Origin of the sequence: Rhodococcus sp. BP-160 (assembly GCF_019836205.1) — a bacterium.
Taxonomy (GTDB): Bacteria; Actinomycetota; Actinomycetes; order Mycobacteriales; family Mycobacteriaceae; genus Rhodococcoides.
Window position 1 is genome coordinate 172,355 of sequence record NZ_JABUEK010000004.1, and the last position, 115,343, is coordinate 287,697.

Annotated in this window: 79 protein-coding genes, 2 pseudogenes and 1 riboswitch (2 of these 82 running past the window's edge); of the genes and pseudogenes, 43 read left to right on the forward strand and 38 right to left on the reverse strand. The window is 62.8% G+C overall.

What is annotated here, in order from left to right; genetic code table 11:
- The 3 genes in view from HQ306_RS17075 to HQ306_RS17085 are tightly spaced (each overlapping or abutting the next) and all read right to left on the reverse strand, a layout consistent with a single transcriptional unit that may run on beyond the window.
- Nucleotides 1-1,159, reverse strand: the 5' portion of a protein-coding gene (locus HQ306_RS17075) for an amidase (protein WP_308115452.1). It extends 161 nt beyond the left edge of the window; the window shows 1,159 of its 1,320 coding nt (coding positions 1-1,159); its start codon is at nt 1,157-1,159; the stop codon falls past the left edge of the window.
- Entirely contained in the window at nt 1,105-2,922 is a 1,818-nt protein-coding gene (locus HQ306_RS17080; RefSeq protein ID WP_222632809.1) for a hydantoinase B/oxoprolinase family protein, read from the reverse strand. The genes HQ306_RS17075 and HQ306_RS17080 overlap by 55 nt, the downstream gene beginning before the upstream one ends.
- On the reverse strand, nt 2,919-5,000 hold the full coding sequence (locus HQ306_RS17085) for a hydantoinase/oxoprolinase family protein (RefSeq protein WP_222632810.1): 2,082 nt from the start codon (nt 4,998-5,000) through the stop codon (nt 2,919-2,921). Before HQ306_RS17085 ends, HQ306_RS17080 begins: the two co-directional genes overlap by 4 nt.
- Nucleotides 5,001-5,370: 370 nt before the next feature.
- Between HQ306_RS17085 and HQ306_RS17090 the strand changes: the two genes are divergently transcribed.
- The 8 genes from HQ306_RS17090 (at nt 5,371) to HQ306_RS17125 (ending at nt 13,575) form a co-directional block, all read left to right on the forward strand.
- Nucleotides 5,371-6,105: a FadR/GntR family transcriptional regulator gene (locus HQ306_RS17090; RefSeq protein WP_222632811.1), complete on the forward strand. Its 735-nt coding sequence runs from the start codon at nt 5,371-5,373 to the stop codon at nt 6,103-6,105.
- A gap of 136 nt (nt 6,106-6,241) precedes the next feature.
- Nucleotides 6,242-6,793 carry a MaoC family dehydratase gene (locus HQ306_RS17095; protein WP_027504875.1) on the forward strand — a complete coding sequence of 184 codons (552 nt, stop codon included), beginning with the start codon at nt 6,242-6,244 and terminating at the stop codon, nt 6,791-6,793.
- Nucleotides 6,790-8,004, forward strand: coding sequence for a CaiB/BaiF CoA-transferase family protein (locus HQ306_RS17100; protein ID WP_222632812.1), 1,215 nt, complete (start codon nt 6,790-6,792; stop codon nt 8,002-8,004). The genes HQ306_RS17095 and HQ306_RS17100 overlap by 4 nt, the downstream gene beginning before the upstream one ends.
- Nucleotides 8,001-9,371, forward strand: a complete 1,371-nt coding sequence (locus HQ306_RS17105; RefSeq protein ID WP_222632813.1) for an MmgE/PrpD family protein — start codon at nt 8,001-8,003, stop codon at nt 9,369-9,371. Before HQ306_RS17100 ends, HQ306_RS17105 begins: the two co-directional genes overlap by 4 nt.
- 26 nt (nt 9,372-9,397) lie before the next feature.
- A complete protein-coding gene (locus tag HQ306_RS17110) occupies nt 9,398-10,561 on the forward strand; it encodes an acyl-CoA dehydrogenase family protein (protein WP_222632814.1) in 1,164 nt (387 codons plus the stop codon).
- Complete coding sequence (locus HQ306_RS17115) at nt 10,558-11,373, forward strand: CoA ester lyase (protein ID WP_222632815.1); 816 nt, start codon at nt 10,558-10,560, stop codon at nt 11,371-11,373. Before HQ306_RS17110 ends, HQ306_RS17115 begins: the two co-directional genes overlap by 4 nt.
- A gap of 133 nt (nt 11,374-11,506) precedes the next feature.
- On the forward strand, nt 11,507-12,847 hold the full coding sequence (locus tag HQ306_RS22285) for a hypothetical protein (protein WP_261770171.1): 1,341 nt from the start codon (nt 11,507-11,509) through the stop codon (nt 12,845-12,847).
- 20 nt (nt 12,848-12,867) lie between these two features.
- On the forward strand, nt 12,868-13,575 hold the full coding sequence (locus HQ306_RS17125; protein WP_222632816.1) for an HD domain-containing protein: 708 nt from the start codon (nt 12,868-12,870) through the stop codon (nt 13,573-13,575).
- A 7-nt stretch (nt 13,576-13,582) separates the two neighbouring features.
- Here HQ306_RS17125 and HQ306_RS17130 read toward each other — a convergent pair whose 3' ends face one another.
- Nucleotides 13,583-13,945: a nucleoside triphosphate pyrophosphohydrolase gene (locus HQ306_RS17130; protein ID WP_308115453.1), complete on the reverse strand. Its 363-nt coding sequence runs from the start codon at nt 13,943-13,945 to the stop codon at nt 13,583-13,585.
- A 573-nt stretch (nt 13,946-14,518) separates the two neighbouring features.
- On the opposite strand from HQ306_RS17130, the gene HQ306_RS22290 reads away from it, so the two are divergent.
- Nucleotides 14,519-14,998 (forward strand): HNH endonuclease, encoded by a 480-nt coding sequence (locus HQ306_RS22290; protein WP_261770231.1) that lies wholly within the window; start codon nt 14,519-14,521, stop codon nt 14,996-14,998.
- A gap of 122 nt (nt 14,999-15,120) precedes the next feature.
- Here HQ306_RS22290 and HQ306_RS17140 read toward each other — a convergent pair whose 3' ends face one another.
- The 5 genes from HQ306_RS17140 to chvE all read right to left on the reverse strand — a co-directional run bounded on the left by HQ306_RS17140 (nt 15,121) and on the right by chvE (nt 22,015).
- On the reverse strand, nt 15,121-16,866 hold the full coding sequence (locus HQ306_RS17140) for a TerD family protein (protein ID WP_222632819.1): 1,746 nt from the start codon (nt 16,864-16,866) through the stop codon (nt 15,121-15,123).
- A gap of 61 nt (nt 16,867-16,927) precedes the next feature.
- Nucleotides 16,928-17,914, reverse strand: coding sequence for a LacI family DNA-binding transcriptional regulator (locus HQ306_RS17145; RefSeq protein WP_261770172.1), 987 nt, complete (start codon nt 17,912-17,914; stop codon nt 16,928-16,930).
- Nucleotides 17,915-18,000: 86 nt separating this feature from the next.
- Entirely contained in the window at nt 18,001-19,335 is a 1,335-nt protein-coding gene (mmsB, locus tag HQ306_RS17150) for a multiple monosaccharide ABC transporter permease (protein ID WP_222632821.1), read from the reverse strand.
- Nucleotides 19,332-20,870: a multiple monosaccharide ABC transporter ATP-binding protein gene (mmsA, locus tag HQ306_RS17155; RefSeq protein ID WP_222632822.1), complete on the reverse strand. Its 1,539-nt coding sequence runs from the start codon at nt 20,868-20,870 to the stop codon at nt 19,332-19,334. The genes mmsB and mmsA overlap by 4 nt, the downstream gene beginning before the upstream one ends.
- A gap of 8 nt (nt 20,871-20,878) precedes the next feature.
- Nucleotides 20,879-22,015 carry a multiple monosaccharide ABC transporter substrate-binding protein gene (chvE, locus tag HQ306_RS17160; RefSeq protein ID WP_222632823.1) on the reverse strand — a complete coding sequence of 379 codons (1,137 nt, stop codon included), beginning with the start codon at nt 22,013-22,015 and terminating at the stop codon, nt 20,879-20,881.
- Between the two features lie 257 nt (nt 22,016-22,272).
- Here chvE and HQ306_RS17165 point away from each other — a divergent pair, with 257 nt between their 5' ends.
- Nucleotides 22,273-23,079 (forward strand): acyl-CoA thioesterase II, encoded by an 807-nt coding sequence (locus tag HQ306_RS17165; protein ID WP_222632824.1) that lies wholly within the window; start codon nt 22,273-22,275, stop codon nt 23,077-23,079.
- A gap of 87 nt (nt 23,080-23,166) precedes the next feature.
- Complete coding sequence (locus HQ306_RS17170) at nt 23,167-24,792, forward strand: long-chain fatty acid--CoA ligase (protein WP_222632825.1); 1,626 nt, start codon at nt 23,167-23,169, stop codon at nt 24,790-24,792.
- A 10-nt stretch (nt 24,793-24,802) separates the two neighbouring features.
- Here HQ306_RS17170 and HQ306_RS17175 read toward each other — a convergent pair whose 3' ends face one another.
- Nucleotides 24,803-25,420 carry a hypothetical protein gene (locus HQ306_RS17175; RefSeq protein ID WP_222632826.1) on the reverse strand — a complete coding sequence of 206 codons (618 nt, stop codon included), beginning with the start codon at nt 25,418-25,420 and terminating at the stop codon, nt 24,803-24,805.
- Between the two features lie 655 nt (nt 25,421-26,075).
- Here HQ306_RS17175 and HQ306_RS17180 point away from each other — a divergent pair.
- The gene (locus HQ306_RS17180) at nt 26,076-27,269 is read left to right on the forward strand and encodes an SIR2 family protein (RefSeq protein ID WP_222632827.1); all 1,194 of its coding nucleotides are present in this window, start codon (nt 26,076-26,078) and stop codon (nt 27,267-27,269) included.
- 35 nt (nt 27,270-27,304) lie between these two features.
- Here the strand turns inward: HQ306_RS17180 and HQ306_RS17185 are convergent.
- A pseudogene (locus HQ306_RS17185) lies at nt 27,305-27,776 on the reverse strand (hypothetical protein).
- Between the two features lie 256 nt (nt 27,777-28,032).
- On the opposite strand from HQ306_RS17185, the gene HQ306_RS17190 reads away from it, so the two are divergent.
- The 5 genes from HQ306_RS17190 (at nt 28,033) to HQ306_RS17210 (ending at nt 33,695) form a co-directional block, all read left to right on the forward strand.
- A complete protein-coding gene (locus tag HQ306_RS17190; RefSeq protein WP_222632828.1) occupies nt 28,033-29,241 on the forward strand; it encodes a hypothetical protein in 1,209 nt (402 codons plus the stop codon).
- A complete protein-coding gene (locus HQ306_RS17195) occupies nt 29,238-30,611 on the forward strand; it encodes a PQQ-binding-like beta-propeller repeat protein (protein ID WP_222632829.1) in 1,374 nt (457 codons plus the stop codon). Before HQ306_RS17190 ends, HQ306_RS17195 begins: the two co-directional genes overlap by 4 nt.
- 197 nt (nt 30,612-30,808) lie before the next feature.
- Nucleotides 30,809-32,695: a DEAD/DEAH box helicase gene (locus HQ306_RS17200; protein WP_261770174.1), complete on the forward strand. Its 1,887-nt coding sequence runs from the start codon at nt 30,809-30,811 to the stop codon at nt 32,693-32,695.
- A gap of 69 nt (nt 32,696-32,764) precedes the next feature.
- The gene (locus tag HQ306_RS17205) at nt 32,765-33,115 is read left to right on the forward strand and encodes a ParD-like family protein (protein ID WP_222632830.1); all 351 of its coding nucleotides are present in this window, start codon (nt 32,765-32,767) and stop codon (nt 33,113-33,115) included.
- 4 nt (nt 33,116-33,119) lie between these two features.
- Nucleotides 33,120-33,695, forward strand: a complete 576-nt coding sequence (locus HQ306_RS17210; protein ID WP_222632831.1) for a zeta toxin family protein — start codon at nt 33,120-33,122, stop codon at nt 33,693-33,695.
- 4 nt (nt 33,696-33,699) lie between these two features.
- Here the strand turns inward: HQ306_RS17210 and HQ306_RS22655 are convergent, their stop codons facing one another.
- From HQ306_RS22655 to HQ306_RS17225, 3 genes are all read right to left on the reverse strand, one after another.
- Nucleotides 33,700-35,070, reverse strand: a complete 1,371-nt coding sequence (locus HQ306_RS22655; RefSeq protein ID WP_222632832.1) for a cytochrome P450 — start codon at nt 35,068-35,070, stop codon at nt 33,700-33,702.
- Nucleotides 35,071-35,181: 111 nt separating this feature from the next.
- Nucleotides 35,182-35,571, reverse strand: coding sequence for a hypothetical protein (locus HQ306_RS17220; RefSeq protein WP_308115454.1), 390 nt, complete (start codon nt 35,569-35,571; stop codon nt 35,182-35,184).
- A gap of 172 nt (nt 35,572-35,743) precedes the next feature.
- Nucleotides 35,744-36,124 (reverse strand): DUF4440 domain-containing protein, encoded by a 381-nt coding sequence (locus HQ306_RS17225; RefSeq protein ID WP_222632833.1) that lies wholly within the window; start codon nt 36,122-36,124, stop codon nt 35,744-35,746.
- Nucleotides 36,125-36,241: 117 nt separating this feature from the next.
- On the opposite strand from HQ306_RS17225, the gene HQ306_RS17230 reads away from it, so the two are divergent.
- Nucleotides 36,242-37,306, forward strand: coding sequence for a hypothetical protein (locus HQ306_RS17230; protein WP_222632834.1), 1,065 nt, complete (start codon nt 36,242-36,244; stop codon nt 37,304-37,306).
- 93 nt (nt 37,307-37,399) lie between these two features.
- On the opposite strand, the gene HQ306_RS17235 is transcribed toward HQ306_RS17230, so the two are convergent.
- The 3 genes from HQ306_RS17235 to HQ306_RS17245 all read right to left on the reverse strand — a co-directional run bounded on the left by HQ306_RS17235 (nt 37,400) and on the right by HQ306_RS17245 (nt 41,000).
- Nucleotides 37,400-39,634, reverse strand: coding sequence for an NADP-dependent isocitrate dehydrogenase (locus HQ306_RS17235; RefSeq protein ID WP_222632835.1), 2,235 nt, complete (start codon nt 39,632-39,634; stop codon nt 37,400-37,402).
- Between the two features lie 174 nt (nt 39,635-39,808).
- The gene (locus HQ306_RS17240) at nt 39,809-40,210 is read right to left on the reverse strand and encodes a type II toxin-antitoxin system VapC family toxin (RefSeq protein ID WP_261770176.1); all 402 of its coding nucleotides are present in this window, start codon (nt 40,208-40,210) and stop codon (nt 39,809-39,811) included.
- Between the two features lie 307 nt (nt 40,211-40,517).
- The gene (locus tag HQ306_RS17245) at nt 40,518-41,000 is read right to left on the reverse strand and encodes a hypothetical protein (protein ID WP_261770178.1); all 483 of its coding nucleotides are present in this window, start codon (nt 40,998-41,000) and stop codon (nt 40,518-40,520) included.
- Between the two features lie 376 nt (nt 41,001-41,376).
- Here HQ306_RS17245 and HQ306_RS17250 point away from each other — a divergent pair, with 376 nt between their 5' ends.
- From HQ306_RS17250 to HQ306_RS17260, 3 genes are all read left to right on the forward strand, one after another.
- On the forward strand, nt 41,377-42,657 hold the full coding sequence (locus HQ306_RS17250; protein WP_222632837.1) for a competence/damage-inducible protein A: 1,281 nt from the start codon (nt 41,377-41,379) through the stop codon (nt 42,655-42,657).
- Nucleotides 42,658-42,663: 6 nt separating this feature from the next.
- Complete coding sequence (locus tag HQ306_RS22300; RefSeq protein ID WP_261770179.1) at nt 42,664-43,353, forward strand: hypothetical protein; 690 nt, start codon at nt 42,664-42,666, stop codon at nt 43,351-43,353.
- Nucleotides 43,354-43,501: 148 nt separating this feature from the next.
- A complete protein-coding gene (locus HQ306_RS17260; protein ID WP_222632838.1) occupies nt 43,502-45,811 on the forward strand; it encodes an NB-ARC domain-containing protein in 2,310 nt (769 codons plus the stop codon).
- A 333-nt stretch (nt 45,812-46,144) separates the two neighbouring features.
- Here HQ306_RS17260 and HQ306_RS17265 read toward each other — a convergent pair whose 3' ends face one another.
- The 3 genes from HQ306_RS17265 to HQ306_RS17275 are packed head-to-tail and all read right to left on the reverse strand — an operon-like array spanning nt 46,145 to nt 49,280.
- Entirely contained in the window at nt 46,145-46,948 is an 804-nt protein-coding gene (locus HQ306_RS17265) for a sugar phosphate isomerase/epimerase (protein WP_222632839.1), read from the reverse strand.
- Nucleotides 46,945-48,126, reverse strand: coding sequence for a dihydrodipicolinate synthase family protein (locus tag HQ306_RS17270; RefSeq protein WP_222632840.1), 1,182 nt, complete (start codon nt 48,124-48,126; stop codon nt 46,945-46,947). The genes HQ306_RS17265 and HQ306_RS17270 overlap by 4 nt, the downstream gene beginning before the upstream one ends.
- On the reverse strand, nt 48,123-49,280 hold the full coding sequence (locus HQ306_RS17275) for a Gfo/Idh/MocA family protein (RefSeq protein WP_042572923.1): 1,158 nt from the start codon (nt 49,278-49,280) through the stop codon (nt 48,123-48,125). The genes HQ306_RS17270 and HQ306_RS17275 overlap by 4 nt, the downstream gene beginning before the upstream one ends.
- A gap of 214 nt (nt 49,281-49,494) precedes the next feature.
- Between HQ306_RS17275 and HQ306_RS17280 the strand changes: the two genes are divergently transcribed.
- From HQ306_RS17280 to HQ306_RS17310, 7 genes are all read left to right on the forward strand, one after another.
- A complete protein-coding gene (locus HQ306_RS17280; RefSeq protein ID WP_222632841.1) occupies nt 49,495-50,526 on the forward strand; it encodes a LacI family DNA-binding transcriptional regulator in 1,032 nt (343 codons plus the stop codon).
- 116 nt (nt 50,527-50,642) lie between these two features.
- The gene (locus tag HQ306_RS17285) at nt 50,643-51,512 is read left to right on the forward strand and encodes an ABC transporter permease (RefSeq protein WP_222632842.1); all 870 of its coding nucleotides are present in this window, start codon (nt 50,643-50,645) and stop codon (nt 51,510-51,512) included.
- Nucleotides 51,513-51,553: 41 nt separating this feature from the next.
- Nucleotides 51,554-52,579, forward strand: a complete 1,026-nt coding sequence (locus tag HQ306_RS17290; protein ID WP_222632843.1) for an ABC transporter substrate-binding protein — start codon at nt 51,554-51,556, stop codon at nt 52,577-52,579.
- A gap of 8 nt (nt 52,580-52,587) precedes the next feature.
- A complete protein-coding gene (locus HQ306_RS17295; protein WP_222632844.1) occupies nt 52,588-53,397 on the forward strand; it encodes an ABC transporter ATP-binding protein in 810 nt (269 codons plus the stop codon).
- A 112-nt stretch (nt 53,398-53,509) separates the two neighbouring features.
- Nucleotides 53,510-53,641, forward strand: coding sequence for a hypothetical protein (locus HQ306_RS22305; protein ID WP_308115464.1), 132 nt, complete (start codon nt 53,510-53,512; stop codon nt 53,639-53,641).
- 65 nt (nt 53,642-53,706) lie between these two features.
- Complete coding sequence (locus HQ306_RS17305) at nt 53,707-53,913, forward strand: hypothetical protein (RefSeq protein WP_222632845.1); 207 nt, start codon at nt 53,707-53,709, stop codon at nt 53,911-53,913.
- Between the two features lie 135 nt (nt 53,914-54,048).
- Nucleotides 54,049-54,693, forward strand: coding sequence for a hypothetical protein (locus HQ306_RS17310; protein WP_222632846.1), 645 nt, complete (start codon nt 54,049-54,051; stop codon nt 54,691-54,693).
- Between the two features lie 10 nt (nt 54,694-54,703).
- Here the strand turns inward: HQ306_RS17310 and HQ306_RS17315 are convergent, their stop codons facing one another.
- From HQ306_RS17315 to HQ306_RS17325, 3 genes are all read right to left on the reverse strand, one after another.
- Nucleotides 54,704-57,907 (reverse strand): exodeoxyribonuclease V subunit beta, encoded by a 3,204-nt coding sequence (locus HQ306_RS17315; protein ID WP_222632847.1) that lies wholly within the window; start codon nt 57,905-57,907, stop codon nt 54,704-54,706.
- Entirely contained in the window at nt 57,904-60,711 is a 2,808-nt protein-coding gene (locus HQ306_RS17320) for a PD-(D/E)XK nuclease family protein (protein WP_308116126.1), read from the reverse strand. The genes HQ306_RS17315 and HQ306_RS17320 overlap by 4 nt, the downstream gene beginning before the upstream one ends.
- A 330-nt stretch (nt 60,712-61,041) precedes the next feature.
- A complete protein-coding gene (locus HQ306_RS17325; RefSeq protein WP_222632849.1) occupies nt 61,042-61,488 on the reverse strand; it encodes a hypothetical protein in 447 nt (148 codons plus the stop codon).
- A 501-nt stretch (nt 61,489-61,989) separates the two neighbouring features.
- Here HQ306_RS17325 and HQ306_RS17330 point away from each other — a divergent pair.
- Complete coding sequence (locus HQ306_RS17330; protein ID WP_222632850.1) at nt 61,990-64,170, forward strand: AAA family ATPase; 2,181 nt, start codon at nt 61,990-61,992, stop codon at nt 64,168-64,170.
- Nucleotides 64,171-64,281: 111 nt separating this feature from the next.
- Here HQ306_RS17330 and HQ306_RS17335 read toward each other — a convergent pair whose 3' ends face one another.
- The 6 genes from HQ306_RS17335 to pglW are packed head-to-tail and all read right to left on the reverse strand — an operon-like array spanning nt 64,282 to nt 81,887.
- The gene (locus HQ306_RS17335) at nt 64,282-66,348 is read right to left on the reverse strand and encodes a DEAD/DEAH box helicase (protein WP_222632851.1); all 2,067 of its coding nucleotides are present in this window, start codon (nt 66,346-66,348) and stop codon (nt 64,282-64,284) included.
- Nucleotides 66,349-66,351: 3 nt separating this feature from the next.
- Nucleotides 66,352-67,683, reverse strand: a complete 1,332-nt coding sequence (gene brxD, locus HQ306_RS17340; RefSeq protein ID WP_222632852.1) for a BREX system ATP-binding protein BrxD — start codon at nt 67,681-67,683, stop codon at nt 66,352-66,354.
- Complete coding sequence (gene pglZ, locus HQ306_RS17345) at nt 67,680-70,316, reverse strand: BREX-2 system phosphatase PglZ (protein ID WP_222632853.1); 2,637 nt, start codon at nt 70,314-70,316, stop codon at nt 67,680-67,682. Before pglZ ends, brxD begins: the two co-directional genes overlap by 4 nt.
- Nucleotides 70,307-74,188 carry a DUF6079 family protein gene (locus HQ306_RS17350; RefSeq protein WP_222632854.1) on the reverse strand — a complete coding sequence of 1,294 codons (3,882 nt, stop codon included), beginning with the start codon at nt 74,186-74,188 and terminating at the stop codon, nt 70,307-70,309. The genes pglZ and HQ306_RS17350 overlap by 10 nt, the downstream gene beginning before the upstream one ends.
- On the reverse strand, nt 74,143-77,754 hold the full coding sequence (gene pglX, locus HQ306_RS17355) for a BREX-2 system adenine-specific DNA-methyltransferase PglX (RefSeq protein ID WP_308115456.1): 3,612 nt from the start codon (nt 77,752-77,754) through the stop codon (nt 74,143-74,145). Before pglX ends, HQ306_RS17350 begins: the two co-directional genes overlap by 46 nt.
- Nucleotides 77,754-81,887, reverse strand: a complete 4,134-nt coding sequence (gene pglW / locus HQ306_RS17360; protein ID WP_222632855.1) for a BREX system serine/threonine kinase PglW — start codon at nt 81,885-81,887, stop codon at nt 77,754-77,756. The genes pglX and pglW overlap by 1 nt, the downstream gene beginning before the upstream one ends.
- A 601-nt stretch (nt 81,888-82,488) precedes the next feature.
- Between pglW and HQ306_RS17365 the strand changes: the two genes are divergently transcribed.
- The 5 genes from HQ306_RS17365 to HQ306_RS17385 all read left to right on the forward strand — a co-directional run bounded on the left by HQ306_RS17365 (nt 82,489) and on the right by HQ306_RS17385 (nt 91,551).
- A complete protein-coding gene (locus HQ306_RS17365) occupies nt 82,489-83,703 on the forward strand; it encodes a DUF6361 family protein (RefSeq protein WP_222632856.1) in 1,215 nt (404 codons plus the stop codon).
- Nucleotides 83,690-85,471 (forward strand): phospholipase D family protein, encoded by a 1,782-nt coding sequence (locus tag HQ306_RS17370; protein ID WP_222632857.1) that lies wholly within the window; start codon nt 83,690-83,692, stop codon nt 85,469-85,471. Before HQ306_RS17365 ends, HQ306_RS17370 begins: the two co-directional genes overlap by 14 nt.
- A complete protein-coding gene (locus tag HQ306_RS17375) occupies nt 85,471-88,599 on the forward strand; it encodes a helicase (RefSeq protein ID WP_222632858.1) in 3,129 nt (1,042 codons plus the stop codon). Before HQ306_RS17370 ends, HQ306_RS17375 begins: the two co-directional genes overlap by 1 nt.
- Nucleotides 88,600-88,701: 102 nt before the next feature.
- A complete protein-coding gene (locus HQ306_RS22310) occupies nt 88,702-89,664 on the forward strand; it encodes an HNH endonuclease (protein WP_308115457.1) in 963 nt (320 codons plus the stop codon).
- Nucleotides 89,665-89,745: 81 nt separating this feature from the next.
- Nucleotides 89,746-91,551: a GPI inositol-deacylase gene (locus HQ306_RS17385; protein ID WP_222632859.1), complete on the forward strand. Its 1,806-nt coding sequence runs from the start codon at nt 89,746-89,748 to the stop codon at nt 91,549-91,551.
- 123 nt (nt 91,552-91,674) lie between these two features.
- Here HQ306_RS17385 and HQ306_RS22780 read toward each other — a convergent pair.
- Nucleotides 91,675-91,842, reverse strand: a pseudogene (locus tag HQ306_RS22780) (transposase); the annotation flags it as partial.
- A gap of 435 nt (nt 91,843-92,277) precedes the next feature.
- A complete protein-coding gene (locus HQ306_RS17390) occupies nt 92,278-92,724 on the reverse strand; it encodes a hypothetical protein (RefSeq protein ID WP_222632860.1) in 447 nt (148 codons plus the stop codon).
- A 1,190-nt stretch (nt 92,725-93,914) separates the two neighbouring features.
- On the opposite strand from HQ306_RS17390, the gene HQ306_RS17395 reads away from it, so the two are divergent.
- From HQ306_RS17395 to HQ306_RS17410, 4 genes are read left to right on the forward strand one after another with little or no spacing between them, the layout of a single operon-like run.
- Nucleotides 93,915-94,946 carry a hypothetical protein gene (locus HQ306_RS17395; protein ID WP_222632861.1) on the forward strand — a complete coding sequence of 344 codons (1,032 nt, stop codon included), beginning with the start codon at nt 93,915-93,917 and terminating at the stop codon, nt 94,944-94,946.
- Nucleotides 94,943-97,027, forward strand: coding sequence for a hypothetical protein (locus HQ306_RS17400; protein WP_222632862.1), 2,085 nt, complete (start codon nt 94,943-94,945; stop codon nt 97,025-97,027). Before HQ306_RS17395 ends, HQ306_RS17400 begins: the two co-directional genes overlap by 4 nt.
- A complete protein-coding gene (locus HQ306_RS17405; protein ID WP_222632863.1) occupies nt 97,024-98,070 on the forward strand; it encodes a hypothetical protein in 1,047 nt (348 codons plus the stop codon). The genes HQ306_RS17400 and HQ306_RS17405 overlap by 4 nt, the downstream gene beginning before the upstream one ends.
- Nucleotides 98,063-103,402 carry a DEAD/DEAH box helicase gene (locus HQ306_RS17410; protein ID WP_222632864.1) on the forward strand — a complete coding sequence of 1,780 codons (5,340 nt, stop codon included), beginning with the start codon at nt 98,063-98,065 and terminating at the stop codon, nt 103,400-103,402. Before HQ306_RS17405 ends, HQ306_RS17410 begins: the two co-directional genes overlap by 8 nt.
- A 173-nt stretch (nt 103,403-103,575) precedes the next feature.
- Here HQ306_RS17410 and HQ306_RS17415 read toward each other — a convergent pair whose 3' ends face one another.
- The 4 genes from HQ306_RS17415 to HQ306_RS17430 form a co-directional block, all read right to left on the reverse strand.
- Nucleotides 103,576-105,222 (reverse strand): nuclease-related domain-containing DEAD/DEAH box helicase, encoded by a 1,647-nt coding sequence (locus HQ306_RS17415; RefSeq protein ID WP_222632993.1) that lies wholly within the window; start codon nt 105,220-105,222, stop codon nt 103,576-103,578.
- A 483-nt stretch (nt 105,223-105,705) separates the two neighbouring features.
- Nucleotides 105,706-107,229, reverse strand: a complete 1,524-nt coding sequence (locus HQ306_RS17420; protein WP_222632865.1) for a GIY-YIG nuclease family protein — start codon at nt 107,227-107,229, stop codon at nt 105,706-105,708.
- A gap of 626 nt (nt 107,230-107,855) precedes the next feature.
- Nucleotides 107,856-108,491 (reverse strand): VWA domain-containing protein, encoded by a 636-nt coding sequence (locus HQ306_RS17425; RefSeq protein WP_222632866.1) that lies wholly within the window; start codon nt 108,489-108,491, stop codon nt 107,856-107,858.
- 33 nt (nt 108,492-108,524) lie between these two features.
- A complete protein-coding gene (locus HQ306_RS17430; RefSeq protein ID WP_222632867.1) occupies nt 108,525-109,139 on the reverse strand; it encodes a DUF4352 domain-containing protein in 615 nt (204 codons plus the stop codon).
- 172 nt (nt 109,140-109,311) lie between these two features.
- Between HQ306_RS17430 and HQ306_RS17435 the strand changes: the two genes are divergently transcribed.
- Complete coding sequence (locus HQ306_RS17435; RefSeq protein WP_222632868.1) at nt 109,312-110,511, forward strand: sensor histidine kinase; 1,200 nt, start codon at nt 109,312-109,314, stop codon at nt 110,509-110,511.
- Between the two features lie 4 nt (nt 110,512-110,515).
- Here HQ306_RS17435 and HQ306_RS17440 read toward each other — a convergent pair whose 3' ends face one another.
- Nucleotides 110,516-111,298, reverse strand: a complete 783-nt coding sequence (locus tag HQ306_RS17440; protein ID WP_374197682.1) for a 3-oxoacyl-ACP reductase — start codon at nt 111,296-111,298, stop codon at nt 110,516-110,518.
- A riboswitch (TPP riboswitch) is annotated at nt 111,290-111,384 on the reverse strand. Its footprint overlaps the gene before it by 9 nt.
- 73 nt (nt 111,385-111,457) lie before the next feature.
- On the opposite strand from HQ306_RS17440, the gene HQ306_RS17445 reads away from it, so the two are divergent.
- The 4 genes from HQ306_RS17445 (at nt 111,458) to HQ306_RS17460 (ending at nt 114,404) form a co-directional block, all read left to right on the forward strand.
- Nucleotides 111,458-112,105, forward strand: coding sequence for a response regulator transcription factor (locus HQ306_RS17445; RefSeq protein WP_222632869.1), 648 nt, complete (start codon nt 111,458-111,460; stop codon nt 112,103-112,105).
- 71 nt (nt 112,106-112,176) lie between these two features.
- Nucleotides 112,177-113,262 (forward strand): MerR family transcriptional regulator, encoded by a 1,086-nt coding sequence (locus tag HQ306_RS17450; RefSeq protein WP_308115458.1) that lies wholly within the window; start codon nt 112,177-112,179, stop codon nt 113,260-113,262.
- Complete coding sequence (locus tag HQ306_RS17455) at nt 113,259-113,744, forward strand: hypothetical protein (RefSeq protein ID WP_222632870.1); 486 nt, start codon at nt 113,259-113,261, stop codon at nt 113,742-113,744. The genes HQ306_RS17450 and HQ306_RS17455 overlap by 4 nt, the downstream gene beginning before the upstream one ends.
- Before the next feature lie 243 nt (nt 113,745-113,987).
- On the forward strand, nt 113,988-114,404 hold the full coding sequence (locus tag HQ306_RS17460) for a DUF1801 domain-containing protein (RefSeq protein WP_222632871.1): 417 nt from the start codon (nt 113,988-113,990) through the stop codon (nt 114,402-114,404).
- A 20-nt stretch (nt 114,405-114,424) separates the two neighbouring features.
- Here HQ306_RS17460 and HQ306_RS17465 read toward each other — a convergent pair whose 3' ends face one another.
- Together HQ306_RS17465 and HQ306_RS17470 are read right to left on the reverse strand one after the other, a co-directional pair.
- The gene (locus HQ306_RS17465) at nt 114,425-115,114 is read right to left on the reverse strand and encodes a hypothetical protein (RefSeq protein ID WP_222632872.1); all 690 of its coding nucleotides are present in this window, start codon (nt 115,112-115,114) and stop codon (nt 114,425-114,427) included.
- 42 nt (nt 115,115-115,156) lie between these two features.
- Nucleotides 115,157-115,343 carry the 3' end of a hypothetical protein gene (locus HQ306_RS17470; protein ID WP_222632873.1) on the reverse strand. 248 nt of this gene lie beyond the right edge of the window, so 187 of the gene's 435 nt are visible here — the last part of the coding sequence; its start codon lies off the right edge, out of view; its stop codon occupies nt 115,157-115,159.

Sequence of the window (115,343 nt, forward strand, 5' to 3'; positions counted from 1 at the left end):
GCAGCGCGAGAGTCGGTCCGTCGTGCAACGACCACGGATAGGTGAACTGACCCATCCGTCGAGACAGGGCAACCACGCCGTCTCCGCCGGCGAGGGGCGGCACGTCCACGGGCATCGTCGGGGTCAGCACCAGGTCGACGTCCTCGAGGACCGGACGCAGCAGGGCTCGGAACCGTTCGCCCGCCTCGTGCGCCGCGGCGCGATCCTCGTCGGTGATGCCGAGCCCCAGCATGATTCGTTCTCTGGTTACCGCCTGGAACAGGGACGGTTGCGTACGCAGCCTCGCTCGATGGTGACGCGCGAGATCGCTGTAAACGATCGTGTAGACGATGTCCTGGGCGTCGGCCGCGAAGGGCAGCGACACGGGAACGATCGTCACGTCCAGCTCGGCGAACAGGCTCACGGCGTTTCGGACGGTACGGGCCACACCCTCGTCCACGTCGGAGGCGATGAACACGTCCGGCACTCCGACACGGACTGTGCCCGTGACGTTCTCGGTCGAGCGGGAGGACAGTGCGTCGAACAGGGCGGCCACCTCCCCGACCGTGCGCGCCATCGGGCCCACCGTGTCGAACTCCTCGCTGACGGGGTGAACACCGGCCGTGCTGATCGACCCTCTACTCGGACGCAGGCCGGTGACACCGCACGCAGCGGCGGGCAGTCGGACCGAACCGCCGGTGTCGGTACCCAGCGCGGCGTCCACGATTCCCGCCGCGACGGCGATACCGGAGCCTCCGCTGGAGCCACCCGGAATCCGGCCGAGGTCCCACGGGTTGCGGGACGGCCCCGCGGCCGAGTTCTGCGACGTCACGCCGACGGCGAACTCGGCCATGTTCAGTTTGGCGGTCACCCGAGCGCCGGCCGCACGCAGGCGTGTCACCACGTCAGCGTCGTGGTCCGCCCGGTGGTCGGTGAAGTAGGCCGAGGCACAGGTGGTCTCGATGCCGGCGACGTCGATGTTGTCCTTGACCCCGACGGTCTTCCCCGCGAGAGGCCCCTCGCCGGCCGGGGGTGAATCGATCCACCGGATGACGCTCCCCAACCGACGGTCGAGAGCGAGCGGGGACAGGTCCGGTGTCTCACCGGCCTGTCCCCCACTCTCGGTCAGGCTGCGCTCCGCGCTCGCAGCTCCGCCGTCGCGTGCTCGTCGACGGTCCACGATGCGGTGTTCACGACCACACCGTAATCGCGTCGCGCGTCCTCCTCGGTGAGGTACTCGTCCCAGACGTCGCTCAACACCTGGAACGGGTCCCGCTCGAAGGGGTCGCCGAAGCCGCCACCGGACGGGAGCTTGATCTCCAGGGTCTCACCGGCACGGATCGTTTCCTGGGTCACCTTGGAGTAGAGCACCTCCTCGCGGTCGGTCCCGGCGTTACGAGTGAACGCACCCGAGACGCCCTGGTGCCCACCGAGAGCTCCCGCCGGCGGATCCGAGCGGTTGTCCGCCTCGGAGCCCAGGAACGTGTCGGTCTCCATCAACCACTTGCGCACACTGCCGATACCGCCACGCCACTTGCCGGGAGCCGGTGCCTCGTCGCGCAGCTCGTATCGCAGCGCCCGCATGGCATGGTTGAGCTCGAGCTCCTCGATGGGGTTGTTGCGGGTGTTGGCCATCAGCGCGTCGACGGCGTCCATTCCGTCCTTGCCGTTGCGGCCGCCGTACGACCCCTCGTTGATCTCGATGTACACCCAGTACGACTCGCCGTCGGGCGCGATTCCGGAGTACGCGATGGCACACAGCGCCGCGGACGATCCTGCGATCGCATGGTCCGGAAGGACCGGTGCGAGAGCGAGATTGATCGAGTCGAACACCCGGTTCACCTGAGAGAACCGCGCAAAGCACGACGCCGGGAAGTCCGGGTTGAAGATGGTGCCCTCGGGTGCATAGGCCTTGACGGGTCGGAAGCAGCCGTCGTTCTGCGGAACGAAGTCCTCGGTGAGGTCCTCGTCCAAGAGGATGGTACGGATGGCCGAGACCGCGACCGGGAGGACCGACCCCTCGAAGGGGACGTTGAACGCGGTGGAGACCTGACTGTTCGAGCCGGTGAGGTCGATCAGGATGTCCTCTCCCTCGACCTGCACGCGTACGGCCACCTTCAGCGGCTCGTCGCGGTTCTTGCCGTCGTCGTCGAGGTAGCCGATCGGTGCCTCGTAGCTGCCGTCGGGGATCTCGCGGATCTTGGCACGCAGCATGGACTCCGAGTAGTCCATCCACCGTTCGCCCGCACTCATGACGGTGTCGAGACCGTACTTCTCGAGCAGCTCCGTGAAGCGCTTCTCGCCGATCCGCGAGCACGCGATGAGGGCCTCGAGGTCGCCACGGTTCTGCTCGGGGGTGCGGACGTTGTCGAGAATGTGCTGGATGAGGTAGTCGTTGCGGACGCCCGCCTGGTAGATCTTCATCGAGTCCATGAGCTTGCCCTCGGCCCACACGTCGACGACGTCCATGCACAGTCCGGGGAAGTTGCCGCCCACGTCGGAGACGTGGCCGGTGCAGCCCGCGAAGCCGATGTGTTCGCCCTGCCAGAAGATCGGAATGATGACGCCGTAGTCCGGCGAGTGTGCGGCGCCGTGGTACGGATGGTTGTGCAGGATCACGTCACCCGGCTCGTACGTTCCCGCGAGCCTACGGTTGACACCCCGGATGTAGGCGGGGATCGAACCGCAGTGCATCGGTGTGGAATCCGACTCGCACAGCTCACGACCGTTGATGTCGAAGATGCCGGCGCCGAGGTCCTCCGACTCGCGGATGAGGCTCGAGTACGCCATCCGGTAGAGCACCTGAGCCATCTCCTTGGCCATCGACTGCAGAGCACCGCCGATCACCCGGAGCGTGATCGGATCGACCTCCACGTCGTTCCACGTGCGCGTGGAGTCACCCGCCAACGAGACTCCGGTGATGGGCATCAGCGTCTTGCTCATGCGAGGTTCCTCTCGATGATGATGTGGCCGACGGCGTCGACGGTGGCATGCTGATTCATTCCGACGATGGTGGTCGAGTCGAACTGCTCGACGATCGCGGGTCCGTCGAACCTGTTGCCCGCCAGCAGGAGCGATCGCTCGTACACCGGGGTCTCGACCCATTCGGGCTTCGCGGTGTCGTCCTTCCAGAAGAGCGCGCGGGCCGTGGTCTTGATCGCGGCGGAAGCGTCGGCGGTGCCCTTCTCGATGTCGGCGATGCGCACGTGAGGCACCGCACCGACGCCCGTGACACGGACGTTGATCAGCTGCACGGGTTTGTCGTCGAAGCGCTGGGAGTACGTGCGCCCGTGCGCCTCGTGGAAGGCCTCGGCCGTCGTCTTAACCCAGACGTCGTCGATCTCGCCGTCGGGTGCCTGGACGCGGAGCTCGTACCCTTGCCCCACGTATCGGCAGTCGACGCTGCGCTCGAGCGAGATGTTCTCCGGTGCAACCCCGTCCGCCCGCAACTGGGCCACTGCCTGCTCGGACAGCCGCTCGACCTGCTGACGCAGCAGCTCGATGTCCGGGTCGGCCGACGAGGTCCACACCGTGGTGGGCTCCTCGTAGCGGATGTCGGTGGTGAGCAGACCGACCGCGGACGTGATGCCGGGGTGGGCGGGCACGATGACGCGCGGGATACCGAGCTGATCGGCGATCTGCCACGCGAACAGCGGCCCTGCTCCACCTTCCGCGATGAGGGAGAAGTCGCGGGGGTCGTACCCCTTGCGCACCGAGTGCAGGCTGATGGCTTCCGTCATGGAGTGCGCGAGGATCTTGAAGATGCCCATCGCCGCCTCGTCGAGAGGCGCGTCCAGCTTGTCGGCGATGTGGGTCTGGATGGCGGTGCGGGCGAGTTCCGGCTGAACCCGCATGGTGCCGGACAGGAAACTGTTCTCGCGCAGCCACCCCATCATGACCATCGCGTCGGTCGAGGTCGGCTCGGTACCGCCGTGGCCGTAGCACGCAGGTCCGGGAACGGCACCGGCGCTGCGCGGTCCGACGCGGAACATGCCGCCGTCGTCGACCACCGCGATGGAGCCACCGCCGGCGCCGATGGTGTCGACCTCCGCCATCGGCACCATCGCGTGGTAGTCGCCGATGCGGGTGTCCAGGAGGTGCTTCATCCGCAGTGCGCCGTCGGGCGCCACTCCCACGTCCGCCGAGGTGCCGCCGACGTCGAGGGTGATGACGCTGGGGAAGCCCGACGCCTTGCCGATGGCGCAGCCGCCGAGGAGACCGGCGACCACGCCGCTGGTCAGCAGTGACACGGGAATCTCACTGGCGCTCCGGGAGGTGACCAGTCCGCCGGCGGAGGTCATGAGGTGCACGTCCTCGCCGACTTGTGCCGCGCTCGCCTTCTGTGCGAGGTTCTCGATGTACTGCGACGTCTTCGGCCCGATGAACGCATTGAGCGCGGCGGTGGAGAAGCGCTCGTACTCGCGGTACTGCGGAGCGACCTCACTGGACAGCGACACGAAGACGCCGGGGAACTCCTCGGCGATGATCGCCTTGACCCGCTGCTCGTGGGTCGGGTTGCGGTAGGAGTGCAGAAAAGCGACGGCGATGGCGTCGACACCTCGCTCGCGCAGGAGCCGAACCTGTTCCCGCACAGCATCTTCGTCCAGGGGTGTCAGGACGGCGCCGGAGGCGTCGATACGCTCCGGAACGACGCGCCGGTTCCGCCGCGGTACCAGTTGCCACTTCTGCCACGGCAGATCCTGGTAGTTGGAGTAGTTCAGGGGTCGCTTCTTGCGCGCGATGTGCAGGAGGTCGCGGAACCCCTCCGTCGTGATCATTCCGACGTCGCACCCGTTGTGCTCGAGGACGATGTTGGTGGCCACCGTCGTGCCGTGGAAGAACATGTCGATCTCGGCCGGGTCGATTCCCGCCCGCTCGGCCAGGACAGCAATGCCGTCCATCGTGCCGATCGAGGGATCGTGGTTGGTCGACGGCGTCTTGTGCACCACCACGGTGCCGTCGTCGTCCCACAACACGAGGTCGGTGAAGGTTCCACCGACGTCGACTCCGATTCGTTTCATGTGCCATCCAATTCTGTCGGCTCTCACGTGGGGAGCAGGAGTGGGACGACCGGGACGCGTCGCTGCAGTCCGGGAGTCCGTGCGGGGTCTCTGTGCACCCTGCGAAGGTGACCCGAGTCATAGTGCGCCACCCTGTGCCCGAATGCAATACCTCTGATGTTTTGGGCAGGTGACGCCTCGTCAGGTGCCCTTCAGTCCCGCTCGACGGCATTCGACACCCTAAACAGCCGATGTATTGCCATAGTGCCCGATCTTCGGATGCCGCTGCTCGCCGCAGTCGCTCGCGCTACGCTCGTGCTGTTCCGCCACCGTCGCCCCACGTGATCGCCCGTCGTCACGAGCCGGACGACCGACCGAGAGGCCCGCCTCAGTGCCCGAATCCTCGACCGCCGATCCGAGCGCCAAGAGCACGCCGGCCTACGCCGCACTCGCGACACGACTGCGCGACCGCATCCTGTCGGGCGAACTGCAGCCGGGTGAGCGCCTCCCCAGCGACACGGAACTGACGGCGGAGTTCGGCGTCGGCCGGAGCACGATCCGCGAAGCCCTACGGTCGTTGGCTAGCCAGAATTTGATCCTCACCACTCGCGGCGTCACGGGCGGCAGCTTCGTGGCGGTGCCCAGCGTCGGCCACATCAGCGAGCACCTCGAAACCGGTGTCGCGCTCATGACCACGGCCGATGCCGTCACTGTCGACCAGCTGATGGAGGTACGCAACCTCATGGAGGTGCCTGCGGCGGGCATGGCCGCCTTCCGCCGCACCGAGGACCACCTCGATCAACTGCGCGCCTCGATCTTCGATCCCACCGACGCCCAGGGGCCGGAGACCTTCGTCAAGAACCAGGAGTTCCACCTCGTCCTGCTGCGCGCTGCGCAGAATCCCCTGCTCGAACTCATCACGGCACCGGTGTTCCGGGTGCTGTCGAAGCGTTTCGGTCGTGATCACGCGCCGGAGGGCTTCTGGCAGTGCGTCGAACACGACCATCGGGCGATTCTCGACGTCGTCGCCGCGGGCGACTCGATGTCCGCGATGGACATGATGCGTCGCCACCTCGACCATCTGGGCGGCTCCTACCGACAGATGGACAAGCTGCGCACTCAGTAGCACCAAACATCTGCTCTTTCGTGAGAATTGACCGCATCATATCTCGCAGATCCGGTCAGAACTCCCCCTTGACGGTCTAATCATCTGATGTTTATGGTTCAGGTGCAGGCTTCGCCGACCGACACAGGGAGACACCGTGGCAGTCCATCCGGCCGTTCTAGGGCGCTTCTTCGAGGATTACGTGGTGGGTGACGTCTACCAGCACCCTCTGGGACGCACCGTCTCGCAGGCCGACAACACGTGGATCACGCTGCTGTCGATGAACACGAACCAGAATCACTTCAACGCACATCTCGCGGCGCAGAACCCGATCACCGAGGGGCGCGTCATCGTGAACTCGGGCTTCACGGTTGCGGTGATTCTCGGCATCTCCGTACTCGACATGAGCCAGAACGCGATCTCCAATCTCGCGTTCACCGACATCAAGATGTCTCACCCCGTGTACGAGGGCGACACGCTGTACGCAGAGAGCATCTGCACGGGCCTGCGACTCTCCGAGTCCCGCCCCTATGCCGGCATCGTCTCGATGATCACCCGTGGCCTCAATCAGGATGGCGTGGAGGTCATCTCGTGGAAACGCTCCGTCATGGTGGCGACGCGAGAGAGCGGCATCGGCCAGAACTACTTCCCGGAGGCGCAGAGCGGTCCGCTGCAGCTGCCGTCCGACACGAAAGGCGACGCACGATGAAACCACTCGAGGATGTCCGCATCATCTCGCTGGAACAGTACGGCGCAGGCCCGTTCGGCAGTCTTCACCTCGCCGACCTCGGTGCCGACGTCATCAAGATCGAGGACCCCAACGTCGGCGGTGACGTCGGCCGGTACGTGCCGCCGTTCAACGAGGGCGAGGACTCGCTCTTCTTCGAGACGTTCAACCGCAACAAACGCAGTCTGTCGCTCGATCTCTCCACACCCGCCGGGCGCTCCGTCTTCGAGGACCTCGTGAAGTCCAGCGACGCAGTCTATTCGAACCTGCGCGGTGACGTTCCCGCCAAGATCGGCATCACGTACGACGACCTCAAGCACCTCAACCCCGCCATCGTCTGCTGCAGCCTGACCGGGTTCGGTATGACCGGTCCGCGCGCGAAGGAACCCGGCTACGACTACATCCTGCAGGGACTCGCGGGCTGGATGAGCGTCACCGGTGATCCCGACGGCCCACCCACCAAATCCGGTCTCTCGCTGGTGGACTACTCGGGCGGGTTCGTCGCCGCGATCAGCCTGCTCTCCGGTCTGCACGCCGCGCGGCGCGACGGTGTCGGCGGGGACTGCGACGTGTCGCTGTACGACACCGCGATGTCGCTGTTGACGTATCCCGCGACGTGGCATCTCAACGCGGGTTTCGAGCCGGTGCGAACCAAGAATTCGGCCCACCCGTCGCTGGTCCCGTTCCAGGCCTTCGAGGCCACGGACGGCTGGCTCATCGTCGGCTGCGCCAAGGAGAAGTTCTGGGAACGGCTCGTCGTCGCCATCGGCCGACCCGATCTCGGTGCCGATCCTCGCTTCGCGAGCTTTTCCCTGCGGGGGCAGAACAAGGACGTTCTGCTGCCGATGTTGGAGGACGTGTTCGCCACCGACACCGTCGCACATTGGTTGTCGCTGCTGGGCCCGGCAGGCGTTCCGTCCGGACCGATCAACGACGTGGCGCACGCGCTCACCGAACCCCACACGCTCGCACGCAATCTCATCGTCGAGACCGAGCACCCGGTGTACGACACGGTGCGCCAACTCGCCTCCCCCGTCAACTTCGGGCCGCAGCGTCCCGAATACCGACGTGCACCGCAGCGCGGGGAGAACCTCGAGGAGATCGTGGCCGACCTCGGCTACGACGAGGAGTCCATCGCCAGCCTGCGCCGTAGCGGCGCCTTCGGCGAGGTGACGGCCGAGGCACACGCGTGACCTCCACAGTGCTGTCCGAGTGGGCGACGGGAGTGACCCTCGACGATGTGCCGCCGGCCGTGCGGCACGCGACCGCTCGTCACCTGCTCGATTCGGTGGGTACCGCGGTGGCCGCGCAGCGTCTGGGCCACGGACGCGCCGCATGGACCGTCGCCGACGGTCTGGGCGGCCCTCCCGAGGCCCGCCCGTTGACGGGAACCCGCGCCCTGTCCGCGCCGGCCGCCGCCCTGGCCACCGGCGTTCTGGTGCACGCGCTCGACTTCGACGACACGCACGCCGGCGCGCTGGTTCACGCCACCGCGGTCACCCTGCCGGCAGCCTTCGCCGTCGGCCAGCAGTCCCACGCCACCGGTGCCGAGGTACTCACCGCCGCGACACTCGGCCTCGAGACGGCCTGTCGGCTGGGCGCCGTCAGTCCGCACGGGTTCCACGCTCGCGGGATCCACGCGACCGCAGCGGTGGGCCCGTTCGCGGCGGCCGTCGTCGCCGGTCGACTCGGAAAGTTCGACAGCAAGACAATGGTGCACGCTCTCGGCATCGCCGGATCGTCGAGCTCTGGTCTCCTCGAGTTCCTCGACACCGATGCGGACACGAAAGCGCTGCACCCCGGCACGGCCAGCTTCAACGGCATCCTGGCCACCCGCCTCGCGGCCGCCGGCGCGACCGGTCCCGGCTCGGTGCTGGAGGGGCGACGGGGAATCTACGCGGCTCTCACCGATCGACCCGTCGACCTGGCTGTTCTGACCGACGATCTCGGAATCCGCTGGGAGGCACTGGGGATCGGCATCAAGCCGTACCCCAGCTGCCAGCTGATGCACGTCACCCTCGACGCGGTGTCCGCCGCTGTTGCGGGCCACGACATCCACGTCGACGACATCCGTGACATCGAGGTGATAGTCCACCCTGACTCCACCCCGTTCGTGTGCGGACCCAACACGGGCGTCGCCTCCCCGCGCAGCACCTACGACGGCAAGTTCGATCTGCCGTGGAGCGTGGCCGCATTGCTGCGCGACGGCGCAGTCGACGTCTCCACCTATACCGACGAGTCGATCGCCCGAGCAGACGTGCTGACGACGGCGCGCACGGTCCGCGTCGTCGAACGTCCCACCGACGGGCCCGCAGCCGCCGCTCCCGGACACGCCAACATCACCCTCGCTGACGGCCGTGTGCTCGTAGGCGACGTCGGCGGAAGTCGCGGCAGTGCCGCATTTCCACTCGACGACGCGGCACTGCGGGAGAAGTTTCTCGGCAACTGCGGCCACGACGCTCGTGCCGACGAACTCGCCGATCGCGTTCTCGGACTCGCCGACGAACACGACCTCTCCGCCGTGCTCGATCTCGCCGCGGCCATCGCGCCCGCCCCCTGACCCTCGCCTGGAAGAAGGACACCACCATGGATTTCACGTACGACGAACAGCAGACGGCGTTCCGTAAGGCATTGCGCACCTTCGTGGACAAGGAGATCGTCCCGGTCGCGAACGAATGGGAGAAGACCGGCCGCTACCCCACGGAGATCGTCGACCACATGAAGGCAATGGGCCTGTTCGGGATCACGACGCCGGAGGAGTACGGCGGCCTCGAACTCGACAAGGTCTCCTTCACTCTCGTCTACGAGGAGTTGGCGCGTGGATGGATGGGCATTGCCGGCATCGTCGGCAGCCACAACCTCTCGTGCTGGATGATCGCCAAGCACGGCACGGACGAGCAGAAGCAGTCTCTCCTCCCGAAGCTGGCCACGGGTGAGTGGCGCACCGGCGTCGGCCTCACCGAGCCAGGTGCGGGCACGGACCTGCAGGGCATCAAGACCACCGCCAAGCGCGACGGCGACCACTACGTCGTGAACGGCGCGAAGACGTGGATCACCAACGCGCGGTATGCGAACGTCCTGCCCGTGCTGGTGAAGACCGACACCTCCGCCACCCCTCCCCACAAGGGCATGAGCCTGCTGCTCATCGACACCACCAGTGAGGGTTTCGAGGTCCAGCGTGACATGGGCAAGCTCGGTTACAAGGGCACCGAGTCGTGTGAGATCAGCTTCGACAACGTTCGGGTGCCGGTCGACGCACTCCTCGGCGGCGTCGAGGGCCGTGGACTGCAGCAGGCGTTGTCTGGACTCGAGATCGGTCGACTCAACATCGCGGGTCGCAGTGTGGGAATCGCGCAGGCGGCCTACGACGCCGCGCTGCAGTACGCGAAGGAGCGCACCGCCTTCGGGCAGCCCATCGCCGAGTTCCAGGCGATCCAGTTGAAGATCGCCGACATCGCCACGCAGCTGCAGGCGGCCCGACTCATGACCTACTGGGCTGCATCGCAGGCGGATTCGGGCAAGCGCGTCGACATGGAGGCGGGCATGGCCAAGTACTTCGCGTCGGAGGCCGCCATCACCGCCAGCCTCGAGGCCATGCGCATTCACGGCGGCTACGGCTACTCGACCGAGTTCGTCGTCGAGCGTCTCTACCGCGACGCGCCGCTCATGGCCATCGGCGAGGGAACCAACGACATCATGCGCACCGTCATCGCGAAGTCGTTGGTCGCGGGATCGAGCGTGATCGGGTGAGTGGGGCGCTCACCTACCTCTACGTCCCCGGCGACATGCCGGCCCGCTTCGACAAGGCGCTCGCCTCGGGTGCGGACGCCGTCGTGCTCGATCTCGAGGATGCAGTCGCTCTGCGGGACAAGGACTCCGCACGCGCGGAGGTCGCCGCCTGGGTCGCTGCGTGCGAGCCCGGTGACGTCGAGGTGTGGGTGCGCGTCAACCCGGGCCCGCTGCAGAAGACCGACATTCGCGCGGTGGCGCATCCCCGGCTGACCGGGGTGTGGCTCCCCAAGGTGGGGTCACCCGAGGAGATCGCGATCGCCGATCGGCTGCTCGCCGACGTGTGTCCACACGCCGCGGTGTCGCCGTTGCTCGAGACGGGTGCGGCGCTGTTCGACGCGCTCGCCATCGCGCGAGGACCCCGTGTGCGCTTCCTGCAGATCGGTGAGGCCGATCTCGCCGTCGACCTCGGTATCGACGGCGAATCGGACCCCAGCGCGCTGCTGTTTGCGCGGTCACAGGTGGTCGCGGCCAGCGCCGCCACAGGCATCCTCCCCCCGCTGGGGGCCGTGTCCCGCAACTTCCGCGACCTCGACGCGTTCACCGCGGACACGCAGTCGCTGTCGCGTCTCGGCTTCGTGGGCCGCGCGTGCATCCACCCGGCCCAGGTCCCGGCGGCGCGCGCGGTGTTCGAGCCCACGCCCGAGGACGTCACCCGAGCACGCGCCGTGCTCTCCGCCCTCGAGTCCGGTGGGGCCGGGGTCGACCAGGACGGTCACCTCATCGACGAGGCAGTCGCGAAGCGGGCACGACGGGTGATGGAGCGCGCGTAGAGGGCAAGTGGGTTCGGGCCCGAAACATGTCGGTGCCCTGCTGTAAACAGTGAGTAGGCAGACGGATGATTCCTGCCACCGACGCTCGGTTCTCCGACGTCGAGCTAGCTGTTCGCACAGAATCGAGAACCCCATGGACCACGACAGTCGCGGCTTGGGCGGTATCCCCGCCGGCAACCCCGGATTCACCGTCGCCGTCGAGATCGACCGGCCCTTCGACCAGATCGAACCGGACGAGTACCTCCAGCTGCTGCACCAGGTCGGTGACGACGCGGCCAGGATCGACCGATCCCTACTCGGTCATGCACGCGTCGTCCTCGACGTACCCGGCAGCGGATGGTGGGTCTCCGGACAGGCTGCTCTCCATGCTGTCGACAGGCTCGCAGAGGAGTGGAGCGTCCTCGGTGTCGAGACGAGCCGGTCGGACCTCTGGTCCACCAGCCCTCACATGGCCGACAGTCGCCTCCCCCGCACTCGCCGACTGCCGGCGAGTGAGGGCACGCGGTACACCGTCATCATCGAAATCGAGCCGTACGACGAGCTCGTCGATGACGTGGAGCTGTCCGACTACTTCCGGTCCAGGGAACGCGCGGACGTCGTCGTCGCCGACAACGGGCGTCGGCACATCATCGTGTCGAGGCGCGACTGGGACGTCTCCTGGGCCTGCCAACTCACCGCCAAATCCCTCCATGTCATCAGCAACGCGTGGTCCATCACACGCATCAGGACGGTCGAGACCGCGGTATGGAAACGAGAGCACTCTCGTCCGCGCGTCGACAATCGGCCGACGGCAATCCCGCAGTGGCAGTACGCACTCCGCATCGACGGCACCAGATGCGTCGTCGTCACCGACAAGGATGTCGACCTGGACAACTGGTACGCGAAGTACACCAACTCCGACGGCATGTCGGGCGTCGAGCAGTTCTTCCACGGCCCCGCCTGGTTGACCGACGACGGCGTTGCGAACCTTCGGAGGAACGGCGACGCCATCGACGCATGGATCGCTCCCCTGCCCCGCGGTGGACTCCTCGACAACATCACCGACGGATACGGCCGAGTTCTGCCCGTCGACGACTCCGAGGGCACCGCAGCATGGTTGATGGAATCGATGTTCGACAAGCCCGCCGGCCTGATCATCGAACTCGGTCCCAGCGACTACGACCCCGACGACGAGGGGGACGTGTTCAACGCGCAGATCCACGTCCTCGACGACGGCGTGTACATGGTGCGCCGATCGCGAGCCGTTCTTCAGCGACTCCGACTGGTCGACCATGGTGTCGAGGGGTTGGAGCTGGACCACTGGCATCACGACGACCACTTCGACGACTGCACGGACGGTTATCTGTTCAGCCGCGACACCCAGCTCATCGCCAACGCGTGCGTCGCGTGGTTCCGGCAGAACGGCGTGACCGACGAGCGCAGTGCGCTGGGCTGCTCCTACGAGTTCGTCGACGAACTCCCCCGCACCTCCTGACAGTCCCACGAGAGGACCCCATGACATCGACGTCCGACGCCCTCACTCGCGCACTGAATGACGTGCCGTTGAAGGAGATGGACCCGTCACTGCTCGCCCACGCCATCCGGTACGAGGCGCGCGGTCGAGGACTCAAGACCTCACCGCTCGAGGATGCTCTCGCCGTGGCGTCCTACGCCCATCTGATGCAGCGCCGCACCACTCGCGGCGATCAGATCAACGATCCGTACATCACGCACCCATCTCGAAACGTGCTGCGTCTCATGAGGTACGGATGTGCTGATCTCGACGCACTCGTGGCCACGGCCCTGCACGACACCGTCGAGGATCAGTCCGACCGCATCGTCGATCTACTTGGCGGGAGCCAGGCTCTCGGCGCACTCGAGGCACACTTCGGTGCGGAGGTCGCACGCCTCGTCGTGGCTGTCACCACCCCGCCGCGCACCGGCGAGGACCGTGCCGCGCAGTACGTCGAACACGTGACGGCGGTGATCCGCGATCCGAAGGTGTTTCTGGTGAAGGTGTCCGACTTCGTCGACAACGCCGGCAGCCTGAAGTACCTGGTCGACGAAGCGAAGCGGACGAAGCTGCTTCGCAAGTACGCACCCCTCGTGACCGTCTTCGAGGCGGCCGCCACCGAGCACGGCGAGGCACTCGGACTCACAGCCGATGGGATGGCAGATCTGCGCGATCACCTGGCGTCGATCGGGGAGCAGACGGAGGGCTGATACCGCGTCATTCCAACCAGATGCGATCGACGAAACCACCCCGGCGTTCGCGTTTGTCAGCCGCAAGAGCAGCCACATCCGCCATCGTGAGCCCCAAGGACGACGCCAGACAACTGACGACCTCGAACACGTCCGCGAGCTCCTCCGGTCGCTCGTTGCGACCGGCACGCCGGAACTCGTCGGCCTCCTCCACCAGCTTCTCCGCGAGAGCCAGCTCGAACTCGTGCGGGTCGAGCTGCCGTGTCCGCGGGACGCGACCCGACTGCTCGATGATGTCGGGAATCAGGTCGCGAACGAGTTTGCCCATATCGCTAAGTTTGATGCCATGCACCCACGCACGCCAACCGACGCCCTGACACTCGGCCAGCATCTGGTCAGTGTGCTGGACAGCGGGGCACGTGTGGCGACCTACAAGCTCGCAGTCCTGGTCGCTCTACTCAAGTACTGCGTCGAACACGTTCCCGCGGAACAGGACGCTAGTGTCGACGTCGACCTGACGGACCTCGCTGAACGCGTCATCGCCCTGTACTGGCGCCAGGTGCGCGACTTCGAGGGGGTGTACCTGCGGCAGTCCTCCAACCGGATCGCGCGAATCCCGGATGCGGTGCGGCAGTTGGCGGCGGAGACACTGTCATTCGGCCGTCACGTTCCGCTCGAGACCGCGGCCACTGCGGCACCCGAACTGTGGGAGAAGACGGTCGACACAGTTCGGCTGACCATGATCCAACAGCCACTTCATCGCCTGCAGAAAGTCCCGGGAGCCTCGACCCAGTCGACGTTTCTCTACGACGATTCCTGGATGCACGACGCAGTGGGCAGAAAACGGATCGCAGAAGTCGGCAATCGCATCACCCTCTATCCGGGAGTCGCTTTCGGCCTCGCGCGTTTGTCCGGCCTACTCAAACCAGGTCTATTGCTTGCCTGGGTCGACGACGTGCGTCGAATGAACCCTGCGTTGTCCGAGGGCGTCCCCGACCTTGAGGGGCACCTCTTCGGCCAGGACCGTATCGCTCTGCAGAGACCGCGCCAGGTCCTGATCGACGAGTACGGGGACCGTTGTTTCTACTGCGGATCACGGGTGGGGCCGGCAGCCCACGTCGACCACGTACTGCCGTGGTCCCGAGTCGGGCTGGATGGACTGGCCAACCTGGTGCTCGCATGCTCCAAGTGCAACACGAGCAAATCCGACCTGCTCCCTGAGCGCACCCATGTCTCCCGCGCGCTCGATCGCGATCCCGACCGATTGACGAGTCTGGCCGCGGCCATCACGTGGCCCGTCCAGTACCACCGAGTTGTCACTGCTGCGCGCGGTCTCTATGCCACTCAGCCCGACGCGTCCCCGCTGTGGCGCGCGCCGGGCGACGTCGTACCCCTCACGCGGGATGTCACGTGGCTGCACGCGAAGGTGATTCTGCGCAGCTGAGTCATCGAAGCGCCGCCACTTCCCGCCAGACTCCGACGGACAGCAAGTCCGCCTCCTATCCGCTCGACGTCCGGTCAGCCGCGAGGGTTGCGCCGCGCGCGGACGACTGGTGCGGGCGCGAATCAGTCGTCGACGACGACCCCGTACCGAGTCACCAGATCCGCGAGGCCGTCGTCGTACCCCTGCCCCACTGCTCGACACCTCCATGCGGTGCCCCGTCGGTAGATCTCGGTCAGAATGAGGCTCCGCTCGGTGGTCGCGGCGTCCAACACTGCAGTGGCGATGCGCGATTCAGGCGTGGAGAGCGAGATCGACACGGCACCGACATCACCGAAGGTGTGCTCTTTCTCGATCGCTGCGGCGATCACGATGCGCTCGATGTCGTCCGGCACGACACTCAGGTCGATGCGGACGCCCTGCTCACTGTCCCCGTCGAGGGACAGCACCACGGCCCCGTCGGACGTGGACGGGGCGTTGTAGAACACGAAGTCCTCGTCGCTGGACACCACCTCATCCGCTGTCGTCAGGAATGCGACCACGTCGACGGCGATGGGATCTGTGTCGGCGGCGCGCCACGATGCGTCCACCGTCACCACGGTGGTGTTCTCCGGCAGATCGACGACGCCTCCGCGCGGAACCAGCGGGGCCATCGACGGCCGGGTGATGACCTCGGCGCGCGGCGTCACCTCGTCGAGGTTCAAAGCCCTGTCCACGTCGATCGAGGACAGTGTCGTCAGCTGTCGTTCCCGTACGCGTGGCATGCGCGGGTCACCGTCGCCATGGGAGAGCAGGAGTACGTCGGTCACGCCCGCACTCAGATTGACAGCGGGGGTGGCTCCCAGCTGGATCAGTCGCGACCGCATGAGCACCGACTCCGCGTGGGAGCCTCCCATCACCAGGACACGGCGAGTCGCCCACGGTGCGGCGGACGGCGCGGGCAGAGGCATCGTCGCCACGACGGGCTTCCGTGGGCCCTTCCGGGTGCCGGGGCGAACGACGCGCACCAGATCGTGCAGCACGTGCTCCGTGATCACCGGAATGCCCTGTGAGCGAGCCCGAGCCACCTTCACACTCTCCGACGCGGGATCGGTACAGACGACGACACTGGTGTACCTGCTGACGGAGTTCATGACGTCGAGGCCGGCCTCGGTCAACTGCTCGGCCAGACGGAGTCGTGGGATGCGCGTGTCGCCGCTGATGACGACGCGCATTCCTTGAACCAGCCCGTGTGCGACGTCGAGCCGTCCGGGGTTCTCCCAGTGGCACTGTGTTCGAGGGATGGAGTCCGGGTAGAGCGTCAGGCGGTCACTGCAGGTGACGACCGGAAGTGGCAGATCGAGTGAGCGTGCCAGCCGAGAGCTGTGGGTGAAGATCTGCGCCAGGACGTGGGCATCGTCGTAGGCGTCGTGCGCCCGCGACTGCATCACCTTCCAGTGCGCGGCGAGGGTGGACAGCTTGTGATTCGAGAGGTCGGGCTGGAGTCGTCGGGACAGAGCCAACGTGCACAACCGCTGACGCGTCGGCATGTCCAGACCGGCGCGCATGGATTCGAGCTTCAGAAATCCGTGATCGAAGCTCGCGTTGTGCGCCACCATCGTGCGTCCGTCGAGCATCGACATGAGCTGCGGCGCGATGTCCTCGAAGCGCGGAGCGCCGGCCAACCGCTCGGGTGTCAGCTTGTGAATGTGGACCGGGCCGGGATCGCACCCGGGATTGACGAGAGTCGACATCTCACTCGCGACGCGTCCGTGATCGTCCAGCGTCAGGGCAGCAACACTCAGCACCCGGTCACGGTTCGCCTTCAGCCCTGACGTCTCGACGTCGACCACGACCCAGCGGTCGTCGGGCACCGAGGTTGCACTGCGCATGGACATCCACCTTCGCGAGGAAACAGACTGCCCGGTCACTATGCACGACGACTACGACATCTCAGTCGGCCGGCGCAGCCGTGCTCGCTCGGGTGACCAGGCTGGGGGCGATGCTGAAGCGTCGGGTGCTCGACTTCCCGGACTCGATCTGCTCGAGCAGGATCTCGACGCTCCGGACGCCCACCTCGCTGAACTCCTGGCGGATCGTGGTGAGCGGCGGTGAGTAGAACTCGGCGTCGGGGACATCGTCGAAACCGACCAGGCTGATGTCCTCGGGAACCCGCCGCCCGTGGGCGTCGAGCGCGCGCAGCACTCCGAGCGCCATGGAGTCGTTTCCTGCGAACACGGCGGTGACACCTTTGATCTGCGCGAGGACGGTGCCGGCCGCGTAGCCCGACCGGGCGGTCCAGTCCCCGTTCATCACCGGCGGCGGATCGATCCCCCGCTCCTCGTGCACCGACCGCCACCCGCTCACCCGGTCCGCGGCCTCGTACCACCCCAGAGGCCCGGCCACGTGCCACACCTCTCGGTGCCCGAGTTCCAGGAGATGCGACGTGGCGTCCCTCGCTCCGAGGACCTGGTCGACGGACACCACCGCGAGATCTCCGGCGGGCGATCCCTCGACCGCGACGAGCGGCAGTTCGCCGGCCAGCCCCGCGATGTCGCCGTTGTCGGTGCGCAGCGGCGCCACCACGACCACCCCGTCGACACCCTGCTTGTGCAGACTCCGAACGCACGCGTTGATGGCGTCCTCCTCCAGCGAGGTCGGAACCCCCACCAGCACCGAGTAGCCGGCTTGCCGGGCGGCCCGCTCGACGCTGTACAGCGTCGAGACCGGTCCGTGCAGAGCAACTCCCGTCGCGACGATGCCGATGGTGCGGTTGCTTCCGGTGACCAGAGCCCGAGCCGCGGTGTTGGGCCGATAGCCCAGCTGGGTGATGGCCTGCGTGACCCGCGCCCTGGTCGCGTCGGTGACGTGGGGATGACCGTTGATCACCCGCGAGACGGTCTGGTGGGACACCCCGGCAAGTTTGGCCACGTCCGTCATGGCCGGCCCTCGAATCGGCGTCACAGTTCCCCCCCAGTTCACTCGTCCGTCGTCCAGGATCGCAGGTTCGGCCCCGCCGCGCCGATCTACCTCGACACGGGCGGCGACGCGGTGGCTGCGGGGGCAGCTTTCGTGTCGGTGGAACCGCCCAACATCTCGGCCGGAACCGGGAGACCCATGTAAGTGGACGGTGCCGGTTTCTCGGCCTTGTCGGGTCCACCTCCGCGTCCGCTGGCGGCTCGGCGCTTCGTCCAGATGTCGAAGGCGACGGCCGCGAGGAGGACGAGACCCTTCACCAACTGGACTCGCTCGCTGGGTGATCCGATGAGGGACATCCCGCTGTTGATGACGGCGATGATCAGTCCGCCGGTGAGTGCACCGACGATACGCCCGACGCCGCCCTGCACGGCTGCGCCACCGATGAACGCGGCCGCGATGGCGTCGAGCTCGAATCCGTTACCCGCAGTGGGGCCGGCCTGGTTCAGTCGGCCGGCGAAGATGATTCCCGCCAGGGCCGACAGCACACCCATGTTGACGAAGAGCCAGAACGTGACCGGCTTGACCTTGATGCCCGACAGCGATGCGGCGTGGATGTTGCCGCCGATGGCGTAGACGTGGCGACCGAACACCGTTCGACCGGCCAGCGTGGAGTACCCCATGACGAGCACCGCGAGGAGGATCAAGACATACGGCAGGTTCTTGAAGCGCGCCAGCTGAACAGCAATGGCGAGCACGAGAAGTCCGGCGAAGGTGAGCTTGGCGATGAACAGCGGCAACGCATCGACGACCTGGCCGTACTTCTGCCGGCCCATGCGGGTCCGCCACTGGCTGAACACGATTCCGACGATGGCAGCGATGGCGACCAGCAGCGTGAAGATGTCGGCTCCGCCCAGGGGTCCGAGGCCGACGTTGCCGAGGAATCCGGGGAGGAAGCCGTTGGACAGTGTCCGCACCGGTCCGGGGAACGGCCCGATGCCCTGGTTGCCCAGCACGATGAGGGTGACGGCGCGGAAGACGAGCATGCCGGCCAGCGTGACGATGAACGCGGGGATGCCGAAGTATGCGACCCAGTAACCCTGCCACGCTCCGATCAGTCCGCCCACGACCAGCGTGATCAGCACTGCCAGCGGCCATGGCACGTTCTGTTGAACCATGAGGACACCCGCGATGGCGCCGGTGGCCGCGACCACCGATCCCACCGACAGGTCGATGTGGCCGGCGATGATGATCACGACCATGCCGATGGCCAGGATCAGGATGTAGGAGTTCTGCACCACCATGTTGCTGATGTTCTGCGGCACCAGAAGTTGTCCACCGGTGAGCGCGGTGAAGAGCAGGATGATCAACGCGAAGGCGATGAAAATTCCGCTCTGGCGGAGGTTTCGCGTGAGCAGCGCCCGGACGGTCGACAGCTGATTCATCGAAGTACTCCTGTTCCACGGGTCATGAGATGCATGAGAGATTCCTGCGTCGCGTCCTCCCGAGTCACCTCACCGGTGATGCGGCCTGCGGACAGCGCGTAGATCCGATCGCACAGCCCCAACAGTTCGGGCAGCTCGGACGAGATCACGAGAACGGCCTTGCCTGCATCGGCGAGGCTGTTGATGATCGAATAGATTTCGAACTTGGCGCCGACGTCGATTCCTCGCGTCGGCTCGTCGAGAATGAGCACGTCCGGATCACTGAAGATCCACTTGCTCAACACGACCTTCTGCTGGTTGCCGCCGGACAGCTTGCCGACGACGGCCTCCACGTTGGGAGCCTTGATGTTCATGCTCTTGCGGAAGCCCTCGGCAACCTCGTACTCGTGGTTGTCGTCGACGAATCCGTGAGCGACCAGCTTGTCCAGGGCCGCGGTGGAGATGTTGCGCTTGATGTCGTCGATCAGGTTGAGGCCGTAGCGCTTGCGATCCTCGGTCGCGTACGCGAGACCGTGCTCGATCGCGTCGTTGACGGACTTGACGTGAATCTCTGTGCCGTACTTGTACAACCGTCCGGAAATGTCCGTGCCGTAGCTGCGCCCGAAGACGCTCATGGCCAGTTCCGTGCGGCCGGCACCCATCAGCCCGGCGAGACCGACGATCTCCCCGCGACGGAGCGTCAGATTCGCCTTGTCCACGACGGTCCGACCGTGCTGGGTGGGGCTGTGCACGGTCCAGTCCTCGATCCGCAGCACCTCCTCTCCCACCGTGGATTCGTGCGGCGGGAAGCGGTGCTCGAGATCGCGGCCGACCATGAGCGAGATGATGCGATCCTCGGTGACATCCGGGTTGCGCATGTCCAGCGTCTCGATGGTCCGACCGTCCCGGATGATCGTGGTCCGGTCGGCGATGGCTGCGATCTCGTTGAGCTTGTGCGAGATGATCACGCACGTGATGCCCTCGTCCCGCAGACCGCGCAGCAATTCGAGGAGGTGGGTGGAATCCGAATCGTTCAGTGCTGCGGTCGGTTCGTCGAGAATCAGCAGCGTCACGTCCTTGGACAGTGCCTTCGCGATCTCCACGAGTTGCTGCTTTCCGACACCGAGGTCGTTGACGACGGTGACCGGGTTCTCCCGCAGCCCTACACGGTTCAGTAGGGCTGCGGCCTCGGAGTTGGTGCGGTTCCAGTCGATGAACCCACGCTTGGACCGCTCGTTGCCGAGGAAGATGTTCTCGGCGATCGACAGATACGGACTGAGCGCGAGTTCCTGGTGGATGATGACGATGCCCTTGGCTTCGCTGCTCCGGATGTCGGAGAACTCGCAGGCCTGACCGTCGAACACGATGTCGCCGTCGAACGTGTCATGGGGATACACACCCGACAGAACCTTCATGAGCGTGGACTTTCCCGCGCCGTTCTCGCCGCAGATCGCGTGTATCTCGCCGCGCTCCACCGTCAAGGTGACATCCTGCAGTGCTTTCACGCCCGGGAACGTCTTGGTGATCCCGCGCATTTCCAAGATCTGGCTCGTCATCGCCGAACTCACTTCAATTGATCCTCGGTGTAGTAGCCGCCCTCGACGAGAAGCTTCTCGTAGTTGTCCTTGTAGACGATCTCGGGTTGCAGCAGGTATGCGGGAACAACCTTTTCGCCGTTGTCGTAGTCGGTCGTGTTGTTGGTCTCGGGCGTCTGGCCGTCGAGCACCGCCTGCGCCATCTGGATCGTGACCGCAGCCAACTCGCGCGTGTCCTTGTAGATGGTGGAGTACTGCTCACCGGCGATGATGGACTTCACCGACGGCACCTCGGCGTCCTGGCCGGTGACGATCGGGTACGGCTGTCCGGCGGTTCCGTAGCCGTTGCTCTTCAGCGCGGACAGGATTCCGATCGACAGGCCGTCGTACGGGGACAGCACGCCCTGCACCTTCTGGCCCGACGAGTACGTCTTGGTCAGCAGGTCCTCCATACGCTTCTGCGCGGTGGCCGGGTCCCAGCGAAGGGTCGCGGCCGTCTCGAAGTCGGACTCGCCGCTGCCGATCTTCAGGGTTCCCTTGTCCAGATACGGCTTCAGGGTCTCCATGGCACCGTCGAAGAAGAAGGTGGCGTTGTTGTCGTCGGGTGAACCGGCGAAGACCTCGATGTTGAACGGTCCGGCGGGGGCGTCGGCCTTGTCGGTGCCGTCCTCGTTCTTCAGGCCCAGGCCGACCAGCAGCGACGTGGCCTGGTCGACGCCGACCTTGTAGTTGTCGAAGGTGGCGTAGTAGTCGACGTTCGGCGAGTTGCGGATCAGGCGGTCGTACGCGATGACGCCGATGCCGTTGTCCTTGGCTTCCTGCAGCTGCGTGGTGATGGCGGTGCCGTCGACGGACGCCACGATCAGCAGCTTCGCGCCCTGGGTGATCTGGTTCTCGATCTGGTTGACCTGGGTGGGGATGTCGTTCTCCGCGTACTGCAGATCGACCTTGTAGCCCTTCGACTCCAGCGCGCTCTTGAGGTTGTCGCCGTCGGCGATCCACCGGGCGGACGACTTCGTCGGCATCGTGACGCCGATCAGAGCGCCGGCCGTGTCGCCTCCCGCCGAGGGGGCGACGTCGGCAGTCTTCGTGCTGGACCCGCACGCGGTCACCGTGATCGCTATCGCCACCGCGGCCGCAGCCACCGGTAGGTGTCGGAACTTCATCGTGTCTCCTCGGGTGGTGGCTGGTCGGCAGGGACGGCATTCGATTCGCCGTGCTGCGGATCATGCTGCTGTCGAGTGGTGTGAATCACACCGCCCAGCGAGTGTGAGCGATAACATCGACGATGTCAACGGGTCCTCCGAACTGGACTTTGCGACGTGTTAGCGCTAACAGAATCCGCAGTTGACCCGCGGTGTCACGACCCCGCTCAGACCACCGTTATGCTTCGGTGCATACAACTACCGAATCAGGACGACTCATGACTCACCCCGGATCGCACGCCTTCGACGACGGTCTCACCCTCGAGCCTCTGGGCGACGGTCGCTACCGCGGCCGGACCTCCGCGCCGTACAACAACATGGTCGGCCCCTTCGGCGGGCTCACCGCCGCGACGCTGGTCCGGGCCGTCGAGCTTCATCCCGATCGACTGGGCGACCCGGTGACGCTGACCGTGAACTTCGCGGGCCCCATCGCCGAGGGCGAGTTCGAGATCTCCACTCGCGCCGTGCGGACGAATCGCAGCAACCAGCACTGGTACCTGGAGCTGAGCCAGGACGGCACGGTCGCCACCACCGCGACCGCGGTCTTCGGTAGGCGTCGCACCACCTGGGACGCCCTCGAGTCGTCGCCGCCCGCGATGCCCGACCCCGCGGACGTCGACACGGTCGACTTCCCCGAGTTCATCGCCTGGGCGAACAACTACGAGATGCGGTTCACCGCCGGTGCATTGACCGAGACGGAGTCCGCCGATTCCGTTGCGACGCTGTGGGTCCGGGACTCTCCCCCGCGTCCGATGGACTTCGCGTCCCTGACGTCGATGAGCGACATCTTCTACCCGCGGGTCTTCCAGCGGCGCGGGAAGTACGTCGCCGCCGGAACCATCTCGCTCACCGTGCACTACTTCGCGACGGCGGAGGATCTGGCGGCTCAGTCCGACGGGTACGTCCTCGGGACCGCGCACGCACGACGATTCCATCAGGGCTACTTCGACCAGACCGCCGAGCTGTGGAGCACCAGCGGCACTCTCCTCGCCACCGGACACCAGGTCGTCTACTACAAGGACTGATATCGGGTCCCTGCCGAGTCGCAGTGTGCACAATGTGACACAGGGCACGTAGGTCGTGCGCCTCGCGGATCGACCGGCAGGAGAGTCATGAAGAGCACCATGCAGGACACCCCGTTGTCCATCGGCCAGCTCGTTCGATACGGCACGTCGATGCACGCGTCGGCGACGATCACCACGTGGAGCGAGGCGGGGCCGTCGAACATCACCTTCGCCGAGCTCGGTCGACGCGCCGCCAAACTCGCCCACGGTCTCCGAGCGCTCGGGATCGACGGGGACCAGCGCGTCGCCACCTTCATGTGGAACAACTCGCAGCACATGGAGGCCTACATGGCCGTGCCGGCCATGGGTGCCGTGCTGCACACGCTGAACATTCGCCTGTTCCCCGAGCAGCTCACCTACATCGTCGCGCACGCCGAGGACAGCGTCATCATCGCCGACGCCAGCCTGCTCCCCCTGCTGACGCCGCTCCTGCCGACCATGACGACCGTGCGGCACCTCGTCGTCGTGGGCGCCGACCCCGCACAGGTGCAGGCACCGGACTACATCGAGGTGCTGGGCTACGAGGACGTGCTCGCAGGCCACCCCGACGAGTACGACTGGCCCGAGCTCGACGAACGATCCGCTGCAGCAATGTGTTACACCTCGGGCACCACCGGTGACCCGAAAGGCGTCGTCTACTCGCACCGATCGATTTGGCTGCACTCGATGCAGGTCTGCATGACCGATGCCATGGCGCTCGCGCAGTCGGACACCGTGCTCGCCATCGTGCCGATGTTCCACGCCATGTCCTGGGGACTGCCGTACGCCGCGCTGATGGTGGGGGCGTCGCTCATCATGCCGGACCGCTTCCTGCAGCCGGCGCCGCTCGCGGAGATGATGACGACCCTGCGACCCACCGCGGCCGCCGCTGTCCCCACCATCTGGCAGGCACTGCTCGCCCACCTCGAGGACCACCCGGCGGACCTGTCGAGCCTGCGCGACGTCACCGTGGGCGGCAGCGCCTGCCCGCCGAGTCTGATGCGGGCGTTCCACGAGAAGTACGGCGTTCCCATCTCCCAGGCGTGGGGCATGACGGAGACGTCGCCGCTCGGCACGTCCGGGCGCCCCGACGTCGGACTGTCTCCGGAAGACGAGTTCGACTTGCGTTGCACTCAGGGACGTTTCGTGTCCGCTGTCCGTGCTCGCCTGGTCGACGATTCGGGCACCGTCTTGCCGTGGGACGGCACGCACGTCGGCGAACTCGAGGTGCGCGGGCCGTGGATCACGGGCAGCTACTACCGCAGCGACGCGTCCGACAAGTTCGACGACGGGTGGCTGCGGACCGGCGATGTCGGCACCATCTCCGAGGGCGGATACCTGACGCTGACGGACCGGTCGAAGGACATCATCAAGTCCGGTGGGGAATGGATCTCGTCCGTCGAGCTCGAGAACCACGTCATGGAGCATTCCGCTGTGCGCGAGGCCGCGGTCATCGGTGTGCCCGATGAGAAGTGGGACGAGCGACCACTCGTCGCCGTCGTCGTGCGCGAGGGTCAGACCGTGACCGCGGAGGAGCTCCGCGACTTCCTCGACGGCCGAGTTGCGCACTGGCAGTTGCCGGAACGCTGGACCTTCATCGACGAGGTGCCGAAGACGAGTGTCGGCAAGTTCGACAAGAAGCGGCTGCGCGGGTCGCATGCAGACGGTGCGTTGGAGGTCGTCGAGGTCGGCTGACGCAACAACGTCAGACGCGGGACACGAGCACTTCCGTCGACCCGTCGAAGGCGCTTCCCGGTGAAGCTGTGGGTGGGGCGTAGTTGAAGCGGTACCGGGTCGGCTCACTCAGTCGAGTCCGCGCCCACTCCTGCGTCAAGGGCTGGACCGGGAAGGTCGAGACGATCTGGATCCTCGAGCTCGTCACCAGTCCGTACACGACTGCGGTGGAACCGCTTCCAGGATCGGCGACGTAGACGGTGCGCATCGCGTTGGTGGTGTCGACCACCTCGTCGAAGGCGAGGACGACTCGTGTGGTTCCGACCGGGTCGCTGAGCGCCGGCAGGACCGTGGATGCGACACGCTCCATCAGGGGGGTCTCGGATGGCGTCGGCTGAAGGTGAGTGGGCTCCTTGCCGAAGGCGACGGCCAGGTCGCTCGTGAGCCACCTCTGACGTTTCAGTCCGTACGGGGTGACCACTGTCGACAGCAGATAGCCGTACGTGTGCATCAGTCCCGCATGACCGATGGGGAAGTCGTAGACATCGGTCAGCCCTCTGTGGAGCCAGGCGAAGGTCGCCTCGTCGAATACCGGCGCTTGGACGTTGTCGTCGATCACCGTCGACGCCGTCCAGTGTGTCAACTGCACGTCATCGTGCTGCGATGAAAGGACCTGCCTCACCAGCCAAGGGGTGGGTGCGCTCGACTCATCCAGGTCGCCCGTCGAGGTCAGAAGTTCGGCAGTCGCCGACAGGCCCGTCGATAAGTCGTCCACGTCGCTCACTCTCCACTCATGCAGCTGACCCGGCACACTCCGGCGAGCGTACGGCGGCGACACGGGGCCATGCCGGCGGAGAGCCGCTGTGACACTCCACATCACCCGTGGGTACTCAGCGGGCCCTCGACAGAACGACACTACGATCCGCTGTATGCACCGACCACCGACTGATGGTTCACACGCAGCGCCGACAGAGAACCGACGCGACGGCGAGTCCGACGGACACGTGTTCGTGGTCAAAGGGACTCTGGAATCGGTGGCCTCCGATGTCTTGATCGTCCCCGCGAGCAGCCGATTCGTCCCGAGGACTACATGGTGGCGCGCCCTCGGTATCGACACAGAACCGCCGGTCGCAGCGGGAGAGGGCCGTGCCCGTAGGTTCTCCGACGAGGTGGGCTTCGATCGGCCGGCATGGATTCTCAACGTCGCTCATGACGGACGACCATCGGTTCCCTGGCTGATCGACGGGTTGGCCGATGCCCTGCGGAAGATCAGTGCTGACCCTCCTCCGACGGGGGACGGCCGGGTGAGGCCCTTGATCGCGATGCCCACTCTCGGGGTCGGCCTCGGTGGGTATGACGGCGTCCGCGGCGCGGTCATCAAGGCCCTGCTCGAGCGGACCGCCGAGTTCGTCCGCTCGTCGGCATTCGACATCGTGATCGTCGCTGGAAACGCTGCCGACTATGCAGCCTTCCAATCCATGAGGCGCGAGGGACCGCCGCCCCAGCACTGGACTCAGGCGGCCGAAGACTTGGCATCCGCCGTACGTCGAAATGACGTCGCGTTGTTACTGGGCGCCGGAGTGAGCGTTCCGGCCGGACTTCCCACCTGGGACCAACTGCTGTCTCAACTCAAGAGCGACACGCTACCCGATTTGGACGACACCAAGTTCGCAGAACTGAACGTCCTGGATCGGGCGCAACTGCTATCAAAAGCAAGCGGTGCAACTACTTTGGGGGCCCGCACTGCCCAGGCAGTCGGCGCCGTGACACAGAAGTCGCCGACTCTGGCGCACTGTCTACTGGCATCCTTGGGCGTGGAAAGGGCTGTGACCACCAATTACGACACATTGTACGAAGATGCATACGAGTCCGCCCACGGATCCGATTCGATCTCTGTCCTGCCACGGCAGGAGGTGCATGGCGACCGTTCCTGGCTCCTGAAGTTGCACGGCGACGTGGCGGCCCCCGACAGCATCGTCCTGAGCCGCCGCGACTTCGTCCGGTACGACTCCGAGCGTCGACCGCTCGCCTCCATCGTGCAGTCGTTGATGGCCACGAACCACGTCGTCGTGATCGGCGCGTCGATGACAGATGACAACGTCCTCCGACTCGCACACGAAGTTTTGGCAATGAACGCCGTGAACAAGCACGAACGTCCTCTGGGGACGGTCGTGACGTTGCGGCCGGATCCAGTTCGGGCCGCGTTGTGGGAGGGCGACTTCCGTTTCGTATCTGCGTCGGACTCACCGGACGATGCGGTCGCTGCCCGTGACTTGGAAATCATGCTGGACCGCGTCGCGATGTATGCGAGCGACCACACGCCCTTCCTTGTCGACAGCCGATACGGCGAGCTTCTGGATATCGAGGAAAAGCAGCTGGCTCAGGATCTACGGGACATCGCCGACAGAGTCCGAGCACTCGATTCAACGAAGCGAGATCGCTGGGCGCCTTTGGGGAAAACACTGAAGTCGATGGGTGACGCTGGGCCGATGACCTGAGTCAGCTTCGAGTGCCCGACGGTGAATCGAACCGATCACGCTTTCGGTAGCAGATAATTCGTGACGTCGGCCCAGGTCTTGAAGTCGTCCGAGCCGAACGGGATCAGCTCACCCTCGAATTGATCTGCACCGTTGGCACGTCGATCATCCACCAGAAAATCTCCTCGGTTGAGATTCTTTGTGATGGGAGAGGATGAGGCGCTTGTAGGCCACCGTCCCGGACTCGTACCCCAAGTGCCACTGCACCCACTTGACCTTGTCGTGCCACGCCTGGGCGTTCTTCCATGGTGCAGTGGACAGGATGTAGGTGTCGAAATGTTCGGCGAGCAGGGCGTATGCGTCCAACGCACCCTTGATCGGATCCATCAGCGAGAAGATGCGCGGAACCTCGTCCAGGTCGTTCTCGAAACCCACGATCTCCGACGGATGCAACCGGTCGATCCCGGATTGGAAATGGACCAGCGTGTTGTCGAGGTCGACGTAGAGAATCTTCTTCTTTTCAGGCATGCGTCTCCCGGTGAGAAAAATGAGGGGGTTGCCGTCCGAGCGGAGGCAACATCAACATAGCAGTGGGCACCGACAACCCATGTTTCACGAGAGCAGGTGGATTCACCTGTGACTAAGTGCGTAATTGCACCGAGTTTCATGCGCCGAAAAAGTGAGGTCCGCGCTCTGGAGGCATGCATGGACTCGTCGCCGAGCGTCATAAACAGTACGAGTGGTATGAATGGGCGTCCTCACACAGCCGAGCGAGAAGCGAGCCATGGACGAGAAGACACCGCCGCGCCACGACACGCTGATGTCTACGTTCGTCGTCGTGTCCATCGTCGCGGTCGGGATCGTCGTCGCCGGTGTGACCACCCCGCCGGAGGAACCGGAGCTGACGGTGCAGCCGGTGACTCCGGTCGAGACGACTGCTACCCCAGTGATGCCCGACGTCGATCTGGTGACGCCCGACGTCGAGTACCCGACGACCATTCCGGGCTGCGACACGGTGGATCCCCCTGTGGACGCGCGCTATTTCAGCGTGGTGAGCGGAGGAGAGTCGTCCTACGACAATCCGGCAGCTCCATGGTTCTCCGGTCCGAAAGCGCACCTCATGTCGAAGGCGCTTCTCAGTGCTCTGCCGGCGGATCTCAGTATGGGCCAGAGCAGGCTTCCCTACTTCGAACCGATCCCGGTGTACGAGAACGTGCCCGAAGAAGAGCAGTTCGATACCACCTCGGCACTGCTCGACGTCATGCAGGGAGACCGGTCCGGATACATCGGCGTCGGCGTTTCTCTCCGAACCGAGGGCGTCCCTCCATGCGTCGCGGGCGCGTTGGACAAACGTGAGTCGCTCAGCGATGGCACCGTGGTGGACACCCGGGACACGTGGCAGGAAGTCGACGGTGCTCGGACCTCCATGCGAAGCGCCAGCGTCTACCGCACGGACGGATCGTGGATCCATGCCTACGCGTCGGCGCCAGGTACCGAGGACGCCTTGCCGATCTCGATCGACTCGTTGGTTCGCATCGCGACCGACCCAGCATTCGTGACGTCCACACCCGCGCCTCCGGGGACGCCGGGCAACATCTCCGAATGCACGTCGTACCCGGGCACCGACGGAGTCGCAACCGACTTCACCGCGCCCGTCGTGGATTCCCTGAACGCGGCGCTGACCCGGGCGGAAACCGGAGCTCTCGCCCCGGTTCCACCCTTGGGAGCATTACATTCCAGCCCGTACGGTGACGGAGTCTGTCAGGTCGTGAACAGCGCTGCCGGCCGACTGACCGTCACCGTCGGGAGCCCGGTGCGGCCGGAGCTACTGCAGGAAGAACCGCAGGTGCTCAGTCCCATACCGATCGAGACCGGCACGGTGGTGTCGATCACCACCGCGTCGGGCCTGGGCATCACACTCGCCACCGAGAACCCCTGGGACACCGCGGAGCTCGAGCGCATCGCCCGCACCCCGGAGTTGATCTCCCAATGATGCACACACGTCTGATCATCGCGGGAACCGTCGCCGCCGTCTCTGTCGCAGCTGCCGTCGTCGTGGTCACTCAGGACCGAACGACGACCGTCAAGCGCATCACCGACGCGCCTGCCTCGGCACCGGGGGTTGCGTGGACCCTGGACGCGGCGGACAGCGGACTCGACGGCGCCCGTTTCGCCGACCCACGAGCGGGGTCGATGTATCCCTACGCCGCGGGGTCGATCCGAATCGGTGACCACCTCCTGACCATCGCCGCCGTCGTGGACTCGGAAGGACCCTCGACGGAGGCGCGACTGATGTCGATCGACATCGTGTCGGGCACACTCGAGTGGTCGGTGCCGGCGACGGATCTGCAGTCGTGTGCGGAACAGCCCATCGACGATCGATTGGTCTGCATCACACCGAGTTACGCAGAGGATCCCACCCTCCGCACCTTCGATCTCGCGACCGGTGAGTCCACGGACCACGGGGACACGTCGGACACGTTCGCCATGACTGTCTCGGACGGACACGTCTATACGACCAGTGGCAACTTGGAAGACGCCGACGTCACCGTGCATCGCGGAACGGTGGACGATCTGTCCGCCGACTGGACAGCTCCTCTGCAGGCGTGGGCCGGCTGGGAGGACCAGTATGCGGATCAGCTCACGGTCGCCGACGGGACCGGGCACTTCGATGTCGGCGGCGGCTTCTCGACATTCGATCCTGAGACGGGCGAGCAGATCTGGGCCTCCGATGTCCTCGACGATTGCCTCTCCGGCAGCTATCGGACGCTCGGCGATGTCTCGGTCGGGTCTCGACTGGACTGCGATTCCTACGAGCCACTGGGCGGTATCGCGTACTCGCGCACAGGAGAGATTCTTGCTCAATCGCCGAGCGACGTGTCGACCTACTTGATTATCGACGAGCCTGCGGACGCATCCGTGCCGTTCGTTCTCGGTGACACCGCCTACGACCGGACGACCGGCGAGAAGCGTTGGAGCAGCGGCCAGCTCATCATCGATCGTCCCGCAGACGAATACAACGAAGCAAGCACGTACGGCGCCTTGCAATCGGTGATCGGAGATGTCGGAGTGCTGTCCGGCGAGCGGTCCATGGTCGGACTCGACATGCTCACCGGTGACCAGCTGTGGGAGACAGAGTCCTTCTCGCCGGTCGGAACGGACGGTGACGTGATGATCGCAGTGCGCGAGAGCGATCTCGTGGCCGTCGATCTGCACTCGGGTGACGAGGTCTGGACCGCGCCTCTGGAGAACGTCAGGGAGGGCGAGCGTCTGAGCCCCGAAACTATGGTCGGTGGAGAGGGCGGCGCTTTGATCCTGCAGTCCGGATCGGAGATCGTCAGTCTGGTCCCTCTCCCGAGCTGACTCGGCTCGCCGGTAGCGATTCAGCCATATCCAACCTTATGGCCACATGGTTGGATATGGCGCGGTCGTATCCAACCTTGTCGACGGTGTCGGACGTCGGTGCCACTCTCTGCAGTGCCCGGTCCCGCGGCACAGGTTCCCGCTCCGGCAACGACCCTTGTCGTGTCGATCAGTTCCGATCGGAGAGACTGTTCCCGATGCCACCCCGTAGACGCTCCACCACATCCCGCACCGTGAAGGCCGGTCAGAGCAGCGCAGCCCGCAAGTTCGCCGCCACCAGGAAGCCCACCAAGCGCCGCGCACCTGCGAAGAAGTCCGCGGCACCCGACCTTCGCGTGCCCGACGCCGGCGAGCGTGTGTGGGTGCTGGATGTTCCCTTCGAGGACCGCTCCGCAGCGAGCGCTGCGGGGGCGCGTTGGTACCCCGGCCCACGAGTGTTCGCGTACTACGGCACCGAGTTGCCCGAGTACCTGCAGCCGTACGAGTCGATGCCGTACAGCCTGCAGCGGTGGCTCGAGGATGATGCCAACGAGACCTGGCGCCCCGAGACGGTGCATGCCCGTTCCCTGCTCCCTCGCGACACCCAGCTCGAATCGGTCCGTCGGCACCTCACTGCCCTCGACGAGGGCTTCCCGTACTTCGCGCAGATGGACTCCACCGGCTTGGGTAAGACCCTGTCGGTGTGCGAGGCGGTGCGGCAGATGTCTGCCGCCGAGATCGGCACCGTCCTGGTCGTCGCACCGAAGGGTGCGCTGCCCGGATGGCGTCGCACGATCGCGGACAGTGAAGCCGACATCGAGCCCTCCGACCGTAAGCGCTGGCTTCTGGTCACCTACCAGTCGACGAAGAAGCTGCTGTCCGTCCCACCCGACACCGATCTCGGCAAACGCAAACGGACACAGAACAAGCGAACCATCACGCTCGGCGAACTGCGATTCGAGATCGACGTCGTTATCGCCGACGAGTGCCATGCGTTGATGAACATCGAATCGCAGCAGTCGCAGATCATGTGGCGCTATCAAGAAGCCGCGCGGTCGGTGGTGTGGATGTCCGCGACCCCCGGTTACCAGCCGCTGCACTTCGCCTATATGGCGCGAGCCATCGAGCAGTCGCGCGGCGTCGAGATCGTGGGCGACGACGACCAGCTCGGCTACGCCCTCACCGTGAAGTGGGCCAATTTCCTCGAAGAGTCCGGCTTCGCGATCAAGGCCGGCAAGGCATCGACCGGGCTGGCCACATGGCGCTGGGAGCCAGAAGATGCTGCCCGCCGCGAGCGCGATATCGCTGCAGTGCACGGGTGGCTATCGGGAGGTGCTGTGCCGTGGTCGATCTCGCGACCCTCCCCGCCCACACCACGTGAACCGCTCGGGCAAGAGCTGACCGCCGCGCAGAAGCGCCTGTACAACTCTGCATGGGTCGACTACCGCAAGGAGGTCGGTCTGCCGATGTGGAAGGTGTCCGGCGGCAAACGGGTGCTGCAGAAGAATCCGAGTGTGCGGGCGGCGACACTGCGGTTTCGTCAAAAGTGTTCGTACCTCCGCATTCCCGCGTCCGCCGACCAGGTGCGCACGTGGGTCAAGGCCGGCAACCAGGTGTTCGTGTCAATGTTCTACCGCGAGTCCGTCGCCGCTCTCGCCGACGACCTGCGCGAGGGCGGGCTTGCCGTTGCAGTAGTCGACGGCAGCATGAGCAGTCCGGAGCAGGAGGCCGAGATCCGGCGCTTCCAGACGGGTGACGCCACCGTCATCGTGTCCACCACCACGAGTGCCATCAACCTGCACACCAACGAGATGCTGCTGCCCGAAGGCACGACGTCCACTCTCGCGCCGCGGGTGACGCTGATCCACGACCCTCGGTGGACACCCATCGACATCCGTCAGATCGAGGGCCGCGCCAACCGCATCGACAAGGACCACAACCACACGACCTCCACCTGTTATTACGGCTACGCCGAGGGGACCGTCGAGGAGGAGATGGTGCTGACCGGAGTGGAGCGAATCGCCGACCTGGGATCGATCGTCGGGCAGGCCGATCTGATCGATCCCGAAGCGTTCCTGGCGGCTCGGGTTACTGCTGACAGCTAGTCATCATCCGGCAGTACATAGCTGTGGCAGATTGCTACACTAGGTGCACGACAACGAACGGAGCAGCTCATGGGTACAACGTCATCGCTACGGGTCGACGATGAACTGTATGCATCGGCGAAGCTGGTCGGCAGTGCGTCGAGCCGGAGCGCAGCCCAACAAATTGCACACTGGGCACTGGTCGGGCGTGAGATCGAGGCCTCACATCACATAGCCTCACGCGACATCGCCGGGGTTTTGGCAGGTCGGCAGAACTACGACGCGCTCACCCCGCGAGAGCAGGCAGTCGTACGCGCGGAATGGTCCGAGCGAACCGACGCGATGTCAGAAGGCCTGGATCTGCGCAGCGAATTCGAGGCAGAAGGACGGGCCTTCGTCGAATGCGACGAAGACGGCGCTGTGATCGAGCATCGTCCCTAACGGAATGACCCGCGACCCGGTCCTGCACCTACTTGCCGGCCCGAACGGCGCCGGCAAGAGCACCTTCTTTGCTCGGGTGCTGGCGCCCGTCACTCATCTTCCCTTCGTCAACGCCGACGAGATCGCTACCGAGACCTGGCCCGGTGACGAACAAGCGCACGCGTACGACGCATCGAGGTTGGCCGCCGAACAGCGGGTGGCCTTACTCGCACACGCCGCGTCGTTCGTCACCGAGACAGTCTTCTCGCATCCGTCGAAGCTCGATCTGCTCGAGACGGCGAACGAGGCCGGGTACCTCGTCACACTTCATATCGTCGCCATTCCGGTCGACCTGGCCGTAGCCCGCGTCGTCAACCGCGTCGAGATCGGCGGTCATTCCGTGCCCGAGGCAAAGGTCCGTGAGCGATACGTGCGCCTGTGGCCCTTGGTTCGATCCGCGATCGATGTCGTCGAAAATGCCCGCGTCTACGACAATACCAACGCAAGCAACCCCTTTCGCGTTATCGCTCGTTACGACCATGGTCGACTGGTTGGGGACCCGTCATGGCCGTCGTGGGCTCCCGCCGCACTGATGACCTGACACCTCAGCCGCGCAGCGACACGTGCAGACCATGCTCGGATGCCGTGTGGATCGGATAGGTGTTGTCCAGGTGCGTCGTGTCCACCGCGGCGTCCGGGTACGCCTGAAGGAAGTCGTGGACGAACACCGCGATCATCGACGACGCGAACGACTTGCCAGGGCACGATCTCGGACCCTTCCCGAAGGGGATCACCAGCGGGGCGACGTGATCCATCGCGTGGGCGTTCAGTATCCGGTTCGGATCGAATGTCGGGCCGTACACCGCGTGCACGGCCTGAATGTTCGGCATCACCAGCGTATTACGGTGCAGATCGATACTGCCGTCACCGAGAGCGATGCGGCAGTCGTCGATCACCCGCCCGTTGAATACGGACCCGGGGGTGTCGATGCGCAACGCTTCCATCACGCACGCACGGACCACTGCAGAATCGCCCAACGACTCGACGGGCACAGCCGAGAAGGCGTCCTTCCACTGCGTGTTGGCGGGATCGAGTAGATGCTTCAGCGTGGCGAGAATGGCCGTGCGCGTCGTGTCGACGCCGGCGATGAAGGACGTCGTGGTGTCGTCACGGACCATGTTCGACGAGAACCCCGAGATGCCGTGCAACCGCCTGATGTGGCCGGCGATGGTGTCGTCGAGCGGCATGTTCGCCAGAGTGGAGGCGTGCCGCAGAAGCGTCCGAGTGTTGATCCGCATCCACCGCTGCTCCTGCGAGAACGTCCAGCGTTGCAACCGTGGCTCGACTCTCATGGCGTAGGTGTTCGCACACCGCCGTAGCCGTAAGAAGTTGTCGTACATCGCATCTGCGAACGGCAGTGTCTGATGGGCGCCGCTCTCGTCGACGTAGTCGATCACCGTCGTCGCCGCGTCACCCCACACTGCCTCCGCCACAGCAGCGCGGACGCACTCGGTGACGATCGGCCGCAGGTCGATGCTGTCGTCACCCGCACGAACATGAGCCGGCAATGCGCGCGTCATCGCTGCACGGGCGGATCCGGCGCTCGTCGCCACGATCATGTTGCGTTTGCGGACGCGGAAACGGGGCTGTTGCGCAGAGGAGAAGGTCAGCGCTTCGGGACTCAGTTGACCGAACGAATACTGCGCGGCGGTGTCACGATCGATATGCACACCGGCGATCTTCGGGTTGACGATTGCTTCGATGGCCCGGCGCGACACCGCATGCAGTTGCACTCGACTGCCACGCCAGGTACCGATGAAGTCGGACTCTCGATCGTCGACGAACAGGTAGTCGCGCGAGAGTTTCTTGCCGAACGCGTCGGACGCTTTCCGTTCCGACGACAACGGCAACGGTCCGCCGACGAAAGGGATTCCCTGCCGTTGGTAGCTGGCGCGCTGAGCGAATACCGACGCCACGCCACCACGCTCCTCGACAGGGCCGGCTCTGCCACGAACCGGACTGAGCGTGACAGTAGTGCCCAGCAGGTCACTGCGCTTGGGATGGTTCACAACGAGTGACGGTCAACCTCACGGGACGGTCAGAAGGCCCAGTCCCGGAAACAACGTCTCGGAGAACGGCGCGGGGAACTGGCGGCTCTGCGTCACCACAACGGCGACCTGACCGGGTCCGGTATCTGCGACGACGTCGAGCGGGAGCCCTCGGGCGCCGGCGTTCGGATCGACAGCCGAGAGATCCTCGGAGGCCCAGTGGCGGAAGTCGACGGCGCCGGCCGCTCCCGTCGAGAGATTGCGCCACTGCACCGTCATCCACCGGTAGTTGTACTGGTAGTAATACGGCTTGGTGTCGGCGGCGGAGAACCGGACCGAGCCCGGCCTCTCCCCCACCGTCGCCTCGATCGGCGTGGTTTGGATAAGCCCGCCGGGCACGCCGACCGGGCCGATCTCCAGGCCCGTCACGACGGGCACCTGCAAGATCGATGTCTGGGGTGCCGCGGATGCCGTTCCCGCGCCCACCCCTAGAAACACCGGGATCGCGAGTGCCAAGGCAACTGCCGCTCGACGCGTTGTCTGTCGCATGGTCATCACTCTGGCACCGCTGGAAGGAAAAAGACCGATCGTTCTGTGACTGTTACCGAGTCTTGATGTCCGTCGACCTCTCGTGGGTGACCGCCGGGATCGGAGTTCCCTGGTGAAACAGCAGCGTCCATCCACCGTCCGCCCGATGCCACAACGAGCTTCGGCGCGCGTGTCGACCCGCATGCCCGGTCTCGTACGTCACGAGAACCATGTCGTCGGCGACCCTTCGGCCGTTGAAGTTCGCGCTCTCGATGGGCTCCGGCTCGGGTGCTTCGATCAGCGCTGCAATCATCTCGCGCCGCGTCCACAGCCGACCCGACGCGCCGATCTCCTCGAACGACGGGTCGAGCAGTCGGTCGAGTTCAGTTAACGATGAGCGCGTCGCCGGCTCGAGTAGTGCCTTCTCCAGACCGATCACGTGCTCGATTGCCATGTCTCTCACCACATGATCGTGGACTATCGACCCCGGTTTCCGGGGGCTGGATTCCACTATCAGTTCCTGTCGTACGCCGGCCGTACTCTCCGAGCACACGATCCTGGGGGGGACCTGATGAGTAAGAGCCAACGTAGGGCCAAGGCTGAGAAGCGCACCGCGCGGAGACGGCCTGCATTGTGCTGGCACGACGTGCTGAAACAATTTGCCGAGTGGTTGGTGCGCTCAGGCTGCACCACAGACCCGTTGGCGGCATATTCGACGGCGATGGCAGTCGACCGATCCAGTCGCGAACACGACATCGTGGTCGCGGGATCCGACATTCCACTGGAGCTGTTCGACACAGACTTATTCGCCGATGACTGCGGACACACACCCTGGTCGCCTTACGACACTGTCGATGCTCTCGGTCTCTTCGCTAAATTTGTTGTCGAAGAACGTGTTTCGCCGACACAGACAGACGACTTCGCGGAGATCGTCGGGGTCTCGCCACCACGCGTGGCATCGGTCCCGAGTCGTTGCTCGGCACCACTCGGTCCGACCACCCTGACGTCTCATGTCCGGCGGGTTGCTGCCTGGTGCGAGGACAACGGCAGTGTTCCCGAACCCTGCTTCGCACACCCGCGCTCGAGCAGGCAGCTTCGCGAGGCCCTCGGGCCGACCGGTGACAGCAACACCCTCAGCGAACTGCTGTCGACGGTGACGTACCAGGTGGTTATCGCGACTGCGGTGGGCGTCGGCGCCCTGTGCAACAAGGATCGAACAATCCGAGCAGGCGACGCGTTCGATCACTGGCTCTCGGCACCGAGCGAGGAGTGGAGACGCCGAAGTCTCGTCGAGGCCTACATCGCGTGCCTGGAACCCGTTGTCGCACCAGACGGAGCCTCGTTGCAGAGCGAGATGACCGCAGCATGCGCCGCACTATGGTTCATCCTCGTTCGTTCCCTGGTCGACGACCCGGCACATGACGGCGAAGCTTTCGACACGGGCATCGACACCGACGTCGACAAAGTCAGCGCCTGGGTGTCCGTGCGACTGGTGACCATGGTCGACCTCGGACTGATCGTCCCTGTGAACGGACAGTTGTGCGTCCCGGACTCCCACGCGTCGGCTCTCCTAGAGGCGCTCGATGGTGGTCGTCTCAATACGTCGACGTCGGCGGATGTCGAGGGTCGATCCTGATCGTGGACTTCAGACCCCGGTTTCCGGGGTCTGAAGTCCACAAACAACTCTGGCCCATGCACGTCACGCGTGCATGGGCCAGATGGTCGAGAACTACTTGGTCGCAGACTCCAGAGCCTGATTGAACGTCTTGCTCGGACGCATGATCGAGGTCGCCTTCTCGGGATCCGGGTAGTAGTACCCGCCGATGTCGACGGGCTCACCCTGCGCGTCGCCGAGCTCCTTGACGATGGCCTCTTCCTGATCGGCCAGCGTCTTGGCGAGCGGCGCGAAGTGCTTCGCCAGCTCCTCGTCCTCGGTCTGGTTCGCAAGCTCCTGCGCCCAGAACTTGGCGAGGTAGAACTGGCTGCCGCGGTTGTCCAGCTCGCCGGTGGTGCGCGACGGGCCCTTGTTCTCCTCGAGCAGCTTGCCGGTCGCGGCGTCGAGGGCCTTGCCCAGGACGTTCGCCTTGCCACCGGTCTTCTTGCCCAGGTCTTCGAGGCTCACGGCCAGCGCAAGGAACTCGCCGAGCGAGTCCCAGCGGAGGTGGTTCTCCTCGATGAGCTGCTTGACGTGCTTGGGCGCGGAACCGCCGGCGCCCGTCTCGTACAGTCCGCCGCCGGCCATCAAGGGAACGATGGACAGCATCTTGGCGCTGGTGCCGAGCTCGAGGATCGGGAACAGGTCCGTGAGGTAGTCGCGGAGGATGTTGCCGGTCGCGGAGATGGTGTCCAGACCGCGGACCACGCGCTCGAGCGTGTACCGCATCGCGCGGACCTGCGACATGATCTGGATGTCGAGGCCCTCGGTGTCGTGATCCTTCAGGTACGTGCGCACCTTCTTGATCAGCTCGTTCTCGTGGGGGCGGTACGGGTCGAGCCAGAAGAGCACCGGCATCCCGGAGTCACGCGCACGGTTCACGGCGAGCTTGACCCAGTCCTGGATCGGCGCATCCTTGACGATGCAGAGGCGCCAGATGTCGCCCTTCTCCACGTTCTGCGTGAGCATGACCTCGCCGGTCGCCAGGTCGACGATGTTCGCGACGGCGTCCTCTTCGATCTCGAAGGTCTTGTCGTGCGAGCCGTACTCCTCGGCCTTCTGCGCCATGAGGCCGACGTTGGGAACAGTGCCCATGGTCGTCGGGTCGAACTGGCCGTTCGTCTTACAGAAGTTCACCATCTCCTGGTAGATGCGGGAGAAGGTCGACTCCGGGTTGACGGCCTTGGTGTCCTTAGGACGACCGTCGGCTCCCCACATCTTGCCGCCGGCGCGAATCATCGCGGGCATGGAGGCGTCGACGATGACGTCGCTGGGCGAGTGGAAGTTCGAGATGCCGCGTGCCGAGTCGACCATGGCCAACTCGGGACGATGCTCGTGGCACTTGTGCAGATCCTCGACGATCTCGTCGCGCTTCGACGCCGGGAGGGTGTCGATCTTGCTGTAGAGATCGGAAAGGCCGTTGTTGACGTTGACGCCAAGCTCTTCGAACAGCTCGTTGTGCTTGGCGAAGGCGTCCTTGTAGAAGACGCGCACCGCGTGACCGAAGACGATGGGGTGCGAGACCCGCATCATCGTGGCCTTGACGTGCAGGGAGAACATGACGCCGGTCTCGTAGGCGTCCTGCATCTGCTCTTCGTAGAACTTGTCCAGCGCCTTGGCGCTCATGAACATGCTGTCGATGACGTCGCCGTCGGTCAGCGAGACCTTCGGCTTGAGGACGACCGTCTTGCCGCTCTTCGTCTCGAGCTCCATCTTGACCTCGCGGTCGCCCTGGACGGTCATCGACTTCTCACCGTGGTAGAAATCGCCCTCGCGCATGTGCGCGACATGCGTGCGCGACGCCGGCGACCACTCGGTCATGCTGTGCGGGTGCTTGCGCGCGTACTCCTTGACGGCCTTCGGCGCGCGGCGGTCGGAGTTGCCCTCACGGAGGACGGGGTTGACGGCGCTACCGAGGCACTTGGTGTAGCGGTCGCGGATCTCCCGCTCCTCGTCGGTCTTCGGGTTGCCCGGGAAGTCGGGGATCTTGTAGCCCTTGTCCTGCAGTTCCTTGATCGCGGCGTGCAGCTGCGGTACCGAGGCACTGATGTTGGGGAGCTTGATGATGTTCGTGTCGGGCAGCTGGGTCAGCTTGCCCAGCTCGGCCAAGTTGTCGGGAACCCGCTGGTCTTCGTCCAGGTAGTCGGGGAACTCGGCGAGGATGCGACTGGCAACGGAGATGTCGCTCGACTCCACCTCGATCCCGGCTGCGCTGGCGAAAGTGCGGATGACCGGCAGGAACGCGTGAGTCGCCAGCATGGGCGCCTCGTCGGTCAGGGTGTAGATGATGGTCGGCTTTTTCTCAGTCATTGCAGGTCTTGCCTCGTTTTCCGTCTGCTCGACGTCGTCTGTCCTTGTGGGCTCGGAGACAACTTTAGTCGTGCAGGGCTGTGTTGTGGCGACCCCGGTAGGACCGGCCGCGTGTGCGCTGCGGCATAGCTGACCAGCGTGGAAGGCGGAGGCCGAAGCTACTGATCGGTAACGTCAACTCGCGTCGGGCGGAGTGTCGATCTGTACGAGATGGTCGATTCCCTGGAAGTCCGACGGGTTCCGCGTGAGAAGCCGTGCACCATGCGCATGCGCGGTCGCTGCGATCATGAGATCGAGAGCGCGGGCTCGAGGGCGCCGGCCGGTCGAGCGCACCACCGAGGCGAGATTGCCGAAGCTGCCCGCCACTCGGGCATCGACGGCGAGTGGTTCGAACCTGCGTTCCACGGCGATCAACCGTTGCAACCTCAGAGCGCGCGCCTGCAGATCGGAGGCGACGAGTACTCCGAAGTGCAACTTGGCCAGAGTGATCGCGCTGATCGCGAGTTCACCGTCGATCTCGTCCAATCGATTCCCGATGACGACGCTCGTGTCGAGAATCGTTCTCAGCGAGTCCATGGATCCTGAACCGTGTCGTTCTTCTCGGCGAGATCATCAGCCAACGTGTGGTCGGTCGGAGTATCGAAGACGTCCTCGATGTCGGAGTAGCGATTCCCTTGCTTCTTCGAGACAGGACCGAGCACCGCTCCAGGACGTCCGGAGACAGTGATCAGGAGCGTCTCCCCCGCTTCGGCGCGGTTACGTAGTCGGAAGCGTGCTGCCGGAGTTCCTTCAACCCGATGGTGTCCATGACACATGGGTAGCACTTCTGCTACCCAACCTCGAAGATGCTCGCGGAATGCAAGACAGCAGGCAACGATGGGAGTCAGAACTCCTTGTCCGACGCGGACTCAACAGCGCCGGCGAGTTCGGTGAACGAACACCTGACGGGGTCACGCGACAAGAGGCTTCCCAACACAACGGACCTTTGCTCTCCGAACGCAGAGTTCACGTGCTGTGTGGACATTACGTAGAAGTCCCATTGGTCCATGTCGAGTGGATCGGCGGTGGACCGATCAACCTGCTTGAGAACGCAAAAGACGTAGACGTCGGCTTGCCGCTTCCGTTCGCCGGAGATTGTGTTCGTCTCCGCGTCCCAACCGTTCGTCGGCTGGATCCCGAAGCTGATTGTCGACAACTTCTCCTGCCTCCAACTCTGGAGATAAGCGGAGGACTTCACCTCGACGCGAACTCCCCCTTCGGTCACCAGGTCAGAAGCATCCCACTCGACTCGGACTCCATTGGCTACGCACCCGAGAGCGAGTCCGACGATGTACTCGGCGAGAACACCGCGCTGGGCGTTACCCATCAGATCTGAGAATGCCCGACGCCAGAACTGACGGAGGTCCGATCCAATCGATTGACCATGCTGCGTGAAAGGCTCGTCACCGGTTTTCGGTGTCGCCACGAATGGGTCAGGGCGGTTCATGAGTTCGGCTCGGTCACTCGGTCATCACATCATCTTCGAAGTTGCAGAGGCCAGCGTTTGTACTCGTCTGCCGCCCACGACACGTCAGCCGCGGCCGATTCGCGATCACGTGAGGGTTCGGCGGCCGTAGCTCAACCTCCCGGGGTGCGCACTCATGCTCTGGGCGCTTATGAGAGGCATCGGGCCCGTGCAGTTGGTCGAATCTGGCGTCATGGCCCCCGGTCGGACCTGACCGCGGCCGCCGTAGTGTCGAACCATGGCAGTGCGCGCGGGTGTGGTGGTCACGGGTAGCGAAGTTCTGGCCGGGCGGGTCAGCGACCGCAACGGCCCCTGGGTGGCTCGGCAACTCTTGCAGATGGGAGTCGATGTCGCCCACCTGACGGTGTGCGGCGACCGGCCGGCAGATCTGACGGCCCAGGTCCAGTTCCTCGCCGACCAGCACGTCGACCTCATCATCACGACTGGAGGCCTCGGCCCGACTGCGGACGACCTCACCGTCGAGACCGTCGCCGCGCTGTACGGCCGCGAGATGCACCTCGACGTCGAACTCGAAGGCCGCATCACGTCCATCGTCGAGCGCTGGCGCAGTCGGCTCGGTAGCGTCGCCGACTCCGAACCACTGCGAGCCGGCGTACGCAAGCAGGCAATGGTTCCCGCCGGAGCGCAGTCGATCTCGCCGACAGGCACGGCACCGGGCGTGGCGATGGCCGACGACTCGGGCACCCTCCCCACGGTCCTCATCCTTCCGGGCCCGCCCTCCGAACTGCAGTCGATGTGGCCGGAGGCGATCGAGAGCGCACCCGTCGCCGCGGTGCTCGCGCAGAGGACGTCGGTCACAGAGGACACCATCCGGGCCTATGGCTTGTCCGAGGCCGACCTGGCCGCGACCTTGCGCACCGCAGAGAGCTCGATTGCCGGGTTCGGCGATCTGGCGATCACGACCTGCCTGTCGCGCGGTGAACTCGAGATGGTCACCCGCTACGAGGAGTCTGCGGCCGCCGCGTACTCCGACGTGCTGGCACTCATCGAAGAACACCATGGCGCGCAGGTCTTCTCGACCGACGGTTCCACCATCGACGACATCGTGGCGACTCGATCCGGTGGCCGCCGCATCGCGACCGCGGAATCATGCACCGGCGGCATGATCGCCGCCCGGCTCACCGATCGGGCCGGCTCGTCGGCCTACGTGGTCGGCGGCGTGGTGTCGTACGCCAACGAGGTGAAAATCGGATCACTCGACGTCCCCGCCGCCATGATCGAGGAGCACGGCGCCGTCAGTGAACCCGTCGCCGCCCGCATGGCCGAAGGAGCAATGCACCGCGTCGGCGCCGATGTCGCCGTCTCGACCAGCGGTGTTGCGGGGCCGGGTGGCGGAACGGAAAGCAAGCCCGTGGGCACGGTGTGCTTCGGCATCGCTGCCACGGGCCGACCGACCGTCACGCGGACGCTGCGGCTACCCGGTGATCGCGCGAGTGTCCGAGCGCTCTCGGTCACCGTCGCGATGCACATGCTCGCGGATGCACTCGGCGACGCCTGAACATCGATGGACACCACCCCGGCACTCCCCCGCTGGCAGTTCGCGTCGGATGATCTCCTCACGCGCTATGTCGTGGTCACCGACGAGGACATGCGCGGCTGGTCCATCCACACCCACCATGTGGACGGCACACCTGACACGTCTCTGTTCAACGAGCAGCCGGGTCTGGTCGACGACACCGGTCGAGTGTTCTTTCACGACGATGGTCCAACGCAGGTGTGGGCCGCAGAGATCGATGCCGCAGCGCTGCTGATCAGTCTCGAAACGCCGACAGGCCTACTGCTCGAGGTCGACGAGTGGGACGCGATGAGCGCGTGGCTCGTCGAGTCGATGCAGGACGAACCCGCCGGGCTCGTCATTGATCTCGGACCCAACACCGACATCCCCGACGACGAGATCGACGACATCGAACTCATCACAGCGCAGCTGCACCGCCTCGACGACGGGGTGGTGATGGTGCGCCGCTCACGGCGCATCCTCCACACACTTCGCTTTGCCGACCATTCGGTGCAGGGACTGGTTCTCGACAGATGGCACCACGACGGGCATTTCGACGACTGCACCGACGGGTACCTATTCAGCCGCGACCTCGCTCTCGCGGCCGGCGCGTGCGTTGCCTGGGTGCGTGATGCCGGTGGTGTGGAGGCCGCCGATCGGCTCGGGTGTTCGTTCGACTTCGCGGATGAACTGCCATGACAGCCGAGGGCAAGCACCTAGGTACCGATACCCGCTTTTCCGTTCACCGACGAAATAGTCATAACCATACGCCTCGACGAAAATCGCAAATTCCCGAAAGCACATCAGGTACGCTAAGCACAACGACACAACTCACCCAGGAGTTACTTTGAACATCGGGACCGTCGACGGTCTGGCCTACGAGGCCGTTCAGCGTCATTTCAGGAATGAAATAGTGGGCAGGATTCGAAATGGCCTAACGCAGACATATGGTGACGCCTGGGAGTCACAGATCACCCTCTGCTTTAAAGAAAGTGAGTGGAACAGTATTGAGCAGAATGCCCAGGTTGGAGAGCTAAGTAAAACGCTTCAACGCGGACACCAGGACAAAGCAGATCTCTTAAGCGTAAACCACTTTTTCGGAATTTTCCAGAAGCACTACCCAGTACTCATGCCCGGACGAGCTCGGGCATCAGTGGACGTCGAAAATAAAGTTAAGCAACGATTGCTTGCGGATTTCAAGCAAGTCAAAGATGTCCGCGATCTCCTGAGCCATCCAGTCGATGAAGAATTACTAGCAACTGATGCGTTGAATTTGGTCCACTGCCTAATCCGTATTCTGGATTGCCTAGATCTCCAGGGTGATGCGATTAATAACATTCGTGAGATTGAGAGCCAGCTGATCAATCGAGCCGCGAATAGCGCGCTGCTCGGGTCGCAGACTTCCATGCTTGAGGCATCCTTGCCACCACGAGAAGAATTGTTCCATGTGTTTATTGGAAGAACCACGGAGCTTGAGGAACTGTGGCGGTGGATCTCTGACGACAGCGCAGGTAGATGGGTGCTGGTCGGCGAAGGCGGGAAAGGAAAGTCAACAATCGCCTACCAGTTCGCCAACTCCATTCGTGCCGAGGGTTACGGTAAGCTCATGGCGGTCTTTTGGCTAAGCGCTAAAAGACGTCGATTTGTTGAATCCGAAACACGGACGATCAGCGCGCCGGACTTCACCAACATAAACAGCGCTGTCGACAAGCTGCTAACCGTCTATGGATACTCAGAGTTAACGTCCAAAACCCTTGAAATAAAAAAATTGGAATTACTCAACCTCTTGTCAGAAATCCCATCTCTTATAGTCGTTGACGACCTGGACTCGATCGAATTGGACGATGAGGAGGTCGTAGAGTTCTTTACATATGATGCTCCAAGAACTGGCTCAAAAATTCTGATCACTTCTCGCCGTGCATACCCCGGAATGGGACGCTCATCGACGCGTGTCTCTGGGCTACCCCCAGACGATGCGATCAAGTTTATTGACCAGGTCGCGGATCATCTGAATCTGTCGTCTGCACTCAACATAAAGAGCTTTTACGAAAAGATACTCGATGCGACCGAAGGTAGCCCGCTATACATTGAAGATTTACTCAGGCTTTGCCGTCACCTCAGTGTGAAGAAATCCATCGAGAGATGGAAGCAAAGTTCGGGAGACGCGAGTCGGCGGTACGCTTTACAACGGGAACGGGAACTGTTAAGCGAGAATGCAAAACAGGTCCTCGACGCTTGCGGCCTAGCGAGGGCGCCCCTTACCGTAGCTCAGCTGGAACGCATTCTCGATTTAACAGAGGACGACGTAATTGGCTGCCTACAGGAGCTTGAGAACGCTTATCTTGTTCCGGGAGCTGTGCTAGTCGACGGTGAGCAAACCTTCACGCTAAATCGAAACTTGGCTTGGCTGGTTCGGCGAGACGCGAATGACTCGGCGGCAGCCGCTGAGCTTCGAAGAGCCGTCGAACGGATTGTAGGCAACAACTCGGGCTCAGCCGGCTCCGCTGACCATGCTAGACAGATTCGCATACTCGTTGATTCCGGTAGGGTCCCGGAAGCAATCCGCGCCGGCGAGTCCTACATGAAATCGCTTGGATTTTCCAGTGATCCAGTTTTTCTCCCCGCCCTTGCTAAAGCTTACGCCGCCAACACCCCCTCAAGAATTACCGACGCTAGGGAACTCTGGGAACGGGCAGCGAAATTTGGAGCAAATCAGGTTCAAGTCTACCTAGACTGGTGCAAATTCGAAGATGAACAAAGCGATTGGGCACGAATGGAAGCCGTTGCCTTGATGGGCACGCAAAACTGCACCGCGAACGTTTATAGATTGTACCAGCAGGCAGGATATGCTGCTACGAGAATTGGGCAAAGTCGTAACAAGCGGTTTGATACGGCAAGCGCGCAGTCCGCATTTGAGCGGTCGAAAGAGCATCTCAAGACGGCGCTAGCGTTAGCCCGTCAATCCGATGCCAAGCAGTTCGAGCTCTCGCGAACGTTCAGAGCGCTTACGATCTTGGCACAATCTTCGGGAAATCTCGACGATCGAGTTTACTTCCTCAAACAATGGCTTATTGCTCTACCTGACGACGAAGCCGCGAGTGCAGAGTATGAACGGCTTGTCGCCGCGCATCCGACCGTTCGAGATCGTTTTGTGTAGTAGTAGCCCCGAGTAGGTAGTTATCTGGATACACAATCCGCGTCATGCTAGATCGCTACTACTGGTCTGTTGCGATTCCTCCGAATCGAGCATTGGCTACCATAAAGCACCCTCAAGTTTCAATGCGTGTTCAGTTCGGACCGGTCCGGGTGCCAACGACCATATTTATGTTCCCTATGGTCGCCAGGTGAGACGTAGACTCGGCCACGAGTGAATGAGAGCTGTACTGCTGGTCGCGCGCATTGGCTATCGGCGCCGCCGAGAGCAAGCGGACAATTTCAGCGACTTAACGGCATACTGGGGCTGATTCAACTCAGTTGCCCACCAGAGGTACTACAGATCCCGGTACCGCTCCACCATCCTCCCGATCACCTGATCCCCATCCGCCGCCCAGATTGCCGCGTTGAAGATCTCCACCTCTACGTCACCGCGGTAACCGGCCTCTTCGACCCACCGCCCGATGGTGGCGAAGTCGATCACCCCGTCACCCATCATCCCGCGGGACAGGAGGGGGTCGGCTTCCATCGGCACCAACCAGTCACACACCTGGTACGAACTGATGCGGCCACGCTCCCCCGCCGTCTTGATCTGCGCCTCGAGGTCGGGGTCCCACCACACGTGAAACGTGTCGACGACGACGCCCACCGCCTCCACCGGATGCGGCTCCGCCATGGCCAGTGCCTGACCTAGCGTCGAGATCACCGCTCTATCGGCGACGAACATCGGGTGCAACGGCTCCAACGCGATCCGCACTCCTCGCTCCAGCGCGTAGGGCACCAGTTCAGCGAGCCTCTCGGACACCCGTGCCCGCGCACCGATGAGGTCGCGATCCGGGATGCCGCCCATCACCATCACCAGCTCGGGAGCCCCTAGCTCCGCAGCCTCATCGAGCGCCCGGCGGTTGTCGTCGAGCCCGTCGTCGTCGATTGCCGTGAGAAAGCCACCGCGGCACAGGGTCGACACCCGTAGCCCGGCATCGGAAATCATCTTCGCCGACTCCGTCACCCCGGCCTCCTGCACGCGGTCACGCCACGGCCCGATAGCGCCGAGCCCCGCTCGCGCCGCACCCTCGACGGCCTCTTTCAAGGTCCAGTTGTTCACCGTCTTGCTGTTGAGAGACAGGCGCTTGAGACTCATGCCGATACTCCGTTCAGCTCCAGGTACACGCCCATCCGGTGTGCAGCCAAGGCCGGGTCTGCAAGCAGCCCAGCACGATCCGCCAAGACGAACAACTGCGTCAGATGCTCCACACTGCGGCCCGACGCCAATCCGCCGACCATCGAGAAGCCCGGCTGCTTCCCGTTCAACCACGACAGGAACGCGATGCCTGTCTTGTAGTAATAGGTGGGCGCCGCAAAGATGTGCCGGCCCAGGTCCTGCGTCGACCGCAGGATCTCCTCCGCGCGAGCCGTGTTGCCGCGATCGAGCTGCTGCAACGCCGTGGACGCCGCGGGGTAGATACCGGCGAAGATGCCGAGCAGCGCATCCGAGTGATGTTCACCGTCGCCCATGATGAGCTCCGGATAGTTGAAGTCGTCCCCCGTGTACAGACGCACTCCGTCGGGCAGCGCTGCGCGCAGGGCGATCTCGTGCTGAGCGTCCAGCAGCGACACCTTCACGCCGTCGACCTTCGCGGCGTGAGCGTCGATGAGTCCGCGGAACGTCGCGGTCGCCTCGTCCACGGACGCGCTCCCCCAGTAACCCTCGAGCGCAGGGTCGAACATCGTTCCGAGCCAATGCAACACGACGGGCTCATTGACCTCGTCGAGCAACGTCGAGTAGACGGCCAGGTAGTCGTCGGGTGACGACGCCACCCGCGCCAGCGCACGCGAGGCCATGATGATCACCTTGGCGCCCGACTCCCGCACCACCGCGATCTGCTCACGGTAGGCATCGAGGACACGAGCGAGACCCTCCCGACCCGACGGCAGCGTCGTCAGGTCGAGTTGGTCCGTACCGGCGCCGCATGCGAGTAGCCCACCGACCCGAGTGGCCTCGGCACCCGATCGTTGGATCAGCTCGGAGGTAGCCGCCCAGTCGAGGCCCATGCCACGCTGCGCGGTGTCCATCGCGTCGGCGACACCGAGCCCGTAGGACCACAGCTCGTGCCGGTAGGCGAGGGTGGCGTCCCAGTCGATGTCGGCCGGTGCGCCGGGGGTGTTGTCGCCCGTCGCACGCGGAATGACATGCGCCGCTGCGTAAGCGATGCGCGACGTGATCGGAGTGGTGGGCTTGGTCCACTCACCGGGCTCCCTCAGCTGGTACGAGCCGTGGCCCGGCAGCGCGATGGTCAGGCGCGAGTCGACGGCGGTCACAGCGAGATCTCCGGCACGTCGAGGCGGCGGCCCTCCGCGGAACTGCGCAGGCCGAGCTCCGCCAGCTGGACACCTCGCGCGGCGGACAGCAGGCCGTAGCGGTGGGGGCGCTCGGCGATGACGTCGCGCAAGAACTCCTCCCACTGCAGCTTGAAGCCGTTGTCCAGATCGGCATTGGCCGGGACGTCGAGCCACTGGTCGCGGAAGGGTTCGGTGACGGGCAGGTCGGGGTTCCACACGGGCTTGGGAGTGTGCGACCGGTGCTGGGCGACGCAATTGCGCAGTCCCGCGACCGCGGAGCCATGAGTGCCGTCCACCTGGAACTCGACCAGCTCGTCGCGGAACACACGCACGGCCCACGACGAGTTGATCTGCGCGACAACCCCATTCTGCATCTCGAAGATGCCGTACGCGGCGTCGTCGGCGGTGGCGGCGTACTCGTTGCCCTGCTCGTCCCACCGCGTCGGGATGTGGGTGGTTGCCTTGGCGGTGACCGTCTCGACCTTGCCGAGAATGCCCTCGAGCACGTAGTTCCAGTGGCAGAACATGTCCACGACGATGCCGCCACCGTCCTCGGCGCGGTAGTTCCAGCTGGGCCGCTGCGCGGGCTGACCGTCACCCTCGAAGACCCAGTAGCCGAACTCGCCTCGCAGCGAGAGGATGCGTCCGAAGAAGCCCTCGTCGACCAGTCGCTTCAGCTTCACCAATCCGGGGAGGTAGAGCTTGTCGTGGACGACGCCTGCCGTGACGCCCGCGTTCTGCCCGATGCGCGCCAGCTCGATGGCCTGCGTCAGCGTCTCGGCAGTCGGCTTCTCGGTGAAGATGTGCTTGCCGGCCTTCATCGCCGACGACAGTGCCTCCGCGCGACGCGAGGTCACCTGGGCGTCGAAATAGATGTCGATCGAGGCATCGTCGATGACCGACTGAGCGTCGGTGGTGTACTCGGCGATGCCGTGCTGGGCGCAGAGTTCCTGCAGCTTGGCCTCGTTGCGACCGACGAGCACCGGCTCGACCTGGACGCGCGAGCCGTCCGCGAGCAGCAATCCGCCGGCGTCGCGGATCGGGAGGATGGAACGCAGAAGATGCTGACGGTAGCCCATGCGACCGGTGACGCCGTTCATGGCGATGCGCAGGGTTCGGGTGGGGTGAGACATCGAATGGCCTTTCTGACTGCTCGGCAGCCAGGTCTGAAGAGTGCACGACCGAGGGGATCGAGGCGCGCAAGGGCCTCGGGAGACGGTGCGGCGGAAAGTCCTGCACGCGTCTAGGGGCAAGTCAGCTTCGGAATGCGCTTTCCAAGCTATGCTGTCGAGGTCGATCGGTCAACAGGCACCGGCAGACCGCAACGATTTCGTGGGGGTGGCGAGCATGGCGGCAGTGCGATTGCGTGACGTGGCAGCAGCGGCCGGCGTCTCCCAGGCCACGGCATCACGGGTGCTCAACGGCTCGTCGAGAGTGCCCGGTGAGGGCGTCGCCGACCGAGTGCGCGCCGCCGCAGCCGATCTCGGCTACATCGCGAATGCCCAGGCCCAGGCTTTGGCGCGTTCGTCAACGGGCTTGATCGGCCTCGTCGTCCACGATGTCGCCGACCCCTACTTCTCCTCCATCGTCCGCGGCGTGCAGAACGAGGCACGTGACGCCGGCAAGCTCGTGCTGCTGGCGAGCACCGAGCGCGACTTCGCCATCGAGCGGCAGTCGGTGAGTACGTTCATCTCCCACCGCGCCGATGCCATCATCTTGGCCGGATCGCGGCAGAGCGGCGACCTCGACCGCGCCCTGGAACGCGAATTCGAGGCGTATCGTGACAACGGCGGCCGCGTCGTCGTCATCGGTCAACCCATGCCGTTCGGAGCGGCTGTCGAGCCCGAGAACCATTCGGCATCAGCAGCATTGGCCGAGGCACTCTACGAGCACGGTCATCGGCGCTTCGCCATCATCGGCGGCCCGGGCAACATCCGCACGTCCGCGGACCGTCGCAACGGATTCGTCGAGGCACTGTGCCGCCACGGCATCACGCCCGAGATCGAGGTGGCCGGCGACTTCTCCCGCGACGGTGGGTACAGCGCGGCCCGGCGACTCGCGGCTGCACTCGAACTGACGCCCGGTCACGGCGCTCCCCCGTGCGTCTTCGCCGTCACCGACGTCATGGCCATCGGCGCCATCGCTGCATGGCGTGAGCTGGGCCTGGACGTTCCTGCCGACGTCTGCGTCGCAGGTTTCGACGACATCCCCACCCTGCGGGACCACTTTCCCAGCCTGTCGACGGTCGCCTTGTCGCTCGTCGACATCGGCGAACGTGCCGTGCGGCTCGCGCTCGACCCGTCCGACCGCGCCCTCGACGCGCACGAGTACGCACCGGGGACGGTCATCCTGCGTGCCAGCAGCGCGCTGAGCAGGTAGTTGTCCGTTTTCCTTGACACTGTGGGCGCGATCACACTAGATTCGGCCGCAGCTTCGGAAAGCGCATTCCAGCGGGAGCAGTCGGACCCGCACCACTACTAGCCTTAGGACTCCTCATGGCGGTAACAACGTCGGTCGAGGCCCCACTCGCTGCACCGTCGGCACCGCATCCCGCGCCGACGCGTCGTCGACGGTTCCCCTCGTTCCGCAACACCTGGTCCGGCTTGTGGCGGCCCCTCGCTCTCGTGGCTGCGCTGATAGTCGCGTGGTGGGCGGTCACGACCACCGAAATGGTTGCGCCCTACATCCTCCCGTCTCCCGGAGACACCTGGTCGACGATGATCGACAACGCCTCCTACCTCGCCGGCCACACCTGGGTGACCACGTACGAGACGGTTGCCGGCTTCATCATCGCCTCGCTCGTCGGTGTCGCCGTCGCAGTGGTGATGATCTACTCGTCGTCGATCGAGAAGACGATGTACCCGCTGATCCTCTTCGCCCAGGTCATCCCGAAGATCGCCATCGCACCGCTGTTCGTCGTGTGGCTCGGCTTCGGCGCCAGCCCCAAGATCCTGGTCGCCGTCCTCATGGCCTTCTTCCCCATCGTCATCGCCGGCATGGCGGGCCTGCGGTCCGTCGACCCGGAGATCCTCGAACTGACGTCCACGATGGGCGCGAGCAAGTGGAAGACGTTCTGCAAGGTGCGCTTTCCCGCCTCACTGCCGCAGCTGATGTCCGGCCTCAAGATCGCGGCGACACTCGCTGTGACCGGTGCGGTGGTCGGTGAGTTCGTCGGTGCCAACGAGGGACTCGGCTACGTGATTCTCCAGGCGAACGGAAACATCGACACCGCAATGCTGTTCGCCTCCCTCATCATCATGTCTCTGCTCGGCATCGTCCTGTTCCTCATCATCGAGATCGCCGAGAAGTTCCTCATCCCCTGGCACGCATCGCGCCGCTCCACTGCGTCCGTCGGCGCAGTGTGACCCGCCTGCTGTCCTCCACACCTCCTCGAAAGAAGACTTCCATGAAGCTCAAGACTGCCCTCGTGGCTGCGGTAGCCGCGTCGCTCGCTCTCGCCGGATGTGGCGGCGGCGGTGGCGGTGCGGAGAAGGCGCCCGGCGCCGACGGCGAGACCACCGCGTCCTCGCTGATGCTCAACTGGTACCCCTACGGCGAACACGCACCGTTCTACTACGGCGTGCAGGAGGGGATCTTCGCCAAGCACGGCATCGACCTCACCATCACCGCCGGCCAGGGCTCGACCAAGACCGCGCAGGCCGCCGGCTCCAACCAGACCGACTTCGGCTGGGCCGACTCCGCCGCCGTCATGTCGAACATCGACAAGGGCGTGAAGGTGAAGAGCCTGGGCGTCTTCCTGCAGACGACGCCGTCGGCCGTCCAGGTCTACGCCGACGGTCCCATCCAGACCACCGCCGACCTCGCGGGCAAGACCATCGCCGTCTCCGCCGGTGACGCGCCCACCACCACGTTCCCGATCTTCCTCGATCGCGTCGGTGTCCCCGAGGACCAGGTGCAGCAGCAGAGCCTCGACTCCGCGGGCAAGATCGCCGCGATGCTGTCCGGCCAGGTCGACGGTCTCATCGGCTTCGCGCACGACCAGGGACCGAACATCGCGAACAAGTCGGGCCGAGAGATGCGCTACCTCCGCTACTCCGACGAGGGTCTGAACTTCTTCAGCAACGGCCTCATCGCCAACACCTCGACCATCGAGAGCTCGCCGGAACTGGTGCAGGCCATGGTCGATGCCACCACCGAGTCGTTCGAAGCGGCCATCGCCAACCCCGAAGCGGCGGTGAAGGCCATGGTGGGCAAGGACCCGCAGACCCCGCCGGAGTCGGTGCTGCTGCAGCAGTGGCAGGAGACCATCCCCCTGCTCACCACCGCCACCACCGAGGGCCAGGCACCGGGCGTCAACGCCGAGGAGGACTGGACCAACACCATCTCCATCCTCGGTGACGCAGGCCTGACCGAGGTCGGAGCCGAGCCGTCGAAGTACTGGGACTCCTCCTTCACCTCCAGCAAGGAATGAGCGACGACATGAGCGCCATCACCCACGAACGCCCCACCACCGTCACCGACACCGCCGTCTCGGTCGACAACCTCACCGTCCAGTTCTCGTCCAAGCGTGGCGACGTTACCGCGTTGTCCGACGTCGACCTGAAGGTCGGCAAAGGCGAGTTCGTCTCCATCGCCGGCCCGTCGGGCTGCGGCAAGTCCACACTGCTCAAGGTGGTCGCCGGTCTGACCGGCGCCTCCCGCGGCTCGGTCGAGCTGGCCGGCCGCGAGGTGAAGGGACCGCAGCGCAACATCGGCTACGTCTTTCAGCGCGCCGCACTGCTGGAGTGGCGCACCGTCCGCAAGAACATCCTGCTCCAGGGCGAGATGCGCGGCATGAATAAGAAGGCCGCCGCGGCGAAGGCTGATCAACTGATCGAGATGACGGGCCTGACGGGCTTCGAGGGAGCACTCCCCCACGAACTGTCCGGCGGCATGCAGCAACGCGTCTCGCTGTGCCGGGCCCTGCTGCACGAGCCCGAGGTGCTGCTGATGGACGAGCCGTTCGGTGCGCTCGACGCCCTCACCCGCGAAAAGATGAACGTCGAACTGCACCGCATCTGGCGGGAGACAGGGACGACGGTCATGCTGGTCACCCACTCCGTCGCCGAGGCCGTCTACCTTGCCAACCGAGTGGTCGTCATGAGCCCGAGGCCGGGGCGGATCGTCGACATCCTCGACGTGGACCTGCCGGCGCACCGGGAGTACAGCGCCACTATGGAAAGGCCGGAGTTCATCTCCGTTGCGAACACGGTAAGGGATCTGCTGGGGGCTACGACGGGGGCGGACTAGGTTGTCGGCGGTCTCGACGGGGCGGCCGAGGGCCCGACCGAAACGTCGAGACCGGGCAGTCCGATCGGGTGTGGTCGTCATACACAGCGCTTTGTGACAAATCGGTGACGACATCGCAGTCTCCACCAGTGGCACCGCCGGACCGGGCGGCGACACCGAACTCAAATCGGTCGGGCACGGTGTGCTTCGGCATCGCTGTTGCGGGCCAACCTACAGTGACGCGAACCACGCGCCCTCACGGTGATCGTGGGAGAGGCTGTTCGTCGTAGTCGCGACGCACACGATCATCGACGCTCTGAAAGAGAGATCATGACGCGTGTCGGACTGGTCCTGAGACCTGAACTGCCGCCCGAGGTCATCGCCGAAGCGGCTCGACATGCGGACCGCTCCGGAATCAACGAAGTGCGGCTTCGGGAAGACTGCTGCCACGGCGCGTTCGCGATCCCGGCCGCCGTTCTGACGACGACCGACCACGTTGAATGTCGGCATCGGCGTTCTGCCGACACCGCCGCCTAGTGCTGCGGCTGCAAAACGCCCCTCCTCCTTATCAGCCGAGCCGTCAGCCCGTAGTGAAGGAACCCACTGCCCGTGCCGGGGAACGCCGCATGACGGCCATCGTGGCTTGTCGTACCCCTCCGCCATCATGCACCTGTGCAACGTTCTTCTCAGCCGCCCGACGATGTCCGCGCCTATGGATTCACCGGAGGGCTGCCCGACGAGCTGGAGATCCCTCAGCTCCACGTCAGTCCGGCGGACGCCGCGCTCAAATTTTGGAGTGGGGGCGATGCGCCGCAGGGACTCGTGGTGCAGAGCCGTGGCGGTGCACGCACTCGTCATCGGTGGAGCGATCACGACTCCGCGATGATGTCCCTGTTCGCGGGCAACATTGCCGTCAGCGAGTTCGAAGCGACTAATGCGGATTACAGCCATCCGCGTCGAGCTCTCGTCGTGTCGGAATCGGCCATCCTGTACTCGTCTACAACGATGATTGCCGAGATCAGACCAATCAGGAGGCACATTCATCGACTCGCGCAGCGTAGCGTTGACTATCCAAATATCGATCCGACGCTACGGGCAGCTTTGTGGTCGGCTGCGATGACGGCCTGGTGTGCCGAATTGGTCGTTGGATCCCGTACCTCTTCAGAGAGCACGAGACTCTGGATATATTCCGTAGAAAGTGTGCGCCTCGCGACAGACAACGACCCGCATTTCTCAGACCGACTGAAGTTGTGGTTGGACGAATATCTGCGCATGACGGCGTACATGGTGGAACGCGCACGCAGACCCGAAGAGTGAGAACACTCTGCTATCGAGCCGTCGCACGCTCCCTACTGATCACCGTCGCCCCGCCTGGCCGGCAGAAGATCAACTCGAGCCGGCATACCTCGTCACCAACAGCTTTGCCCAACAGCGACGCATAGATTGCGAGCTGCACCCAATACTCCGCAATCGTTAGGTCTGTGACACCCACATCCGTCTTGTAGTCGGCGATCACGAGACCCCCCGAAGTGTCGCGATAGACCAGGTCAGCGATACCGTCGACCACGGTACGACCATCCGGCGCCAGGCCGATCAGCGGCACCTCCCGCCAGTGCTCCGACTCCGCGGCTCGGCGCACCGGTTCCGACTCCAGGGCCGACTGCGCCAGCAACACAAAGCGATCGGGGTCCTCGAGACCGGCCAGCGACGCCGCCGCCCGCGCCTTCACTTCGTAATCGGGGTCTGTCAACTCGACGGCTTCCATCAGTGCGTGCAAAACAACTCCGAGTTCCGGGCCGTGATCGACAGCCCCCACCGACGGCGGCACTATCTCTGCTGAAGCACGAACGGTGAAACTGTGATCGCGATAACCGGCCAGCACTTCTCGCGCGACGTCGGTGGCAGCGTGCGCGATTGTGGTCGGCGACATCGACGCCACTATCGACGACGTCTCTTTTACACGAGCGCTGATGGCCTGCCACTGATCCCACGCCTCCGACTCACCCGTCTCAGAACTACCTCGATCTTCGATGCGAACCACATCGAGCAGCGCAGGCGATCCGGAATCAGCGATGTCGAGAACCTTGCCCCAGGCCCGACCCGTCGGTGCGTAGCCCGAGAACGCGAGGAGGCTCTCGGCGCGCGTGCAGGCCACATACAGCAGACGGATTCGCTCAGCCTCGGTGTGCTTTTTCTCGACGACGTTGGCTGCCGAGAAGCCCACTGTCTGGGTGGCCGCGCCGATATTGGCGTGCAGCTCACCATCGTCGTCCCAGATCACCGCCTCCGACCCTTGGCGGAAGCCACCGCTCATTCCGGCGACGATCACGAACGGAAACTGCAGCCCCTTGGCTGCGTGGATGGTCATGATCCGCACCGCGTTGACACCGATCTCCGGCAGCACCGCCTCGGCGACACGTGCGTCCTCCTCACTCTGCGTCGCCGCCCAATCGAGATAGTCCCGCAGATTGCCGCGGTCGTCGTCGTACCACGCGTGCGCCTGGTCGATGACGAACCGCAGGCGGCGCCACACATCTCGGTGCCGAGGTGAATCCATCGACACTTCGAACACCCGGCGATCAGTCGCCACACGGCTGAGCAACGCACCGGGGTTCATGGTGCCGAGGTCGAACCACACTGCTTTGAAATACGCGAGAGCGTGGGCAACCGGCGATTCCTCCAGACCCGCGGGCGCATCACCGAACCAGTTCCACCTGCCGTCGGCGCTTTTCCACCTCAGCAGATCGTCGTCACCGCAACCGAACAGCGGAGTCCGCAACGCCGCAACCAGTGCTGCTTCGTCCGCGGTGTTCGCGAGAGCTCGACACGCCAGCAGCAAATCGTGCACTTCCTGCGTCGAGTACACCAGTGACGATGCTTCGGAGCGAAATTCGATACCCGCGTTGTCCAAGGACTTTTCTAGGTACGGCAGCACCCCACGGGACGGGATCAGAATGCAGATGTCGCGCAACATGATCGGCTCGTGGGTGTACGCGCCGTAGCCGCCAACTTCCTTCTGCCAACCTTCCGTCGTCGCGGTGTAGATGATCTTGGCGACGTCGCGCGCTTCCCGTGCCCGCAGTGCGTTGGACTTCGTCATCAATTCTTCGCTGTCGACCGGCGTGGTCGGGTCCATGAACACGAACGGCTTCGGGCCGGTATCGGATGTCCATGCAGGGCGCCCGGGCGCGGGGTCGAGTGGTGTGTAACTTGGCTGCACATGGCCGTCGGCGACGATGGCGCGACCGAACACCTCGTTGATCCAGTCGAGCACAGCTTTTGTCGAGCGAAAGTTGGTCGACAACGTGGCGATGCCGTCGCCGGCGAGGTCGCGTGCGGCCATGTAGGCGGCGATATCGGCGCGGCGGAAACGGTAGATCGACTGCTTGGGGTCACCGACGGTGAACAGTCGGCCGGGTTTGCCGTCGACGATCAGTCGGGCCAGCTCGAGCTGCAACGGGTCGGTGTCCTGGAACTCGTCGAGCATGACACGTTGATAGGCGGCATGGACGGCTGCTTGCACATCCGAGTTCTCGAGCACGTCACGGGCATACACCAGAAGGTCGTGGAACTCGAGACGGCCTTCGCGGCGGCGGTGAGCCGCCTCATCGACGATGACGACCGCGAGGTGGTGCAGCAACACCTCGATGGCGCTGGATACGTAGCGAGTCCGCACCTCGGAAGCGGACGCCTTCAAGTTGTTGATCAGATCTTTGACCGCCTGCATCCCTCCGCCCCAACTGCCGGCTCTGCCTCCACGTCCCGAGCTGGGACACAGCAACGCGACGGCGAGCCACCCTGCACTCCCCCTGCTGTCGGCCAGGTCTTTGCGCCACGCCGCCACCTTGTCGAGGTGGAGAACAAGTTTGTCGTCGGGGTCGGAGCACGCCGACTTGTTGTCGACCACCAGATCAGCCTGACGCAGCAGATCATCGATATCAGGAATGGCCATGACAGGAGCGACCTCTGCGACCACCAGCCGATCCCAGCTTCGGTCCAGAGCATCGGCGAACGTGCGAACCTGGTCGAGCGAAGCACCGGACGCGACGATCACTTTCATCGCATCGGCCAGTTCCGCGGGCGTGGTCGAGGAGTCACCGAACAGGTGCGACTGGATCCGGCGCCAGCGACGCTCGAACGACAGTTGCGAGCCCATTGCGTCAACCACTTGAAGTCGCGGCGGTACCCCCGCTTCGAGGGGATGCTCACTGACGATGCGGGCCGCGAAGGCGTGCAACGTACCTATAGCGGCAGTGTCGACCTGCAGCAACGCGCGTTCGGCCAGACCGCCTGTGTGCTTCGCCAGCTCGACGCGGACCCGCTCCCGCAATTCAGCAGCGGCTTTCTCGGTGAAGGTGATGGCGGCAATGCGATCGAGTTCGATGCCGTCCTCGAGCACGAGGTGACAGATGCGTCGGACCAGTGAGTGCGTCTTTCCGCTCCCAGCGCCCGCTTCGACGAACAGCGTTGCTGCAGTGTCGCTTTCGATACGGTCGCGTTCCGTCGAGTCGACCAGGTCTCGGGATATCATGAACGCTCGTATTTCCGCCGGTAGCCGTCGATTTCGGGCACGTCCTCGAGGCTCGACCAGGCACGTTCGAGACCGCGTTTGCCGACGAGAGCCAGCAGATCGTCGGTGAGGTACGACTCGGTTGTGCGCGGCGGAAAGTAGCCGGAGGTTATCGCGGTGTGAATCAGGGAGACATCGTCGATCAGGACGTCGAGCACTCCGTCGGTCAGCGGGTATCCGACCTCATCGAACTGACCTTTGCTGGTGATGAACCAGTAGCGGGTAACGACGTCGGTGCCGAGAGTCCGCGCGAACAGTCCATAGACGGGCAGCTGGAACTTGACGCCACTATCGGTCGGCGAACTACTGGTGAGTTTGCTGAAGTACTTGGCCTGTCCCGACTTGTAGTCGGTGACGCGAACACGGCCGTCACTGTGGATGTCTACGCGGTCGATCGATCCGTTGAACTTGACTACTCCCCCGTCAACAGTGATGACCGCGTCGCTGTCCGCGAACGTCTTCTCGACCATCAAGGGCGACCATCCATTGGCGTGATCGGCAGCATCGTGCGCGAACCACACCGTGAGATCGTCGCGGATCAGAGCGCGGTCCTTGTCCCACAGCTGTGGCAACCATCCCGGGGCGCTTTCCTGTGCTGTGACCAGCTCCCGGTCGGCTATGGTGAGGAGACGGTCGAGAGACGGCTCCTCACCGTCGAGCACCGTCCGGATGTAGTGCTCCAGAATTGCGTGGATCAGCGTTCCCTTTGCGAGTGCACCGATCTGCGCGGACGCATCCGGATCAACCAGCGCCCGAACTTTCAGCACATGGGAAAGAAAGAACTTGTACGGGCTCGCGACCCACGCTTCCAGGCCGGTAGGCGCCACTGAACCATCGAAGTAGCGCAGCAGCTCTTTCACATTCGAGACGTTTCCATTGAACCGCGTGAAACGGCCCTCGAGTCGGTCGCTGCGTAGGGCCATGCCGTTGGTGATGACCGGGTCGATCAATACGCTCTGTCGGCCACGAGCATCCACAGCCGCTAGGGCACGTTGGCGCCATTCGGTAGCCGACCCAGAGCTCACTCCGATGCGGCTGTCCACCTTCTGGATTGCCGAGTCGAACGACTCGATGGTGACAATGCCGGGTGTGCTGACCGTGTCCTTCTGCCAATCAACGACACCCACTGGTTTCCCAGCGAGATACTCCATCGTCGGTAGGAGCCAGCGTGACGGAACCTTCTCAGCGCCGCCGCGGAGACTGCCGCGCGGGAACGTGGCGATGCGATGGGAGCGGCCCGCGGCCAGTGCCAGGGTCCATAGCCGACGGTCGTGCGCGATGTTATCGGCGGTGGTACGGCCTGTGAGTTCGGGCGGCAGTAGCGGATCGGCGCGCCGACGGGCAGGAATGATGCCTTCGGCGGCGCCGACGATGATCGACACCTCCAAATCGCGGCCGGCTGCTGCCGACAGCGGGCCGACGGTGACCGCAGCGGCGGCGTCGCCCACGGTGCGGTTGATGGCGTCGATGCGGCTGGCAAGCGCGTCGGCGATGCGGTTGCTCGACGGCTTCGGCGCGATGCCGTCGAGATCGGCTATGTCACGGACGATCCTCCCGATCAGCGAATGGTCGACGCTCGCCTGCTCAGTGGTCGGCGCGGCGAAATGGTCATCGATCAGGGCCTCGATTGCCGTCGATGCATCCGCCCACGTTGTCGACGATGCGAGGGCAGAGAGGGTCTGCCGCAATGTCGTCACGAAACCGTGCATGGCGATGGCTGTGTCGTGGAACGTTGCATCGGGTTCCACGCCTGCGAGGCGGTCCCAGTCGGTGCCGCTGACGATCGGCACCTGCTTGCGGGTCAGGTGCTCCAGCTTCGACTGCGAGATCGGCGCGTCGTTCAGCATTGGTCGTTTCACCGCACGCCCCGCCAGCGCGGCCAGCAGGTCGCGGCGAGGAACTTCTGCGGGATCCAGCTCGAGCAACGCGATCAGTGATCGAGCAATAGGACGGTCGGCGAGACCGTGACACTCCGGTGCGGTGAAGGCAATGTCGCCGGCGGCGAAGTGCTCATGCAGCAGCCGCAGGTAAGGATCACGAGAGCCGTAGAAGACGCCGATCCGATGACCAGGTATCCCGTCTGCGAGGTGGGCCCGGACGATGCGCGCGAGGGCCCGCACTTCATCGTCGGCGTCGGAGGCGTGAACGACCAGCGAACCGTGGACAGTGTCGGTGGCATCGACGGTGATTCCCCGCTTCTGCATCACGTCGAGGAGGTGCGCAGACGCTGCGTCGACCGGGGTGGGCAGATAGACGATGATCGCGCCGAGTTCATCGAGGTTGGCGAGCGCAGCCGCATACGCCTCGTGGCGCAAGTAATAGGAATCGCTGTGCACGGCCACCGCAAGACGGTGGATGCGCAGCATCTCGTCCACGAGTGTGGTCGACTCAGCCTGCGGGTTGGCGTATCCGGTCAGGTCAAATGATGCGGTGGCCAAGGCTTGGGCGGTGATGGGTTGGTCCGCAACGTGGTCGAATCGACCCGGCTCGGCGTCGAGGATTCGCTCGATGGACGCCTCGAGCAGCGGATAAGGCAGTGGGAGTCGCGGTGTCAGCGCTGGCGCTGCGAGAACGTCGACAGCAGCATCGAGGGTCACGATGCGGGTGTTGGCAGATCCGCCGCTGAGCGCTAGTGCTCGGGTGACGTCTCGCCGGGCGTCGGGGCTGGGGACGACTACCGTCAGCGTGCGCAGTGAGTCAGCAGACTTAGACGCCACGACTGCCGCGACGAGTCGGTACGGCGCTGAATGGTCCACGGTGATCACCATTCCCTAGGTACACGACATTCGTCGAAGATTGAGCACGTCCCCGATTCCGAACGGCCGGCCCGTCTGGGCCAAATCGACGCGCTCAAAGCTTGACTTCGTGCTGAGTTGCACGTCTGCTTCTGGCAAATCCCCAGCCGATCTCCCCCTTCGGACCCGTGCATCCTCCTATAGACGACACCGCGCGCTACCCGGGTCCGCCTCGACGGCCTCTTCACTGGCTATTTCGCTAGAGGCGCACCAAGACGTTTCGAGCGTCGGACCGGATGACGCCACGAAGCGGCAGGCGTTCGAGACGACCACAGTCACGACGCACCAAAACGGCAGCGCTCAATACCCGCAGGCTCTTAGAACCGTGACATCATCACGGAGGCACACCCACCCGTGAGCCTGCAGTTCGGCCACAATCGCAGCCTCCGATTCAGGTTGTAGCATCAAGAACTGACCATTCAACACACTATCCTCGACCCTACCGAAACGGTCAACAACACTTTTGGGAACTTGCACGAGCATGAGCTTGGCCGGCCACTCCGGCCAATCACCGTCCACGTGGCCCGGGATGTCGTCCAACTCGAAGCGGGTCTCGTCGTCCGGCTGATCGACCTCATACGCGGAAAATCTTGAGCTGATTTCGTCCAAGGAGTCCTTGTCGAGAGCTGCACGAGCCTCACCCCAGTTTGCGAATTCTGAACGGAGCGCGCTCAACCGCTGAGCGAGATCCCGCCTTACAAAGATGAGGTTGCCGTCAACATCGCCGTACACGTACGAATCATCCATGACTTATCTTCTCACTTATTGGTCCCGGACAGGGTGTTTTCGCGATGTTGAGCGGTCACCAATAGTCAGCTTCATGCGAAGTTCCACGCAGAGTGGCCCTGGATGGTCTGAATCAATAAATCGCCCCAATCGCTGCCATGCGCGCCAACCTCGCCTTGGTCACGCGGGCTCTCACCCATCTGTCTCCGCGCCCTCTCACGCGCAAGCACCGGTCAGTAACTTTAATATCTCGAAAGGTGCGGCGGCACGCGGTCGGTTCTCCACACGACGTCCAAGTCGCACCCCACCACCATGGAACTGCACATCTGGTCCGACCCGCTCATCACGCAGCACCAATCCATATCAACGGCATACGCAGCTTTCGTATGCTGGCCTTCGGCCGCATCAGAGAGCGCCCGGAACCAGTCACTTTGTTCCTGTCTACCTTCGAGGTGCGACTTTCCTGGCATCTTGTAGCAGAATCGGGCCCCGCCGCCGATCACCGTATCGTAGGATTGACCCATGCCCTTCATAAGCCAAGGTTATCTGGTGACAGGCCTGTCGGCGCGGCCAGAAACATCATTGAACGAATCCATCCACTTCGAGTTCCACCAGGGCACGAGTGCGCTTTATGGCCTCAATGGTTCAGGAAAAACTTCGGTTCTTCGATCTATCGATGCTGCCCTAAGTGGCGGCCGAGATGGCAAAGCAGGAAGTATGAACGACTTACACATTCAAATAATCGATCATAACCAGGCGGAGGCGAACTCATTTCTTGACCACCTATCGACCTTCATCGATGACGCTATTTCAAGGATTTATGGCGAAGTATTCTCCCCAGGCAGCATCGATGACGAAGGCTGGTATACAGGCAACGGTGCGCAGCCAAACAGAGATCTATACTTCGTGGGCAAAGATCCGGGACGAAATAGTAAAGACCTTTCGTTTGCGAACAAGCTAAAAAAATTTGTCGATCTGTACGCGATCAAGAATGAACTCATCGGCGATCACACCGACTTTCTTGAGTCCATCGCTTCTGACGTCCGCCTCACCCTCAGAGCCACAGGCAACGGAACCTGGTCAGTTTGGATAGCCGGGCGACCAAATGAAGCAGGCTTGATTTCGGAGCACTTGAACAATCTCTTCCTAATTTTCAAAAAGTTTCTACAGGACCCTGTGCCTGACCGTCAGGTGGTCGAATGGGAACCCGACATGATTCAGGAAATGAAAGCATCGTTTTCATACATTGTTAAACCGACAGCATCGGGAGAACATGCAGTCGAGGATATTCGAAGATTTCCAGAATGGGTACAAATTCCCCTTATTCATCTAGGTGACGGGTTCTCCGAGCCTGCCGTCGTCGCTATCAGCGAAAGTAGTGCGTCCCACAACCTCGACCACCAAACCTTGCTGACACTGACAAGTCGGTTCCTGCTAAAAAGCGATAATGCCACCGAGCTACCAGACAATGAATTCACCAAATCGTTGGAACTAATTAATGTAGCCAACCGGCAAATCGAACACAGGGCAAACAAGTTTTTGTCAACGTTCCTACCAGCATCTCCAGAAATACGATTCAATCTCCGGAATCAGGGGGATCTGTTTGTTGGCCTTCGCCCTTGCTGGGAATTTCTCCTCCAAAGATCGGACCAGTCGCTGCGCCGACACATTCGGCACTTGTCCCAGGCGCAGTTACGCTGGGCAGAAGCTTCTGTCAGCATGGCCCTCGCCGAAGTTACCGATCGTCCAGTTATTTTCCTCTGCGACGAACCCGAAGCTGGATTACATCGTCTCGCTGAAAGAGCTCTGGCACGGGGATTGGTAGACATATCGAGTTCGGATCAACTGAATATTGTGGTCGCGACACATTCCCCCCATGTTCTCGATCAGGCAGAGATACATAAAACATTGATCTCTCGCGAGCCGACAACAGGTACGATAAATAACCGTCAGCTAGACCTCGCATTTTCTGATACCTTGGTGTCATCGGTATTGGGCATCGAGGCTGGCCTGACATTCAGTGATATCTTGCAGCTGATGCGAGTTGCTGTAGTTGTCGAGGGCCTCCACGACGAAATCGTCTTTGCCCGACTCCTTCGACCTCAATTAGACGCTGCGCACGCGCGTCTAATGCCTATTCGCGGTGCCAAAAGGCTCAAATCGTTGGCCGAGGCTCGACTACTTTTTTCAGCGACCGAAGCAAAAATCCTTGTGGTTGTTGACAACATTCAGAATAGCAAGCTCGACAGCCTGTGGTCGGCAATCACGGCCGCTGCGGCGGTCGGTGACTTTGAACTGGCGCGCAGCACCGCTGCCACAATTGCCACCCTAGGGAACGACGAGGGCCAATTTCTCGGAGAGCTAGCGACGGCTGCTTTGGAATTCGGTAATATCGACCGAATCGAAGTGCACGGACTCTCGCAACCCGACGTGATTTGCTACCTGCCAACGGCGAGCTTCTTGGGACCCGAAGCTCCATCATGGCCGCAAATAATTAGAGAATGGACTGCCAAGATGAGAAATAGGCCTTCGAATATTAAGAAATATTTGAAGGATGCCGGATATCTTCCGCAAGACTCTCGCGAGATCGACGACCTGGTAGTTAGCGCTGCCGAGTCAGCGGCTAACGGCGCCGAGTTGTTGGATCCGGACATCATAGCCTTAGGCGAGCGTATAATGGCATTGTCGACGATACGGAGGTAAGCGAAGGGCGCGATGTAGTTGCGGCCCGGCCCGAAACCCATTCCGGGAAATTGCACATAGGATCCGCGGGGTGAAAAGTTTAATCGTAGCCCACAGTCAGACACGATCTATTTAGTCCATCAATCGAACAATAGCGGCCCCGGCGGTTGCCCTGGCGCCGTGTGCGTCTGATAGCCGTTCGCCCAGTGTTCTGCCTGCAAGTTCGAAAGGAAGCGCCACCGAGAATTTCAGGCCGGTAATTGCCCCCGCGTCGACCTGCGGAACTGCGAATGGATCAGCGCGTCTGATGTCACTGATCTTGATCTCGTCCGGTAGAACAACACTCTCGTTCTCGACACCCCGCGCAATGACGCCCAGACCAGCCAATAACGTCGCGTTTGCTTTGAGACCCGCCCACGTCCATAACCGCGCACCTCCGCTTGCACGGGATCGCATTACTACACCGTCAGCGTTAACCTCCGAGGTGCGTTCGTCTCGAAGGCGGTGCATTGCTACCCGGACACGTTTCGAAACGTTGACGGCTGGATCTGCACCGAGCAGTACCTCGCGTTTGGCTTGGCACAATTCAAAAGACTGTGCCACCGCGCTGGACGGCCACCTGACTTCGCCCCGCGTCGATACCTCTTCGACCCATACCGTGAACCGCGACCAGTCGACACTTCTTATATGCCACCCGCGACCTGCAAGCACGAGCGGTCGTTGACTACGGAAAGCGGAAAGCGGAATCGCGAGCGGCGAAATGAAACCAATCTCTTTGGTTCCCGCCACAACACGCAACTCAAGATCCGCCACAAATGTCGACAGCAGGTCCATGAAATGCCGCTTCCCGAACTCCTTTTCCGCGCGCGGGCCGATCATCAACAACCCGGAATCCTCGACCAAGAATTCACGTTCGCGCAGGAACCCGAGCACTTCCTCGCCATCTGCCATCAGCTGCAGGTCACCCCACCACTTCGACCAGTCGGATGCGCCGAACTCACCTTCCTGCAGGGCCAAAGCGAGGAGTTGTTGGGCAGCTAGGTGACGTGGATGGGGTGGAGCGACGACGTCTTCGACGAATCCCCGTTTCCACAAAAGTAGGACAGCGGCCGCGTCAAGCAAACCGTTAAGACTGGTCGCGAGAAACAGAGTGTTGCGACTTGTCCCGGGGCGCCTTCCAGTGCGGCCGAGACGCTGCAAGAAGGACGAGACAGTGCGCGGGGCATCGATTTGGATGACCCGGTCGAGGTCGCCGATGTCGATACCGAGCTCGAGCGTCGAGGTCGCCACGATGACTGTGTCCTTGGCTTCCGCGAAAGCTAGTTCGCTTACTTGTCTTTCGTCGGCCGACAGCGACGAGTGAGACACGTAAGTCTGAACGTCTCGCTCGCGGAGAAGAAAAGCAAGTTCCTCCGCTGAACGGCGCGATTCCGCGAACACCAGCCTCTTCTCACCTCGATGAAGTCGAGAGATCACCGTGGCCGCGTTCTCCATGCTGCCAACGTAATCGAGGGTGACCTCCGGTTCGACGGGGGAGCGTGAGTCCTCACGCACCACGGCGACCGGCCCACGACCAGAGGTCGAGCCCTGCATCCAAACACCGACGGTGTCAGGATTGCCCACAGTGGCTGACAGTCCCACCCGTTGGATCTTGTGACCAGCTATCCGCTCCACCCGCTCCAACACCGCGAGTAGATGCCAGCCCCGATCAGAGGCTGCGAACGCGTGCAGCTCATCAATCACGACGGCGCGCACCGAACCAAGAAATCGCTCGTGGTCGACCCGACGGGATACGAGCATGGCTTCGAGAGATTCTGGAGTGGTCAAAAGGATGTCGGGCCGGTCGGCGAGCATTCTGCGTCGCTCGGACTGACCCACGTCCCCGTGCCACAGCCCAACGCTGCGGCCGAGCCACGAACCATAGGCGATCAACCGGGGATAGAGGTTGTTCAACAGTGCACGAAGCGGTGTGACATATAGGACCGATGTTCCCGACCAGTTGCCTTGAACCATCTCCGAGAGCAATGGGAAGAGGGCTGCTTCGGTCTTGCCTCCGGCCGTGGGCGCGACTAGCACACAGTCAGTTCCAGACCTCACCGGCTTCACCGACGCCGTCTGCAACGGCCTCAGCCCTGGCCAACCCAATGAGTTGGCGACGTGGTATTCGATGGCCGCGTCAAGCCCTGTTGGAGCGGTCATTCGCTAAAGATCCAACTCAATTTCATCGACGCTCCCCGCAGGCGACCTGTCGCCACGCACGTGCGCCTCGCGCTCTGCAGGCGTGAGTTCGCCGACGTCAACTGTGAGCTTGTAGTCTCGACGCGGGTTGAAGTCCTCGAAAAGGTCTACGCGATCGAGGACGTCTGACACGAGCTTCTTCAGGAACAGCCGGGGGGCGATGCCGGTTCGTCCCCCGAGCTCGCCACCGACCGCAGCGGCCAAGTCCTTCAGGTAGTCGTCATCCACTAGATTCCTGATTCGATCAGGGTCCTTCGCACCAGACGCGTAGATGTCGCGAACACGACTACCGAGCTCCAGGAGCGAATCGGGGGTAAATCCCGTGAGGCGGATCTGAGTAGCGCGAGGGTTGTCGAATCGGGCGTCGGTTGTGAAGTCGGTCTGTAGTCGTTGAGCGAGTGGAGGAAGTCGCTGAACTCCTTGCTGACCGTCGAAGAATGCCGGCGTCCCGGTGAGGACGAGGTACAGCCCGGGAAAGCGGCCGCCGTCGATCTCATCCATGAGCTGCCGCAGCGCATTCAAAGACTTCTCGCGGACATCACTTCGCATGCGTTGCAACGTCTCTACCTCGTCCAGCACGACGACGAGCCCTGCATAGTCCGAGTCGCGCAGAACCGTCAGGAGTCCCTGAAGAAAACCCAGGGCACCGAAGTGGTCGAGATCCCCACGGACTCCTGCAGCACGCTTGACCGAGGACGCCACGTGTGGCTGACCACCGAGCCACGCCAGCAGACCATCCGCCGTTGCCGAGTCACCGGCCGTCTGCGCGATCCGATACGAGCGAAGTACCGCAGCAAACGCGGGCGCCTCTTTCGAGATACCGGACAGGCGCCGTTGAAGCAGGTCGAGCGTCTCCTCTCCGCCTGCTCGGGGCACTCCGTCCTTAGCGTCGTGGTCGAGTATGTAGAACCAACCATCGACAACGTCGCGCAGCGCTCCCGACGGGGTAGTCGGCGTGGCGAGATTCTCGGTGAGCCGGCGATACACAGTCTCGAGTTTGTGAAGCGGAGTTTCGGTCTCGCTGATCTGTATCTCAGTGGTTACGAACCCCGCACGCTTGGCTCGCTCGGTAAGCCAACGCGTGTAAAAGGTTTTACCAGAACCATATTCACCGCGAACTGCTTTGAATACGGCACCACCACCCGAAACCGTCTGCAACTCCTCGTCGACCGCATCCTCGAACTTGACCAACCCGACCGCCAAGATATCGAGGCCCTGCTGAGGCACGGTTCCGCGCCGGAGCGCATTGACGATGTCCCTGCGACGACGAGGGCTCATGCCGGGCAGCTCAGTCATCGCGCATTCCCGAGTTCGAACTGCTCACGTAAGAGCGACTCGTCGAGTCTCAAGGTGACGCCATCTGTGTCGAGCTCGATGACCCCGTAGCCGTCAACGTTGAGCAAGCGTCGCACTGCAGCGAATACCTGGCTGAAGTCGATAGCAGCTATGCCCGCAGCGGCAGCCACGGTGTCCTGATGAGCGCGGCCGCCGCGGTCGACGAGTGCGCCCAGCACCGCCCCCGCAGTCGAGTCGTCGAGCGCTCGACGGCCGGCCATCTGCTTCTGCTCCGCATAGGTCGCGGAAGAGATCACTGCTTCAACCAGCCCGGTTGGACCTGTTGATCCACCATCGATCTCGAAGAGCCCGTCACCTTGACTCGGCTGTACCGGCTTCCTGGCCTTTCTGGACTGCGGCTTGGCCTCCGCAATGATCTTGGTGGACGTGGCCCTGTTGACGGGGTCGTTCCACCACAGCGGAACCTGCGGGGCAGCCTGTTCCCAACCATCGGCGCCGGTAGTAACAATTGCCGCCTGAAAAACAAGGACTGGAATCGCAAGCTCCGCGAGACTGGCTCCACCGTGGTAGCCCGCGTGCCGTGGTCCGTAGTGCGCGTCGCTTCGCCACAGTAAGACTGCTTCACCGCCTGGTGCGACAACCCGAGGACCGGACACGGCGACTTCACCGTCGACTACGGCCCCACTCACCGCAGTGCGCCAACGCGACTCAGCACCAACGGCATTCAGAGCCTCACTTGTTCGCTCGACAACGTGACCGTGATCAGAAGTCAGAATGACGGTGCGTTGAGCGGCGAGTGCGGCATTCAACAGTGCCCGCAGGGGGTCGAGGGAACGGATATCCCATTCCTGAGCTGATGTGTCGTTCTTGTGAGTTGCGTCGTCAATCGCGTTGATGACGACTCCGACGACCGGCACTGCCTGTCTCTGGATGGCTTCGGTCACGGCCTCTGGTAGAGCAGCACCGCCCTCAGATCGCAAATCATTCTTGTGGAAGAGCTTTGCACCCGGAAAGGCCGTAGCGAGACCTCGTTTTTCGTCGTCACCTACTCCTGAGCGAACTTCACCGCAGAACAACGATGTACGAGAGACGTTGGTCAACGAAGGCAACGCCGCAACAACCGATTGCCGCTGCTGGGTCGCCGAGGGAACCCATTCGACGAGACCCATTCGGCCGACCTCTGCGGCGAGCGCGGTGGCGATCGCCGCACTCATTCCGTCGAGCACTACGAGTAGTACGCCGCTGGGGCGACGCCATGGGGCGACGACCTCTGCGAGCAACCGCTCTACGCCTAACGCTCCTTCCCCGTCGCTCCTATTGACTTGGTCCAGTCTCGACGCAACGACCCGGTCACGTTGCTTCCGGCGTTCGTGAACTTTGTTGAGAAGCGATCGATAGGCCTTACGGACAGCAACGTCATCTGATCCGGTCCACACGGCGCCAACAGCCGCGTCCACCCAAGCGCCATCGCTCAGCTGCCGTTGGAGGTCGCTGCCGAGCGACGTCGATGAATCCTCTGCTGTGGCGAGCCAGCGATGAAGTCTCACAGCCATCGTTGGCGCTATCGAGAGGGCCGCATCACGATGTTCGTTGATGCCGGTCAACGCATCTTCCACTCCGACACCGGAGGTGAGCGCCGAAGCAAGCAAACGGACGCGCGCGCTGTACCCGGCCCGCAGGACTGCGGAACGCTCCGCTCCCTCCGGCCATTCGACATCGTCGAACAGCTTCTCGGCCTGTTGCAGCGCCAGGCCCAGCTCGGAAGAATTATCGCCTTCCAGCCGCAGAACCGTCGCTCGGGCAGCTCCTGCAAGAGCTTTCGCTCCATCGATAGAGACCGCTCTTCTATCGATGAAGCGTTCGATGCGCACCCTCGCTGCAACCTGAGCTTCGGCAGGAGGGGTGCCGGTGCCCGGCCATAAGACGTCCGTAACCAGGCCTACCGCCAGCGGCGTGATGTGCTCATTTCGCGCCACGATCTGCAGGGCCAGCGCTGCAGCGTCACCCAACTCGGTCGCCGCCCAGTCGATCAGATGGCGCCTGAGCTGGTCGTTGACAGAAGCCCAGGCCGCTCGTACCTCCCGTCGACCGAGTTCGGTGAAAAGAACAACACCGTCAAGTTGCGCTCCAGCGTCGATCGTCAGCATATGAGCGAGCAGCGATCCTACGGCGTGACGGCTGGTCAGCGCGGGTTCCGGTGACCGTGGCCAACCGCCCGGGGGCTGATAGTCAAGCAAAGATGTTGCAGCCCAGCTGATCCGCCGCAAATCTCGCCCGACTTCGAGTGCACCGGGGAAGAGGTGGGGCAGCGCCTGCCACTCGTCGGGGAACTCGATTCCTTGCCTGTAGGCACGGGCTAGAACGGCATCACCGAGATCATCCAATGGCCGGTCGGTGAGGAGGACAGCCTGTTCGCCGGCTCCCAGCGACGACAGGATGTCGAGGATAGCAAGTTGGGACACCCCCCCGAGCACGCGGACGGAAACGTCGCCAACCCTGACTGGCCCGTGCTTCCAATACGGCCGAGCGCGGAGCAACATAATCTGGGCGTCAGATTTGACGAGGTCGGAAGCTCGCTGCTGCACCATGGCCGGCGAGACGGACACCGCGCGAATTTGCTCGCTCAGAACCATCGCCAGTCCACTCTCAGCGTCTTGCCCTCGACCGGTTGACTCAGTTCCGCGGCCAAGTTCGCCAGCAGCGTTTCGAGCTGCCGGACGCCATCGACGTCGACGGTGTGCTCTCTGCTTGCCCGCGTCTCTGCCTCCTGTCGTTCCTTCTCCTGAAGCCGACGTAGCTCATCCTCCTGCTCGCGAAGCCGTCGCTCGCGATCAGCCGCCTCCTGCTCACGCCGCTCGAGTGCTCGCTGCTGCTCGAGACGTCGTTCTTCTTCCTCCGCACGACGCGCTCGCTCCTGTTCGAGGCGTACGTTTTCTTCTTTCTCACGGCGAATCCGCTCCTTTTTGGAGGCCTCGTCGTCACCCGGACCCGTGTTTCCGCCATCACGGTCCCGCTTCTCAAGGAGTATCTGAGTAACCTCGCGCGCTGCCGCCGTCAACGAGGGAGCAAGATCGACGTGCATCTGCTCAGCGTCAGCATCGCCGCGCAGTGTCACCAGAACGCCAGCTGCACGCTCGCCCGTGAGACTCGGGAGTTGTTCGAGTAGTTCCCAGTTCGCGCCCTGCAGAACTGCGGCGACCTCTGCGCCGGAGGCGAGCGATTTCGCGAGCGGTTGCAGTTCCTCGGGGAGGTCAAACTTGGCGAGGGCTCGAATGCGATCGACACTGTCGGAAGCATCACGCAGAACACTAACCAGTTTTACCGCTCGGCGTGCTGTGCCCAGGCGCCCACTCGATTCGTGCAATCCTAGCGTGGTGTTGTGCGAGTCCAGCTGTTCCACAAGGCTGTTCGCTCCCCTGTCGAGTTCGGTGGCTTTTACCTTGAGCTGGTCCCCAAGTCGCCGGACTGCAGCGCTGGACCGATGGTGCTCGTTGGCTCCGATCCCGAACAACATCTTGGATCGAGCAAGCGCACGGGTCCAATCTTCGGGATCCGGGAGCGCCGGCTCCCGGAGTGTGGTGTCGTTGGCGAGGCCGCCGATCCCTGGGGGATCAAGAGGCGATCCGTGACGGAGCAGCTCTTGATCTGTCAGTGCGACCCATGCCAGGATCAATAGGTCCTGGGCGGCCGACGTCACACCGGTTGGTTCGAGCGCGGCGCGTAACGCTCCGACGGTTGGAGGTGCGCTGGCGAGTGCTTGCGTGAAGGTGTCGTTCCACCCGAAGTGAACTGAGTCGAGCACATAGGTGACCTCACTCAGGGTGCCCACTCCGTAACCACTGATGACCCGGCGCACCTTCTTGGCCGTGTCTCTATCAAGGGTGTCGATGCGACCTCCCGCAGCCATCGCGGTTCGAACTAGGTCCAACACACGTGCCAGTTCAGTTTTGAGAACCTCTTCGCTCCCTCGGTCCACATTCGGATGCTTCGGGAATTTTGCATCGAGAGCACCACCGAGGACCGAAACAGCAGTGTCGGCGAAGGACGGCGAGGACGGCTTTTGCGGGTCGTAACCGAGAGCGAGGGTGACAAAAGTATTTCCCTCCGGGACGCGGTCGCCCAGGTGGTCGTCAGTTGCCGCATCAACGCCGTATGCCTGCCGCAGCGCAAGAACGACCTGCTCACGCAGAGAATCACGCTGGTTGCTGAGCTGCCTCCGTGCGGGTTCGCGGTCGTTCACAGGGAGCGACGTCGAGTACTGGTCGAATCGCGCCCCGGTCAGCAGATAGTCGAGGACCACGAGCTTGCCGATGTCGTCCATACGCGCCGAAGTCAGAAAGTGTGGCAGCCACGCTATCGTTTCGCTCTCCAACCCATCCTGCTTGAGCTGCAACAGTCTGAGCACGTCGTCCGACGGCGGGTGTCCCGCGTCATCGAACGGGAAGTCAATTACCAACTTCCAGCGATCACCGCTAGCGGTGAGTGCGATGTCGGGAAGTGCGCGCGCATCGCGGACGTTCCCGAACACGACGTCGACCTCACGCTTCTGCCCGCGCCACACGTGAGTGAGCGAATACTCGCTTCCAAGTGTCCCAGTCAGCGATGCCCCGATCTGGTCTGCGAGAAGCCGTCGCAGCAGACTGCGACGGTTCTCGTGCGTGTCTTCGTTTTGAACGTGAACAAGCACTGAGTCGTAATCGACACCTGACAGTTGCAAGGTTATGACGGGGTCAGAAGCCTGGGAGCCGATGGTGACTTCGCCGAACTCGGCCGACCAGTCCCTGGCGAGCGCGATAACCTGGAGCGCCTCCTGACCCGGAATCATCGACACCACGGTGCCGAAGTTCAACGCCGACAGTTTCGAGGCAGTGAGATCTTTCAACGAGGCCGCGCCCGACGCGATGGCCGCAATGAGGAGTGTTTTGGCGAGCCGGTCGTCACGACGGAATGGGTGATTGCGCGCAAGCCCCTTCGCTTCGTCTTCCGTCAAGGTGTGTCTGTTCAGGAGGTATGGACGCATTTTGCGCGTATAGAAAGTGCGCGCAGAACGGAAGAGGTTCTTCATGCCGACGTCGAGCGGTTCGGCGTCGCCGAGAACCACCACGTCGAACAGGTCACCGACAGGTATGACGTCGCCGACGGTCAGTTCGTCTCTGCCCCGAGACAGCAGCTCGCTCATGATCTTGAGCGCCGTACGCTCCCGCTGCATCATTGCCGAGAGTGCCACCATTGCGTCCACCAACGCCGGTGAGAACGGGTATACCTGCTCGAAATCGACTGCAGCTGAACCCACTTCATCGGTGAGAAGGTGCTTCCAGGCCATCGGGTTCGATCGCACCCGAGCCACCGCTGCGCCAAGTGCATCGCGACCAGCGTCGGTCGTCGGTAGGAGGAGGCGCTTCTGGACGATTTGTGGAAGGTTAGCGGCGGCGAGGGTGATCTTCTCGAAACGTCCCTCCCACCACTGGAAGGATTCATCCAGAGCGACCTGTTCTGCGCCAACCCCGCCCCCGCCGAGGAAATCTGTGAGATTGCGCTGGCGAGCAACGAAGGATACAAGTGGAATCGGCAACACTCCGATGCCGGTCTCGACGAGCTTGGCCACTTTGGAGGTCTCCGTCTGAATGAACGCTGTGTCGCCCAGGTGGTTGGCCAACCACAGAACCAACTCGTCGAGGAAAAGCACAACTCCCTCATAGCCCAAGCTTTTCGCGTGCTCGGTCATGGCACGGAGGCCCTCTGTCATCTCCAACCAGGTGCCCGTGTTCTCGAACCCAGGAAAGTACGTGCGCACCAGGTCCGCGACGACGCGCTGCCGATCTGCATCACCTGGAGGCTTTATGCGTGCGGCGTCGTACAACTCCGGGGTGAGCGCAGCGGCGAATCTGCCCCAGCCAGTGGAACCCGATCCCTCGGCTTCGAAGCGGGCGAAGAACTTCTCGTCCCCCAGTTGCGCGCGCCACTGGTCGGCGTTCTCGAAAAGCGAGTCCGAACGGTGGAGCACGGGCACAGGCTTGTCAGGATGACGTGCCTTCATCGTGGCGAGGTACCCGCCGAAGAGCGCCGACTCCAACGTCTCGGCTCCGATCAGGTGGTAGTCGAGTGCGAGGAGTTCTCGATCGAGCAACTTTTTGTGCTTCTCGACCTGCTTTTGGAGTCCTGGTAGCGCTTTGGCTTGAGCATTGCCGGTGAGCAGCAGATGCATCACCGCCATGTAGTGCGACTTACCGGAACCGAACGAGCCGTGGATGAACGCGCCCTTCGACGAACCCGAATCAAGGGTCGCCTCGACCAGGGTCAAGCCCTTTTCGAACGATTCCGCAATCGACTCGGTGACGACATAATCGGTGAGCGTCTGAGATGCGGCCTCCTGCGCGCGGTGAATCTGCAGGACGAAGTCGTCGTCATGGACGGCGAGCGGGATGCTGATCGCATCGCGCAAAGGTAGAGACAGGTCGGTCATTTCGACGCCTTCCGTCCACGGGTAGCGGCGGGCGGCGTCCATGCCGTCACCTGATTGCGGGTGGTCTGCATACGGGAAAGGTACTGTTGGACGACGCCGGCGATGACCTTCGCCGGGCTGGTTCCGAAGAGTGGATCGATCTCCGAGTGCCATTGATGCAGCCATGGTTCCAGCTCGACAAGGCCAGCGATGAGCGGAACGGGCGCGTTGTCCTCGGCATCGAGTGCCTGCTGCACTGGAATCTCGCGTGCCAGCGCCAGGGCCTGATCACGGTGTGACCAGCCCGCCCATCCAAGCACCGGCGTCGGGTCACCTTCTCGCGCAAAGCCCGGGTAGGCAATAAAACGCTCCTTGGGGACGTCGAGCTTGCCTCGTGCCCTCCAATAGTTCGCCTTTGCGAAATCACCTTGGCCGTACTTCGGTGGAACCGGGATGGCAACCTTCTCACCTGCGTCCTCACGGCGTTGAAGCGCCCACACGCTTTGCCAGGTCCGATACTTCTCGATGCCTGACGGCTTGTAGCGATAAGCGGCGAGGAACGGCACTGCATCACCCGGCGCGAGGCCGCCGAGGACAGCGGCCAGATCAGGCTCCGCGCCGCCAGTGAGCGCCCGAGCGAGCTCCTTAATTACCGAGTCTGCCCGGAGAAGGTCGGCAAGCTCCGTGATCGAGCGCGCAACTGGGCCCTGCGGATCTCTCCACAGCGCGGGGTCCTCGAGCAGATCGAGGATCGCGTCTTGCAACGCCTCATTGCGTTGCGCTAACCAATCCGTTGTGGCCCAGCGTCTTTTGTACTCCGGTTTCTCCAACAGACGGATGCTGCGATCAGCTTCCATGAGGTCCAGGCGCTTTCGCATGAGTGCCCGATAGTCGTCTGGCCAAAACGATGGCAAGTCGGTTATCGGTGTCGAATTGTGCCTTTCGAACCACACTGTTTCCTCACTGCCAGCCGCCACGCGGCGCGCGAGGTCAATCTCGAACGCCCTCTGACCGAGTGCGGCCGAATCGATTGCCGATCCGCTGAACGTGAGATCTTCGTCGATCAGGCCGTAAAGACGGTAGACCTCCCAATCGAGTTCTTCCTGCTCGAAGATCAACCGCTCACGAAGCTGGCGCCAACTCGCGTTCGCAACCGCCAGCGCATCGACAAGGCTCCCAGCCGGTTCGCTGAGCCACCGCTGGATAACGGACGAGGGTGTATTCAGGCCGAGGTCGCCAGCCAAGGTGTCCAGCGCCCGTGCCCGCTCAAGAGGAAGTACCGCGGGCAAGGGGAACTGTTGGAGCTTGGTGCCGGTGAATTCAAAGAACCGCTCCCACTCTTGATCGGCAATCCCTCCGCCGTATCCGCCATTGCCTTTGTCATGGCTTACCTGCTTAAGCCAGAAGCACGCCGTAGAAGAGTTCAGCACCCCAAGCAGCTCCAGGTGCTGGTCCTCGGTCGCGCTCTCCGGCAACTTGATCACCGGAGCCGACCTGTTGAAGACCTTCCCGCCTCGGTCGAGCACAAAGTGGTTGTGCGTCGCCACAAACGCGAAGGTAATGGACAGGGGCGCGACGAGCTTCGAAGACGTGAGCCGCCCAAACTCGGACCACTTGAGTCCGTCCTCCACCTTCGTGCGCCCACCAAACATTTGACTTTTGGTGAGATTGGTTCGATGCGACCACAGCAACCGCATAAGCCCAGGCAAATCGTCGACATCCACCGCTTCGAAAGCTCCGTTGTACGGGAATATAGCGATTGAGTCACCGTCGTAGTTCCAGTCACGCAGTCCGTCGCCGAGCACCATCGGTCGCGTGAGCTCAGCGCCGAATCGAGCGAGGGCGCGGCTCGGCCGAACGAAAACGTCATCTTCGAGAGTGAAGCTCGTGATCCCAAGTGAGTCGCTAACCGCGACCAAAGTGGCAGTTCCTGCGTCGTCGATCAGGGCCTTCAGGTCCGACGCACCACCACCACTCAATGACCACGGATGGCTGGTGAGCGTCGATCGATCGAGATCACTTACTGTCACAAAGCTGCCGTCATAACCCGGATCACCGACGTGTTCGACGATCTCGGTCCACACCAATCCCTTCGACGGGTTCGCCGGCTGCCCCGGCTCGCCGCGCACACCGAGGACCGCACGAACGTGATCAGCGATGGGACGACGGCGACGTCCGATAATGATCACCGTCGGCGTCCCGTGCCCAGGGATGTATGCGCCCGAGGAGTCGATCACCGCCGCGAGGTCGATCGGGTTGCCGATGTCGTGACCGGCGAACAGATACTCAATGAGTTTCTTGCCGAACTCACGCTTCATGAACGAGTTCGAGGTGATCTGCCCGACGTAACCCGCTCCTTGACCTTGCTCCCCCCGAATCGCGAGCCGGAAGAGCAACTCCATGAAAGGCGCTGAGAGGGCGTACTTTCCAGCTGCCGACACATACGAAAGCCGGTACAGCGCGTTGAGTGCCTTATCCTTCGGCGTGATGTACGGGGGGTTTCCGACGACCACGTGGTACTGACCGCGCCCGAGAATCCCCAGGTATTCGTCGATGTCTTCGGTGTCGTAGACGAACGCATTCTGGAGCTGCTCATCCACATCAAAATCGAAGGTCTGGGTGACGGTGCCATGAACACTCAACAGTGAGTCACCGATAGCGAGCCGAAACCCAATTGCCGAGACTCCGACCAGAGAACTCTCACCCATTGCTTTCAGACCAGCGACGGTGAGCCGAAACCGGGCAATCGCGACTGCGAAAGGGTTGATATCGACGCCGTGGACGGAACCCATGGCACGACGCACACGCTCCTTGGCGTCGAGACCAGGTGCAGCTTCCAACCATGCTTGGTTGAGCCGCTCGAACGCGCCCAGAAGAAAGTGGCCCGACCCGCATGATGGATCGATGACTTTGAGCCCTTTGAGACCGAATTCAGCGACAGCTGGCGTCAGCGTCTGGTCGAGGATGAATTCCTCGACGAACACCGGAGTTTGCAGGAGTGCATAGGTCTTTTTGGCATGCTCTGATAGGTCTTGGTAGAGGTCGCCTAGGAAACGTGTCTCCAACCCTGCATCGACAAAATCATGAACGAGCAGGCCATTTTCGTTGGTGCGACGCCAGAACGCGATCAAGGCGGTCGCCGATTCTGGACTGATTTCGGCGGTCCACACTGGATTGTGCTTCGGGTCGATCAGAGCAGCACCTGCAGGCTGTGCCGCGAGAACACCGAACCCCTGCTGCAGCCAATGCCGACGGTTATGGGTGGGATTCTCCCGAAAGTACGCGGTGAGATTCTCCTCGGCCCGCTGCACACGGTCACCGGGCCCGGCGATCCACCCGATGGCGGTCGGCAAGCCGTTCATCTTGGCACCGGCGAGCAGGTCGTTGTCTTCGCAGAAGCGCAGAAACGTCGACGAGACAATCCACGCGACTGCGGCCTGATCGACCTCGTTGTCGCGCCAGTTCACCCACGACCAGCCGGTCCGCTCCCGACCGAGAGCTTCGGCGTACTCCTCCTTCAGGCGCACGCCCCAAGAGTTCGTCGGGTCCTCTGCACGTTCCTTTAAATCAGTCTGGAGAACCTTCAACTGCCCCTTCACGTCGGCGAGCAGAGCGGACGAATTGATCACTATTGGGCTCCTGGGGCACTTGCGGCGGTCAGGGAAGAGAAGTCGGATGGCAGCTCGACCCAGGGGCTCGTCCCGGTCAGCACCTTCGCGCCTTCAAGTGACGGGTAGGCCTGGCTGCCCTGCTTGGCCACAAGTAGCCAGCGGGCGGCCGGACGAGGCGTACCAACGTCGAGCAGATGCGACAGCAGTTCAGCCATGCCGTATCGGACGAGAGGGCCGGCGTTGATGATGAGCAGCGGCTCGTTTCTTGCGAGCTGCTCGTGCCAACGGGGAGCTACGGCCTCCCGAACTAGACGGACGAGATTCGCCCAATCGCTTCGGCTCCTATCCGCGGCATCTGCCCCCAGAACTACTTCCCACGGCACGCCGTTCTCCGCCGCATGTGCACGCGCGGAGGACACGACCATCGATGCGACGTCGAGGACGTTGACTACGTACTTGCTTGAAAGTTCGCGCGTAGCTCTCTCGTAACGCTTGGTAGGCGTTGTCAACACAACTACGCCGTGGCGAGAAAGCGATCCCACCAATTTTTTGGCGGCCTCCGAGACCGCTTCCGGCGCATACACAGTCAGGCCGGTGGCTGTGAGGGAGGTCGAACTCCTCTCGGAGACAAGCTCGTACACGCCGTCGTGGTTTACAACCCCAGGCAAGACCTGGTAGACGAGCTTGTCGAGTTCAGATCGCGCCGACGGTAGGCCGACTCGCGGGAACCGCGCAGTCACACTCTTACGTACCGCGGACTCGCTGATGCTCCGGCCAGGCTTGCCGCGTAGTGCGAGTTCGACCGCCTGCCGCGGATCAAGGTCGACTGGATAGAGCTCATCGAACCTGGATACAGCGGCTTTAATCGAGACCGACGCCGCCAATGTGAGTAATTGACGACCAGTCAGCGAGGCGAGTGCAGTCGCGCCGACCTCGTTCAAGAGATCCGTGAGGGCACCGCTCGCGGTCGCATACGGGACCACTCCGGTAGCAACTAACTCATCCGCCTTGCGCCCCAATTCGATGGCGGCCTCTGTCAGCACCTCCGCCGGCGGAAATTCTTCGGCCGATTCATCGGGGTCCGCTGTCTCGCGCAACGCTATGACGTTGGCGCGCTTACCCACACCTCGTCGTAGTTCCAATGCCGGCTCGTCCGAGCTACGAGCATCGAACTCGTACGCGGCTCGTAGCAGAGCAGTGCCGTGACGGAGGCGCTCTTCGCCATCGAGCAGGGAGCCGCGCTGAACGACCAATGCGTTCGCTAGCCACGGCACAGTCGTCACGCGCCCGGTGCGTGCCATCAAGGTGGAAACTTCGGCGAGCGTTGCGTCGAGCGCGCGACCTGTCGACTTACTCCATGTTCCAACAGCCTTGTCCACAGAGTGGGCAACTAGATCTCGGGTTCTCCCGAGCGACTGTGCTGTGTCCGCAGTCGACGGCCAGTCGCCTGCGACAACGTCTCCCGTCAATCCGAGGAGACGCTCGACAACTACCTTCTCTGCACCGGTGAGTTGTCCGACGAGGGCGCCAACCAGTCGCTCGGTGCCCATCGGCTGATCTGCGGGAGTCTCTTGCGGACGACTGAGCCTTGCCCGCCAGCCACGGATCCTTGCTTGGATCTCCTTGCGGTACTTCTCCCCCAGTCCGCGAATCGAGTTGATCCGAGTCGGATGCACGCCGAGAAGTTCACCCACGGTCGTCACGTCCAGCCGTGCGAGGGGGGACAACGCTCGAGCAGAAAAGCCCGCACGATCTAGCGGAGTGTCAAGGCTTGCACTGTCGGCCAGTTCGTCGCTACCGCCGGCCCCGTCTTCCTGTGTGTCGAGGTCGGCGAAGATTCCTTGCCACGCGACAGCCAGTTGATCCGCGCTGCTGAATCTTGCTGTTGCCTGGGGGTGCAGTGCTCGCTGGAAAAACGCGGTAAGTTGAGTCGCTACAGCCGGCTCGAAACTCGTTGGTTCGATGATGGGTGCGTCGCTCTGGTCGGCGGGACGCCCCGCACCCTCTCCCCACCAAGGAAGCTGGGTGGTCGCCATCTCGAACAATGTGGTCGACACCGCCCACAGCTCGGCGGCGCGGTCGTACTTTTGCCGGCGACCTCGGCCCAAATACGGGTCCAGGTAGCTCGGTGTTCCCGACGCAATGTTGTCGACACTTTCGCTTGCGAGCGAAAGATCGAAAAGCACCAGTGACGGCCGCCTGGTACCCGGATCCGGAATGATCCCCAAGTTGGACGGCTTTATGTCGCGGTGAAAGACGCCTCGCGTTTCCAGGTACATCATTGCTTCCAGTAGCTGGCTTCCGAACTGCTCGAGCTGGCCGACAGTGGCACGTCCCTCCTTGGACAGCCGAGTTGCGAGCGTTTCTTTTCCTGCGTCACTCAGCAGGATGGCACGACGGTCCCCGACATCGAGCGGTCCGGAAATGAGCCGCACGATCCGGCGATCATCGAGTGCGCGGAGTACGTCGGCTTCGAGTGAGAGTCGCCGGCCCGCAGGCTCGGTGCGAGCGACTTTCATGACCAGTTCACGATTGGGGTCGTCAGAGTCAGTGTCGTAGACACCGAGGGCGACACCACTCGACCCCTCGCCGCGGCGGCCGGCGACAATGAACCGGTCGGCGATAATGTCGTCCCTCTGCGCATCGACAGGATCATCGATGGGCGTCGGACCGTCGACCTTCTCTCCGCGCCGCAGATCGTCGCTCGCCTCCTGGAGGCGAGCGAGCACTTCTTCGATCGTGGACGGGCGCGTCGATTCCACCGCGCTAGTCGCCTCCGTGATCACTTCGGCCACATCGTCGGGCATGCCGGGGGAAGCTGCGCGCGGATCGAGTGCGCCCGCCTCGACCAGCCTCTGCTCCAACTCGACAAAGGTCTCGGCCGGTTGCCTACCCGTCAAAACAAGATAGGCAAGCGCTCCCAAGCCGTAGATGTCGAGCGGAATCGGCGGTAACCCTTCGACAGAGTGGCGAGCTTCGGGGGCGAGCCAGATCCAGTCGTTCTGGTCGGCGACACCCATCAAGTCGTCAACACCCGCGCTGATCGCGGTGAGTCGTGACCCATTGCGGGTGGAACTGTCGCGCTGGGCGAAATACCAGTCGCGAATGATGACTTGGGGCAATGCGTCTTTCACGGGCGTTACCCACACACGTCGGGGCGACAGCGCACGGTGACGTAAGTGGACGTTGTGCGCAAACTTGAGGATCTCTCCCAAGCGAATCACCAGGGCGATTCGCTGGCTGAGATCCAACGTCGCCCCTTCCCCCGCCATGTACGCGTCCAGCGGCAGTTCTCGTGCATCGTGCTCAAACACCAAGGCAGGACCGTCATCGGTTCGCTTAAAGTCGAGCGGGACAGCGATACCTGCATGACGCAGGTCCTGCGTGAGCTGAAACTCGCGCTGGGCAAGCTGCTCAATGTGCTGCCGATCGGCAGAAGAAGCCGTAGCTGGTACGTCGTACAGTCTCAGCCGCCGTTTGACCCCCGGCAACGCCGGGAGACTGACCAGCACATCCTGCCAATCCCGACCCTGCGCAATCGGCTCATCATCACTCACGACGAAGTCCCCAACCGTTCGGGTCTTCGGCGTCGGGGTAAAGCCGACCGCGTCGCAGAGCGCGCGGACTCGTTTCACCCTCTGGAGATCCAACTGCTGACGAAAGTCGTGCGGCGGCTGTGAAAGAAAGTCGGAGAACTTGACTAGGCGCGGCGTCGACTTGACGTGGTAGCCGTCGAGGGTCAGGACGCCGATGTCGCCCGGGGCTGCGATGTCGACGGTGCTGCCCTCACCATGCATGACAACGACCGCATGTATTCGCGGGATCAGCGCCTTCGCTGCCTGGGGTGCCCGGTCCTGCAGAAGGCCCTTGAGCCACTTCGCCTTGCGGTCGGCGAGCAGCCTGGGGTTCTCGGAGTTCCGCTGACCCTGATTCCACCGCTGCGCGGTTCCGGTGACCCTGCCGTGCCAGCCCTTGAGCTCGACGAGGTACATCCCCTGGGTAGTGAGCAAGAGAACATCGACCTCCGCTGTACGCCCTTGATCGTTGATGAACGTGAGGTTCGCCCATGCGGTAGCGATACCGTCGTCGGGAAGCAGGTCGCGGAAGGTGTCGAGCGCTGCAGCCTCGGCAGGACTGGCCGGCTCGCCCATGACGTTCCACAGATTGGAGTCAGGTCTCACCGCGGCTTGTCCTGGACGAGCATTGGGACGCAGTGCACCACCGGGGCCTTGTCGAGCTCGATCATCGCTCCAACCCTAAACCACAGACGGCGCCGTGTTGGGAGGTGGACAAGATTTCACTAGCTCTAGCTCTAGCTCCAGCTCCGCAGCGTTGCGGTCAGGCGAACCTCACCGGTTCGAGCGAGGTGGATCAGGGGCTCGACCGGGCTCGTAGATGGGTATACCTCAATACACGAGGATTCAACGATTCGGACAGCACTGCCAACACATGAACGAGAATGGGTGCGTGCGTCGCCGAACGCCGATGTGCTAGCGCCTCGCACACCGCCAGAACATTGACCTGATCTGCCGGCTTGACCTCGAAAGTGATCACGTCGAAAAGCACGTCGGGAACAAGTCGAACGCGGTCACACCAGCAGCGACCAGATCCGGACGTGTCCATCGACCGCTGGACTCCCGCACCCTGACAAGCAGCGGCTATCTCCTCGACCTTTTGAGTGAGCACACAAGGTCACAGATTTCGATGAAACAACCCTTACTGTTGGTATTCGCATCCGTGGAGGGAGCAACCATGCCGTCATCGCTGTCCTGGCTCGACACGTCCGCCGACGAGCAGCGGCGCGTCCGTGAGCTCATCGCGCTCTACGCCCAGTCGGAGAGCCGCGATGAGCTCGGCATCGGTCAGATCCGAGACGCGTTCGCCGACGGGCTCTTCCCCGGTACCTCTACGATCCACACCCGGGCGCGCTATTTCCTCTTCATCCCATGGCTTTTCGCGCAGGGCGCCAAGACTCGCAGCGGCAGCAAGCTCGAGGCCTGGGCCGACACTCATGAGCGCAGGCTCATCAAGGCGCTGAAGGACGAGGGCATCGGCGCCGGTCAGGGCTTGATCGGTCGTGTCGCCGGCGCCGGTGTCAAGACGTTGCCGTCCGCGATCTATTGGGCAGCACTGACCCGCTACGGCATTCTCACGCGCGACGTCCAACCGGGAATGCTCGGTGCACTGCGGCCAGCTCCCGGGGCGGACGACGAACTCGCCGTTCGCAGAACGCAAGACTGGCATCCCACCCTGCCACCTGCACCGGAAGGCTTCCCAACCACTGTCGAAGGCGGAATGAGCCTGTTGCCTGAGGAGGCTGTGTGGCTGCGGGAACGAATACTCGAAGCCGCTCCCGGAACAATGCTTGCCCACCTACTCTTAGATGACACCCCGCTGGACGACGAGGACACGCCGCCCTGGTTCGACCCGGCGTGCCTCGCTGGCGACGGGCCGCTCGCGTCGCTTCTGCGACACGGCCGTCTGTTCAGCTTGGTTATGCAAGGATCCGCCCTTCTCTACAACCTGCTCATCGCTGAGCGGTACGAAGCTGCCGGCCTCACAACCCACGCGCAGCCCGTTGACCGCTACCGAGAGGACATCAGTGACTGGGCCGAGAGCGTTCAGGCGGACGGTGAGCTTCTCAGCGCGTGGGACCGGCAAGAGATGTGGGATCTGGTGCGCACCACGAACCCACGCATCGGCCTACAGACTCGCGCGTTCGTCGACGGGTGGATCGACGCCGTCCTCGCGGGGAAGGGAGCCGCGGTCGCCGATGATTCTGGCGTCCGCTCGTTGGTGGACTTGCGCGAGCGGCGCCAAAAGGGTGCCCAGTCACGGTTGGTCAACGACCGCTTGCTTCGCACGTGGTCCGGGGCGTCAGGCACGTCGATGCTGGTCTACCGGTGGCCACAGGTCAAGCGCATCGTTGCCGACATACGAGAAGGAATTGCCGATGCTGGCGCCTGACAGCCGCAGGACACTGATCGACCAGCTGCGCCCTCCCGTGGGCTATCGGCTGGACGCAGCGGTCGGCACCACCTTCACTCTGGACCTCACCGCTGCATTGGTGCCGCCGTTGGCCTTTGCAAGTTTCGCAGTCCGAAGCACGACGGACCCGGTCAGCGTGCTGGAGGCTGTCCGCTCGTGCGCAGATCGGGTCGACGTGTTCGCCCAGGAGGGAAGCGTGCGCGCTCCCTCTCGTTACACCGCACTGACCGCGTTTCTCGAACCGATGCTTCACGAGGTGCAGGCCCCGACCGGCGGCCTCTTCCACCCCAAGCTGTGGATGCTGCGATTCACCGCCGACGACGAGCAAGACGCGTACCGATTGGTCGTTCTGAGCCGGAACCTCACCGAAGACCACGCCTGGGACGTTTCGCTCACTCTTGACGCCTCGCGTGGAACACGGGCAGCAGCCTTCAACCGCCCGCTCAGTGCCCTGATCAGGTCGTTGCCGGATCGAACCCGACAGGCGGTACCGGAGCACCGCAGGGCCCGCATAGACCAACTCGCCGAGGACGTCCGCTACCTGGAATGGGAGGGTCCCGAGGGCGTGACCGAGCTCGCCTTCCATGTGTTCGGTGTCGCCAAGGAGCGGGCCTCCCCGGATTTCAACGGCTATCGGCACCTCGTGGTCTCGCCGTTTCTCAATGATGCCGGCCTTGCTCAGCTGACAGCGGGAACGAAAAGCGCGACCGTGGTCTCGCGCGCATCGTCGCTCGACGCGCTGGCAACGGAGACAGTCCACGGCCTGGACAGCACTTACGTCGTGAGTACCGTCGCCGGTCTGGATGACGGGGACGCGACCGAGGATGACAAGCCTGCGGCGCTGCTGAACGACCTCCACGCCAAACTCGTCGTGGTGGAGCGCGGTCAGCAGGCCCACCTGTTCCTCGGCTCGGCGAACGCAACCGATGCAGCACTGAACCGGAACGTCGAGATACTGGTTGAGCTCACCGGGGGGAAGAAGTATTTCGGGGTCGGGACCATGCTCGATCCGGGCTCGCCGTTTCTGGGAATGCTCGAGCAGTACGACATCATCGGCGGTGCCATTCCGGATCCTGACGCCGAGGCCATGTGGCAGCTGGAGAACGCGCTACGCGTGCTTGCCTCACGGCGATGGATCGTCTCGGTCGGCCGATCACACGGGTCCTACTCGCTTCGGTTCGAGACGCGTGACGGCGCGACTGTGCCCGCGAACATGACGGCTCAGGTAGAGCCGCTCGCCCACCCGGGTACAGCCGGTGCTGTCGACGACGGCCGGACCAGCCACGGGACGGTCGAGGGTGTTCCGCTGATCGAGGTCAGCCCGTTCCTGCGGTTGCGACTCACCGACGATGGCGGACGCGAGGCTGCGTGCGTGGTTCGGGCCGAGCTGAGGGGTGACCCGGAGGGCAGGCTCGACGAGGTTCTTGCGTCGCAGATCAACACCCCGGAGAAGTTCCTACGCTTCCTTGCGCTGCTGCTCGGGCTTGGGCAAGCACACCCGTTGGCGATGATGGGCCTCGGCGACGCAACCGCCGCGAATTCCGGTGGTGTCGCGCCTGCACCACAGGTCTTCGAGATCGTCATTCGAGCGCTTGCCCGCTCGCCCGAGTCGATCGACGATCTCGACCGTCTCGTCCGCCGACTGCTGGCAACCGAGAGTGGTGCCGCCAACCTTCCGGAAGGTTTCGCCTCGTTCTGGGAGGTCGTCACCGCCAGCCGTTCGCAACTGACCTCGGAGGCAATCTGATGACCACTTTCGACGCCGCACCGGTCATCGCCGGGCTGAAGGAATTCCAACAGCGCACCGTCGAACACGTGATGACACAGTTCGGACGCGCCGGCTCGCGTCGGCGGTTCCTCGTCTCCGACGAGACAGGTCTGGGCAAGAGTCTCGTTGCCCGCGGCGTGATTGCACGGACCATCGAGCGACTGCAGGACGAGCCAGGTCGCGGGCGGATCAACGTGGTCTACGTATGCTCGAACAGCGACCTCGCAGCGCAGAACGTCGCTCGTCTCGATGTCACCGGCGGCCGACACCGGGGCATACCCAGCCGACTGAGCCTCCTCGCCAAGTACACCGGGGAGCTTCAGCCCGACCTGCAGGTCGGCGGTGTGAGAGTGAACTTGGTGTCGTTCACCCCGGGCACCTCGTTCCACGCGGGCAACCAGTCCGGCCAGGTGGAAGAGCGGGCCCTGGTGTTCCTGCTGCTGAGCGAGGTCATTGATCTGACAGGGTGGAACAAGCATGCGGCGCTTGTTCTTTTACGAGGCCAGATCGGGTCCCGCGAGAAATTCGAGAGTCACATCGAGTGGTTCGAGTCCTCTCTCGACGGTCCACCCGATCGCAACATCTCCAAGCAATTCCTCACCGCGTGCAAACGTAGGGGCCTCATTACTACGTTCACTGACCAACTCGCACGTATCGGCCGCAAGCGCGACATACCGGTGGAAATGGCCGACGAGGTCAGGCAACTGATCAGTGACATGCGTGGCGAACTCGCCCGCGCAGGACTCAGCGTCCTGAGTCCAGATCTCGTCATCCTCGACGAATTTCAACGTTTTCCTGAACTACTCGATGCGACCAGCCCCAAGGGGGAGCTGGCCGACCAGCTGTTCTCCTACCCCGACACGCGTGTCCTCCTGCTTTCCGCGACACCGTACAAGCCCTTCACCTACGCCGAGGAATCCGGCGACGATCACCATCGAGACTTCCTCCGCACCATCAAATTTCTGGACTCCGGCATCGCGGACGATGTCGCGCACGATCTCGCCGAGTACCGCACCGCCGCGACCCAAGGGCGCTCGGTGGTCGAACTCACCGCCCAACTGCGGGCGACCTTGCTCAAGGTCATGAGCCGCAGCGAACGACCCGTCGGCGTCGCCGGCGGAATGCTGTCCGAGCACATCGAGGTCGTTGACGACCTCACAGCCACCGATCTACTCGATTTCGTTGCGCTCCAACGCCTCTCCAACCTGGTCAAAGGTGATGTGAGTCTGGAGTATTGGAAGTCGACACCCTACTTCGCCAACTATTGTGACGGCTACAAGCTCTCCGAGCAGCTCAAGAAGCGGCTCAAGGACGGCGATGCGGAATCCATACGTCCCGCCGTCCGCGCCTTGACCCGGCTCGACCCCACCGCGGCTTCGGGTACCGGCGAGGTCGACCTGGGCAACGGCAAGCTCCGCGCCCTTGCCCGACAGACAGTCGACGCCGGCTGGTGGCAACTGCTCTGGATGCCGGCGTCGCTGCCCTATCTCGAGCCCAGCGGACCTTATGCCGAGCCCTGGGCGCAGGGAATCACGAAAAGGCTGGTGTTCTCCTCATGGTCGGCGACGCCTACGGCGATTGCAAGCCTGCTGAGCCAACGCGCCGCTCGGGCCGCCTCGACTCATTCCACGCGCGAGGGGGGCTCGCACACCGGACGAAGCGGCACGCGAAGTCTCCTCAACTACAGCGTCACGGGCGGACGGGCCGAATCGATGACCACCCTGGCGTTGTTCTGGCCGATGCCCGGGCTCGCGAGGCGTGCAGACCCGCTGGCTGCGGCTCAGTCCGAGCGCGCGCCGGTGTCCCGCTCCGTCATCGAGGCGACACTCACGCGGGAGCTACGGTCAGGAACCACCAAGTACGGTGTGTCCGCGGTGGCCGAGGCTGCTCGTGTCGCGCTCGCGCTCTCGGATTCACTCCCGCCGACCTTGGTGAACGGCGGACCAACTGGTCGTAAGCAGATCATCGAAGCCCTCGGCAACAGTTCGTCCACCAATCCCGATGACATCTCTGGTCAGCGGGGCCTGGCCACACACGTCGACGAGGCTCTCCATCTGGCGCGCGAGGGTTCCGATGTCGAGATGGCATCTGTAGCACCAACCGTCGCCACTCTCGCGGCCCACAGTCCGGGCAACATCGCATGGCGTGCACTGCATCGGCTCGTGGCGGACCATCCAGCCGTGACCGATGAAGGCCTATGGAGTGCCGCGGCGACTGTCGCCGCCGGCTTCCGGTCCTTGTTCAAACGACCCGACACCATCGTGTTGCTCGAGCAGTTGAACGACAGCGGCGCGTACTGGCAGAAAGTGCTTCGCTATTGCGCGGCAGGAAACCTGCAAGCGGTCATGGACGAGTATCTCCACCACCTCGTCAGCGAGACTCGAATCGAGCTGGATGATGGAGCGTTGATGGAGATCGCGGAAACCGTCACGACTGTGTTGACATTGCCACCGTCGATCTACCGCGCATTCGACCCGGATCGACCCGACGACCCCATTCGCATGACAAGCCGCTTCGCGCTTCGCTACGGGGGCGGCAACACTGACGAAAACGTGCGCCAGCCCGACGTGCGACGATCGTTCAACAGCCCCTTCTGGCCGTTCGTATTGGCGAGCACAAGTGTCGGGCAGGAGGGGATTGACTTTCACTGGTGGTGCTCGGCGATCACTCATTGGAACACCCCCGCAAATCCCGTCGACTTCGAACAGCGCGAGGGACGCATCGACCGCTTCGGTGGCCATGCAGTCCGACGCAATCTCGCTCACCGCCACGGCGCAGACATGCTCTCAGCACGCGACCCTTGGCGGGAGGCCTACACACTGGGTGCAGACGAGCAAACGAATCTCGGCGACTTCGCACCCCACTGGGTGTACCCGGGGCCGGCGAAGATCGAGCGGCACTTGTTGCCGTATCCGCTCAGCGTGGACCTGGCCCGACTTGAGCGCCTGAAGAGTGATCTAGCTCTGTACCGACTCACCTTCGGCCAGCCGCGACAGGAAGACATGCTGGCGTTGCTCAGGAAGCGGGGACTCGAAGCGAACCCCGAGATGCTCGCCGACATGCGTATCGATCTCTCACCGCCATATCGCAGTGAGAGGTCGGGGTGACCACGCGGGCGACGCTACGAGCAAGCCCAGAGTTGCATCAACGCAAGCGCACCGGCTAGACAGAGGCATGGAGACTGTCAAACACCCCGTCGGGGTTAGATAGTGGACTACGTATGGCCCTCGACGGGCTCGATTTCTCGGGCGTGGTTGGTCCTGTCAAAGGACGACCAGCTCGGCGGTCGCGGCGGGCATGCCTATGACGACGATCCGTCGTCCCGCTATGTGAGCGACAGTCAGGTACCGAACAGCCGGAACATCGCGGCTGGGGATGCCCTGGTGGTGTGGGACCAGAAGCGATTGCTTGGTGCCTCCGTGGTCGAGCGAGTCGACAGCGAACCAGGTACCAAGGAGCAGAAAAAGTGCCCCTACTGCGGTCCTGGTCGCTCGCTCGATGAACGTCTCACGCTAACTCCTCGCTATAAATGCGGTCGATGCAAGAACGAGTTCGACGTCCCACTGACCGCGAACATCGACGTCACCGTGTACCGGACCCACCATGGTGAAGCGTGGATCGACCTGGCGGGGGAGCTCACTGCCGAGCAGCTACGTTCGGTCTGCACGAGTCCGAAATCGCAGCTAAGTATTCGCGAGCTGGATTGGACGGCATTCACGGCGAGTCTCTCGACCGACCTCAGCCATCGCGGATTGAATCTCATGAACTCGGTGTCGGTACAATTGGGCGGAGGATTCACAGACCGAATCACTCGGGTAAGGTTAGGGCAACCAGCCTTTCGCGCACAACTGATGCAGAAGTACGCGTCGAACTGCGCGTTCTCAGGCGCCATGCCGCACGAAGTACTCGAAGCGGCGCATCTCTACAGCTACGCGCAGGTCGGAGAACACCACGACGAAGGTGGGCTGTTGCTGCGACGCGATCTACACCGGCTTTTCGATTTCGGAAAGATCGCCGTCCGGAACGACGCCACGATCGCCGTACACAAATCCTTGGAACCGTTCGAGCTGTACGGCAAGCTCCATGGACGCAGCCTCACCATCGAACCGACTCAGCGGCAACAACAATGGTTTGCTGCCCACCGCACCATGTGGCGAGTGGATGCTGCGTGAGGCAATGACCGCGTGGCAGCTCGATTTCACTCGACCCGACCGGGGTCACTACTCGCACAAATCGAATAGGGGCAACGAACAATGAAAATCGTCTTCCTGCACGGAATCGGCGACGGCGACCCCACGATGGGCTGGCTGGAGGGCCTCAATCGCGGACTAGTTCAGGCAGGTCATTCGCCGATAGCGTCAGAACAGGTCATAGCGCCGCGCTACAGCTCATCTCTCAACACAAAAGGGGTCGACGCGAAGCTACCTCCGGTAACCTACAAGCCATCCGACGAATCGACTGCGCGGCGCGAGTTCGAACGGCGACAAGCACGCGTGCAGCGCAAGCTCGGACTCGAACCGGGCGTTCGTTCTTTCGGGTTTCATCGGGTTCCGGATGCACCGTTGTCGGCAGTCCAGAAAATTGCCATCAATGCAATGCCGTGGTACGACCTCCCGCAAGTGAAGCGCTATATGCGCGAGGAAGGAACTCGCGGTGCGATTCTGCGATCAATCCTCGACACCTTGCCCGCTACAGGAGACATCCTCCTCATCGGTCACAGCCTCGGAAGCGTCGTCGCGATTGACCTACTGGACAATCTTCACCCCGGGCTTCGAGTCCGTCGCTTCATCACCATCGGTAGCCCCGCAAGTTCGCAAGCGCTGCACGAGAACAGCGATCGGCTGCTGAAGAAGTTCCCGTATCTGCGGGTGGACGACTGGACCAATTTTCTCGACACGAGGGACGTCGTCACAGGTGGCCGCGGTCTCGCATCGACTTTCCCGGGCGCCCAGGATTTCACCGTTGATGTCGGAGGCCAACACGGCGCCGGCGTCTATCTCGGCCATCCCTCTGTTTCCGGCATCGTCGCGGACGTCCTGTTCCCATCCAAGAGTGTGGCTTTGCGCGAACCGGGCGTGTCAGTTCGGCTGGCGGATCAGGAGGCCAAGATCCTCCTGTCACTGCATTACGGGCAGGCCGTTCAGCGTCACATCAAGGACAAGGACGCAGCGGCGAGATACGGCGACGCTCTCGGAGCGCAATTCGACGAAGTGGTCGCGCAGATCGAGTCGGTTGTCGGTAGCTCGGAACCACTGATCGCACCAGAGATGGTCGAATTGCTGCGAGGAACCCTCCCCCAGCTGCCGCACCGTTGGGAATTGCACGAAGCGGTCGGCGAACTCGTCATCCTCGCAATGACAAACTTGGTCGAGCCTTACGAGATCTCGATCGATCGTGCGCCGAAAGACGCGCTCCCCGACATGGCTGTCGAACTGGGTTTCCTCCGCTCGACCGGGTCGAAGATCGGCGGGGCAATCGAGGACGTTCAGAGCTACACCAGCAAGAAGGGTGGGGTCCCGTGGGGGCGCGTCCTCACCGCGGCTGCCGGCGTAGCCATCGTGGCCGCAGGCCCGGTCGGCCTCATGGTGGCGGCACCTGCTGGAGTGTTCGGTGCCGCGGCGCTGACCGGAGGCCTCGCAGCACTGGGGCCCGGCGGGATGGTCGGCGGGCTCGCGATGCTGGGCGGCCTGGCAGGCACCGGTGCTGCAGTAGCCACCACCGCGGCCACTGTGGGCACAGGCCCCGCACAACCCATCGACGACTCCAACGCCCTGGTTCTGCGCGTTGCGGTCGAACACGCTCGGAAGCTCCTCGATCTCCGGCATGACGAGACACTGTGGTTCCAAATCACGGACTTGGAGACACACCTCTCCGCGCGAATCAACCGCCTCTCGGTCTACAGTGACCCGCGGTCGCCCACTCTGGAAGCTCTGCGTAGCGGCGTCCACACGGTGACCAGGCTCCTCGCGTTCATGATCGAAAACGGACTCGGACCGAAAGCGCTGATCACTGCTGAGACCGAATCTGAGCGCGCAGCGACGGGGGCGATCACGTCTTAGCCTTGCCTGGTGGTCAGGGGGGATCGGTATTTTTCGAGTTGTTGTCGTACCCGTGAGCCGACAGACCAGCGTGATAAACGGTTTCTCCGGTTTTAGTAGAATGCATGCAGTGCTCGGGTGTGCGCCGGTGCGGCCGCGGTGACCGCAGGTGTTCTGCTTGTCACCTGCTGCACCCGCTGCCGGCAAAGGTTGAGCCTGGTTCCGGCGAGGGCGACGACGTGAAACCGGATCCATCACGGTGATCGCGTCGGGCACGGTGTTGGTGGCGGCGGACTTATAGCCGCCGAACCCCGTCTCGCCGGGTTCGAGCTCCGCCGGCCGCATCTGGCTCGGCCAGTTTCCGCAACGACAGGCGAGGGCAAGCGAACCTCGTAGTCACAGCGGCAGGGGCCGGCTCGACCAGTGGATGCTCCTCGGGAACATCGTCGTCCATGTCGGCGGCCGTACGGATAACCGGATGCCAATCGCTGGTCCTGGCTCCTAATCGACAGTGATTTCGCACAGGATGCTTAGCGCGTCAACAACCGGCGCCACTGCGGCTATTGACTCCGTGTCAGGTCGAATTTGCGACGCCGGCGCAAATCCATCGGCGCCAAACAGACCGCCTGGGGTGGCACGGCCTTTCGCCACGCCTGAACGAGAATTCAAGGGAGCAGCGCTGCCGATGACACGAAGCCTCGATTTGTCCCGCAACTCGTGATGAAGCCGCGACCGATCGACCGCCGTTCAGTATCCGCTTGCTTTTCGCACGAGGTCGTCATCACGCCCGCACGTCCACCCATGGGACTCGAGCGCGCGCACAATCTCAGCCTCATCATCCGACTTCAGCTGCAGGAACTGGCCGTTGAATACGCTGTCCTCCACTGAACCGAACTCGTTTGTCACCGAACTCGGAATTTCCTGGATCATCAGAGCCGCCGGCCACGCGGGCCAGTCACCGTCGCTGACACCCGGAACTGCTTCGAGATCGAAGTCCTCCGAGTCCCTGGGCATGTCTTCTTCCGCGTCGGCAAAACGCGACTTGATGTCTTCCCATGGTTTGGCAGCCAGATTGGCTCTAGCTTCACCCCAGGTCGCGAAACCTAAACGGAGCGAGACGAGCTCGTCGGCTAGCTCACGACGGAGGAAGATGAGGGACCCGTCGACATCGCCATACACGTAGTTAGCTCTCACGAACAGACCTTCCCACGTTTACGGCCCGTCGGCTGCCGAATGGCGCCAAGTTGTAGCCCATGCAGCTGAACGGAACCCGCCGCAAACTGGCGGCTGAGGTCGCGGCTCCCTCAGATCCCGAGTACTCAACTTCTCGGGGCGCATACCCGCGGCACGCCCTTCGGCGGAGGACTCCCGGAAATTGCGTGTCCAGATCGAACGCTGACGCCTACAACGCTCGTGCCTTCAGCGTGTCCGGTTCCTGTCCGATGTCGGACTGCCGTCGGACTGGTCTAGCCTGTAATGACTCACTAAGCAGGCGTGTCGGGTTGGCATCCGTAAAGACGACGGTCGAGAAGAGTCGGAGGGCAGATGCGAGGTAACGGACAGGCTAGGAATCTGTGCCTTCTTGCGGGCGCAGCACGATCACTGCACGTGCCCTACCATCTCGCCGACGTCGGCGTCAATGACCTATACGAATCTCCCGTCCTTGGCGCGGGTTCACGCGGTAACTATGTCGTATCAAACAATCAAGGACTTTCAGCATATTGCCCACAGACCACGGCGCGAAAGGCCTGCGTGTCGGCTCCCCTCACAGAAACTTATACCCTCGGTTGCAGACACCATCGAAGACGCACGTCCGTGCCTGGTTTAAGTGGATTGCTTAATCCAACTGCGAGGGGCGCGGCTTGAAGACTGCTATTGACTGGTATAGCACAACGCTCGTGGACGCCAACCGCGCGAACCGCAACCATGCGTTCAGCTGCCCGCAATGCTTGAAAGACGCAATTCCCGCGCTAGGGAAAATCAATGTTGCCCACTTCAGACACAGCGACGCGTCCCCAGGGTGCCCCGACTATCGCCCCGGTCTCAGCGGCTCGTCGTGGGCCAGCACAGCGGACTCACGTCTGCAGCTCCGAGCGGCTATTGATGGATCAAACTGGAACCTCTATCTCAAACTGCCTGACCTCACAGAGAAAGAGCTCTGGTTGACCTCCGTAACGGAGCTTCGCGGGCGGCAGATTGCCTTACAGCACCAGGACGGGGAGGTGTCGCGCATCGGCGCCCTTTGCCTTTGGCCGGGTGCCGGGACCACGACCTTTCAAGTCGATCCGTCGCACCAAGTCCAACGCGTCTACACGGAGGGCAAATGGCCTCCGGGATCGGACCGGTGGAATCGAGTAGTGCAACAGCTGCCGAACCGTGGGGCAGTGTTCGGTCAGGACCGCGGCGGTGACTATCTGATGTGCACCGGCTCTAGACCGCTGTATCTCGGCACCAACGCACTCTGGGTTTCTGCGATTTCGGCGAAGCCACCACCATTTCTTCAGCCTCAGAAACTCAATCGAGTCAACGGGTTCACGGCGTGGAGGTTCGTCGTCACGCCTCAGATCGCCGTAGCGGCACGTCAGTGGCTGACGACGGCGGGTACCACGGTTACGGAGACGCAAGATCCAACGGAAGTACGCACGCCGCCAACGTCCTATCGAAACGACGACGTACACGTCATTCAAGTCGACGACGAGCTCATCGTTGCACCCTCAACAGTTGCAGACGTTCTCGTTGCCGAGTCGAGCGGTGTATTCGCAGCGTTACGTCTCGATTCGTCCGGCCAACTTGCACGAGTCGTTGGCGGCTCCGAGGAGATCCGGATCAGGACCAGATCCGGCGACATCTTGAGAGTCGAGCGCGAACTACCTAAATCAGACTTGAATTTGAGCACAGTGTGGTCCGTCGCAATCGGCACCGAGAACTATCCCCCATACTCCAAGATAGAAGTCGCTGAAATCAAGGACCTCCGGGTCAGAGCCGTCACTCATCTGCCACTTCAGTTTTCCGCAGTCGTCCGGCACCCCGAGCAATTCTGTATGCGAGTATCCAACGTCGATGCAGACCAACTCAGTTCCTGGCTTAAGAATATCCGCACCGATGCAATGAGTGTGGAAGTATCTGCCGGCAGTTTCGGAGTGATCCGTCTCGAGCGCACCAGCTTGCTCGTGGACCCCGTCCGAGATGAAGACCCTGAGCCGCTCGAGAAAATGATCACGCCTGAGGGTCTGCTCGAGTCGACACCTCCCGCTCATGCCGCTCCACAAGTGACGGCCCCCATTCAGCTCGCTCGACGCACACCAACAACACCTCAATGGCACCACGCTTATACAGCACTACAATATCGGGACCACCTCGGCCGACGCGATTGGAATCGGCCCGAGACGGATTGGCGATGGAGAATTCAACGATGAATGCATACGATGGCAACCTAATTATTGGCAGACTTTCGGTGAAGAACCGCTTGAACAAGCGCCTCGAACCGCTTTTTGTTCTCAATGAGGACACTTGGGAGACAGCTAACCTCGATGACTTCAAGTCGAGCGCTCCCCTCAAGGTATCAAGTGAACTAAGCATCGAGAACAACGCGCTAGTTGCATCCGAACTCCTGAAACAGCCTAAGCTTCCCGGAAAACCCGAAATCGTATACAAACTAGGTTCCGTGCGCCCGGCAGACATCGTGCTTACGCCGAAAATTCCTAGTAGCGCAGTCAACGCGATCGAGAGCATCGGCGACATCGCTCTTCCTCGCTGGATCAGCGAGTCCTCCGATGTCTACGTCAAACTAGAAGATGACAGACTAATCGGCCCCTTTCGGCTATACCGGAAGCGACTTCACGCACAGGCACCAGAGCGACTCGAGCTTCGCCGAATGGCTGACATCAACGCTACCGAATTCGATGGACATCTCGTGGCTTCTCGAATCAGTCGCGTGTCTCCGATCGGCCAGTTCGACGGTAGGTCCGACGAGAAAATTGTCGATCTCGTAGCAGATTTTGCCGTCTCGACGCTATCGAACCTTGAAGTCAACGACACCCAGATAGAAACCACAAAGGAGTCGCTTCGACAAATCAGTGACTGGCTCGCTGACCAACATGGCGTCCACCAGAACTTCGGCCAGGAACAGATCGACCGGGCAATGAAAGCATGTGGCAACGCCGCGATCGCCCGTCGCATAGCACAAGACGTCGCGAGGAAGCTAGGAGGACTACCGGACGTCGTCCAGCTCTTGGACCAAGCAATCGAAGAGGGCCGCGCCAATGCCGAACGTGGTGAACAGGTCAGGATCGCCGCACACGTCGCGCAGGAACGCCAGCAACTCGACAACTTGATCGAGGAAAAGATGACTGTCCAGAACGAACTCACGAAGTTACAGGCCCAAACAAAGAAGGCTCGAATCGCATTCGACACCGCTCAACAGTCGGCAACGCTTCGATCTCAAGAAGTTCGGGCCGATGTCGCCAAAGCAATCGAGGAGATCATCGAAGGCAGCCGAGCCAGATTGACCTCCTCAATCATCGGACGGGCCCTGACCAGCAATTCGCCGCTGCACTCTCCTTCACCAGAACCCGCGCATGCACATGACGTTGTCATCCCGGAGGTGTCCTCCATACGTCTCACTAGCCCTGGCATGATCAACACGAAAATTCGGGACTCAGCAACGAAACAGGGCTTGCAATTGGTCGCGGTACAGCGGATGGTTGGCGCATTTCACGCCGGGCTTATGCCGGTGGCACTAGGAAACGGCGGACCGATGACGATCACAGCGGCCGCTGACGTCGCATACAGTGGCCGGCTTGTCCGCATGTCCATCGCCCACGACTTTCTGCATCCGAACGATCTAGTCGGGTTGCACTCCGGAAAGACCGGAACGTTGCGTGGCAACCACAAAGTGCTGTCAACCGCATCAACAGCCGCCGACTCCGGCGAGGTCGTCGTGATGTTCGAAGCAATCAACAACGCACCAACCGAGTCTTACCTGGTTCCGTGGCTGCAAAGCGGACAGGCCGGGTATCCGTTACAAGGCATAGATGGTGGCAAAAATCTCAAGATCGCCGGAACGATCGCTACCGGCGTTACATCTGCCCGCATCAGCCCCGACTTGTGGGGACACGCTATCGTCCTCGACACGGCCGCATTTCCAGTGCACAACCCGGATCGAGATTATTCGCATATCGATCTACCCATGCCCGAACAAGAAACGTCTGAGGTCACTCGCGATCTACTCCAGGACGTGGACTCTTATTGGCCAATCTCGGACGACATCATTCAGGCAGGAGACCGGTTTGCTTCAGCACTCAGCGGCCTGCAATCTGAGGCTCAGATACGTCGCTCTGTCGCAGAATGTCTTCTGTTGCCAGCCGCGGCTACTTCACTTCCGGACAGCGAATACGCCAATTTTGCAGACAGCATCGCAAGAAACCTGTCGATGAACGAAGACCAATCCATGCATTACTCCGGGCTGGTACGGCGACTGAGAATGCGTCTCGGATGACCCCGTACGAACTCAGTCTCCAGCCAGTTGAAGAGTTAGCCGCACGGGAGGCGATCGCACGTACTCTTGCGCTCCCGGATAAGGCCGATGACGAAACCCGGCGGTGCGAAATGCTCCGTGCAGTCACCTGGGCATCCACGTCTGGTGATACTCCCGTCTACATCGGCAAGTTACTGAACCGCGCGGTTTCTGTAGACAAGTCGATCAACCCGAAAACCCTGAACTACTCCGATAGCGACCGACGCGCCGGACTCAGGAACCTACTCGATGTGCTAGCCGACTTAGGTGACCTCGCGGAACTCGCCAACGGGTATTGGGTCAGTGTCCCCGGCGTCGTTGTGAAATCGGAGACACGAGAACCTGAACTGCTGGTCAGCGGAATCCCCTTGAGACTACTTGACCGCGCCTCCCGTGATGGGGTGGCTTGTGCGGGGGCAGCTAGGCATATCATCGATCAGTCCTTGCTCGACAACCTAGGGCTGCCACAAGTCGGGCTCTGGATGTGGGCGAACAAGCCCGAATCAACACTCTCGACTTGGACAGCAGATTTCATCGGGACGACGCGGATCGTTGACGGGCAACTCGATGACACTGAGTTCTATCTCGCGGACAGCGAACAGCGCGCTTCCATACAAGCGATAAGATGGAAGCCTTCCGACAGAAAACTCACCGGTACATACTTGTACCGACACACTGTGCTCCGACACTGGCGGGTCTACGGTTTGGCACGTGTAGCGGCTGGCGTAGTTACCGGGACGTGCGACATCAACCGCGATGACGCACGCCGGCTCATGTATGGCTACGACCAGATCGCGAACAACCCAGTAAAGGCGACTTGGCGCGAGTCCGCTGAAGGCGTCTCTGAGGTCGTGCTTCAGAACCCGATCCCCGCGCCGGAAATGCGCGCGCTGACTGCACTAGGCAGGCGCTTGCCCGCGTCCAAGTTCGAGTACAGGTTCGCCGCCACATCACATCGTTCGCAGATCAGACGGACACTCGAGAATTTAGGCATTCAAATCAATAAGGAAGTAAAGCATGGCTGAAGGTGACGTCGGCGCGACTCAGATCGCACGCCAAGTCCGAGCGAGTTTCCAGCGCTCCATCGAAACGAACTCACCGATTGATGACCTCGACCTCGCCGAACGCCGCAAAGCGCTGCTCGAGCGGCCGGGCGTGATAGCGCAAACTCCGCACGTTGAGATCACACCTTCCTACATGTACGGCCCCGACTTTTCCGAGCTCAGAGTTCCCCAACCCGTGAAACAAGTCCTTACCGACTTGCAGGCTTTCTCGCCTGGAGTCGGTATATACCCGCCATACCGTCACCAAACCGAGGCACTCGAACATTTTTTCGGCTCTGATTCACCCGCCGACCTCATTGTGGCGACTGGCACGGGATCGGGTAAAACTGAGACTTTCTTGTATTCAATTCTTGGCATGCTTGCATGCGAAGCGGATCGTCCGAGTATGGAACAGAGCGGGGTTCGCGCTCTCCTCCTTTACCCCCTCAATGCTCTAGTCAGTGATCAAACAGCACGCCTTCGAAAACTATTCGGCGACGAGCGCGTCGCTCAATATTTTCGAAGCCGCGGCGGCCGGCATCCACACTTCGGGATGTATACCGGACGCACACCTTATCCGAATCTTCGCACGAACGAACGCGACAAAAGACGACTGTCGGAGCTGGTCAATTACTATCGCCAACTCGACGAATCCGACAGCAAACTAGCTCAGGAGCTGAGGGAGCGCGGGCGCTGGCCTTCCAAGGATCTAACAGGATTCTCCAAGCCTGGTCGAGATCAATACGCGACAGGACTACTCGATCGTGAGCTCTTGACGCGTCACGAAATGCAGCAGTCGGCACCTGACATACTCGTTACCAACTACTCGATGCTCGAGTACATGCTGCTCCGTCCGATCGAGCGGCCGATTTTCGATCAGACCCGGGCTTGGTTGGAAGCAGACGAGCGGAATGAACTACTTCTCGTGCTCGATGAGGCGCATATGTATCGGGGTGCGACTGGAGCCGAAGTTGGACTTCTCATACGTCGCCTCGGTGCGCGCCTCGGAATAAATCGTGACCGAATCAGATGCATCCTCACGAGTGCGAGCCTGCAGTCCGACGGAGGAGAAGCGAGCGCGGTTCGATTTGCCCACGCGCTCACTGGGGAATCGGCTATCCGGGACTTCTCCGTCATCCGCGGCACCATCGAACCAGTAAATGCAACAAAGCGTGCTTCTGTCGTAGAAGCCGAAATGCTCTCTTCCGTCGACGGATCCGCATTAGCTCTGGCCACGTCAGCGAAGGACGTCAAGCACGCTCTTGGCAGTTTCGTCACCCAGGTCGCCATCGACGAAGACGGCACGTTGCAAGATGCTAGGCAGTCGTTAGGCCGGACACTGGCCAGCTTCGGACCAGCCAACATGGTGATTTCAGAGTGCTCCGGTAGTGCCACAGAACTCCGGGAGCTCGCCCGCGCAGTAGTACAAACAGAGGATTCGGCGCTGCAACAGCAAGCGATCGACGGACTTCTGACGCTCGGGGCATTCGCTCGTCGTACACAGCCCGGTCGTGAGCACCAACCTGTCCTCCCGTCCCGCGTCCACATGATGTATCGGTCCGCGCCGACACTCTTCGGGTGCATCGACGACCACTGCACTGCAATTCCACAAAGTCGAGAAGGGACCCTCCTAGGCCAAATCTACGACACGCCTCGCGTGCAATGCGACTGTGGAGGAAGGGTATACGAAATACTCACCCACAAAAGATGCGGGGCTGTGTACATCCGTGGCTATGAATCAACCGAGGTCGGGGGGTTCCTTTGGCACGAGCCCGGCGGACGACTCGGCGGCGGAAAACCGTTGAAGGAAGTCAAGCTTTTTCTCGGTGAACCGCATTCCGCCTCCACTTCGCGCGTAAGTCCAATTGGGCTCGATATAGCGACCGGTCGAATAGAACTACCAGACAAACTTGGTACAAGGTTGCTGTTTCGTGCACGCCCGCGAAACAAATCCGCTGCGGAGCAATTCTCACGGTGCGTTCGATGTTTGGAGTCCGCCGAACGGGCAAATTACTCCACGCTGACCAACCTCGCGACAACCGGTGAATCTACATTCGCAGATCTTGTTCGTCAACAGTTCGCGACTCAACCAGCAGCGTTTCCGCGGACCCGACACCTACCGAATGGTGGACGGAAGGTTCTGGTCTTCTCGGACGGCCGCCAAAAAGCGGCTCGCTTGGCACGAGATCTCCCCCGAGATGTCGAGGACTCCACGATGCGCGAAACCTTGGTACTCGCAATTCGAGACCTAAAAGAAGCACAGGGTCGTTGGCCGACGCTATCCGAACTATACGCCGGCTTCATCGGGGTGTGCGAACGCGAAGACTTGACATTTTTCGACGCCGAAGACCAGCTCCGGCTAAGCAGCGACCGAAACGAATTTGCTCGAAACTACGATAGCGATCTGGCGAGCGCGATCGACTTCGAATGGCAGCCTAACGCTTCGATTTCTTTTCGACTATCAGTGCTTCGCCAACTATGTCACGAGACAAGATCGCTCACCGCAGCGAATGCAGTGCAGCTAGCACCGACAACGAAAGCACGAGACCTGATCCTCAGGCAGCGTGAAAGACGCAATATCCTCCTCAGTGATTCGCAGATCGACGAAATCGTCTCGGCGTGGGTCGGGCAGATGCTTGGTCGGGGAGCGCTCGATTCACGCCTGCCCAGCACCTCTCGCCGGCAGGCATTTCCGTATTACCAAGAAGTCAGACGGATGGATGCGTTCAAGTCATTCTTTGACGAGGTTAGTACAAGGTCTCACCAGCCGTATGAACAACTTCGGGAACTGCTTTTCGGGGTATTGGCAAAATCCACTGAGACAGATAGTGTGGCTGCAGATACTTTGGACCCTGCTCGCTTCCAGATCAAGCTTGCTTTGATCGAAACGTGGGTGCGTTGCGCCGAGTGCGGATCGGTCTTCCCAATGGGCTTGCTAGGAAAGTGTATTAACTACAGGTGCAACTCGATGAAGCTAGAAGCGTGCGATCCCATGCATTCGTCGGCGTGGATACCGAAAAATCATTTACGCACCCCATTATTCGATGCTCTCGATGGACGAACACCAATGCACATCAACGCTGAGGAGCACACAGCCCAGTTGTCGCAGCGCGATGACTCGATAGCTTTTGCTACGACCGAGAAGTTTGAACTTCGATTCCAGAACGTCGATCTCGGTGACGGCGCTCCCGTCGTCGACGTTCTGAGCTGCACAACAACGATGGAAGTCGGTATCGACATCGGTTCACTGACCGCTGTCGCCCTTCGGACCATGCCGCCGATGCGCGAGAACTATCAACAGCGAGCCGGGCGTGCCGGCAGACGGGGTAGCGCCGTTTCCACGGTCCTCACCTACTCCGACGGAGCACCTCATGACGGCTACTACTTCCAGCACCCGCATTGGATGATAAGCGGACCCGTGTCAGCTCTCCGCATCAAGGATGACAACCAGAAGCTCGCCAAGCGGCACGTCCACTCATACATCCTCCAAACTTTCTTTCACGAGAACATCGACGTCGCCGACCCCGGAGTTCAAGCAGGTGAGGTCATGGCTGCCTTCGGAGCAGCAGTAGACTTCTTCAAAGACTCCGATACTGCGCTGACGTATCGCAGCTTCAGTGCTTGGACCCAACGGAACTTTGCGTCTCCCGAAGCTGTTGGAACAACACGGGTTGTTTCCTGGCTTCCTAACAATCTTCTAGGTGCCGGCCGAGAAGCGGAACTCCCGGCTTATGTAGTCGCGACTGCGCAGGCTTTTCTGAAATCAGTGAAAGAGATCGGCAACTCGCATCTCACCACTCTTGCGGAAGGCAACCGCCCCACCACACTGCTTGAGGCCTTATTTGACGCGGGTCTACTTCCGAAGTACGCATTCCCCACGGATGTGTGTTCTTTCTACATACAGGAGCGCAACGATAAAGGCCGAGTGATTGTCAAGGAACGACCTCAGCTCGCAAAGCTACAGGCCCTGAGCGAATACGCCCCCGGTAGAACTATAGTCGTGAACAAAAAGACATACCGAAGTGGTGGTATCTTTTTCCCGCCAACAGACCGTAAGCATCGGTTGGACCCCGCCACTCCGTACTTCGAGAAGGCGCTCGAACAACATATCGGATGTATACGCTGCCCATACGTTCGACTTGAGGATTCTTTGTCTAGGGAAGCCCAACTGCAGCCCTGTCCTGTATGTGGCGGTCAACTAATCGCAAGAAGCCTGCTGTCGCCGAGTGGTTTTTATCCTGACGGCGGCCGACCTATTGACGAGACCAACGAATCGCAAATTTACACGTCTGCCGGGAACGCGCAGATGCCCGAATTCGTAGATCGGTCGAAGCTTCAATGGAGCGCAAACGCAGGTATAAACTTCCGCACGTGCTTTCACCGGGACGTCGAGCTGATTGTTGTCAACCGCGGCGATGATGACGACGGTTTCGGTGTCTGCGAAAAATGTGGTTCAGCATGGCCCAACGAGACGATACCTTCAGATGGTTCACATAGGGTCCCGTTCTTGCAGCCGCCCACTGCCCGTGGAACATGCAGTGGCCAGATTCGCAAGAAACTATTCCTGTCCCACCAGTTCAGGACGGACACACTGCTTCTGCAGATCACTAGCAAGACCCCCATAGACCTCCAGCCGACCCGTCCTTGGGTGAATGACGCGCTTCTCACTCTTTCTGAGGCGTTTGCGCTTGCTGCGACAATTCATCTCGACGTGGATCATAACGAAATCAGCGCTGGATACTCTCATCGGATGTCTCCAGACGCTGACACTTCGGTTGCCGAGATTTTTCTCTACGACACCGCGGCGGGCGGCGCTGGCTACTCGGCCGATGCGGGCCGCGAAATTGTTGGAGTAATTGACCAAGTGCGTAGACTACTGGCAGAATGCCCGGCTGATTGCACTCAGTCTTGCACTCGGTGCTTGCGACACTACCGCAACCGCTTTATACATAGCCGCTTGGATCGGCACTTGGCCCTAAACCTTTTCAATTATGCCATTGATGCAACGCCTCCGGGGCTATTGCAGCCCGAGAAGCAGGCAGAACTACTTGCGCCACTGAAAAGATTCTTTGAACTGGACGGCTGGTCGGCAGCCGCGGATCGAATGAACGAACGCCCCTTGGTTATCTCGAAAGATAATTCAAAATTTGTTGTAGGCGTGTATCCGAGCCTGCTTGACCAAGGTTACGCAAAGACAACGATGGCATTGGCTCCTCGACCTGGGGAACGTGCCGTGGCCATTCCGGATTTCGCGATTGTTCGCGATTTGCCAGCGGTATATCGGAACATTGTTCGCGGTACGTCTATCGGATGACCGGGTGGCAAACTTGCCGAAGCGGCACAGGTTCACTGTGGTCGATTGGTCAGGACAAGGAACCGAGACTTGAGGGTGAACGGGCTGCAAGCTCGCCTTGCGGGTTACCGTCACACAGACGACAGCATCGGCGAACTTCACTAGTTCGACATCGCGCGCCGTACCTCACTGGTTCAGACTCCCAACCGTCGTGCCAAATCTAGCCCGCCCACCTCCCGGATGAACTCCGGATCCCCACACACTACGAGTTGGTCTCGCGGCCTCGACAACCCGACATAAAGCCGCTCTCTGGAGCGCTCACGGCTAACGGTTTCGTTGACTGCCAGCACCACCGCACGACGCTCGAGACCTTTGAACCCGAGCACGTGGCCGTAGAACACCTGCTCGGTGTCCCAGAAACTGTCCCAGTACGCCACATGGCCCTCGCCCTGCCGTAATACCTGCTCCGGGTGACGACTGCCCGTCGTCAACATCGCCAGATCCTCCGGCCGCCACCCCGCGTCGAGGAGCGCGTCGACCTGATCGTCCGCACGATCGAGAGCGTCGGCGGCCGTGCACGGCACCATCGTGACCTCGGGCCCCTCCCCACCCAGCAGACGCATGCGCTGTCCGGCAAGAGAGGTGAAGCACGACGCGATCTGTCGGGTGTTGCGCAGGTTGTGGTCGAGGACGATCGGGACGAGTTGCAACGGTGGCGTCCCCTGCCGATCGAAGACACGTTGTGCTTCGTCGCTGAACACATAGATTCCACCCTGATCCGGCTCACGAAGCGATTCCACAACCGGCCGCCACCACGCGTCCGCGAAATCCTGAGCCTCGTCGATCACCACCGAATCGAACCGACTCCGCCACTCCAAGCTATGAGCGAGGCCCGCCATCTGATCGGGGAGATCCTGCTCCCAGAACCGCACACTCGCCGCCGTGCGCACCGACTCGTCTGGACCACGCGCAGCACCCCACTCGATCCCCAACGAATGGAACTCGCCCACGTACGCCGGCTGTTCCTTGCGGGGCCACGTCGAAGTCAGTCGGCGCAAATACGAGGCGAGACCGTGCGAATAGCAGACCAACGCGACCCGCTCACCCGATCTAGACAGGCGTCGAGCCTGCTCGACAGCGAGGAAAGTCTTTCCGGTTCCGGCCCCGCCCCGGACCTCGACGCGGTTCAGTAAGCGGATGGCGCCGAGGATGATGGATTGCTGAGAGGTCAGTGCGTCCACATCGTCCTCGTGGGCGATCGCTCGTGCCAACACAGTGGCCTGCGGTAACCCCCGTCCGCTCAGGGCAGCCGACAACTGCTCCACGCCTGCGGGACCCATTGGACGACCCGACTTCTTGCCGGTCAAAACCTCACGCAGCAGGGAGACCAACGAGCTCAACTGTGTCCGGTCGATCGCGCGCCACCGCGGGCAGTCGGGCCGTGCGAAGTCCGCCGGTAGCTCGGTGTTCGGGAAGACGACGACGTGGTCCCACAGAACGCGACCCTGAGTCCAGCGCGGATCGTTCTCGACGTAGGCGCGCAGTGCATAGCTCGAGCCCAGAACCTGGTTGACTGGATCGATAGGTACGTCTCCCTCGCGGCGGCGCTGCAACCACGTACGGCCGTCGTGCGAGATCTGCCCGCCCTTGACCTCGAGACACACCACACCGAGTCCGTCGAGACCGACAACGAAGTCGATTTCGTGGTCCTTGGCGCGGTCCGTGACGCGTTGATTCGCTGCGACGAAGTCGTTTTCGTCCAGTTGTTCAGTCAGTGCATCCCAAACGGCACGCTCAGCGTCGTTGACGAACTGCGGATCTTCCAAGTTGCGCAGGTGCATCGATTCACAGTGCCATAGGGATCGACTGTAAGTAGCGGTTGTAAAGGTAGTGGAACGATTCCGGCCGCAGGTACACACCACGGTGTCGTGGCTGAGCGAATTTATCGGCGGCCTCCTTACTAACTAGTGTGTTCCGGACTCGCATTTCGCGAACCACTCTCGCGAGTTGTCAGTTGGATTCCTGCGAGTGTTGCCCATCTAAAACCTTGACGATCGCCTGCCCGGTCCGAGGATCGCTGTAGACCAGGGGACCCGACAAGACAGGGCCGAGCGCAGCCATGGCCCTGTCTTGTCACCGCGGCGGAAGGTTAGCTCGACGACAACGCGGACATTAGCTTCGCCACGTGTGGTAGCGATCCGGCCAGGCCACTGTCGTGGGCGGGGTTAAGGCGGATTCACCGAAAACCACCTCGTTGCTGCCTTCACGGAGGAAAGCTACGACGCTCGATGTCACCCGCCTGAACGCGACGGAGCCACCGCGCCTCAGACTGCGCCCAGCGCTTCGGTATGCAGCAAAGTCGAGTGATACCTCCCGTACGACGACCGACCTCCTCGCACCGAATCAACCAGCACCGCCGACGCGGGCGACCACGGCAGATCGTTGACAACGCTTTGCAGAGGCCAACTCAGGGAGATGTCATCGCCGGCGGCGGCCAAGTAACCGACCGTCGTGAACGTAATCCCAGGGTTGTCCGCCACGAGCTCGTCAATCGATCGACCTGCCTGAACTTCGAGGGCGGAGCGCGAAACTACCGCCGTTCCAACGAGCTCCGCAGTCGGTCCATTCACATCGCGGACGATGTAGGCGACCTCCATCGCACCGACATTGACGGTGAACATGCGGCGGCGTCCCGGCCCGGCTTTCGTCGCCGGGAGGCAGGTAAGACCCCAACTCGTCCCTGCGTCCGACGACGAATCGGGAATCGACGCCGCAATGAACTCGCCCAACCACCGGAGTGCTCGACCATCGATGTCGAGGTCGTGGAATCTCTCGAGCTTGTGTTTCGCCGAGGAAGGCTGGTCCGATTCTTGGGCGGTATCGACGACTGCATCTCCATCGGCAACTGGCTCCAGCTGGTCAACCTCCTCCAGCGACGGTTCACTCATCTTCGTTGACGGAGCCGGATCGGACCGCACCTGCGATGACAAGACCGCAGCTGCTGCGAGCTGTGGACAGTGCGACGGCTTGTAGCCGGACTGCCGCTTCCGCATCACCGCCAGCGCGTGATGCGCGGCAGCATCGGCCACACCGGGAATCGCGAGCGCCGTTGCGAGGTAGGAGACATCGTCTACCTTGATGGTGCGCTCGTTGACACCCGCGGACTTGTGGGCCGATGGCCCAAGCCAAACGCCCAGGGCCAGCTTGCGCCACTGATTTCGGCTTCGAAGAAAGCGTTTGGGGATCCGGCTGCCGTCGACGAACATTCTTACTTCCAGGTGGTCCGACGCCGGCGGGTTCCAGATATACAACGTCTCCAGCATGGCCATCGACACACACGCGAACCGAGAACTCGACGACCCCGGGAAACAGCTGACAGTCCAGTAGGTCCCCTCGGTTCGTGCCGGGAACGGGACACAGCTGCTCAAGTATGCGCTCACAGCGTCCACGATGGCGTCACTGCGTAGATGCTGCTCCAATTGGTTGAACGACGAAAGATGAGCTGCACGTTGAGTAGCCGTGTACTCGGGTGCTGCAACAGTATCGGCTGCATTCACGGCGACTGGATCGAGAAGCCATTGCGCTTGGTCGTCCGGCGCCACGACCGAGTCGAACACGCTCTCTCCGGTAAGCGTCATCGCATGTTCGCGATTTCGAAGCGTGAAGCCGGCCTTCTGCGCACTGTGTACGAGGCTGCGTTCTACCGATCGCAGTTCGAGAGTCGGATCGTCCAGCATCCGCAGTCTGAATGCCGCGATGTCGTTGTGGCGCTTTGCGTGCTGCTTCAGCCGGGAGCGCAGATCGGTAGAGATTCCGATGTACGCCTCGTGGTCCTGCGATTCGAACATGTACAGCCCTCTGATCCTCGGTCCAACGTTGTCCAGTTCGTCGACCGTGTATGGGCATTCTTGACCGAAACCGTTGGACGCCGACCATTGAGCCAATTTGGGGTCACCAGACCACATCGAAATTCCCTTCGCGAGACAACTCGCTGGAATCTAGCCGATGCCTCCGACATGGCGCGCTCGATCCCCCTACACGGTGCCGATAGTGGAAATATCACGGCAAATGAACCAGTTACACCGCGGTCGTCACACCACAGCCGCGGCGTCACCGATCACTTTGAGGCCCGACCGGACAGGACCGACCGTAGTCAGCGCCCTAGCGAGGGCCGAGGAGCCTGTCGAAGTACACGATCAGCGCACCGCGGAACCCGGCACGGTCCGACAACTCGGTCGAGGTGGGAGTCCATAGATCCGAACAACGTCTCGATGCTCTTGGCGCGTCTGAAATATCGGTGACGTGGTTGTTCCCAGGTCAACTGATACCACCGTGCACCTGCATGAATTCCTTCGCCACGAACGATGCGCGCTCGCGATGCCAACACCCCCGCGCGATTCTTCCACAATCGGTGGTGCGCGTCGTCGCCTTTGACAGCCCTCTCCACATCGAGTGCTCTATGTGGAGAGGGCTGTCACCGCCCCGCTCGCCGACGATCCCCCTCCGAGAACCCATCCACCTGCTGCATCCCGTGAGCCCGCTTCCGATCCTGGTAGTCCACCACCGCCGAGAACGCCGCGCTCACACCCACCGACGAGGCGTCGTAGGTCAGCGACTTGTCGGCCTTGAAGCCCATCTGCGAACCGGTGTCCACCGCGTCCATGTTGGCTCCCAGGAACACGAAGTCCCACCCGTACTGCGATTCCTGCTGCTCGATCAGCTCGCGAACTGCCTGATTCGACCACTCTCGACTCGAGTTCTCCTGTCCGTCGGTCATCACCAGCACGGTGACCGATCCCGGCCGTTCTTCCTCGGGTAGGGCCGCAAGCGACGAGCCGATCTCGGTGACGAACTTCCCCACCGCGTCGTACAACGCCGTCATTCCGCGGGGTACCAAATACAGCGGAGGGACCTGGTCGATCGGTGTCGAGTCGTAGACCATCGCGTACTGATCATCGAACTGCGCCAGCGTCACGACGGTTGTTCCGTCGTGACCACGCTCGGCGTCGATGAAGGCGTCGAAGCCACCGCGGGTGTCGTCGGCGATGGACGACATCGAACCGGAACGGTCGAGTAGAGCTGCAACGAGGGACGAAGAAGAATTTGGCATGGGAACTCCAGACGTGGAACGGATGATTGAAGATCAGGCGACGGCGACTGTGACGCCGCCCGAGAACAAGGAGTCGTGAAGCTCGATCTCCGACGGTGCGGTTCCCGCCGGCACGTCGTAGACGAGTGTCGCCACGAGCGAGTTGCCCGGATTGATCTGCGAGAAGCCGAGATTCGGGTCGTTGGTCACCGTCGCGAGTGTGTCGGTCGAGTACTCGCGGCCCTGTCCGTCGAGGAGCTTCTGCGACGTCGTGTCGAACAACTGCTGCTCGTTGCCGATGTTCGCGACGTTCACGGTGACCAGCACGTACTCGCCCTGGGGCGTCTGCGACGTGTACTGATCCCCCACCGAGACGACACCGCGTTCGACGTTCTGTACGACGAACTCGAACTTGCCGTCTCGCACAGCCGCGCCGATTCCCGGCGCCTGCTCGGCAGCGGCGGGTGCCTCGACGTTCGGCGCTGCCTGCGCGGAGGTGCTGCTGCTGCCACCCGTCGGCGCGCTCTCACCACCACCCGCCAGATTGACGACGACACCGATGATGACCAGGGCACCGATCGCCGTCAGGATCTTGTGCCGCAGAAACCAGTTCTTCTTGGCCGGCGGCTGCTGTGGCTGCATGTACGGGTTCTGCGGAGGCTGAGTCATGGCAAGTCCCTTCGGATGTGCGGCACCGGTCGGTGCGTCCCATCAAGGACACCGCACTGACCCCGTCCCACACCTCGTCGAACAGGACGGATCCCTGTCCTCCTTTCGGTCGGAGTCGGCGACCGAAGAACGGGCGCCCTTGTCGGTCGGTCCCCGTACGGTCAGCCATGTGATGACCACTGCTACTACGGTTCGGCGTCGCGCCTGGACCGTCGGCGCGGTGACTCTCAGCCTGTTCTGCACGTTCATGACGGTCGGGCTGGCAGGCGCGTCCGGCACTCCCGTCTGGAATGTCGCACTGGGTTTCGTCCTCAACGTCGCTGCGGCCATCGCGCTGATCTGGCGTCACGACAAGCCGTGGCTCGTCCTCGCCATGGCTGTCGCCGGGCCACTGTTCTTCGCCACCGATGCGACCGCTGCGCTCATCGCCCTGCACGCGGTCGGCGCTGTAGCGGGAGGTCGGCGGCTCGGCGGCGCGGCAGCGGCGGTCTACCTCGCCTGCGCGGTCTCACTCACCTACGACGCATCCCGTCGGCGCGACTACTCCGTGTTGACCATCGGCGTGAAACAGGTCGACGGTGATCCGCCGCCGACGTGGTCGCTTCCATGGTGGCTACCTTTGCTCGTCGCCGCGGTGCTCGTCGCCGTCGTACTGGGACTGTCCCAACTCCGCCGAACGAAGACCGATCTCGACGTGGCTGTCCAGTCGCGTGATAAGGCGACCGCCCAGTCACAGCGCATGCACGAGGACATGCTGATCCAGCAGGAACGCTCGCGGATCGCGCGCGACATGCACGACACGCTTGCGGCCGGTCTGAGCCGAATTTCTCTGCTGGCAGGCGGATTACAGGTGGGCAGCAACGACGGTCCGGAGAAGATCTCGAATACCTCCGCTCTGATTCGCGCCACCGCCCACGACTCTCTCGACGAGCTCAAGCGCATCATCGGCGTTCTGCGTGGATCGGAGACGGGCGGCGCCGATGCCGGTCGCCGGAGCCTGGCGGGCATCGGTGACCTCGTCGACGCGGCACGATCAGCCGGATGTCGGGTGACCCTGGTCCAGGACATCCACCCTGGTGTCGTCGGCGATCTCACGAGCCACACCGCGTATCGGATAGTTCAGGAAGCCCTCACCAACAGCCAGAAACACGCGCCCGGTGCACCGCTGCACATCACCGTCAGCGGAGCCGACACGAATGGCATCAGCCTGACCGTCCGCAACCACGTTCCGGCGACGATGAAACCGGGACCCGGATCGCGCAGTGGGCTGCTCGGTCTCACCGAACAGGCGCACACAGCCGGCGGATGGGTTCGGTGGGACATGACCGGCGGCGAATTCGTCGTCACCGCGTGGCTGCCCTGGTACTCCTGACGTCTCAGTCCTTGACCAGCCCACCGTCGACGACGAGGTTCTGTCCCGTCACTGCTCGGGACCACGGCGAGGCGAAGAACAGAACGGCGTCGGCGAACTCGGCCGGCGTGGTGACTCGGCGCAACGGCGTGCTCTCGGCGATCATGTCGAAGACGGCCGGCGGCGTAGCCGCACTCGCATCGGTGGTTCGCAGGAGCCCACCGGAGACCATGTTGACCGTGATGCCATCAGGACCCAGGTCGGCGGAAAAGGTTCTGGTCAACGCCAGCAGCGCAGCCTTGGCCGCCGTGTAGTCGTGGTACGGCACCACCGGGTTCTGGACGAGGTTGGTCCCGATGGTGATGATCCGACCGAAGCCGTTCTCGCGCATGCCCGGCACCGCAGCGCGGGTGGTGTGGAGCGCGCCCGCCACGCTGCCGCGGAACTGGGCGTCGAACGCGGACCACTCGATCTCGTCAGCTTTGGCCCGCGCATCGCCGTTGAACGAGAAGTCGACGAGCGCATTGTTGACGACCGTGGTGACAGTCGACTCGAAATGCTCTCGCGCCGTGTCGAACAGGGCGTGGACTTGATCGCTGTCGGTGACGTCGGCCTGCACTGCGAGAACACGATTCGCGCCGAACTCGGCGACCAGGGCGTTTGCCGCGGCCTCGCTCCGGTGGTAATTCACGACGACTCGGGAACCCTGGTCGAGGAACGCGCGGGTGAGCGCGACGCCCAACCCACGCGCACCGCCCGTCACGACCACGACTTGTTCCGTCAGGGGCACTGCTTGCCGTTCGCTCACTGTCGACATCCCTCCGCCGGCATGACCCGGTCAGGTTCGACGGGTGTGTTCTCAGCCGAGTCGGTTCGGCACCCCGTGTCGGGGTCCATCACAGCACGAGGCGGAGCGGTCGAGGAATGTGGACGGGCTGTCGGTGTTGTTCGCTACGGTCGACGCATCATGGACTCCGATGCGGTGATCACCGTGCTGATCGTGGACGACGACGCCTTCGTGCGACGCGGTATGGCCGACATCTTCTCGGCGACCGAGGACATCGTGGTCGTGGGGTCGGTGTCGGACGGCGACGAGGTTCCGGCAGCGGTGTCCTCCACCAGACCGCACGTCGTTCTCATGGATCTCAAGATGAGCCGTGTCGGCGGACTCGAGGCGACTCGTGCGCTGATGGCGTCCCTGAACCCGCCGAAAGTCGTGGCGATGACGTCCATGGACGTGGACGACCTCGTGGTCCACGCGATCGAAGCGGGCGCCCACAGCTTCCTCAGCAAGTCCGAGCCCCCGGAGACGTATCACCAGTCGATCCGCGCTGTGGCTGCAGGCAACACGTTGTTCTCCGAGGATTCGCTCCGGCGGATCGTCGCCTCCACACGTGCGCCGCGGCCCACGACGACGCTGGACGCGCTCACCGAGCGAGAGCGAGAGGTGCTGTCGGTCATGGCATCGGGAGCCAGCAACCCGGATATCGCACGGCGCTTGTTCATGTCGGAGACGACGGTCAAATCGCACCTTTCTGCGGTGAACCACAAGCTCCAGGTGTCCAACCGAGTCGAAGCGGCGTTGGCAGCATTCCGAGCTGGGTTGATCGAGTAGCGAGCACCCTCGAATGCGTCCCGGTTCTCGCTGGTTGACCTTCATGTAGGTCGAAACCGCATGCTGACGGGGTGTCAGATGCCGAGTTGATGTCCATCGGGTCGTTCGCGCAGCGGTGCGGTCTGACGGCGAGCGCCCTGCGCTTCTACGCCGACTCAGGATCGCTGCTGCCGGCAGTGGTGGACCCTGTCACCGGGTATCGCTTCTATCGCGAAGACCAGCTCGCGAAGGCGGTCCTGCTGAGGCGACTCCGCGAGATCGGCATGTCCCTTCCGTCTGTGAACTCTGCTCTCGACGCGGACGTCGTCGACGTGATTCGCTTCGTCGATGATCACGTCACCACGGTGATGCGCGAGGCCGAGTCGGTGCGGCAGCAGGCAGCCGCCATCACGAGCGCCCTGGCTGAGCGAAGCGGGCTGCAGATCGCCCGACTGAGCGGGCCGGTCTTGGCCTCCGCGATCGAACAGATCCTCACCGCCACCATCGACGACCCGGACATCGCAGTCCTCGGCGGCGTCCATGTCGAAGCTGGGCCCGGGGCCCTGACAGTGACCGCCAGCGACCGCTACCGGCTGTCGACACGCACCCTGGTCAGCCACGTCGACAGTGCGGCGGGCTGGGCCGCGACAGTGAACGGCGACGACCTCCGTCAGTGCCTCGGCGATCTGCGCGGTACGTCGTCAGTGAGCGTGGATGTCACCGATCACGGTATGACGTTGCGACTGATCGGCCGCGGTGATCATCACTGCAGATTCGTCTCCGAGCCCTTCCCCGACTACCGATCGATGCTCGACTCACTGCCGGCGGTGACATGCCGTGTCGAGGTCCCTACAGGAGCGCTCCTGCATGCTCTCGAACAGCGATCGAGTGATCGAGTTCGGTTGTGCAGCAACGACAACAGTCTCGTGGTTCGCGGTCACTCCCTCCCGGACATCGAGCTACCGGCCCGCGTGAACGGGTCCGCGATCGACGTCTGGTTCGAGATGACCACTCTCTACCCGGCCATCAGCACCGCCGTCGGTGCTGACGTGATGCTCGATTTCCGTGGGTGCGACCAGCCCGCCACTGTTCGCTCGGCAGACCGAGGAGATCTGACCACCCTCGTCATGCCCATCGCAGCGCCGCGTGACACCACGACGAAAGGACACAGGCCATGACACGAACTCCCGCAAGCGACCCGACGATGAACGCGATCGCCGCGGCCGTCACCGAGGGGCGCGGTGGAGATGTCGGCGAGGCGCGTCGACAACTCCTCGCGCTGTGGCAAGACATCGGTGTCGACGGCGATCCCCTGCATCGGTGCAGCCTCGCGCACTACCTCGCTGACCTCTACGAGGATCCCGCGCAGGCACTCACGTGGGATGTCCGAGCACTCGACGCGGCACATGCCGTCAGCGAAAAACGAGCTCAGGATCATCACGCGGGACTTAACGTCGCCGGCTTCTTTCCGTCGCTGCATCTCAATCTCGCGGACAACTACTGCAAACTCGGGTCTTTCAACGCGGCTCGCGAGCACATCGAATCTGCAAAGGAATGCTCATCGACGCTTGCCGACGATCCCTACGGGGATCTCATACGGGGCGCGATCGGCAGGGTTGACGCGGCCATCTCGAGGCACGACGGCGGCGATCGCTTGTAGTCGCTCCTCGAGCCTGCGTCATGAGCGCACGAGACTCGAAGACATTTGTCGCGATTCGACGTCGCGTCACGTTTCTTCCTGCAGACAGAAGGACTTGGTGTGATGTGTGTGCCGGTGTTCGAGCTGCCGCCGGCGAAGTGGATTCCTCCGGCCTTGACGACAAGACGACGGCGCGACTACAAGCCATTCTGGAGGACCGTCGTGCCGAGCTGACACGATGAACTGTGTGGCACGATTCCATCCATGGCCGAGCCCAGCACGAAGCCGACTGACGCCGACGTCGCAGACTTCCTCGCCGCCGCGACGCCCGCACGTCGCCGGGAAGACGGACTCCGTCTCGCCGAGATCTTCGCGGAGGTGACAGGGGCCGAGCCCGTGATGTGGGGTCCGTCGATGGTGGGCTACGGCAGCTATCACTATGTCTCACCAGTCAACCCGCGCACCCGCGGCGACTGGCCCAAGGTCGCGTTCTCACCCCGCAAAGCACAGCTGTCGCTATACGGGCTCAAGGATTTTCCCGAGGGAGCGGCGCTGCTCCCCTCGCTCGGCACTTACACCGAGGGTGCAGGGTGCTTCTATGTGCGCAGGCTGGACCAGATCGACCTCAATGTACTGCGCCGCCTCATCGCCATCGCCTGGGCACGTGGGGACGACGAGTAGACCGGCCGCCTTGCGCTGAGTCAGTACGTCAGGTTCGCCCCGCGCGACATGAGGACTGCATTGCTCCCGGCGAGCAGACAGGAAACCCCGTCCTCTCGCGAGACGCACGTTGCGCCACCCACGGTAAGGGTCTCGCCGTACTGCAGCACAGCCGCATCGGATGCGGTGTAGATCCCCTGTGTGGTGCAGGTGTGAACGGCACCTGTCGCTTCGATGCGGACGGCGTACTTGTCGTTGTCCGCATTGCTGCACACCGGACCGTCCACGGGCGCGACGCTGGTCACCGCCTGACAACCGACCGGTCCCGCCGAGGACGGAGTGGGATAGATCGCGCAGGCGACGTTCCCCGTCGGCGACGTGAAGAAGTAGCCGTCCCCGTCCCCGTCCGCGCCGGTGTTGGCGAACGGTTCCGGGTCGACTGCGACTTCCTCCGAACCAGGCCGCGCCGGATACATGTTTCCGTCGGGCCCAAGCGTCATGCCCGGCTGAGCCCCACCAGCCTGCTCTGCGTCCTCGCTGGACGGGGTCTGCTGAGAGGTGGACTCGTCCATCGGTTCCGTCGTGGGGGTCGTCGACGGTGCGGCCGCCACGGACGAGGCACTGGTGGACGTCCCCACCGATGCAGTCGAGTCACCTCCGATGGTGCATCCCCCGACAGACAGGGTCACCACGCTCGCGATCAGTACGGCCACAACGGGACGATTGGACATGAGCACCTTCCTCACCGTTGCTGCCTCATGAACAGGACTCGATCACGCGGGGACCCGCACCTCGACGGACGGGCCGGCGACGAAGTGCAGCGACTCGGTCGTGACGCTGAGAACGACTCGGCCCGGCTTGGTGTCGACTGCGATCTGATTGCCCGTCGTGATCGGGGGAGGAAGGGGCCCGCGGCCGGTGGTGGTCACGCGGCTGGACACCGTGCCGCGTTCGTTCGTG

Bases quoted from the DNA above. Each gene is read 5' to 3' on its own strand.
- HQ306_RS17080 (WP_222632809.1), bottom strand. From the start codon at position 2,922: ATGAGCAAGACGCTGATGCCCATCACCGGAGTCTCGTTGGCGGGTGAC.
- HQ306_RS17085 (WP_222632810.1), bottom strand. From the start codon at position 5,000: ATGAAACGAATCGGAGTCGACGTCGGTGGAACCTTCACCGACCTCGTG.
- HQ306_RS17100 (WP_222632812.1), top strand. From the start codon at position 6,790: ATGAAACCACTCGAGGATGTCCGCATCATCTCGCTGGAACAGTACGGC.
- HQ306_RS17110 (WP_222632814.1), top strand. From the start codon at position 9,398: ATGGATTTCACGTACGACGAACAGCAGACGGCGTTCCGTAAGGCATTG.
- HQ306_RS22285 (WP_261770171.1), top strand. From the start codon at position 11,507: ATGGACCACGACAGTCGCGGCTTGGGCGGTATCCCCGCCGGCAACCCC.
- HQ306_RS17125 (WP_222632816.1), top strand. From the start codon at position 12,868: ATGACATCGACGTCCGACGCCCTCACTCGCGCACTGAATGACGTGCCG.
- HQ306_RS17130 (WP_308115453.1), bottom strand. From the start codon at position 13,945: ATGCTGGCCGAGTGTCAGGGCGTCGGTTGGCGTGCGTGGGTGCATGGC.
- HQ306_RS22290 (WP_261770231.1), top strand. From the start codon at position 14,519: ATGAACCCTGCGTTGTCCGAGGGCGTCCCCGACCTTGAGGGGCACCTC.
- HQ306_RS17140 (WP_222632819.1), bottom strand. From the start codon at position 16,866: ATGCGCAGTGCAACCTCGGTGCCCGACGACCGCTGGGTCGTGGTCGAC.
- HQ306_RS17145 (WP_261770172.1), bottom strand. From the start codon at position 17,914: ATGACGGACGTGGCCAAACTTGCCGGGGTGTCCCACCAGACCGTCTCG.
- mmsB (WP_222632821.1), bottom strand. From the start codon at position 19,335: ATGAATCAGCTGTCGACCGTCCGGGCGCTGCTCACGCGAAACCTCCGC.
- mmsA (WP_222632822.1), bottom strand. From the start codon at position 20,870: ATGACGAGCCAGATCTTGGAAATGCGCGGGATCACCAAGACGTTCCCG.
- chvE (WP_222632823.1), bottom strand. From the start codon at position 22,015: ATGAAGTTCCGACACCTACCGGTGGCTGCGGCCGCGGTGGCGATAGCG.
- HQ306_RS17165 (WP_222632824.1), top strand. From the start codon at position 22,273: ATGACTCACCCCGGATCGCACGCCTTCGACGACGGTCTCACCCTCGAG.
- HQ306_RS17170 (WP_222632825.1), top strand. From the start codon at position 23,167: ATGAAGAGCACCATGCAGGACACCCCGTTGTCCATCGGCCAGCTCGTT.
- HQ306_RS17190 (WP_222632828.1), top strand. From the start codon at position 28,033: ATGGACGAGAAGACACCGCCGCGCCACGACACGCTGATGTCTACGTTC.
- HQ306_RS17195 (WP_222632829.1), top strand. From the start codon at position 29,238: ATGATGCACACACGTCTGATCATCGCGGGAACCGTCGCCGCCGTCTCT.
- HQ306_RS17200 (WP_261770174.1), top strand. From the start codon at position 30,809: ATGCCACCCCGTAGACGCTCCACCACATCCCGCACCGTGAAGGCCGGT.
- HQ306_RS17205 (WP_222632830.1), top strand. From the start codon at position 32,765: ATGGGTACAACGTCATCGCTACGGGTCGACGATGAACTGTATGCATCG.
- HQ306_RS17210 (WP_222632831.1), top strand. From the start codon at position 33,120: ATGACCCGCGACCCGGTCCTGCACCTACTTGCCGGCCCGAACGGCGCC.
- HQ306_RS17225 (WP_222632833.1), bottom strand. From the start codon at position 36,124: ATGGCAATCGAGCACGTGATCGGTCTGGAGAAGGCACTACTCGAGCCG.
- HQ306_RS17230 (WP_222632834.1), top strand. From the start codon at position 36,242: ATGAGTAAGAGCCAACGTAGGGCCAAGGCTGAGAAGCGCACCGCGCGG.
- HQ306_RS17235 (WP_222632835.1), bottom strand. From the start codon at position 39,634: ATGACTGAGAAAAAGCCGACCATCATCTACACCCTGACCGACGAGGCG.
- HQ306_RS17240 (WP_261770176.1), bottom strand. From the start codon at position 40,210: ATGGACTCGCTGAGAACGATTCTCGACACGAGCGTCGTCATCGGGAAT.
- HQ306_RS17245 (WP_261770178.1), bottom strand. From the start codon at position 41,000: ATGGGTAACGCCCAGCGCGGTGTTCTCGCCGAGTACATCGTCGGACTC.
- HQ306_RS17250 (WP_222632837.1), top strand. From the start codon at position 41,377: ATGGCAGTGCGCGCGGGTGTGGTGGTCACGGGTAGCGAAGTTCTGGCC.
- HQ306_RS22300 (WP_261770179.1), top strand. From the start codon at position 42,664: ATGGACACCACCCCGGCACTCCCCCGCTGGCAGTTCGCGTCGGATGAT.
- HQ306_RS17265 (WP_222632839.1), bottom strand. From the start codon at position 46,948: ATGAGTCTCAAGCGCCTGTCTCTCAACAGCAAGACGGTGAACAACTGG.
- HQ306_RS17275 (WP_042572923.1), bottom strand. From the start codon at position 49,280: ATGTCTCACCCCACCCGAACCCTGCGCATCGCCATGAACGGCGTCACC.
- HQ306_RS17280 (WP_222632841.1), top strand. From the start codon at position 49,495: ATGGCGGCAGTGCGATTGCGTGACGTGGCAGCAGCGGCCGGCGTCTCC.
- HQ306_RS17285 (WP_222632842.1), top strand. From the start codon at position 50,643: ATGGCGGTAACAACGTCGGTCGAGGCCCCACTCGCTGCACCGTCGGCA.
- HQ306_RS17290 (WP_222632843.1), top strand. From the start codon at position 51,554: ATGAAGCTCAAGACTGCCCTCGTGGCTGCGGTAGCCGCGTCGCTCGCT.
- HQ306_RS17295 (WP_222632844.1), top strand. From the start codon at position 52,588: ATGAGCGCCATCACCCACGAACGCCCCACCACCGTCACCGACACCGCC.
- HQ306_RS17305 (WP_222632845.1), top strand. From the start codon at position 53,707: ATGACGCGTGTCGGACTGGTCCTGAGACCTGAACTGCCGCCCGAGGTC.
- HQ306_RS17315 (WP_222632847.1), bottom strand. From the start codon at position 57,907: ATGATATCCCGAGACCTGGTCGACTCGACGGAACGCGACCGTATCGAA.
- HQ306_RS17325 (WP_222632849.1), bottom strand. From the start codon at position 61,488: ATGGATGATTCGTACGTGTACGGCGATGTTGACGGCAACCTCATCTTT.
- HQ306_RS17330 (WP_222632850.1), top strand. From the start codon at position 61,990: ATGCCCTTCATAAGCCAAGGTTATCTGGTGACAGGCCTGTCGGCGCGG.
- HQ306_RS17335 (WP_222632851.1), bottom strand. From the start codon at position 66,348: ATGACCGCTCCAACAGGGCTTGACGCGGCCATCGAATACCACGTCGCC.
- brxD (WP_222632852.1), bottom strand. From the start codon at position 67,683: ATGACTGAGCTGCCCGGCATGAGCCCTCGTCGTCGCAGGGACATCGTC.
- pglZ (WP_222632853.1), bottom strand. From the start codon at position 70,316: ATGGTTCTGAGCGAGCAAATTCGCGCGGTGTCCGTCTCGCCGGCCATG.
- HQ306_RS17350 (WP_222632854.1), bottom strand. From the start codon at position 74,188: ATGGACGCCGCCCGCCGCTACCCGTGGACGGAAGGCGTCGAAATGACC.
- pglW (WP_222632855.1), bottom strand. From the start codon at position 81,887: ATGGGCGAGCCGGCCAGTCCTGCCGAGGCTGCAGCGCTCGACACCTTC.
- HQ306_RS17365 (WP_222632856.1), top strand. From the start codon at position 82,489: ATGCCGTCATCGCTGTCCTGGCTCGACACGTCCGCCGACGAGCAGCGG.
- HQ306_RS17370 (WP_222632857.1), top strand. From the start codon at position 83,690: ATGCTGGCGCCTGACAGCCGCAGGACACTGATCGACCAGCTGCGCCCT.
- HQ306_RS17375 (WP_222632858.1), top strand. From the start codon at position 85,471: ATGACCACTTTCGACGCCGCACCGGTCATCGCCGGGCTGAAGGAATTC.
- HQ306_RS17385 (WP_222632859.1), top strand. From the start codon at position 89,746: ATGAAAATCGTCTTCCTGCACGGAATCGGCGACGGCGACCCCACGATG.
- HQ306_RS17400 (WP_222632862.1), top strand. From the start codon at position 94,943: ATGAATGCATACGATGGCAACCTAATTATTGGCAGACTTTCGGTGAAG.
- HQ306_RS17405 (WP_222632863.1), top strand. From the start codon at position 97,024: ATGACCCCGTACGAACTCAGTCTCCAGCCAGTTGAAGAGTTAGCCGCA.
- HQ306_RS17410 (WP_222632864.1), top strand. From the start codon at position 98,063: ATGGCTGAAGGTGACGTCGGCGCGACTCAGATCGCACGCCAAGTCCGA.
- HQ306_RS17415 (WP_222632993.1), bottom strand. From the start codon at position 105,222: ATGCACCTGCGCAACTTGGAAGATCCGCAGTTCGTCAACGACGCTGAG.
- HQ306_RS17420 (WP_222632865.1), bottom strand. From the start codon at position 107,229: ATGTTCGAATCGCAGGACCACGAGGCGTACATCGGAATCTCTACCGAT.
- HQ306_RS17425 (WP_222632866.1), bottom strand. From the start codon at position 108,491: ATGCCAAATTCTTCTTCGTCCCTCGTTGCAGCTCTACTCGACCGTTCC.
- HQ306_RS17430 (WP_222632867.1), bottom strand. From the start codon at position 109,139: ATGACTCAGCCTCCGCAGAACCCGTACATGCAGCCACAGCAGCCGCCG.
- HQ306_RS17435 (WP_222632868.1), top strand. From the start codon at position 109,312: ATGACCACTGCTACTACGGTTCGGCGTCGCGCCTGGACCGTCGGCGCG.
- HQ306_RS17445 (WP_222632869.1), top strand. From the start codon at position 111,458: ATGGACTCCGATGCGGTGATCACCGTGCTGATCGTGGACGACGACGCC.
- HQ306_RS17455 (WP_222632870.1), top strand. From the start codon at position 113,259: ATGACACGAACTCCCGCAAGCGACCCGACGATGAACGCGATCGCCGCG.
- HQ306_RS17460 (WP_222632871.1), top strand. From the start codon at position 113,988: ATGGCCGAGCCCAGCACGAAGCCGACTGACGCCGACGTCGCAGACTTC.
- HQ306_RS17465 (WP_222632872.1), bottom strand. From the start codon at position 115,114: ATGTCCAATCGTCCCGTTGTGGCCGTACTGATCGCGAGCGTGGTGACC.